This window comes from Bradyrhizobium denitrificans (assembly GCF_013179005.1).
In the GTDB taxonomy this organism is placed as follows: Bacteria; Pseudomonadota; Alphaproteobacteria; order Rhizobiales; family Xanthobacteraceae; genus Bradyrhizobium; species Bradyrhizobium denitrificans.
The window spans coordinates 57,530-172,255 of the sequence record NZ_JABFDP010000023.1 but is presented as its reverse complement, the minus strand read 5'-3'; the positions used below and the strand labels follow the sequence as shown (position 1 = coordinate 172,255).

At 60.2% G+C, this 114,726-nt stretch carries 99 protein-coding genes and 8 pseudogenes (1 of these 107 running past the window's edge); 61 read left to right on the top strand and 46 right to left on the bottom strand.

Annotated elements, in window-relative coordinates; translation table 11 throughout:
• Positions 1-858 precede the first annotated feature (858 nt).
• From HL671_RS39190 to HL671_RS25590, 5 genes are all read left to right on the top strand, one after another.
• Positions 859-1,845 carry a hypothetical protein gene (locus tag HL671_RS39190; protein WP_172239869.1) on the top strand — a complete coding sequence of 329 codons (987 nt, stop codon included), beginning with the start codon at positions 859-861 and terminating at the stop codon, positions 1,843-1,845.
• A 68-nt stretch (positions 1,846-1,913) separates the two neighbouring features.
• Positions 1,914-2,960, top strand: a complete 1,047-nt coding sequence (locus HL671_RS25605; protein ID WP_172239866.1) for a DUF7146 domain-containing protein — start codon at positions 1,914-1,916, stop codon at positions 2,958-2,960.
• Between the two features lie 339 nt (positions 2,961-3,299).
• Positions 3,300-4,235, top strand: coding sequence for a DUF2493 domain-containing protein (locus HL671_RS25600; protein WP_172239863.1), 936 nt, complete (start codon positions 3,300-3,302; stop codon positions 4,233-4,235).
• A gap of 775 nt (positions 4,236-5,010) precedes the next feature.
• A complete protein-coding gene (locus HL671_RS25595; RefSeq protein ID WP_172239860.1) occupies positions 5,011-5,331 on the top strand; it encodes a DUF736 domain-containing protein in 321 nt (106 codons plus the stop codon).
• Positions 5,332-5,685: 354 nt separating this feature from the next.
• On the top strand, positions 5,686-6,111 hold the full coding sequence (locus tag HL671_RS25590; protein WP_172239857.1) for a nuclear transport factor 2 family protein: 426 nt from the start codon (positions 5,686-5,688) through the stop codon (positions 6,109-6,111).
• Positions 6,112-6,994: 883 nt separating this feature from the next.
• Here the strand turns inward: HL671_RS25590 and HL671_RS25585 are convergent.
• The 6 genes and pseudogenes from HL671_RS25585 to HL671_RS25560 all read right to left on the bottom strand — a co-directional run.
• Positions 6,995-7,153 (bottom strand): response regulator, encoded by a 159-nt coding sequence (locus HL671_RS25585; RefSeq protein WP_246705944.1) that lies wholly within the window; start codon positions 7,151-7,153, stop codon positions 6,995-6,997.
• Positions 7,154-7,474: 321 nt separating this feature from the next.
• Positions 7,475-8,434, bottom strand: a complete 960-nt coding sequence (locus HL671_RS25580; protein ID WP_172239851.1) for an alpha/beta fold hydrolase — start codon at positions 8,432-8,434, stop codon at positions 7,475-7,477.
• 83 nt (positions 8,435-8,517) lie between these two features.
• Positions 8,518-9,864, bottom strand: a complete 1,347-nt coding sequence (locus HL671_RS25575) for an FAD-dependent oxidoreductase (RefSeq protein WP_172239848.1) — start codon at positions 9,862-9,864, stop codon at positions 8,518-8,520.
• Between the two features lie 311 nt (positions 9,865-10,175).
• A complete protein-coding gene (locus tag HL671_RS25570) occupies positions 10,176-10,694 on the bottom strand; it encodes a hypothetical protein (RefSeq protein WP_172239845.1) in 519 nt (172 codons plus the stop codon).
• 258 nt (positions 10,695-10,952) lie between these two features.
• A complete protein-coding gene (locus HL671_RS25565; RefSeq protein ID WP_172239842.1) occupies positions 10,953-11,327 on the bottom strand; it encodes a hypothetical protein in 375 nt (124 codons plus the stop codon).
• A 301-nt stretch (positions 11,328-11,628) separates the two neighbouring features.
• Positions 11,629-12,037, bottom strand: a pseudogene (locus tag HL671_RS25560) (DUF4396 domain-containing protein); the annotation flags it as partial.
• A gap of 184 nt (positions 12,038-12,221) precedes the next feature.
• Between HL671_RS25560 and HL671_RS25555 the strand changes: the two are divergent.
• Positions 12,222-13,490, top strand: coding sequence for a type II restriction endonuclease (locus HL671_RS25555; protein WP_172239839.1), 1,269 nt, complete (start codon positions 12,222-12,224; stop codon positions 13,488-13,490).
• A gap of 50 nt (positions 13,491-13,540) precedes the next feature.
• Here the strand turns inward: HL671_RS25555 and HL671_RS25550 are convergent, their stop codons facing one another.
• On the bottom strand, positions 13,541-15,946 hold the full coding sequence (locus HL671_RS25550; protein WP_172239836.1) for a heavy metal translocating P-type ATPase: 2,406 nt from the start codon (positions 15,944-15,946) through the stop codon (positions 13,541-13,543).
• Between the two features lie 50 nt (positions 15,947-15,996).
• Between HL671_RS25550 and HL671_RS25545 the strand changes: the two genes are divergently transcribed.
• From HL671_RS25545 to HL671_RS25530, 4 genes are all read left to right on the top strand, one after another.
• The gene (locus HL671_RS25545) at positions 15,997-16,272 is read left to right on the top strand and encodes a metal-sensitive transcriptional regulator (protein ID WP_172239833.1); all 276 of its coding nucleotides are present in this window, start codon (positions 15,997-15,999) and stop codon (positions 16,270-16,272) included.
• Between the two features lie 636 nt (positions 16,273-16,908).
• Positions 16,909-17,163, top strand: a complete 255-nt coding sequence (locus tag HL671_RS25540; protein WP_172239830.1) for a DUF2933 domain-containing protein — start codon at positions 16,909-16,911, stop codon at positions 17,161-17,163.
• Positions 17,160-17,831, top strand: coding sequence for a methyltransferase family protein (locus HL671_RS25535; protein ID WP_172239827.1), 672 nt, complete (start codon positions 17,160-17,162; stop codon positions 17,829-17,831). Before HL671_RS25540 ends, HL671_RS25535 begins: the two co-directional genes overlap by 4 nt.
• Positions 17,832-17,940: 109 nt before the next feature.
• Positions 17,941-18,378 carry a c-type cytochrome gene (locus HL671_RS25530; RefSeq protein WP_172239824.1) on the top strand — a complete coding sequence of 146 codons (438 nt, stop codon included), beginning with the start codon at positions 17,941-17,943 and terminating at the stop codon, positions 18,376-18,378.
• A 46-nt stretch (positions 18,379-18,424) separates the two neighbouring features.
• Here HL671_RS25530 and HL671_RS25525 read toward each other — a convergent pair whose 3' ends face one another.
• The 4 genes from HL671_RS25525 to glgA all read right to left on the bottom strand — a co-directional run bounded on the left by HL671_RS25525 (position 18,425) and on the right by glgA (position 23,700).
• Complete coding sequence (locus tag HL671_RS25525; protein WP_172239821.1) at positions 18,425-19,210, bottom strand: copper resistance protein B; 786 nt, start codon at positions 19,208-19,210, stop codon at positions 18,425-18,427.
• Positions 19,211-19,219: 9 nt separating this feature from the next.
• A complete protein-coding gene (locus HL671_RS25520) occupies positions 19,220-21,286 on the bottom strand; it encodes a multicopper oxidase domain-containing protein (RefSeq protein ID WP_172239818.1) in 2,067 nt (688 codons plus the stop codon).
• Positions 21,287-21,579: 293 nt separating this feature from the next.
• Complete coding sequence (locus HL671_RS25515) at positions 21,580-22,080, bottom strand: multicopper oxidase domain-containing protein (protein WP_172239815.1); 501 nt, start codon at positions 22,078-22,080, stop codon at positions 21,580-21,582.
• 114 nt (positions 22,081-22,194) lie between these two features.
• Positions 22,195-23,700, bottom strand: a complete 1,506-nt coding sequence (gene glgA / locus HL671_RS25510) for a glycogen synthase GlgA (RefSeq protein ID WP_172239812.1) — start codon at positions 23,698-23,700, stop codon at positions 22,195-22,197.
• 222 nt (positions 23,701-23,922) lie between these two features.
• On the opposite strand from glgA, the gene HL671_RS38485 reads away from it, so the two are divergent.
• Complete coding sequence (locus HL671_RS38485) at positions 23,923-24,687, top strand: Spy/CpxP family protein refolding chaperone (protein WP_246705943.1); 765 nt, start codon at positions 23,923-23,925, stop codon at positions 24,685-24,687.
• Between the two features lie 163 nt (positions 24,688-24,850).
• Here the strand turns inward: HL671_RS38485 and HL671_RS25500 are convergent, their stop codons facing one another.
• Positions 24,851-26,113 carry a tetratricopeptide repeat protein gene (locus tag HL671_RS25500; RefSeq protein ID WP_172239809.1) on the bottom strand — a complete coding sequence of 421 codons (1,263 nt, stop codon included), beginning with the start codon at positions 26,111-26,113 and terminating at the stop codon, positions 24,851-24,853.
• A 91-nt stretch (positions 26,114-26,204) separates the two neighbouring features.
• Positions 26,205-28,667 (bottom strand): glycoside hydrolase family 15 protein, encoded by a 2,463-nt coding sequence (locus HL671_RS25495; RefSeq protein WP_307769064.1) that lies wholly within the window; start codon positions 28,665-28,667, stop codon positions 26,205-26,207.
• A 204-nt stretch (positions 28,668-28,871) separates the two neighbouring features.
• On the opposite strand from HL671_RS25495, the pseudogene tal reads away from it, so the two are divergent.
• The 7 genes and pseudogenes from tal to HL671_RS25460 form a co-directional block, all read left to right on the top strand.
• A pseudogene (tal, locus tag HL671_RS25490) lies at positions 28,872-30,005 on the top strand (transaldolase); the annotation flags it as partial.
• A gap of 42 nt (positions 30,006-30,047) precedes the next feature.
• Entirely contained in the window at positions 30,048-31,028 is a 981-nt protein-coding gene (gnd, locus tag HL671_RS25485) for a phosphogluconate dehydrogenase (NAD(+)-dependent, decarboxylating) (RefSeq protein WP_172239902.1), read from the top strand.
• A 23-nt stretch (positions 31,029-31,051) separates the two neighbouring features.
• Complete coding sequence (locus HL671_RS25480) at positions 31,052-31,231, top strand: hypothetical protein (RefSeq protein WP_172239526.1); 180 nt, start codon at positions 31,052-31,054, stop codon at positions 31,229-31,231.
• A gap of 471 nt (positions 31,232-31,702) precedes the next feature.
• Positions 31,703-33,457, top strand: coding sequence for a 2Fe-2S iron-sulfur cluster-binding protein (locus HL671_RS25475; protein ID WP_246705942.1), 1,755 nt, complete (start codon positions 31,703-31,705; stop codon positions 33,455-33,457).
• A 1-nt stretch (position 33,458) separates the two neighbouring features.
• The gene (locus HL671_RS25470; RefSeq protein WP_172239800.1) at positions 33,459-34,166 is read left to right on the top strand and encodes an iron reductase; all 708 of its coding nucleotides are present in this window, start codon (positions 33,459-33,461) and stop codon (positions 34,164-34,166) included.
• Positions 34,163-34,933: a cytochrome c3 family protein gene (locus HL671_RS25465; protein WP_172239798.1), complete on the top strand. Its 771-nt coding sequence runs from the start codon at positions 34,163-34,165 to the stop codon at positions 34,931-34,933. Before HL671_RS25470 ends, HL671_RS25465 begins: the two co-directional genes overlap by 4 nt.
• Before the next feature lie 44 nt (positions 34,934-34,977).
• On the top strand, positions 34,978-35,472 hold the full coding sequence (locus tag HL671_RS25460; protein ID WP_172239795.1) for a MarR family winged helix-turn-helix transcriptional regulator: 495 nt from the start codon (positions 34,978-34,980) through the stop codon (positions 35,470-35,472).
• 422 nt (positions 35,473-35,894) lie between these two features.
• Here HL671_RS25460 and HL671_RS25455 read toward each other — a convergent pair whose 3' ends face one another.
• Together HL671_RS25455 and HL671_RS25450 are read right to left on the bottom strand one after the other, a co-directional pair.
• Positions 35,895-37,076: an acyltransferase family protein gene (locus HL671_RS25455; protein ID WP_172239793.1), complete on the bottom strand. Its 1,182-nt coding sequence runs from the start codon at positions 37,074-37,076 to the stop codon at positions 35,895-35,897.
• A gap of 577 nt (positions 37,077-37,653) precedes the next feature.
• Positions 37,654-38,247: a DUF2939 domain-containing protein gene (locus tag HL671_RS25450; RefSeq protein ID WP_172239791.1), complete on the bottom strand. Its 594-nt coding sequence runs from the start codon at positions 38,245-38,247 to the stop codon at positions 37,654-37,656.
• A gap of 62 nt (positions 38,248-38,309) precedes the next feature.
• Between HL671_RS25450 and HL671_RS25445 the strand changes: the two genes are divergently transcribed.
• The 3 genes from HL671_RS25445 to HL671_RS25435 all read left to right on the top strand — a co-directional run bounded on the left by HL671_RS25445 (position 38,310) and on the right by HL671_RS25435 (position 40,810).
• A complete protein-coding gene (locus HL671_RS25445; protein WP_172239788.1) occupies positions 38,310-38,471 on the top strand; it encodes a hypothetical protein in 162 nt (53 codons plus the stop codon).
• Between the two features lie 108 nt (positions 38,472-38,579).
• The gene (locus tag HL671_RS25440; RefSeq protein ID WP_172239785.1) at positions 38,580-39,104 is read left to right on the top strand and encodes an OsmC family protein; all 525 of its coding nucleotides are present in this window, start codon (positions 38,580-38,582) and stop codon (positions 39,102-39,104) included.
• A gap of 491 nt (positions 39,105-39,595) precedes the next feature.
• Complete coding sequence (locus tag HL671_RS25435; protein WP_172239782.1) at positions 39,596-40,810, top strand: MFS transporter; 1,215 nt, start codon at positions 39,596-39,598, stop codon at positions 40,808-40,810.
• Positions 40,811-40,946: 136 nt separating this feature from the next.
• On the opposite strand, the gene HL671_RS25430 is transcribed toward HL671_RS25435, so the two are convergent.
• Complete coding sequence (locus HL671_RS25430) at positions 40,947-42,341, bottom strand: TolC family outer membrane protein (RefSeq protein WP_172239779.1); 1,395 nt, start codon at positions 42,339-42,341, stop codon at positions 40,947-40,949.
• 343 nt (positions 42,342-42,684) lie between these two features.
• Here HL671_RS25430 and HL671_RS25425 point away from each other — a divergent pair, with 343 nt between their 5' ends.
• Complete coding sequence (locus HL671_RS25425; protein ID WP_172239776.1) at positions 42,685-43,146, top strand: hydrogenase expression/formation C-terminal domain-containing protein; 462 nt, start codon at positions 42,685-42,687, stop codon at positions 43,144-43,146.
• Here HL671_RS25425 and hypE read toward each other — a convergent pair.
• The 13 genes from hypE to HL671_RS25360 all read right to left on the bottom strand — a co-directional run bounded on the left by hypE (position 43,065) and on the right by HL671_RS25360 (position 55,446).
• Positions 43,065-44,105 (bottom strand): hydrogenase expression/formation protein HypE, encoded by a 1,041-nt coding sequence (hypE, locus tag HL671_RS25420; protein WP_172239773.1) that lies wholly within the window; start codon positions 44,103-44,105, stop codon positions 43,065-43,067. The genes HL671_RS25425 and hypE overlap by 82 nt on opposite strands.
• Positions 44,102-46,372 (bottom strand): carbamoyltransferase HypF, encoded by a 2,271-nt coding sequence (hypF, locus tag HL671_RS25415; RefSeq protein ID WP_172239770.1) that lies wholly within the window; start codon positions 46,370-46,372, stop codon positions 44,102-44,104. Before hypF ends, hypE begins: the two co-directional genes overlap by 4 nt.
• On the bottom strand, positions 46,369-46,842 hold the full coding sequence (locus HL671_RS25410) for a HyaD/HybD family hydrogenase maturation endopeptidase (protein WP_246705940.1): 474 nt from the start codon (positions 46,840-46,842) through the stop codon (positions 46,369-46,371). The genes hypF and HL671_RS25410 overlap by 4 nt, the downstream gene beginning before the upstream one ends.
• Positions 46,843-46,890: 48 nt before the next feature.
• Positions 46,891-48,024: a hydrogenase formation protein HypD gene (hypD, locus tag HL671_RS25405; protein WP_172239763.1), complete on the bottom strand. Its 1,134-nt coding sequence runs from the start codon at positions 48,022-48,024 to the stop codon at positions 46,891-46,893.
• Positions 48,024-48,716 carry a hydrogenase nickel incorporation protein HypB gene (gene hypB / locus HL671_RS25400; protein WP_246705938.1) on the bottom strand — a complete coding sequence of 231 codons (693 nt, stop codon included), beginning with the start codon at positions 48,714-48,716 and terminating at the stop codon, positions 48,024-48,026. The genes hypD and hypB overlap by 1 nt, the downstream gene beginning before the upstream one ends.
• Positions 48,717-48,822: 106 nt before the next feature.
• A complete protein-coding gene (locus HL671_RS25395) occupies positions 48,823-49,248 on the bottom strand; it encodes a hydrogenase maturation nickel metallochaperone HypA/HybF (RefSeq protein WP_172239757.1) in 426 nt (141 codons plus the stop codon).
• Complete coding sequence (locus HL671_RS25390) at positions 49,241-49,483, bottom strand: HypC/HybG/HupF family hydrogenase formation chaperone (protein ID WP_172239754.1); 243 nt, start codon at positions 49,481-49,483, stop codon at positions 49,241-49,243. Before HL671_RS25390 ends, HL671_RS25395 begins: the two co-directional genes overlap by 8 nt.
• 16 nt (positions 49,484-49,499) lie before the next feature.
• Positions 49,500-50,204: a hypothetical protein gene (locus HL671_RS25385; RefSeq protein WP_172239751.1), complete on the bottom strand. Its 705-nt coding sequence runs from the start codon at positions 50,202-50,204 to the stop codon at positions 49,500-49,502.
• Between the two features lie 140 nt (positions 50,205-50,344).
• Positions 50,345-52,138: a nickel-dependent hydrogenase large subunit gene (locus tag HL671_RS25380; RefSeq protein ID WP_172239748.1), complete on the bottom strand. Its 1,794-nt coding sequence runs from the start codon at positions 52,136-52,138 to the stop codon at positions 50,345-50,347.
• Positions 52,122-53,099, bottom strand: a complete 978-nt coding sequence (locus tag HL671_RS25375) for a hydrogenase small subunit (protein WP_172239745.1) — start codon at positions 53,097-53,099, stop codon at positions 52,122-52,124. Before HL671_RS25375 ends, HL671_RS25380 begins: the two co-directional genes overlap by 17 nt.
• A 382-nt stretch (positions 53,100-53,481) precedes the next feature.
• Positions 53,482-53,934, bottom strand: coding sequence for a four-helix bundle copper-binding protein (locus tag HL671_RS25370; protein ID WP_172239742.1), 453 nt, complete (start codon positions 53,932-53,934; stop codon positions 53,482-53,484).
• 51 nt (positions 53,935-53,985) lie between these two features.
• Positions 53,986-54,753, bottom strand: a complete 768-nt coding sequence (locus tag HL671_RS25365) for an LOG family protein (protein WP_246705952.1) — start codon at positions 54,751-54,753, stop codon at positions 53,986-53,988.
• Between the two features lie 198 nt (positions 54,754-54,951).
• Positions 54,952-55,446 (bottom strand): hypothetical protein, encoded by a 495-nt coding sequence (locus HL671_RS25360; RefSeq protein ID WP_172239736.1) that lies wholly within the window; start codon positions 55,444-55,446, stop codon positions 54,952-54,954.
• Between the two features lie 222 nt (positions 55,447-55,668).
• On the opposite strand from HL671_RS25360, the gene HL671_RS25355 reads away from it, so the two are divergent.
• The gene (locus HL671_RS25355) at positions 55,669-56,286 is read left to right on the top strand and encodes a YqaA family protein (RefSeq protein ID WP_172239732.1); all 618 of its coding nucleotides are present in this window, start codon (positions 55,669-55,671) and stop codon (positions 56,284-56,286) included.
• On the opposite strand, the gene HL671_RS25350 is transcribed toward HL671_RS25355, so the two are convergent.
• Positions 56,283-57,050, bottom strand: coding sequence for an RNA polymerase sigma factor (locus tag HL671_RS25350; protein ID WP_307769068.1), 768 nt, complete (start codon positions 57,048-57,050; stop codon positions 56,283-56,285). The two genes, HL671_RS25355 and HL671_RS25350, sit on opposite strands and share 4 nt — an antisense overlap.
• A gap of 219 nt (positions 57,051-57,269) precedes the next feature.
• On the opposite strand from HL671_RS25350, the gene HL671_RS25345 reads away from it, so the two are divergent.
• Together HL671_RS25345 and HL671_RS25340 are read left to right on the top strand one after the other, a co-directional pair.
• A complete protein-coding gene (locus tag HL671_RS25345; RefSeq protein ID WP_172239729.1) occupies positions 57,270-58,673 on the top strand; it encodes an MBL fold metallo-hydrolase in 1,404 nt (467 codons plus the stop codon).
• A 156-nt stretch (positions 58,674-58,829) separates the two neighbouring features.
• Entirely contained in the window at positions 58,830-60,389 is a 1,560-nt protein-coding gene (locus HL671_RS25340; RefSeq protein WP_172239725.1) for an oleate hydratase, read from the top strand.
• A gap of 459 nt (positions 60,390-60,848) precedes the next feature.
• Here the strand turns inward: HL671_RS25340 and HL671_RS25335 are convergent, their stop codons facing one another.
• Together HL671_RS25335 and flgF are read right to left on the bottom strand one after the other, a co-directional pair.
• Positions 60,849-61,394 carry a hypothetical protein gene (locus HL671_RS25335; protein WP_172239722.1) on the bottom strand — a complete coding sequence of 182 codons (546 nt, stop codon included), beginning with the start codon at positions 61,392-61,394 and terminating at the stop codon, positions 60,849-60,851.
• A gap of 355 nt (positions 61,395-61,749) precedes the next feature.
• Positions 61,750-62,688, bottom strand: a complete 939-nt coding sequence (flgF, locus tag HL671_RS25330; protein ID WP_246705936.1) for a flagellar basal-body rod protein FlgF — start codon at positions 62,686-62,688, stop codon at positions 61,750-61,752.
• A 68-nt stretch (positions 62,689-62,756) separates the two neighbouring features.
• Here flgF and HL671_RS25325 point away from each other — a divergent pair, with 68 nt between their 5' ends.
• The 8 genes from HL671_RS25325 to HL671_RS25290 all read left to right on the top strand — a co-directional run bounded on the left by HL671_RS25325 (position 62,757) and on the right by HL671_RS25290 (position 73,085).
• A complete protein-coding gene (locus HL671_RS25325) occupies positions 62,757-63,131 on the top strand; it encodes a hypothetical protein (RefSeq protein ID WP_172239719.1) in 375 nt (124 codons plus the stop codon).
• A gap of 77 nt (positions 63,132-63,208) precedes the next feature.
• Positions 63,209-63,601 (top strand): FixH family protein, encoded by a 393-nt coding sequence (locus HL671_RS25320; protein WP_172239716.1) that lies wholly within the window; start codon positions 63,209-63,211, stop codon positions 63,599-63,601.
• Between the two features lie 98 nt (positions 63,602-63,699).
• Complete coding sequence (locus tag HL671_RS25315; RefSeq protein ID WP_246705934.1) at positions 63,700-65,145, top strand: efflux RND transporter periplasmic adaptor subunit; 1,446 nt, start codon at positions 63,700-63,702, stop codon at positions 65,143-65,145.
• Complete coding sequence (locus HL671_RS25310) at positions 65,142-68,336, top strand: efflux RND transporter permease subunit (protein WP_172239713.1); 3,195 nt, start codon at positions 65,142-65,144, stop codon at positions 68,334-68,336. The genes HL671_RS25315 and HL671_RS25310 overlap by 4 nt, the downstream gene beginning before the upstream one ends.
• 111 nt (positions 68,337-68,447) lie before the next feature.
• Positions 68,448-69,650, top strand: a complete 1,203-nt coding sequence (locus HL671_RS25305; RefSeq protein WP_172239710.1) for an OpgC domain-containing protein — start codon at positions 68,448-68,450, stop codon at positions 69,648-69,650.
• 55 nt (positions 69,651-69,705) lie between these two features.
• The gene (locus HL671_RS25300) at positions 69,706-70,545 is read left to right on the top strand and encodes a cytochrome c3 family protein (protein WP_246705932.1); all 840 of its coding nucleotides are present in this window, start codon (positions 69,706-69,708) and stop codon (positions 70,543-70,545) included.
• A gap of 290 nt (positions 70,546-70,835) precedes the next feature.
• Entirely contained in the window at positions 70,836-71,915 is a 1,080-nt protein-coding gene (locus HL671_RS25295) for an acyltransferase family protein (protein ID WP_246705930.1), read from the top strand.
• Between the two features lie 54 nt (positions 71,916-71,969).
• On the top strand, positions 71,970-73,085 hold the full coding sequence (locus HL671_RS25290; RefSeq protein ID WP_172239707.1) for an OpgC family protein: 1,116 nt from the start codon (positions 71,970-71,972) through the stop codon (positions 73,083-73,085).
• Positions 73,086-73,209: 124 nt separating this feature from the next.
• Here HL671_RS25290 and HL671_RS25285 read toward each other — a convergent pair whose 3' ends face one another.
• Positions 73,210-73,470, bottom strand: a complete 261-nt coding sequence (locus HL671_RS25285; RefSeq protein ID WP_172239704.1) for a hypothetical protein — start codon at positions 73,468-73,470, stop codon at positions 73,210-73,212.
• Between the two features lie 451 nt (positions 73,471-73,921).
• Here HL671_RS25285 and HL671_RS25280 point away from each other — a divergent pair, with 451 nt between their 5' ends.
• The 3 genes from HL671_RS25280 to HL671_RS25270 all read left to right on the top strand — a co-directional run bounded on the left by HL671_RS25280 (position 73,922) and on the right by HL671_RS25270 (position 76,982).
• Complete coding sequence (locus tag HL671_RS25280) at positions 73,922-75,535, top strand: DUF3141 domain-containing protein (protein ID WP_172239701.1); 1,614 nt, start codon at positions 73,922-73,924, stop codon at positions 75,533-75,535.
• 115 nt (positions 75,536-75,650) lie between these two features.
• Entirely contained in the window at positions 75,651-76,148 is a 498-nt protein-coding gene (locus tag HL671_RS25275) for a hypothetical protein (protein WP_172239698.1), read from the top strand.
• A gap of 228 nt (positions 76,149-76,376) precedes the next feature.
• On the top strand, positions 76,377-76,982 hold the full coding sequence (locus HL671_RS25270) for a hypothetical protein (RefSeq protein ID WP_172239695.1): 606 nt from the start codon (positions 76,377-76,379) through the stop codon (positions 76,980-76,982).
• A 541-nt stretch (positions 76,983-77,523) separates the two neighbouring features.
• Here the strand turns inward: HL671_RS25270 and HL671_RS25265 are convergent.
• Entirely contained in the window at positions 77,524-77,988 is a 465-nt protein-coding gene (locus tag HL671_RS25265) for a hypothetical protein (RefSeq protein ID WP_172239692.1), read from the bottom strand.
• A 1,726-nt stretch (positions 77,989-79,714) separates the two neighbouring features.
• On the opposite strand from HL671_RS25265, the gene HL671_RS25260 reads away from it, so the two are divergent.
• The 6 genes from HL671_RS25260 to HL671_RS25235 all read left to right on the top strand — a co-directional run bounded on the left by HL671_RS25260 (position 79,715) and on the right by HL671_RS25235 (position 84,834).
• Positions 79,715-81,160 (top strand): TolC family protein, encoded by a 1,446-nt coding sequence (locus tag HL671_RS25260; RefSeq protein WP_172239689.1) that lies wholly within the window; start codon positions 79,715-79,717, stop codon positions 81,158-81,160.
• A gap of 34 nt (positions 81,161-81,194) precedes the next feature.
• Positions 81,195-82,562 carry a multicopper oxidase family protein gene (locus tag HL671_RS25255; RefSeq protein WP_172239686.1) on the top strand — a complete coding sequence of 456 codons (1,368 nt, stop codon included), beginning with the start codon at positions 81,195-81,197 and terminating at the stop codon, positions 82,560-82,562.
• 47 nt (positions 82,563-82,609) lie between these two features.
• The gene (locus HL671_RS25250; protein WP_172239683.1) at positions 82,610-82,903 is read left to right on the top strand and encodes a copper-binding protein; all 294 of its coding nucleotides are present in this window, start codon (positions 82,610-82,612) and stop codon (positions 82,901-82,903) included.
• Positions 82,900-83,340 (top strand): copper homeostasis periplasmic binding protein CopC, encoded by a 441-nt coding sequence (copC, locus tag HL671_RS25245; protein WP_307769067.1) that lies wholly within the window; start codon positions 82,900-82,902, stop codon positions 83,338-83,340. The genes HL671_RS25250 and copC overlap by 4 nt, the downstream gene beginning before the upstream one ends.
• Positions 83,340-84,260, top strand: a complete 921-nt coding sequence (copD, locus tag HL671_RS25240) for a copper homeostasis membrane protein CopD (protein WP_172239680.1) — start codon at positions 83,340-83,342, stop codon at positions 84,258-84,260. The genes copC and copD overlap by 1 nt, the downstream gene beginning before the upstream one ends.
• A 172-nt stretch (positions 84,261-84,432) precedes the next feature.
• Positions 84,433-84,834: a DUF1622 domain-containing protein gene (locus tag HL671_RS25235; protein ID WP_172239677.1), complete on the top strand. Its 402-nt coding sequence runs from the start codon at positions 84,433-84,435 to the stop codon at positions 84,832-84,834.
• Positions 84,835-84,977: 143 nt separating this feature from the next.
• Here the strand turns inward: HL671_RS25235 and HL671_RS25230 are convergent, their stop codons facing one another.
• On the bottom strand, positions 84,978-85,415 hold the full coding sequence (locus HL671_RS25230; protein WP_172239674.1) for a helix-turn-helix domain-containing protein: 438 nt from the start codon (positions 85,413-85,415) through the stop codon (positions 84,978-84,980).
• 25 nt (positions 85,416-85,440) lie between these two features.
• A complete protein-coding gene (locus HL671_RS25225; protein WP_172239671.1) occupies positions 85,441-85,887 on the bottom strand; it encodes a helix-turn-helix domain-containing protein in 447 nt (148 codons plus the stop codon).
• Positions 85,888-86,156: 269 nt separating this feature from the next.
• On the opposite strand from HL671_RS25225, the gene HL671_RS25220 reads away from it, so the two are divergent.
• A complete protein-coding gene (locus tag HL671_RS25220) occupies positions 86,157-87,170 on the top strand; it encodes a TorF family putative porin (protein WP_172239668.1) in 1,014 nt (337 codons plus the stop codon).
• Positions 87,171-87,544: 374 nt separating this feature from the next.
• Here HL671_RS25220 and HL671_RS25215 read toward each other — a convergent pair whose 3' ends face one another.
• Both HL671_RS25215 and HL671_RS38475 read right to left on the bottom strand, forming a co-directional pair.
• The gene (locus HL671_RS25215; RefSeq protein WP_210264081.1) at positions 87,545-88,039 is read right to left on the bottom strand and encodes a transketolase C-terminal domain-containing protein; all 495 of its coding nucleotides are present in this window, start codon (positions 88,037-88,039) and stop codon (positions 87,545-87,547) included.
• A 112-nt stretch (positions 88,040-88,151) separates the two neighbouring features.
• A pseudogene (locus HL671_RS38475) lies at positions 88,152-88,349 on the bottom strand (IS630 family transposase); the annotation flags it as partial.
• 27 nt (positions 88,350-88,376) lie between these two features.
• Between HL671_RS38475 and HL671_RS25210 the strand changes: the two are divergent.
• From HL671_RS25210 to HL671_RS25170, 9 genes and pseudogenes are all read left to right on the top strand, one after another.
• Positions 88,377-89,105, top strand: a pseudogene (locus tag HL671_RS25210) (ATP synthase beta subunit C-terminal domain-containing protein); the annotation flags it as partial.
• Positions 89,102-89,524 (top strand): F0F1 ATP synthase subunit epsilon, encoded by a 423-nt coding sequence (locus HL671_RS25205; RefSeq protein ID WP_172239665.1) that lies wholly within the window; start codon positions 89,102-89,104, stop codon positions 89,522-89,524. The pseudogene HL671_RS25210 and the gene HL671_RS25205, both read left to right, overlap by 4 nt.
• The gene (locus tag HL671_RS25200; protein ID WP_172239662.1) at positions 89,521-89,835 is read left to right on the top strand and encodes an AtpZ/AtpI family protein; all 315 of its coding nucleotides are present in this window, start codon (positions 89,521-89,523) and stop codon (positions 89,833-89,835) included. Before HL671_RS25205 ends, HL671_RS25200 begins: the two co-directional genes overlap by 4 nt.
• The gene (locus HL671_RS25195; RefSeq protein ID WP_172239659.1) at positions 89,832-90,134 is read left to right on the top strand and encodes an ATP synthase subunit I; all 303 of its coding nucleotides are present in this window, start codon (positions 89,832-89,834) and stop codon (positions 90,132-90,134) included. Before HL671_RS25200 ends, HL671_RS25195 begins: the two co-directional genes overlap by 4 nt.
• The gene (locus tag HL671_RS25190) at positions 90,131-90,820 is read left to right on the top strand and encodes a F0F1 ATP synthase subunit A (RefSeq protein ID WP_172239656.1); all 690 of its coding nucleotides are present in this window, start codon (positions 90,131-90,133) and stop codon (positions 90,818-90,820) included. Before HL671_RS25195 ends, HL671_RS25190 begins: the two co-directional genes overlap by 4 nt.
• 10 nt (positions 90,821-90,830) lie before the next feature.
• Entirely contained in the window at positions 90,831-91,076 is a 246-nt protein-coding gene (locus HL671_RS25185; RefSeq protein WP_172239653.1) for a F0F1 ATP synthase subunit C, read from the top strand.
• A 4-nt stretch (positions 91,077-91,080) separates the two neighbouring features.
• The gene (locus HL671_RS25180) at positions 91,081-91,827 is read left to right on the top strand and encodes a F0F1 ATP synthase subunit B family protein (protein ID WP_172239650.1); all 747 of its coding nucleotides are present in this window, start codon (positions 91,081-91,083) and stop codon (positions 91,825-91,827) included.
• Positions 91,808-93,364: pseudogene (locus HL671_RS25175) on the top strand (F0F1 ATP synthase subunit alpha). The gene HL671_RS25180 and the pseudogene HL671_RS25175 overlap by 20 nt, the downstream one beginning before the upstream one ends.
• 78 nt (positions 93,365-93,442) lie before the next feature.
• On the top strand, positions 93,443-94,228 hold the full coding sequence (locus HL671_RS25170) for a F0F1 ATP synthase subunit gamma (RefSeq protein WP_246705927.1): 786 nt from the start codon (positions 93,443-93,445) through the stop codon (positions 94,226-94,228).
• 26 nt (positions 94,229-94,254) lie between these two features.
• On the opposite strand, the pseudogene HL671_RS38045 reads toward HL671_RS25170, so the two are convergent.
• A pseudogene (locus tag HL671_RS38045) lies at positions 94,255-94,479 on the bottom strand (hypothetical protein); the annotation flags it as partial.
• 551 nt (positions 94,480-95,030) lie between these two features.
• On the bottom strand, positions 95,031-95,267 hold the full coding sequence (locus tag HL671_RS25160; protein WP_172239647.1) for a helix-turn-helix domain-containing protein: 237 nt from the start codon (positions 95,265-95,267) through the stop codon (positions 95,031-95,033).
• A gap of 178 nt (positions 95,268-95,445) precedes the next feature.
• Here HL671_RS25160 and HL671_RS25155 point away from each other — a divergent pair, with 178 nt between their 5' ends.
• Together HL671_RS25155 and HL671_RS25150 are read left to right on the top strand one after the other, a co-directional pair.
• On the top strand, positions 95,446-95,931 hold the full coding sequence (locus tag HL671_RS25155) for a hypothetical protein (RefSeq protein WP_246705925.1): 486 nt from the start codon (positions 95,446-95,448) through the stop codon (positions 95,929-95,931).
• Between the two features lie 54 nt (positions 95,932-95,985).
• On the top strand, positions 95,986-96,165 hold the full coding sequence (locus HL671_RS25150; protein WP_172239644.1) for a hypothetical protein: 180 nt from the start codon (positions 95,986-95,988) through the stop codon (positions 96,163-96,165).
• Positions 96,166-96,446: 281 nt separating this feature from the next.
• On the opposite strand, the gene HL671_RS25145 is transcribed toward HL671_RS25150, so the two are convergent.
• On the bottom strand, positions 96,447-97,745 hold the full coding sequence (locus HL671_RS25145; RefSeq protein ID WP_172239641.1) for a toll/interleukin-1 receptor domain-containing protein: 1,299 nt from the start codon (positions 97,743-97,745) through the stop codon (positions 96,447-96,449).
• A 253-nt stretch (positions 97,746-97,998) separates the two neighbouring features.
• Here HL671_RS25145 and HL671_RS25140 point away from each other — a divergent pair, with 253 nt between their 5' ends.
• Positions 97,999-98,442 (top strand): GNAT family N-acetyltransferase, encoded by a 444-nt coding sequence (locus HL671_RS25140; protein WP_172239638.1) that lies wholly within the window; start codon positions 97,999-98,001, stop codon positions 98,440-98,442.
• A gap of 59 nt (positions 98,443-98,501) precedes the next feature.
• Positions 98,502-98,726 (top strand): annotated as a pseudogene (locus HL671_RS39185) (abortive infection family protein); the annotation flags it as partial.
• A 148-nt stretch (positions 98,727-98,874) separates the two neighbouring features.
• Here the strand turns inward: HL671_RS39185 and HL671_RS25130 are convergent.
• Positions 98,875-99,141 carry a conjugal transfer protein TraD gene (locus HL671_RS25130; protein WP_172239635.1) on the bottom strand — a complete coding sequence of 89 codons (267 nt, stop codon included), beginning with the start codon at positions 99,139-99,141 and terminating at the stop codon, positions 98,875-98,877.
• A 1-nt stretch (position 99,142) separates the two neighbouring features.
• Positions 99,143-99,469, bottom strand: coding sequence for a conjugal transfer protein TraD (locus HL671_RS25125; protein ID WP_172239632.1), 327 nt, complete (start codon positions 99,467-99,469; stop codon positions 99,143-99,145).
• Between the two features lie 171 nt (positions 99,470-99,640).
• Between HL671_RS25125 and traA the strand changes: the two genes are divergently transcribed.
• On the top strand, positions 99,641-102,652 hold the full coding sequence (gene traA, locus HL671_RS25120) for a Ti-type conjugative transfer relaxase TraA (RefSeq protein WP_172239629.1): 3,012 nt from the start codon (positions 99,641-99,643) through the stop codon (positions 102,650-102,652).
• Between the two features lie 126 nt (positions 102,653-102,778).
• On the top strand, positions 102,779-102,982 hold the full coding sequence (locus tag HL671_RS25115; RefSeq protein ID WP_172239626.1) for a helix-turn-helix transcriptional regulator: 204 nt from the start codon (positions 102,779-102,781) through the stop codon (positions 102,980-102,982).
• Positions 102,983-103,040: 58 nt separating this feature from the next.
• Here the strand turns inward: HL671_RS25115 and HL671_RS25110 are convergent, their stop codons facing one another.
• Positions 103,041-103,322: a type I restriction-modification system subunit M N-terminal domain-containing protein gene (locus HL671_RS25110; RefSeq protein WP_307769069.1), complete on the bottom strand. Its 282-nt coding sequence runs from the start codon at positions 103,320-103,322 to the stop codon at positions 103,041-103,043.
• Between the two features lie 18 nt (positions 103,323-103,340).
• Between HL671_RS25110 and HL671_RS25105 the strand changes: the two are divergent.
• Positions 103,341-103,534 (top strand): annotated as a pseudogene (locus HL671_RS25105) (IS66 family transposase); the annotation flags it as partial.
• Between the two features lie 4 nt (positions 103,535-103,538).
• On the opposite strand, the gene HL671_RS25100 reads toward HL671_RS25105, so the two are convergent.
• Together HL671_RS25100 and HL671_RS25095 are read right to left on the bottom strand one after the other, a co-directional pair.
• Positions 103,539-109,232, bottom strand: a complete 5,694-nt coding sequence (locus HL671_RS25100) for an nSTAND1 domain-containing NTPase (protein ID WP_172239620.1) — start codon at positions 109,230-109,232, stop codon at positions 103,539-103,541.
• A gap of 515 nt (positions 109,233-109,747) precedes the next feature.
• Entirely contained in the window at positions 109,748-111,736 is a 1,989-nt protein-coding gene (locus tag HL671_RS25095; protein ID WP_172239617.1) for a hypothetical protein, read from the bottom strand.
• A 231-nt stretch (positions 111,737-111,967) separates the two neighbouring features.
• Between HL671_RS25095 and HL671_RS25090 the strand changes: the two genes are divergently transcribed.
• A complete protein-coding gene (locus tag HL671_RS25090) occupies positions 111,968-113,968 on the top strand; it encodes a toll/interleukin-1 receptor domain-containing protein (protein ID WP_172239614.1) in 2,001 nt (666 codons plus the stop codon).
• A gap of 289 nt (positions 113,969-114,257) precedes the next feature.
• Positions 114,258-114,726: the 5' portion of a toll/interleukin-1 receptor domain-containing protein gene (locus tag HL671_RS25085; RefSeq protein ID WP_172239875.1), read on the top strand. It continues 269 nt past the right edge of the window; 469 of the gene's 738 nt are visible here — the first part of the coding sequence; the start codon lies at positions 114,258-114,260; its stop codon lies beyond the right edge, outside the window.

Sequence of the window (114,726 nt, the reverse complement as noted above, 5' to 3'; positions counted from 1 at the left end):
CAGAGTCATCCAGCTAACAGGACACTTGACGCATAATCTAAAACATGGAGCCCCTCGATCAGTTCCGCGCCTTCCGCGATCTCGTCGAGAAGGGTAGGACCGAGGAGGAGGTTGCAGCCGCTTTCTTCGTCAGCGTGTCGGTGGTCAAGCAACGGCTCAGGCTCGCCGCCGTCTCGCCAAGGCTGCTCGACGTCTATGCCGAAGATGGCATGACTCTCGATCAATTGATGGCGTTTGCGGTCAATCCGGACCATGAGCGCCAAGAGCAGGTGTGGGAGGCCGTGCAGCGGTCGCACAACAAGGAACCCTACTTCATCCGCCGCCTCCTCACCGAGGGCGGCGTGCGCGCCTCGGACAAGCGCGCTCAGTTCGTCGGGATAGAGGCCTACGAGAGCGCCGGCGGCGACATCATGCGAGACCTGTTCCAGCAGGATGATGGCGGCTGGTTGCAAGATCCGGTGCTGCTTGAGCGGCTTGTTGCCGAGAAGCTGGAGCGCGAGGCGGACAACATCCGCTCCGAGGGTTGGAAATGGGTGGAGATTGCGATCGATTTTCCCTACGGCCACACCTACGGTCTGCGCCGTATCTCCGGCGAGTCCGTCGCCATGACCGACGAGGAGGTTGCCGCGGCCGAAGCCCTGCGCGCCGAGCACGAACGTCTGGAGCAGGAGCATTCCGACGTGGACGTGCTACCCGAAGCGATCGATCAGCGGCTTGGCGAGATCGAGACGGCGNATCGATCAGCGGCTTGGCGAGATCGAGACGGCGCTTGCCGAACTCGATGAGCGGCCGGTCCAGTACGATCCTGACGAGATCGCCCGCGCGGGTGCCTTCTGCAGCATCGACGCGTCGGGTGTCTTGCGGATCGACCGCGGATATGTCCGCCCCGAGGACGAGCCGACCATTCCGGAGCCCGAGCGGGAAGCTGATACGCACTCGGACGGAACCCAGTCCGTAACCTCTGCTCCGGCAGATGTCGACGGCGCGCAGGCGGTTACCTCAGTCGCCGAGGCTGAGGCAGAGCAAGAGGACGGCATCAAACCGATCCCGGATCGCTTGATGACCGAGCTCACGGCATATCGCACGCTCGCCCTGCGCGATGCGTTGGCTCAGGACCCGGACACCGCGTTCCTGGCCGGGCTGCACGCGCTCTGCCTAAAGCTGTTCTACCGCTATACGCCCGAATCCTGCCTCGACATCGACGCCAAGAGCGTCGTCTTCGGCAACCAGGCGCCGGGCCTCGGCGATGCCACGATCGCCAAGGCCGTCGACGAGAGGCACCGGCGCTGGTCGGAGCAGTTGCCGCGTGAATCAGCCGAGCTCTGGGACGCGCTCTCCACCTTCGATCGGGACAGCCGCGGTGTCCTGTTCGCACATTGCATCGCCCTCAGCGTCAATGCGGTGTACGAGCCCTGGAATCGGCGGCCGCGTGCGCTGGCTCACGCCGACCGCCTCGCCGAGGAGATCAGGCTCGATGTCGCCGCCGCTGGCTGGTCGCCGACCGTCGACAATTATCTCGGGCGGGTGACCAAGGCCCGCATTCTGCAAGCCGTTCGCGAAGCCAAGGGCGACACCGCCGCTCAGCTCATCGAGCATCTGAAGAAGGGCGAGATGGCGGAGAGGGCCCAAGAACTGCTCGCCGGCACCGGCTGGCTTCCTGAGCCGCTGCGTACGCCTGGCCAAGCAATCAGCGTCGCATCGCCGGCGTCTGAATCTGGCCTGATCTCCCCGTCCGCTTCGGGGGAGGATGCGCCAGTGAGCGAATGCGAAGCGGCCATGCCCGATGTAGAGTATCCGCTCGAAGATGCAATTCTCCCCGACGAGCCGCTTGTCGCGGCAGAGTAGACAAGCAGAAGCGTCGATCTCGAAGGCCCGCCGTCACCGGCGGGCCTTCTTTTTGGCGGGGATCAGTTATGTCAGCCCAAGCATCCGATCTCGCCCGCCGGCTTGCCGAGCGGGCCGAACTCGTCTGCCGGCACTATCTTTCCAATGGTCGGCGCGTTGGCCGCTACTGGGTGGTCGGCGACGTCCGCAACGCATCTGGTCGATCCATGTTCGTTCGGCTGCGCCCACCTCATGGGGGTCAGGGAGCGGCCGGCAAGTGGACGGATGCCGCGACTGCTGAACACGGCGATCTGCTCGATATCATCAGGGAAAGCTGCGGCCTTGTTGAATTCCGCGATGTCCTTGCCGAGGCGCGGCGTTTTCTCAGCCTGCCACAGATCGAGCTGGAATCTAAATCGCCGCTTCCACCCGCGCCCAGCGGTTCGCCGGAATCAGCGCAGCGGCTGTTTGCCATGTCAAAACCTGTCCATGGCACGATCGCCGAAACATATTTTCGGGCGCGCGGCATTTTGGCCTTGCACGAGACCTCAAGCCTCCGGTTTCACCCGCGTTGCTACTACAGGCCGGATGATGACCGCCCGACCGAAACCTGGCCAGCCCTGATCGCCGCCGTCACGACAATTGATGGCGCCATCACCGGCGTTCATCGCACTTGGCTCGATCCCTCCGGTAAGAGCAAGGCGCCGATCGATACGCCGCGCCGGGCGATGGGCCTTCTACTCGGCAATGCGGTTCGATTCGGTGTTACCGACGATGTGCTCGCTGCAGGCGAAGGCATCGAGACCATGCTCTCCTTGCGCTGTGCATTGCCGACCCTGCCAATGGCATCAGCGCTATCGGCCAACCATCTCGCAGCCATGTTGCTTCCACCGAGCCTGCGCCGGCTTTACATCGCCCGGGATACCGATGCGGCCGGAGAGGCGGGCGCAACAGCTTTGGCGCAGCGTGCTGGAGCCGCCGGTATCGAGGCGATCCGACTGTCGCCCCGGCTTGACGATTTCAACGAGGATCTCCGCACCTTCGGCGTCGATGAGCTCCGGGCAGCGTTGCACATTCAGCTCGCGCCAGCGGACGTCGTCCGCTTCCTACCGCCGACGGTCGCGATCACGCCATAAACGCCTGCGCTTCGCAATCGAAGTCGACAGCCCGATCAAGGCGAGACGACGTCGCCGGAGAGCCGCGCCCCGGCCTTCTAGGGGCGATCGGACGGCAGGCGGGCCGAACCGGCAATGGCAGGGTGCGGCTATTTTCCGCCGGCGGTGGTCACAACGCAAACCAGGCTCCATGGGCCGAAACCGCCTTTGCATCGCGAAGCAAAATAGCCGCGCCCTGCCATCCTCCGCTGTCGCTTCGGCCCTCCGCGTTGCTCCGGGTTCTGGTCCAGCCCGCCCGCCGTCTGAGTGATCGCCACGAAGGCCGCGATGGACGCGGCCAGTCCACGGAGGACCTCATCCATGACCGATCGTGACGACACCGAATTCGAACCGCAGCACGGCTCATCATCGCTTCACCACGTCCTGACCGAACTGCAACTTTGCGGTTACCGACCGTTCAGCGACGAACCTGACCCGCGGCCGCTTCCCGAAGCCAAGACGATCACCGGCGCCGTTGTCGACATCTTCGATGCCGTCGTGGCGACCCTGAGCGACAGCCGCATGGAGCCGGACCTCGAAGACCTGCTCTGGTCGACGGTCAATCTATTCCATCGAGCCACAGGTCGCATCGAGCGCCAGCTCGACGACAACGAGCAGGCTCAGCGCAGGAGTCAACGTGAGCAGGATGGCTCCGAGGTGTGCTCGGTCGAACTAGAGCGTCTCGTCATGGATGGACTCTCGTTGATCGAGCGTCGCAACTGCATGGAACTGTTTCGCGAGCAGGCCATCGCACAATTCGAAACTCACACCGGCTCACTCTGGCGCCCCCGATCCGGGTCGCTGGTCGACCATCGCTCGATCACCGCCGCCGTGATCGACTCCAGAGACTTTCTCGCCGCCAAGCGTCGCGCCGAGACGGAGGTGCTTGTTCCCGTCGGGCCCAAGATCGCACTGACTGGAGGACTCGACTTCGACGACCATCGTCTGATCTGGGATCGCCTCGACAAAGTTCACGCCAAACACCCCGACATGGTCCTCTTGCATGGAGGCTCACCGAAGGGCGCCGAGTTGATTGCGGCCAAATGGGCAGCGAATCGCAAGGTCCCACAGGTCGCATTCAAGCCGGACTGGTCAAAGCACGCCAAGTCCGCACCATTCAAGCGCAACGACCTCATGCTGACGATGATGCCGATCGGCGTCATGGTCTTCCCGGGAACGGGAATTCAGGACAACCTCGCGGACAAAGCGAAGCGAATGGGAATCCCGGTCTGGAAGTTCGGCGACGGCGGCGCATAGCGCCGCGATCGAGTCCCGCGACTCATGCCGTGCTGCTACTGCAAGAACGCTCCGAGAAATCAGCGCGCGTCGTCAACCGCGCTGACCATCGTCGCCACACGCGACCTGCGACTTTATCCAGACGGCTGGTTGACGTTACCATACGATCGTCGATTTCCGCCTCTACAGAAGCGCCCGTGGAGACCAGAGCGGGCTTGGACGGGTCTTCGATTGCGCTCGCATCCGCGACCAGAGCAGCATGTACGCTTCGCCGTCGCCTCGATCGCTAGTTCGGTCGTCTCGCGCGGTGACGTCGGGCCTATCCGATAGGCGGCGCTTTCCTCAGAGCATTTCATGACCACCATGCCAGCGCTTCGGCGCGTGCGGGTTTGGGTTCGGAGCATTGTCGTTGGCGCGCTTATATTCGGCAGATGAACCGCCTCTCCCTGCACGCTCTCTCTTTCCACCTGAAAACGAACCGACCGCTTGTATCGTACGACCGATGGCAGTCACATCTCCTCTCGATGTTGTTCAGCACGCGAACACCTTGCCTCTTTGATGGCTTGATCTGGCCGAAGACCGGCTGCGCCTCGACCGTCTGAGCCGCAACGCCATTTCTGCGACTTTCTTCCCCTGGGCTAAAGCCCATTCCTCGCGAGACAAGAAAGTCTCAGCCATGGCGTCCTCCGCTGTGCTCCGGCCCTTAAAGCGGGTGCGTCGCCGATCGTCATTCGGCCTGTTCATCGCCATCGAGGCCGCGGTGGTCGCGGTCCGAAACAACCTAAGGAGAAGTGACATGGCTACCATCGGTTCGTTCAAAAAGGTCGGCAACGATTTCCAGGGCGAGATCGTCACCCTGAGCGTGCAGGCCAAAGGCGTCCGCATCGTCGCCGAATCCAATCGCTCCAACGACAATGCTCCGAGCCACCGCGTGTACGTGCGCCGAGCCGAAATCGGGGCAGCATGGTCGAAGCGCTCTGAGGAAGGTCGCGACTACCTCTCGCTCAAGCTCGACGACCCCTCGTTCAACTCGCCGATCTACGCCAATCTCTTCGATGACGAGGGAGGCGAGGGTTACACGCTGCTCTGGTCGCGGCCGCGCAAGAGCGCCGATTGACCGACACTTAGCCAAACCTCGCCCGGCTCCGCCGGGCGAGGCTCTCTGATGCGACCGCCGCCGACGGCCATCGCGATCGACCGATATACCCGCTCGAACAAAGTCACCGCGACGCGGCCCTACTGAGCCCCTTGTCATTGGCGAGATGCAGCCGGCACCGGGCAACTTCATCCAAACGCGCCCTCTACGACGGGGATGGTGCGCTGCGGCAGCTCGACGGCATCAGCTCCGCTCGTCAACCCGCATTAGTTGTGCTACGATGCATTGTCCCGTCGATCAGGGACTTAATTTCAATACAACGATTATTTTGGGAGGGAATTGCAGATGCGATGGTCTTATGTCCTGTGCTTCCTCATGGCGACATTCGCCGTGCCCGCTATTGCTGCCGATGCCGATCAAAGCCTCAAGCATGAGGTAGAAAAGATCGGTGCCGCCTACGCGGACAACTTCAACAAGCAGAATGCCGCAGGCATCGCGGCCCTCTATGCGAACGGCGGTATGATGGTCAACGCGGCAGGGCCTCACACGAACATCGCAGAGACCTATGAGGGAGTATTCAAAGCCGGGTTCAATCACAATGAGATCACGGTAGATCAGGTTACAGCTTTGGGACCGGACACCCTGGTTGCGATCGGTCAAGTCCATCTCACCGGCAAGAACGCAGCCGGCGAACCAATGGATTTCAAGGGGCTTTGGACAGCGACGGATGTCCGCGAAGGCGGGGTTTGGAAAATTCGCGTACTCGCCGCTTTCCCAAAAGCGCCACCTCCGAAGAATTAGAGCAGCGACTGAGGCCGCGGTCGGAGGTTCTTCTCCTCTGCGGCCCGAAGCCGCTTGTAAGGTGCTCAAGATCACCAACAGCAGGCGGTCCGGTACGACGATTGCAGCTACCAGGTGCACGTTCGCTTGGCGCCCGATCGGGATCACGCTCGCGCGTGCACGGATGGCGCTCGCGCCTGAAGCGGCCCGAGGGTTGATTGTTCCCATGAACGCGCAGAGCGGCAAGATGAGCCCGGGCCAGAGGCGAATCCACCCGGGCTCGTCATTGCAGGAGGGCCATGCTGGGACGGGCCCGCACGGAATGTATTCCGGCATCGTTAAGAGACGAACAATATCCCACTTTGTTCTCTCCGGAGAACTACGGTGTCCTCCAGCGGAACACGCTGCGATCTTGAGGCGATCTCCGATCCGGATCGCGAATACCGGTCGCGCCGACCTCGACGATCTTCCCGCAGAGCCTGCTGGGGCGCGTCGTTGAAAGCTTAGCTTGGGAGCCTCACCCCGATTTGGGTATCCGACCCTTGCCGCCGCACTTCGTGCAACGCCCAGGGAATATTCTGCGGCCTGACTCCGGCTGCCGGGCGGGCGCCGTGCCGGTGCCGTCGCACGCGTCGCACTTGATCTCGGCCGCGCGACCCTTCGTCATGCCTGACCCGTCGCCGAGAAGGTCGATGCCGGCGGCGGGCGGCGCACCGGCAGCTCCGCGCTCCTCGGGGAGCGCGATGGACCGGCCGCCATTGCGTCGTATCGGCCGACCAGCGCCAGCAAGCGACGTCTGGTGAAGGGATCGGCACACTCGGCCAGAGCGCGAATGCGCTGTCCGCGTTCTCTGCAGAAGTCCTCGTCCATCACGCCACTCCACCTGAGCAAGATTCATCGGAGGTCATCGCGGCGGCTTCAGTTCTCCGGCGAGCCAGCCGACCACATCAGTCTTCATCGGATCCGCGGCGAAGGCAACCGTCTCAAAGCGCTCGCAGGTCGAGCATTCAAATATGCGCCCTTCGATTCCTCTTTGGCCGGGAAAGATGCGCACCAACACCATTCGGTGTTTGCATGCCGGACACAACGGCCTCTCGTTATCTGAGATAGTCATCCGTCACCCCCGGAGGGCAATCATACGCGTGGGCAGCGCAAAGTCCCAATCTTCTATGTCCTACGCAATCTTCCCACCGTCCGCCGGGAGGAATGAGTCCCGTCGGAGCGGAAAATGAGCACAGGCAGCGCGGCGTCTTGCACTCGCGATGACGCCTCGCCGCTCCTGACGGACACTTGCCGAGGCGGCACGGCGCTGCAATGTCCTCGCGAAGGTCCGCGGCACGACAGCCAGGCTCCGCGGCAACGAAGCCCGCAGGTCCGACGTCGATCAAAGACCTTTGAGGAATGAGATCAGCAGTTCGCTGACGACCGACGCACGCTCCCGCTGGACCCAGTGCCCGGCGCCCTCGAGAATGTGGCAGCCGCGCAGGTTCGGCAGCGTGTCGCTGAAATTCGCGATCTGCGGCTGCGAGGTGGGAAATTTGAGCACATCGTCGCGCGCCCCGGCGATGAACATCGAGGGTTGCCGGATTACCGTCCCCCGCCACGGCGTCAGCAACTCCCATGAGCGGGTGATGTTACGGTACCAGTTCAGGCCGCCGCGGAAGCCCGTTCGCGAGAATTCCGCCGCATAGTATCCGATGTCGTCGGCACTTAACCAGGATGGAAGCTTCTCCGGTTCGACCATGTTATCCAGGAAACCCTGACCGGGCTGGAGGACTCCAAATGAAACTCGATCAGGTCCATCTCCGGAGCCGCTGAAGTTGATGCGCCGTATCGACGCCGCGACGTCGCGCTCCAACTCTTTCTCGGCCATGCCAGGCGTCTGGAAATACTGCATGTAGAAGGTGTGGATGCCGGCCTTCCTGAGTCCGTCGAGCAGGTTGACTGGACCCGGTGGCGAGAATGGCACGCTCATGCCGACCACTGCGCGGAACATGTCGGGTCGAAGCATGGCCGAATTCCAGGCCACCGGTGCGCCCCAGTCGTGACCGACGATGACGGCTTGCGCTTCACCGAGCTGCTTGACGAGCTCCACCATGTCGCCCACGAGATGCAGTAGCGTATAAGCGGTGGGATCTTCCGGCGCGGTGGTGCCGCCGTAGCCCCTCATATCAGGAGCCACGGCCCGATAGCCGGCCTTCGCCAGAGCGGCAAGCTGGGCGCGCCAGGAGATCCAGAGTTCCGGGAAACCGTGGCATAGCAAAACCAGGGGGCCGCTGCCCTGCATTGCGACCTGCATGCGCAGGCCATTGACGTCAAGAATTTGCAGCTCGGGCTCCGTCATGAGGACCTCTCTTCGGCACAACGACGCCGGATCGTGTAAGGATCGGGAGAAGCCGCCCCGACGGTTCGGTCGGCAATAAGCTCTCAGTTGGAAACGGCCATGAGCGCGTTCACCTTCTCGACGATGTGAGGCTCACGCAACGCAGTAGGCGGGATGAGAAGGTGGTTGACCGCTGTGAGCACCTTGTGCACCGCTGCGTCTTCGATGGCCACTCTTTGCAGCATGCTCCCGAACTTGAGCCGCTGCTGAAAGTCGACCGGGCGCTCTCCCCGGGTTTTCGCGTACATAAAGTCGCTCTCGGCCACCCCCCAAGGCGCGGCGAGCACGCCCTGAATCGCGGTAAAGAAGGCTGGCGCCACGTCGTTCAATGGAAGCGCATTGCCGGCGCGTTCGTCGAGCAACGTCTTGAGAACGCTGACCTGCTGCACGGCGACCGTCATCCCCTGGCCAAACGCGGGATTGAACCGGCAAATCACATCGCCGACCGGCACAAGCCCTTTGGGAAATGTCGCCAGCGCTTCAAACCTCCTACGGACGCTGCACGGGAAGACGAAGCGGTGGATGACGCCGACCATCGTTGCATCCTTGATCGCCTCATAGACGGTTGGCGTTCGGAGCGTCTTTGCAAAGGCTACAAATCCTTGCAGGTCATCCGGCGGATGGTCGCCGTGCATGCCACTCAACGAAATCTGCCATCTGTTGTTCTCGACCGAGAACAGGAAGGCGCCACGCCCGCTCTGGGCGTCGGGGCGATGGATAATCCCCCGCCACTCGCGCGAGGCGCCGGGCGGGATATCGAAAATGGCAGTAGCATAACCGATGTCGACACCGATCTCGGTCTCGGCGGGTCTTGGCAAGCCGAGTTCGTGAAGGGCATCGAGTGTAAGATTGCCGCGCGACGAAGCATCGATGACGATATCAGCGTCAAGCCGACATGGTTGGCCGTTCGCCTCGTCATGATACACGCCGCTGACCGACGATTTGTCAGCCGAATGCGCCAGACGCCTCACGCGACACTGTGGAAGCAACGCAATATTGCCCTGCCGTTCGACCAGGCGTCTAGCGACCGATTCGACGAGCGGCCGGGTCATGCAGAGCGTGTCGAATCCGAAGTCGCGGCGCGGCCACGGATCGAAACCGGGCGTTTCCACCAAAATATCGATAGCAGCTCTCGCCCGGACCGCGCCAGCAAGCTCAAGCTCCGTCTCGAATTCGGGAAAGAATTGCAGCAAGGCGTTCAGCCCGGCTTTGAGCAGCGTATGGGCCTGCCGGCAATGAGGGGTGCCGGTCCGCGCTTCAGGCCCGGCGGGCAGAAGGTCGCGCTCCAGCACCGTGACTTTTTCGAAATGTGCGGACAGAGCCTTCGCCGCGGCGAGGCCGGCGATTCCTGCTCCGATGACAATGGCATGCTTGCCCAATGGACTGGCCATGCGGCTCCCTTGAAAATGTGGACATCAGATGCGGAGGCGAGTTGCGGAAAAGATCGATAATGCGAAATAGGATGTCGAAGAAAAGTAACTGAGGCTAACGACGCGTGGCTGCCCGTTCAAGGCGAAATTCCGGGCAAAAGGGGAAGAACCGCCGCGCGCAGGTGTTCAGCCGGAACAGGCATCGTGGCCAAGGCACACCGGGAAGCGCGTCGGCTGCGATCCATTTGCGGCTTGAGAAGCCGAATAGCCTCATCAGGAAACGACGATCACAGCTGACCGGCAACGCCATGCACAGCCAAGGGACGGACCCCCTAGTCGGGTCGTCGGCGGACGGCTCGGGCCCTGTCCATAAATGCGAGGACGTCCTTTTTGGGATTGGCACGAGCCTCAATCACGACGCGCTGCGGTGCGGCTCCAGCGGCCCGGCCCGCTTTGGTTCGATCATCAATTCGAAGAGATGGTGCGGGTTTCTTTCGCACGAGCTTTCCGCCCGATGGCGCGGTTACTGCCCTTGGCGCTTCGACCTGCCGACCGTTAGACCGCACTTTGCCGACGGGAGCATCCGTCATTTCCTCGGCCTCTGCGCGTTTGCGCCAAACCGTAGAGGACAACGTCCCGATGCTTAAGGGCTTTCCGCCTCCGCTGGTCACGCCCGCGGCGGCCAAAGCCCTAGTCATGTCCCGCCAGCCCAAGCCGCGGCGCTCCGCAGCAGCGAACCAGCCCAAATGTTCGTCTACCAGCCGCGACAGCTTCATCCGCCCTCCGCCAGGAAGATGAAAGTCTTCCGCCATGGCTTTCAAGCCAGCTTCCAGTTCTTTATTCTTGGCCATCTATTGCCCTCAGGGATCCCGACAAGAAATAGAAAGCGAAATCGCCCTCTGCAAGCTTCTGCAATATATGCATAAGAAAGAATAGCTTTGCAGAGACCACACCTGTGCATCTAACGGTATTATAATACCTTTTGAATTGAGCAACAACGATGCGGCTTTCTCGCGAGGACGCACGAGCCAATGCCCCCACACCCAACAGTAGAGAGGCGCCACGACATCACAGTGATTCCGCTTTCTTCGCTCTGGGCAAAGCGCAGCTCAAACCTGACCGCCATGAACTCCCGACCTTCTACGCCAAGCGATACGCTCAAGCGAATCCGCTGCCCTGCTGAGTGCACTAGAGAAATCAGGTAGGTCGATCATGGCCAACAGCAAGCCGGCGATCCAAAACAGGTTTTCATGGGTGAACATCGCAAGAAGCCCCAAAACTGCAACCAGTTGATACTGAACCTTTTGTTCTTTCTGGGCGATATGCTCCGGCAGATGATGCAGTCGCAACATCAAGACGCCGACTGAGAAAACGAGCAGCACCAAAAAAACACCCATGACGACCAGGAGCACGTCGGTTCGCCCAGGCTCTGCAACGAACCATGGCATATGCGCCGGAGGAGTAGAGGGATCGGAAGCGACCATGGGATCCTGCTTGGCTCGCTGAACTCTTCCATCCGGCTCGTCGCAGCCGAGCACACAGCGCTTAGTCGCTCGATCCCTTGATCTAGATCAACCGGGGCAGCCCGAAAGGGCGTCACGCTTAAGCATCACTGCCCTCGTTACTTTCTCGGCCGCGTTGATGTCGCCCTTTCCGTCGTCCAGTCCCAAAGTTGCGCCGGTCACCGAGCCCCCTAACCCGGGGCTCTGGCCCACCTCTCTGCACTGACACATGTCCGCTTAGATTCTCGATCCGAACGTCATCGGGGCGGCGCGCGAATATGGCGCCGCTCATCATGCGCTTCATGAAGAGGGACCGGAATATTAAGAGATGAGAACCCAGCGAGATACTCCACGATGAGATCGATCCACATCGGCAATCCGAGCAGGGCGGTCGTTGCCGCAGCCACGATGATGCCGGTAGCATCTCCGGCGACACAGTGGATGGTGCTGCCACCCCCCGCTTCCAAAGTGGGGAGGTGAATCGCTCGTACTCCCCAGGCCGCGCTCTTTGTCGGCAAGCACGTAGAGCAGGAGGCCCACTGGCCCCATGTACAGCGTGACCAGGATGACGCCCACTTCACCACGGTCGGCTCGGGATTGCCAGCGAACTGGTCATAGGCCACATAGGCTGTCGAGATCAGCGCGATTGCAAACCACGCAATCACCAAATAGTCGTAAGGCAGGGCAACCACGGTCCGCTCCAACCGGTTGTTTGTCACGCAACCGTCGCGCGGGGGCTTTGTTGCGGTTTGATAAATATCTGGCAGAGTGAGATTCCGGTCCATCGCTGTAATATCTGCCACCCCGGGCCATCGCGCGGCGCGTTGACGCGCGCAAAATCCGGGGAGGCAATGCGAATGATGAGGGAGGCTAAGATTGACTGATCTGCTGCGCGTGTTGATCGAACGGTGGCGCGAGGACTCAGGGTCGACCTATCGCACATGGTTCTTGTGGGACGAACGGCTCAAGAATTTCCGGTCCATCCGTCGCGGCATTGCTCAGGTAGTCGAGGAGATCGAAGCGGGAACGTTCGGCAACGTTTACAAGGGCTCTTCCCTCGAAACGATCGTGGGGTCGATCGCCGAGCAGAGACAGATATTCAAAGGTGCAGATCACGCTTTCTTGTGGAAGCCGAAGCTTCGGATTCCCGACATCTACGAAGATGCTGCCAATCAGAGGGCGTTCGGTAGACTGCTCCATCACTGCTGCTGCTGTGACACTGAGCAGGAGCTCGTCGATGGAATTGAGACAATCGATAGATTGGCGATCAAGGGCCTAGGGCCCGCCGTCGCCAATCTTTTGTATTTCTTGCACCCGACCTTGATGCCGCCGTTCAACACCGCAATCGTCAACGGCTTCAACACGGTCACGGGATCGAAGGTGAAGCTTGGACGTTGGGATCAGTACCTCGCCATGCGACAGGGCGTCTTGGAGCTGAACCGCAGCTATCGCGATCTCCTGTCGAACGATCTCGGCGCAATCGCGGGATTTCTATTCGATGTCGGCACCGAACGCTTTAGCGCGCCTCCCGTCGGCACAGGCGATGCCGCGAGAGACGCATGGCTATTGGAGCTTTCGAAGGCACGGGAGACCGCGAAACGGCAGGAAGGGCCGATCGCGGCCGCGCGAGAGAGCGATCTCACCCATACGCAAATTCAAGCTTGGCTCCGTGACTTGGGCCTGGCGCTGGGATACAAGGTCTGGATCGCCGCAAACGATCGAGGTCGAGCGTACAACGGTACGACTTTGGCCGCCGGGTGCCTCGAGCGCCTTCCGCCCTCCATCGAGGAGGCGGCTGGCGCGGAGTCGATTCGACTTATTGATGTTCTTTGGCTCGATGCCGCGGGCAGCTGCGTGACAGCGGCCTTTGAGGTAGAGCATACGACATCGATCTACTCCGGCATCGTTCGTATGCTTGATCTTGCGTTGAGCAGCGACTTGCATGCGACGGGCGGACTGTTTCTGGTTGCTCCTGACGGCAGAGAGGATGAGGTGCGCAACCAGCTTCGTCGGCCTGCGTTCAGTCGCGTGGCGGACCTGAAGGTGCGTTTCTTGCCTTACGGCGAACTGGAGTGCAACAAGGAAGCGATCGCCCGGTTCGGCACGGGGATGAAGGGCATTCAGGCGATCGCACGCCTGCTCTGAAGGGCGCCTGGCCACAGGTGCCCAAGTTGCAAGCGGCCATGCTGCCGACATCAGATCCGCACTGTCCGCAGCCGCAACGCGTTGCCAACGACGCTGACGGACGAGAGCGCCATCGCGGCCGCAGCAACGATTGGCGACAGCAGCAATCCCAGAGACGGGTAAAGCACCCCGGCCGCGATCGGGATCCCCGCCGCATTGTAGGCGAACGCAAAGAACAGGTTCTGTCTGATGTTCCTCATGGTCGCGCGGGACAGCCGGCGCGCCCGGACGATACCGTTGAGATCCCCCTTGAGGAGGGTGACCCCGGCGCTCTCCATTGCTACGTCGGTCCCCGTGCCCATTGCCACGCCGACTTCGGCGGCGGCCAGCGCCGGTGCGTCGTTCACGCCGTCTCCGGCCATTGCGACTTTCCGGCCTTCCTTCTGTAGCTTGGCGACGACCGCGCTCTTCTGATCCGGCAGGACTTCAGCTTCGACGTCGCCGATGCCGAGCCTGCGCGCGACTGCCTGAGCCGTGGTGCGGTTGTCGCCGGTGAGCATAATGACCCTGACGCCTTCGGCCCCGAGTTCCCGCAGCGCGGCCGGCGTGGACTGCTTGACCGGGTCGGCGATGGCGAGAATGCCGGCGAGCTTGCTGTCGACCGCCATGTTGATGACGGTGGCGCCTTCACCGCGTTGGCGCTCGGCTTCGGATTCCATGGCGGAGGTGTCCACTCCCTGCGAGCGCATGAAGGCGGCGTTGCCGAGCAGAACTTTCTTGCCCTCGACCGTTCCGAGCGCGCCCTTGCCGACGGGCGAGTCGAACTCCTGGACGTCGGTGGTCTGGATGCCTCGCTCCTTGGCCTCGTTCACGATCGCGTCCGCAAGCGGATGCTCGCTCGCGCGTTCGACGCTCGCCGCGAGCCGCAGGACCTCGGCTTCCGAGTAGCTGCCTGCGGGCACGACCGCCACGACCTTCGGCTTGCCTTCCGTGAGAGTGCCTGTCTTGTCCACCACCAAGGTGTCGATACGCTCCATGCGCTCGAGTGCTTCGGCGTTCTTGATCAATACGCCCATGTGAGCGCCGCGCCCGACGCCCACCATGATCGACATGGGAGTGGCCAAACCGAGAGCACAGGGACAGGCGATGATCAGGACGCTGACAGCGGCGACGAGGCCGAAGGCGAAGCGGGGCTCTGGACCGTAGAGCGCCCAGACGGCAAACGCCGCGATCGCGACCACGATGACTGCCGGAACGAACCAGCCTGCGACCTGGTCGGCCAGGCGTTGGATCGGGGCGCGCGAGCGCTGCGCCTGCGCGACCATCTGCACGATCTGGGATAGCATTGTGTCGCTGCCGACCTTTTCGGCGCGCATGACGAAGCCGCCGGAGCGGTTGAGCGTGCCGGCGATCACCTTGCCGCCGACTTCCTTGCTAACCGGCATGGATTCGCCCGTCACCATCGACTCATCGAGGGAGGATCGCCCTTCGGCGATTTCGCCGTCGACGGGCACCTTCTCGCCCGGGCGGACGCGCAGCCGGTCGCCCACCTGCAGCACCGTGATCTGAACTTCCTCGTCAGTGCCGTCGGCGCGGATACGGCGGGCCGTCTTCGGAGCTAGGTCGAGCAAGGCCTTGATCGCTCCTGAGGTGGCCTCGCGCGCCCGAAGCTCAAGAACCTGGCCGAGTAGGACGAGCACGGTGATGACGGCGGCCGCTTCGAAGTAGACGGCGACCGCGCCATCATGCCCTCTGAACGTGGCCGGAAAGACACCTGGGACAAAGGTGGCGACGACGCTATAGACCCACGCCACACCGGTGCCCATCGCGATCAGCGTGAACATGTTCAGATTGCGCGTCAGGACCGATTGCCAGCCGCGCACGAAGAATGGCCAGCCCGCCCAAAGCACCACTGGAGTCGCGAGAACCAACTGGATCCAGTTCGACAGGCTCTGGTCGATCCATCCGTGGTCGCCGATCAGGTGTCCGCCCATCTCGAGGATCACAACGGGAATGGAGAGCGCGAGACCCATCCAGAAGCGGCGGGTCATGTCGATCAGCTCGGGGTTCGGGCCCGTTTCCGCTGTCGCCAGCTCGGGTTCGAGCGCCATGCCGCAGATGGGACAGTTGCCCGGCCCGACCTGGCGTATCTGCGGATGCATCGGGCATGTGTAGATTGTGCCTTCCGGCACATCGGCACGCGGCGCTTGCTGCACTGTCCCGTGGACGTACTTCGCCGGATCGTCCGCGAATTTCGCCCGGCAGCGCTCCGAGCAAAAGTAGAAGGTCTGTCCGTCATGCTCGATCTTGTGGCGAGCCGTGGCGGGGTCGACCAACATGCCGCAGACGGGGTCGACGGTGGTGCCGTGCGCGGGACCATGATGATGGTGATCTGCGGACTCCTGGGAGATGGAGTGAGAGTGTCCGCAGCAGCTACCGCGCGCCTTTTCAGAACCTGGGGCGTCCTGCTTATGCATCATCTACTCCATCTCTTGCGGAATGTACCCTTGGGGGGTATATACGGCTCATGAGGAACGACATCAAGGTTTCTTGTCAGAAACGCCTGAACCGCATCGAAGGCCAAGTTCGCGGGCTCGCGAAGATGGTCGACGAGGACAGATACTGCATCGATATCGTCACCCAGATCTCAGCCGTCCGTTCCGCGCTTCGTCGTGTAGAAGAAGAAATCCTGAAGGATCACGTCGCCCACTGCGTGGAACACGCCATCCGCAGCGGCGACAAGGCCGATCAGCGCCGCAAGATCGCGGAACTGATGGAAGTCGTCGGTCGGGTGGACAGATAAACGGGCGACGGCGCGAATGCTTGATCCGGATCAAAGACGCCGCTCGGACCTGGACTATGTTAAATTTGCCGCTGTAGCGGGACCCGCGGGCGAAAGCGAATGCCGCTAGACAAGCAACGCGGTTGGCTCCTGCCATCGCGGCATTGGTGATCGCCTCCCTGGCGAGGCTGCCGGTAGGTGCGTCCAGTCGGAGCCGAGTTATGCTCAAGCAGACAGTCAGAACTCTGTTGCTGGCGCTGCCATTGGCTACAGCAACGGCAAGTGCTTACGCAGGTGTCACGATTTCGGACAGGCGGTATTGGCCAAATGAGGCGAGGCAGAGCGCGCATGAGCTGTTGGTCCCGCAGGTGGGCGGGAGCTCTGCGTTCGCTTCAATTCCTACGGCGCCGGGCTACTCCTTCGCGCAACCTGCCGATCCGAGCAGGCGCGCCTGGAGATATCAACGGGCCAGAAATTCCCGATGATATAGCTGCAAGTTCGGCGCGATATCTGCGGCGGGCGACCGGAAAGTCTCTTTCCCGGACGACGAAAGCCGCGCGTGAGCAGCTCGCTGCTTTCGGCTCGATCCTTTGATCTCGATCAAGACGTTCGCTGCAGCATGCTGCTTACTTTAGATGGCAACAGCAGGAGTTTATGATGTCGGTGCAGGAGCGCTCCGATCATCAGGTACATGCGCCGGATGGTTTGTCACTTAAATCGCGCGCCGGGTTGGTTCTAATCGGATTTCTGATCATCGCAGGTGTCCTGCTGTTCACCGAACACCGCGCGCACGTGCTGGGGATTCTGGTTTGGCTCCCCTTGCTGGCTTGTCTGCTCATGCACGTTTTCATGCACGGTGGGCACGGCCATCACGGCACTGACAGTCAGCAGGACAATCGGAGAGCGCCATGAACGAGGCCACGCCTGCCTACGGCCTATGGAGCCTTGTGATCGTCAATTCGGCGATCTTCATCTTCTTTGCTTACACGTTCTTCAAACCCCAGACACCTCGGGATTGGCGCTCATTCAGCGCATTCAGCGCGTTTCTGGTGGCGTTGTTCGCGGAAATGTACGGATTCCCGCTGACGATCTACTTCCTGTCCGGCTGGCTGCAGTCACGGTTTCCCGATGTGGATTGGTTTTCGCACGATGCGGGTCACCTCCTGGAAATGATGTTTGGCTGGAAGGCCAATCCGCACGCTGGTCCATTTCACATCTTGAGCTTCGTATTCATCGGCGGCGGCTTCATCCTCATTTCTGCAGCGTGGAAGGTCCTTTACGACGCGCAGCAATCGAGGTCGCTCGCAACGACTGGACCCTACGGCTATGTCCGGCACCCGCAGTATGTCGGCTTCATCATGGTCATGTTCGGCTTCCTGTTGCAGTGGCCGACGATCCTCACGCTTGCCATGTTTCCGGTCTTGACCATGATGTACGTCAAGCTTGCGCGGACTGAAGAACAGGATGCTAGAGCGGCATTTCGCGATGCATACGCGAGCTACGCGGCCGAGGTGCCCGGATTCATTCCGAAGCTCAGCCGCATCCTGGGCCAATCGGCCGGCGGTTATCGTCACGGCTGAGCAGCCGAAACGAATGACGAGCAGTCAGCGCTGGAGACAACAAGATTTCCTCTTGTTGTCTCTTAATTATTGTAGGGATCGAAATACGCCGAGAGGGCCAGTTCAAGGTATGAAGCAAGCCTGGTATGGTTATATCAAATTTGCCCTGGGCGCGGCAGTGCTCGTCGCTGCAGCGGCTGTGTTATGGATGATGTCCTCCGCGGGACCGCCGCGATCCGTTAAGGTGGAGGTCACCGAGCCCGAGCTGTCGGCATTGGCCGCAAAGGGCAAGCCCTTATTCGAGGCCAACTGTGCAACTTGTCACGGAATGAGTGCCTCGGGCACGGACAAGGGCCCACCCCTTGTTCATGACATCTACAATCCCGGGCACCATGCGGATCCCGCCTTTTTTTCCGCAGCCAAGTTCGGCGTGAGGCAGCATCACTGGCCTTATGGAAACATGCCGCCGCAACCCCAGGTCAGTGAGGATCAGATGGCGGCCATCGTGCGATACGTTCGAGAGGTCCAGATCGCAAACGGCATCAAGTACCGGCCGCATCACATGTAGGCGACAGCTGAAGGGCGCGTTTTCTTAGAAACTATGTCTGCTTGGCTTACCACAATACGCGAACGCCGCCCGCGACAAATAGGCTGCCGACCGCCTCTCCATTGGTCCTCGCAATACCGGCTGTTTCTCCGAGCTTGCGGTCCCAGACCACGCCGATATAGGGGGCGATATTTCGGGTGATCTCATAGCGTAACCGCGCACCAAGCTCGACATCGGTGAATCCACTGCCGAGATTGAGATCGGGCACGCGCTGCGCCTGCAGCTTGAGGTCGATGCGAGGCTGCAGGATAAGCCGGTTGGTAATCAGAACATCGTGAAAGGCGGTGATCGCCGAGGAGACCTCGCCCTTCTGGCTGATGTAGAGGTCGGCATCGATCTCGATGAAGAACGGGGCCAATCCTTCGATGCCTATGGTGGCATAGGTGCGGTTGGACTTGGCAGAGAAGTCCTGGCGAATGCCGAATTGAGCGTCGAAATAATAGCTGATCAGGCGCGAATAGAGCACCTGCATTTGCCCTTCTTCTAGCTTTCTCGTCTTGCCGTCATAGAAGCCTTCCGACTTCAAGAAGATCTTGTCGTAGTCTCCCCCGACGAAGGCTTCCATGTCCCATCGGGCGCTCGACCCTGGCCCGTTCCATTCCAGCTTGTCGAACCGCATGCTGCCGAACAGCTGCTGATCCGGGAACATTGGCTGGTAGTAGGGGACGGGAGGGAAGCTCGCGCCAGAATAGCTCGGGCTTACCGGATTGGTCGATGACTGCGCCGAGGCGGTCGATAGCGCCGCAAGTATAACAATTCCACTAGCGACCAAGGTGGACAGCAATTTTCGCATCCCGTCCTCCTATTTTGCGGCCGAGGCCGTCTCGCGCACGACCTCGATCTTGCGCATCATGCCCGTTTCCATGTGGTAGAGCTGATGACAGTGGAAGGCCCACGGGCCCTCCGCATCCGCCGGAACGTCGACGTCGACGGTCGCGCCCGGCTTGATGTTGACCGTGTGCTTTTTCGGGTTGCGCGCACCATTGCCCACGTCGGGCAGAAGCCACGTACCGTGGATATGCATCGGGTGGTTCATCATGGTTTCGTTGATGAACCGGAAGCGGACACGCTCGCCGTAGCGCAGCATGATCGGTTGGGCCTCGCTGAACTTGCGGCCGTTGACCGACCAGAAGTAGCGCTGCATGTTTCCGGTCAGACGGATTTCGATGACGCGGTCGTAGCGCTTGTACGGGTAGGGATCGAGCGCTTTGAGATCGCGATAGGAAAGGACTCTGGTGCCCGGAGGCGCGCCGGTGTCGTTGGTCAGCGGGTCAGGGGCCATGTTGACCGAGGTGACGGGCACGCTCGGCATGTCCTCGCCCCCGCGCAGGGCATAAGCCTGCGGTCCGGTCTGGACCGGGCCCGATGGCATCGATGTTGGTGACATCCGGGATCTTCCGCTTGGGCCCTGCGAACCGCCTTGCATCGCCGCGTGATCCATTCCCGGCATTTGCGCCAGCGCCTCGCTGGCACTTTGCGCTGGTGCTGAACTCATTCCGGGCATCTTGCCGTGGTCCATGCCCGGCATGGTGGATGGCGTTTTCCCTGGCCTGCTGGGCTTGGATCGCCCGAAACCGGCCGGGTGGCCCGCGTGCCGGGCGCCGACGGGGCTCATCGAGGCGCCCTCCTGCATGCCTTTCATCCCTTGCATGCCGCTCATCCCGCCCCCGGAGGACATGCCTCCCATGCCAATTTCCATGGCGACAGGGTCTTCCGGTGCGACATGGCCTGGCAAATCCTGCTCGGGCTGCGGCGTGCCGCGATCGTATCCTTTGGGTCCGAGATTCATGCCCATCTCGGCCATGGACACGATCGGTCGAAGCCGGTGCGGCGGTAGTTCGCCGATCATGCCGGGGCGCGGCGCCAAGGTTGCGCGCGCAAATCCGGTGCGGTCCATCGGCTCGCCCACGATGGTGTAGGCGCGGTCTTCAGTCGGCTGGACGATCACGTCGTAGGTTTCCGCATTGCCGAACCGAAATTCATCGACGCGCACGGGTTCGACATTGTTTCCGTCGGCGGCGACCACCGTCATCTTCAGGCCGGGAATGCGGACGTCGAAGTAGGTCATTGCGGAGGCATTGATGAAGCGCAACCGGATGCGTTCGCCGGGGCGGAACAAAGCCGTGAAATTCTGCTCGGGCGTTCGGCCGTTGACCAGGAAAGTATAGGCCGAGACGTCCGAGATGTCGGTCGGATCCATTCGCATCATCGACCAGGCGATCCGATCATTCATGATGGCCTTGCGTGCCTGCTCGTCCGGCGCCTGCGAAAGCTCCTGGAACAGACTGACCAGAGTGCGCCGGTTTAGGTTGTACCAGCTGCTATCGATCTTCAGGTTACGGATCACACGATTGGCGTCGTCGGTCCAATCCGACATCATGATGATGTAGTCGCGGTCGTACCGGTAAGGATCCGGCTGCCGAGGCTCGATAATGATCGGCGCGTAGATCCCGAGTTGCTCCTGCTCGCCGGAAGAGTGGCTATGGTACCAATACGTTCCTGATTGTTTCACCTTGAAGCGATAGGTGAACGTCGTCCCCGGCTGAATGCCATTGCCGTAACCGGGCGAGATGCCGGGCACGCCATCCATCTCCGGCGGGACGATTAGGCCATGCCAATGAATGGATGCGGGCTCGTCGAGCCGGTTGGTTACATTGATCGTGACATTCTCGCCCTCCTTGAAGCGCAGCAGCGGTCCTGGAAGCTGGCCGTTGATCAACATCGCCGCGGCCGGATGGCCGGTGATGTCTACCGTGCGACGGTCAAGGACCAGATCGTAGGTCCCAGCGCTCGCCTGCAGACCCGATATCGTGAGAATGACGCCCAGCAGGAATAGGCGGAGCGGCAAGCGATGAAGCAACGACTGCATGGGCGTCCCCCGGGAACTCGGAGCGGTTCGTATTCTCTTCTCCAGACTTGCACACCCGGTTCGATATGCAAGCTGCGCGGATTAATATTCTGACAGTGTGACCGGCGTGCCGACTTCAGGGTTGAATCATAGATGTAAGCCGAAGCGTTGCGTGTACATCTGCGTCAACTCGCATGGCTCGAAGCGCGAGGGCATCAGCAGAAAGTCGCTTTCCGCCAGCATCTGCCACGCGGTCTTTTCCTCGTATCTGATCTCGTCGGATATTCTTGGCCACCTCCCTGACGGCATCCGGCCTACGACACGAGCGGAGAGCAGAACTTTAGCCCGTCCTCGAGTTCGATCTCCGGCGGCCTCTCGGATTGCGGTCGCGAGACGACATAGGCGGCCTTCTTGGTCGAATTTTCGACGCAGAGGATTTCGACCGGACGCCCTTTCTGGTACAGCTGCCAGTTGGCCTTGTACGTCGCCTCCGGCGCGACCAGGACGCAGATCGCCTGTCCCAGCGCGCAAAGCTGCGGCAATGCGGGCCCCATTTTCCCTCCTACGTTGCCGTCGACGAGACGGCGCTCCGCTTGAATGTTGATGATGACATTCTCGCCCTCCTTGAAGCGCAGCAGCGGCCCTGGCTGCTGACCATTGATTAGCATCGCCGCAGCCGGCTGGCCGGTGATGTTTACCATGCGAGGCTCGAGGGCCAGATTGTAGGTCCCAGCGCTCGCCTGCACGCCCGATATCGTGAGAATGACGCCTAGCAGGAATAGGCGCGGCGACAAGCGATGACGCAGCGACTGCATGAAGGTCCCCTGGAAACTCGAACCGGTTCGTATCTCTTCACCAGACTTGCATATCCGCTTCGGTATGCAACCTGCGTGGATTCATTTTCTGACGGTGCGGCCGGCGCGCCGACTTCAGGCCGCAGTCAGTGTTGAATCATAGATGCTTGCATAGTCAGCCGCGGCGTCATTCCAGCCGGTGGGGCGCGCCATCGCGGCCTTGCGCATCGCGCGCAGACGCGAAGGTGAATGATAGATGTCGAGCGAGCGGTAGATCGCTCCGAGGAGGCCGCCAAGCGAAAGTTCGCGGAACAGCAGGCCGGTGACACCGTCTTGAATCGTGTCGGCAAGCCCGCCGGTTCGATGTGCAACAGGTAATGATCCGAAGCGTTGCGCGTACATCTGTGTTAGTCCGCATGGCTCAAAGCGCGAGGGCATCAGCAGAAAATCGCTTCCCGCCAGCATCTGCCGCGCAGTCGTTTCCTCGTATCCGATCTTGATGCCGAGCTTGCCTGGATATTGCCTGACCATCTGGCAGAGTGACTGCTCGAGTTCGCTTTCGCCCTTGCCGGTGACGACGATCTGGCCTCCCTGCCGCACGATCGTTTCAATGGCTTCGATTGCAATGTCCAGGCCTTTCTGATGGACCAGTCGCGAGACGATCGCAAACAGCGGGCCCCGCGACACCGCCAAGCCGAAGGTCCTCCTTAGCGCTTGCGCATTGGCGTCCTTTCCCTTCCAGTCATCTGGGCTGAACGGTCGCGCCAGGTGCGGGTCTGTCAGAGGGTCCCAGCTTTCGTCGATACCGTTGATGATGCCGGTCAAGCGCCCCTGATCGAGCTTTCCTCTGAGCAGCCCGTGCAAGCCGCAGCCATGCTCGGGTGTCACGATTTCCTGCGCGTAGGTGGAACTCACGGTCGTAATGTGCGATGCGTAGAAGATTCCCGCTTTGAGGAAGGAAATGTCACCACAGAACTCGACGCCATTGATGTCGAATGCGGCGTGGGGAATGCCGAGCCGATCCAAACGATGCCGCGCAAACAAGCCGCGATGCGCAAGATTGTGGATGGTCAGCACGCTCGGTATCGATCGGCCGCTCCAGGCAAGGTAGGCGGGCGCCAGCGCCGAGGTCCAGTCATTGAGATGCAGCAGGTCCGGTATCCAGTTTGGGTCGCCTGTGCCGGACGCGATCTGTGCGGCGGCAAGACTGAGCCTGGCAAAACGGAGATCATTGTCCGTCCAATCAGTACCCGTTGCGTCCCCATAGGGACCGCCGTCGCGCTCGTAAAGCTGCGGACAGAGCAGCACATAGACGGCAAGATGGTCGCCCGTGGTGCTGCGCGCAAGATCGCAGGCCGGGAGGCCGCCGCAGGAAGGCAAATGACCGACGATCTCGACTGCCTGAAGTTGGCTGACGACATCGCGATAGCCTGGGAGCAAGACGCGCATATCGCACTTGTTTCGGAGCGTGCGGGGAAGCGCGGCGGATACTTCGCCAAGGCCGCCCACTTTTATGTAGTCGGCAAATTCGGAGGTGACGAACAGGATCTTGGGGCGGCTGCGTGGAACGAGGTCGGCACCGAGCGTGGCCCCACTTCCGGGTTTGGTCGGCCGTCCACGTCGAGCTGAATCATGCGCCATCCGCCGCTCTCCCATCCCGCTTCCCCTCTTTGAGGCCAAGGACCACCCATTTGATAGACGCTCGAACAGCGAAATTATTACAAGCCATTGGCGGTCATTTGTCGTTGAAGTGCCGCCACTTATTTTGAAAGGTTGTCACGCATTTGACCGCAGACTTTGTTTTAGATCAAACGTCTTTCACCAAAAGACAGCAACATCACGTGAGCATCAGGAGGACCAGACATGAACCTTAGTCGTCGAAACAATCCGCTATCCGCCCCGACAATGACATGCCGGGTCGCCGCAGTCGCCCTCGTGGGCGTGCTGTCGTCGCAGTTGTTCGTAACGTCTGTGCTCGCGGCATCACCGTCCGTTCGTATGGCGATGATGGACGACAAGGAAATGGGCTCGATGGGAGGCCAATCCAACAGCTCGATGTCCGGCACGGGTGGAATGTCGGGAAGCTCGTCAGGGGGTATGGGCGGAATGCCTGCTGCTTCGCCCGGCGGCATGGGCGGTGGCTGCTGCATGGGATCGATGGGGCAGGCGCCCGGATCTGGTTCAGCCGGTGCATCGGGCATGTCGATGCAAACTAACCTACCGGGGTTTCCCGGCTCATCGCATATCTATCACGTGGGCGCGACGGGATTTTACCTCGAATATGCCGACAAGCTCGGCCTTTCTACCCAGCAGAGGACGAGCCTCAACGATATCAAGCAGCGTGCCCTCGTCGACCAGTCAAACCAGCAGCGGAAGATCGACGAAGCAGAGCAGGCCCTCTGGTTGCTGACCGCGGCAGACCAGCCGGATGCCACGTCGGTCGAGGCCAAGATCCGCGAGATCGAGAAGTTGAAGGCGGATCAAAGACTGGACTTCATTCGCGCCGCGGGCGAGGCCGCCAAAGTCCTGACCGATGATCAGCGCAAGATGGTGCTGGGGATGGTGCCGATGCCTGGCTCGGCGGCCGCACCTGCGTCGGCGCCGAAGCCGATGAATATGGGCAAATAGCCGCCGCTCGGGGCTCTGGGGCTGGAGTTTGGCGTGTCGCGCGCCAACTCCGCCTTGGGGAGGAACGGATTGTCGGCAATATTCTAGAACTCACCACGCGGCGCGGATTTGGTTCGATCGTTGAGGTGTGCACTGTACTTTTTGCAAGGTAACGAGCAACGCTTCAGTGCTGCGCCAAGCTGATCTCTGCCCGTGCGGAGCCGTAGACAAGGGCAAAAGAGCGGCAGCGCGAAACAACTCCCTTCATGATGTCCAAAGCCTCGTTTGTGGCGCCTCGGTGGATACCATAATCGGCGACATAAAACTGAGCCTCGCAAAGCCGTCGCTCGGAGTCTTGCTCAGCCCCTTCTTGGGCCTTCGCGAGCATCTCGGTCGACGTCAGAGCTCCCAGGTACAGATCGAGCACCGCGCCAGGCCACACGTCCCGGCTCACTCTGGCGGCATTGGTGGCGAACTCATCTTTGTCGACGGTGTTGGAATGGAGGCGTGCGATGTGCAGCCAGATAGCAGCGTTGGCATCGGTGGGCCGCAGCCGCACCGCCACCTGAAGATCGTCGATGGCGGCAGCCGTATCGTCAAGGAACAGGTTGGCGAGGCCACGTCCGAAATACAGCGCGGGATTGCCAGGATCGATCTGCAACGCTTCATCGAAGTCGGCGAGCGCATCGCCGTAGCGGGCCTCAACCAGATAGGCATTGGCACGGGCGCCATGATATCGCGCGTTGCGCGGCGCGAGCTCGAGGGCGGCGTTGAGGTCGGAAAGAGCTCTTTCGACATTTCCGTTCGCCAGATGCAGCGCCCCGCGATTGGCGAAAGCATCGGCAAATGTGGGGCGAAGCTCGATCGCCTTGTCGAAATCCGCCATCGCACGTGCGAAATCGTGCTTAACCATGTAAGCGCCCGCCCGATCGAAGTAGGCCTTGTCGAAATCCGGACGGAGCCCGATCGCCTGGCCGTAGTTCTCAATTGCAAGCTCAAGCCTGCCCGTTTGGGCGTAGAGGTTGCCGAGATTCAGAAGCACGCTCGCATCGTTCGGGGCAAGCTGATGGGCTTGCTGCAAGTCCGTGAGCGCCTCTCCGTATCGACGCTCCGTGGTCCAGATCACGGCGCGATAGACGTATCCGCCAGGAAAATCAGGTAGCAGCGCGACCACCCCGTCCAGATCGGTGAGGGCGGCCTCTGTCATCCCGAGCTGCTGATAGGCGGTGCCACGGCCGAACAGCAGCAAGCCGCGTTGCTTCTTCGAAAGTTGCTCGTCCTTCATGGCCTGGTTGAACAGGCCGATCGCCATCAGGAGCTGACCGCGATCTTTGGCCTGAAAGGCGGCTCGCGCGACCTCCGACGTGTCGGTTGCAGACGCGACTGCTGTCATTGCGAAGACAAGCACGGCGCAAACAACAGAAAGTGTTTGAATACAGCGATACATGATCATCTCCAGCCAGCGAAGGAGATGGGAAAGAATTCTTCTACCATGCCTATCCCACCTCGCTGTCGGAGTTTGGCATGGCTGAACGCCCTCACACATCCTCGCGAGCAGATACGACCTCGATGCGATGGTCGATCCGTTCCCAACCATCCTCCTGCCAACGGATGGTGAAATCGATACTTTCACCCTTGTTCATCCGGCCGGTGTCGAGTTCCGCCACCCAGAAGCCGAGACTGCTATCGAGTGCTTCGAGATCCCTGACCTCACGCCAGCCATTGACGCCCCAGTGCACCATACCTGCCCGAGGCAGGGCAATGACCAGACGGCAGCCAGCGACGATCGACCGGATTTGCGCGTGGGGCCACCAGAACGCGTAAGCGGATGTCTTCTTCCTTCCCCCGTATCGATCCCAGACGGCCTCCGGTCGATCGAATGGCCGACCGTGGTTGCGGGAGACCGCAAGCTTGACAAATTCGGCATGCGCCCATGCGAGGGGCATGGCCGATCCGGTGGGGCGGCCGGGATGCAATCGCCGCTCTTGGATTGGTGATGCATCCCAGACCTGTTCGGGGATCATGCCGCCGGGGCTGGCTGACGCGGCCATCGTTTCTAGCATCGGCAAGGGATCTTGGCCGGCGCTCAGGGCATAATGGCCTCGCTCCCCGGCAAGCAGCGGCCACGGCCGGCCTCTGCCGGCCCCATCATAAGGCCGGCCATCATCGTACTCGCCGTAGCCATCGCCGTTATAGCGGTGCCAGACCGAACCGGAGGGTGTTTCCACCTTCAAAAGCCCGTCTACGAGTTTGATCGTATCCAGAACGAATGGATCGGCCGGATCCCTCAGGCCAAAGCGGACCAGGCGCAGGAAGTCAGTGCTGATTTGTTCATTGGCCCGCATTCCCGCACCGTCGCTGTGATTGCGGATGGGCACGAGTTCATCGAGTGCGGCGCGGCCGTCGGAAAGCACTGACGGCGGCGAGGTGCGGACATAGTAGCCGGCAACAGCGAATTTTCTTGCCAGCTCGGAGCCGCTGGCGGTGAGCCAGTCTTCCAGATGGGCGTTCCAGAAATCTGCCAGCGCTATGGCCCAGTGGCGCGCCGTCTCCTCCAGCAGCGAGCCGCCTGCGACAAGCGCCGCGATGCAAGTGGCAAGGGTGAACGTGTTCAGTCCGCTATTTTCTTCCCAACGGTCCTGATCGGTCGAGGGGCCGACCCGGGCGATATAGCCGAGCGCGCGACGGATCATGTCGTGGGGCTCGATTCCCCCTAACGCATCCCGGTCGGCGAGCAGGGCGGCCAGAAGAACTGGATACGCCGCTTCGTCGAGCTGGACCCCGCGCCAATAGGGTTCGCCGCCCAACCATTGGTTCTGGTGCCAATGCCCTTCGACGTTTTGTGTTGCGATCAGGTAGCGCAGGGTGTTGCGCGCCTCTGCTTCTCCTCCGAAGGCAAGTAGCGCCGTGGCGCATTCGACGAGATCGCGAGGCCAGACCAAATGATAACCGCTCCGCTCGTTGCCCGTGTCGCCCCAGGGCACGCTCAGGCTCGCCACCATCGCGCCCGGGTAGGTCTTATCGAGGTGTGTGCGCAAAACCGTGACGGATGTAACAAACTGATCCTGCAAATGAGCTGGAACGCCCGCCGGCCGGGCGCAACATTCATCGCAGCTGCGGTGCCAGGCGCTCCAATCGGCGATTTGCGCGTCCATAACGCGATCGAATGGCTGCATCAGTGATGACACGGCCAGCGTCGCGGCCGCACTTTGGCTGCTTGCGAAGGCTAAAGCGAGCACGCTGAATGGTCGCAACTCCGCCAACAGCGCGACGTTGCCGGGACCGGCGGCCGGATACTCCCACGCCATCCTGCCATTGCGGGCAAAATCCTGCCACCCATCGCTGGTGCCAACATATCCCGCGCTCGCTCTCATGACGGCGTCCTGCTGGTGTTCGTCCACGGCAGCAAGGGCCATCGCAAACGGCGCCCGTTCCGCCGACAGAAAACGCCGTCCGCGATGCTCGGCGATGACAGCGCGATTGCCGTAGCCGGTGGCGCCGAGATGGGGGGCAACCAGCACATAGATTCGCAACGCCGGATCGTCACTCTCAAGGCGACATTCGATCACAAGCACATCGCGTAGCGGGTCGGGCGTGATTCGAAGCCGCAAGCTGAACCGCGAATGGGAATGGGTGATCTCGTAGGCGGGAACGCCTGGTGCGACCGATCGCAGCTGATATTGACCCATCCGCTTGACCTCGACCCAAAATCCCTGGTCGTCGGCGAGGATGAAGCCGAGGTCCCGAATCTGCGGAATGTCGATCCTCGGCCAGTAGACTTCGTTGATGATGCCATAACCAGCCGTGAACCAAAGCCGGGCGGGCCCGAGCGAGCAGCCGACCACGTCTTTTGAGCTGCTCGTCCAGGTCGGAGGTATCCCCGGCGCGCCCGGCGCATCGAAATGCGGGTCCGGTTCCCAGTGGTTGGTCCGGCGCCGCGGGGCAGTTGAAATCGCCGCTTCCTTTGCGAGCGCGTCCAGGTGATCTCGAGCGGTTATCACGGCTGGATGCTTTGATTGACGCTCTGGCAACGGAGGGCAAACGTTCCGTTCACAAGGCATGTTGCATTGTATGAGTTCGATGATCGGATCAGCTTTGCAGCAGTTTGTCGGACATCCGGCTTATCAAGTTTGATGCAGGTCAATCAGGGGGGACCCAATCCGCTTCATTGTGACCACGTCGCATTGCAGCTGTAGGAGCCGGGCATGGCCAATTCCCTGAAACTTCTGCAGGAAAACGGTCAATCCGTTTGGGTCGATTTCGTGGCCCGCAATTTCCTGGACCGCGGCGGGCTCGCGCGGCTTGTGCAGGAGGATGGGGTGCGCGGGGTAACCTCCAACCCCGCCATTTTCGAAAAGGCCATCGCTCAGTCCAGCGACTATGATGACGCGCTGTGTGCCGTCTCTGGCAATGGGGACGTATCTGCGCATTCCGTGTATGAAAAGCTTGCGATCGAGGACATCCGGCAGGCCGCCGACGTGCTGCAGAAGGTCTATGAGGCCACGGACGGTGCGGACGGCTATGTGAGCCTCGAAGTCTCGCCCAACCTCGCCAACAGGGCCGAGGCGACCCTCGAAGAGGCGCGACGGCTGTGGCTCGAGGTCGCCCGCGAGAACCTCATGATAAAGGTGCCGGCAACCGCAGCAGGCACTACGGCGATCCGCCAGCTCGTTGCCGAAGGCATCAACGTCAATGCGACGCTGTTGTTTTCGCAACGCGTATACGAAGACGTCGCGAATGCGTATCTGGAGGGCCTGGAACGTCGGGCGGATGCCGGCGGCGACGTCAGCCGGATCGGAAGTGTCGCGAGCTTCTTTGTCAGCCGGATCGACAGCATGGTCGACGCACTGATCGACGAAAAGATCACCCGAACCAAAGATGCCGGCAGAACCAAAAGGCTCGAGCGGCTCAAAGGCAGAATCGCCATCGCCAACGCCAAGCTCGCCTATCAGAGTTACAAGCGTTTGTTCGCAATACCGCGCTGGAACAGACTGGCTGCCAGGGGTGCGCGGGCGCAGCGCCTGCTGTGGGCCTCCACCGGCACCAAGAACAAGGCCTATTCCGACGTGCTCTACGTCGAGGAGCTGATTGGGCCAAATACCGTCAACACCATGCCGCCGGCAACGCTGGATGCCTTCCGCGACCACGGTCGGGTCCGGCAATCACTGGAAGAGCGATCGAAAGAGGCGGAGGGCTTCTTGGAAGAGCTCAATCACGAAGGCATCGCGCTCGACGAGGTGACCGCGCACCTCGTTGAAGATGGCGTCAGGCAGTTTGTCGAAGCCGCCAACAAGTTAACGGACGCCCTCACGGCCAAGCTCGCGCTGCTGGGCCGGCGGCAGACTGCTGCACTTCCCAGCTGAAACTGAGTGGAGCACATGATGCAGCTTGGAATGATCGGCCTCGGTCGGACGGGCGGCAACATCGTGCGGCGACTGTTGCGCACCGGGCACGGCTGCGTCGTCTACGACCGCAACCCTGAACGGGTCCGGCATTTGGCTGACGAAGGCGCGTCCGCGGCGGCAAGCCTCAAAGACCTGATCGCGAGGATGGAGCGACCGCGCTATATCTGGGTCATGCTTCCGGCGGGAGAGATCACGGAAACAACCATCCGCGAGCTTTCCGGCTTGCTCGAGCCGGGCGACGTCATCATCGATGGCGGCAATTCGTTTTACAAGGACGACATCCGCCGGGCGCGCCAGCTTGCGGCGAAAGGACTGAAATACATCGATGTCGGCACCAGCGGTGGCATCTGGGGCAGTCAGCGCGGCTACTGCATGATGATTGGCGGAGACAACGAGATCGTGGAGCGCCTCGATCCGATCTTTTCCGTACTTGCCACCGGTTGTCGAAACATCCCGTGCACCCCCGGCCGCGAGCGGCGCGACGAACGGGTGGAGCGCGGCTATCTGCATGCCGGGCCATGCGGGGCCGGACATTTCGTCAAGATGGTCCACAATGGCATCGAATACGGTTTGATGCAGGCCTATGCCGAGGGTTTTGAGATCCTCAAACATGCCAATTCGCAGGAATTGCCGGCCGAACTGCGCTTCGAGCTCGACCTGGCCGACATTGCCGAGGTTTGGCGACGCGGCAGCGTGATCGCCTCGTGGCTTCTTGATCTCACCGCCATGGCGCTTGCCGCAGATCCACAGCTTGAGGCTTTCGAGGGCTATGTCATGGATTCCGGAGAGGGCCGTTGGACCGTCAATGCGGCGATCGAAGAGGCGGTTCCCGCTCCGGTGCTGTCGGCCGCTCTCTATGCGCGCTTTGCCTCGCGCGCGCAGCGCAGCTTCGCCAACAAGATGCTGTCAGCCATGCGCAATGGGTTTGGCGGACACCAAGAGCCGAAAGGTAGCTGAATAAATTTCGGCGATAACTGCAAATGATCGATAGGCTGAAAACAGAAGAGAACGCGGCGAAGCCCACTCCCTCATGCACGCTCGTCATTCTTGGGATCACGGGCGACCTGGTCCACCGGCTCTTGATGCCGGCGCTCTACAGTTTGGCGCCGCTCGCAACGGCCGAGCTTGGCGGCCGACTTGAATCTCAAGGGAATTCGTGATGTGCAATGATCGGGAATCTGCAGCGGGAGGCTTGAGCTTAGTACGTGCTTGCGACGGTTACGCAGATCGGCGATTTGCAAGCAAGTTTCGACCTCCTGCCAGGCGGTTACCGGTTCTCCTTTTCAGGAAAGGTGACAAGAACCTCACCAGGATAACAAGCTCTCGGGATTGTTTTCTGCCAGGTGATACTCTCTGATAACAGGAATTCGGGAGGCTCTTTCGTGCCGTTTGTATCTCAACGTTGCTCTCCATGGGTGGCCCTGATCGTGGCAGCCATCTTCATGAGCCTGCCCGCATGCCGCGCCGATGCGCAGATGGAAGGAGGGCACGAGTCACATCATCCAAATGCGTCTGCACCGACGACTCCTGCCGCGCCAAACAGCATGGGATCGCCGCCTGTCCCTGCCATGCCTGGAATGGGCCCGCCGAGCAGGGGCATGGGAGAAATGGGGGGCGCATCGTCAGGCGGCATGGGCGAGATGGGCGGAATGATGGGGGGCCGTCCGCGCAAGGAGTTTTATCCGTCGCTAATGGACATGCCGAGCCTGTCAGCCGAGCAGCGCCAGCGCATCGAGTCGCAAGCGCGCGCGGCGCTCAATACCGCCACCGAAGAGATCGCCAGCGCCGAAGCGGCGCTTCGCCAGGCGAATGCGAGGGCTGATTCCATTGGCGCGGAGGAGGCCACCTCGCGGCTTCGGGATGCGCTCAACCAGGCGAAGAGCGCGGCAACCACGCTTCGGGCGCTTTCAGAAGGAAAGCCCCCACACCAGATCGCGCTGGACTGGTTCAGGACGCAATTGAACCTTCCCGCCCTGACAGCTTCGAGCGATGCGGGGCTTGGACTGTCGTGGTTTCATGTCGTCACAATGGCGGTGCTGGCGACGTTCACCGTGGCCATGATCCTCGTGTATGTCCTGCGTCTGCGCCGTGCCAACGCGTTGGTGCAAAGATTGACGAGCGCGCCCGCTCTCGCCACGGCATCCGGCAGAGTGGCTACTCCGGCGCCGCCAAGTGCGCCGCCGCCCGCCACGCCACCTCCTGCCGCATCTCCGGGTACGCCTCCATCGACCCGGGCGGGCGAAGCTGCCCCGCCAAGCTCGGCGGCAGCCGTAGCAAGTCCTGCCACCGCAACGGGCCCATGGAAAGGCAAACTACAGGTCGCCGGCATTTTTCGCGAAACGAACGACGTCAAAACCTTTCGGCTCAAGAGTCCCGATGGCGGCCCCATTCCCTTTACCTTCCTGCCGGGGCAGTTTCTCACCTATTCCGCCGAGATCGATGGCAAGCTCGTGCGGCGCTCCTATACAATTGCGTCCTCGGCCGCACAGACTGCCTATGTGGAAACGACCATCAAGCGGGAGGAGCCAGGCATCTTCTCCGACTACATGCATGACAAGGTCAAGCAAGGCGATCTGATCGAAGTTGCTGCGCCCTTTGGCGCCTTTACCTTCAGAGGCCAGGAAGCTGACAGCGTCGTCCTGATCGGTGGCGGCGTTGGAATCACCCCTTTGATGGCTGCCATACGCTATCTGTTCGATACCGCCTGGCGGGGCGACATCTTTCTGGTCTATGGCGCCCAGACCACCGAACACTTCATCTTTCGCGACGAGCTCGAGTATCTGCAACGCCGCATGCCGAACCTGCACGTGATCGCGACCATGGCGCGTGCAGAGGGCACCTCCTGGATGGGACCGCAGGGTCACGTGACCAAGGAGCTCCTCAGCCAATCGGTTCCAGATATCCAAAAGCGGCGCGTCCACCTCTGCGGCCCGCCCGGCATGATGGAGGCCATGAAGAAGCTCCTCGCAACGGTCGGGGTGCCGTCCGACCAGGTGAAGACCGAGGCGTTCGGACCGGCGCGCGGCGCCGTGCCCCCACCCGGTGTGACGCAGGTGGTTACGGCCGAGCGGGCCGGTCCTGCGGCGGCGGGCGCGCCGCCTGCCGCGCCTGCCATCGGACCGGCAACGGCAACCATTCGGTTTGCCAAGGCCAACAAGATCGCAGCTCTGCCGCCCGACAAGACAGTGCTCGAGGTCGCCGAATCCCTAGGCGTCCCGATCGATTATGCCTGCCGCGTCGGGGTTTGCGGGACCTGCAAGACGAAGCTCCTCGAAGGCCAGGTGACGATGGAGGTCGATGACGCCCTGACACCCGAGGACAAATCCCAGAACATCATTCTCGCCTGCCAAGCCAAATCCGTCGGCAATCTGGTTGTCGAGGCCTGACATGAATCAGACCGAACGGCAGATTGCCGAGGCTGTACTCTCTGTCATCCTCTTCCTGGTGCCGGCCTTCTTGTTTCATACCGCGCCGCGCTTCGCCGGAAGCTTGATGGGCTTCGTCCTCGGAGTGGCCGCAGCCACCTTGATGGTTTCCCTTCTGGTCTATCCGCTTGTCAAATATGCGGGTTGGCTCAAGCGATGGGTGACACGGGTCGTGTCACTGCGCGCCTTGCTCACATTTCACGTGTATGCCGGCGTCTTTGGCGCGTTTCTAGCGATCCTGCACACCGGCCACAAATATCAGAGCCAGCTCGGCGTCGCACTTCTTGTCGTCATGCTGATCGTCGTCGCAACTGGATTCGTTGGCCGATATTATCTGCCCCAGACGTCTCTCGAACTGAAGGAGGCGGAGTCGCACCTCGGCACACTTCGCGCGACCTATAATCAGGCAGCCGAAGCCCTTGCCGAGCGCCAGGTCCTTGAGGAGGCCGCTGCCGCCAATATCAGCGCGCCGGCCCTGCAGAACGTCTCGATGCTGCAGGTTGTTGAAGGTATCGCCGATCTCGAATACGCCATCGGCTCGCGCGCGATCTTGAAGAAGGCGTCCATGCGCTGGATCGTGGCGCATGTGGTGGCCGCAATCCTCATGTACACCTTGCTCGCCCTGCATATCGCAGGTGAGATCTACTACGGGCTGCGGTGGCTGTCGTGAAGCCGCTCAATGCCTTTTACTTACTGCTGATCGTCGCAGGCCTGCTTGCCGGCGGCACGGCCATTGCGATGCTCTATCGCACCGGATCGGCATCGATTCCGGGATGGCAAGAAACCTTCCAGCCCGGTCCCCTCTCCGAGGGGCATGCGTTCTTGAAGGGCAAGTGCGAAGCGTGTCATACGCCTGCGCGCGGGGTTGAAGCTCAGACCTGCATCAAATGCCACGCCAACGCCGCCGCGGATCTGGCCAAGCAGCCGACTGCCTTCCACGCCACGGTCCAGGATTGCCGCGGCTGCCATAGCGAACATCAAGCGGCCGGCCGACCGACTCGAATGGATCACGCGAGCCTTGTGCGAATCGGCTCGCACCTTACGAGCGGAGCGGCGGGTCATGCGGGAGCGGCCCGGCAGATGGTCAAGGACATGGCGGATTTTCTCGGCGTCTCGGTGTCACCTGGGGCGGAGAGAAGTGCTCTTAATTGCTTCAGCTGCCACAGCAACCAGGACCCGCATCAGGAGCTGTTCGGGCGCAATTGCGCAAGCTGCCATGACACCGAGACTTGGCGGGTCGCTTCGTTTCTGCATCCCTCTCCCGCGTCAAAGATCTGTGCGCAATGCCATCAGGCCCCGCCGAGCCATTTTACCGAACACTTTGCGGCTGGTTCGATGGGTGGGCACGGAAGCACGCAGGTCAATCAATGCTACCAATGCCACAAGACGAATTCGTTCAAGGATCGCAAAGAAGCAGCCGGTGGCGGCATGCACTGACGCCGTGCTGCCGCTAGAACATTACAGTGTGACGGAAAAGAACGGTGCCCGCGACCAAGAGGACAGACTGGAAGCACCAGAGCGAGACGGTCAATCGCCTGACCTGGGCAATCACAGCGATCAACGCGCATCTGGAGGAGCTTCGGCAGATTTGGGCCCGAGCGCTCGGGATCAGCGGGTCGCAATGGACGATCCTAATGGCCATTTCCGATCTGGACACCGAGGACGGCGTTCCGGTCAATGCTGTTGCAAGGATGCTGCATGTTGAAGGGTCCTTTGTCACAACCCAGTCCAAGCTGCTTGAAAAGACCGGGCTGGTGGGGCGCAAGCCTTGCCCGTTGGACCGGCGGGTCGTTCGGCTTTCATTATCGGACAAGGCGCTCAAGCAGCTGGGCCGCGACAGCGAGCAGCAGCAAGCCGCCGCCGATATCATTTTCGCGGGCTTTGAGAGCGACGAGCTCAATGAATTTATCACCCGCCTGACATCGGTGAGACGGCGGCTCGAGAAGGCCCGGCTACGAGTGGCGCTCGACTTATGAGCCCCTCGTCTCCGCTGCCATCAGTTGTGAATGCCTTCATCTCCAGCCCCGCAAGCTTCGCAGGGCTGCTGCAAGGTTAATCAGTGGCTGCGACGTTTGTTCATTCCGTATTCACGGAGTTTGAAGGGGGCGAGCTCAACAAACTTGTCACCCAGCTGACATTGCTCGAACGGCGACTCGAGAAGGCAAAGTTAGGACTGTCGATCGAGTTGTAAGCCTCGACCTTTCGGCACGGGGAAGGCCAAGCCAAGGAACGGGCTGTTCTCGTCAAGCAATTACGGCCTTCCGCTATAGAAGCGACCTCAGAAGCCGCTCAGGTCGTCCTAGGGAGCGACGGTGCTTTGTACGCCTATATGCAAAGCCGAAACCGCTTCCGTGCTCATCAGCCTGAACGCCGTTGTCTCCCGCTCCTCAAGGTAAAACTAAAGCACCCGCTTCGCTCCCGGGATTGTTCGCAAGGCCACCGCTACACCCCAGCTCAACAGAACTGTGAACACGAATGCGATCAGGGCCTTGGCGATCGCCGGGACATCGAAGTCGAACAGCCAGTATTGGATCCAGAGCACGATCGGGTAGTGCACTAGAAACATGCTATAGGAATGTGCCTGCATCCAATCTAGCACGCTAAAGCCCGTGCGTTTGAAGCTAAGAAAGTAGCCGAAGATTGCAAATAGAATGGCCGCACTGAACGTCACGAAGAACAGGCCGTAGCTTGCCTCATACCAATCCGGCAGCCATACCGGATTTCCGAGGGTCTCACGCTTGACGTAGATGAGCACCCACAACAGACAATAAGAGGCGAGCGCTGCGACGATCCAGCCCCAGCCGCTTTTGGCGAGCCGCCCATCGGCACTTAGCAGACCGCGATCGAGATTCGCGGCGCCGACACCCGCCCCGATGAGAAAGTAGGTAGGATATAGTAAAACGCGGCTGGCCTGCAGCGAGAGCGGGCCGATTTCGAACCAACGTCCCGCTCCAAAATAGATCCGCATCGGAATGTAGGCGACCGCCGTAACAGCAAGCACCAGAATGAAGAATTCGGTCGGTCGCTTATAGCCGCGCACCGCCAGCCGATTGATAGGATCGAGCAGTTTGGGGGAGAGATGAAACGCCAGGCAGGCTGCCACGTCAAAAACGAGCAGCACCCAGATGAACCAGATCGGTCCACTTGGCCAAGGCCCAACCGTGATTGTCTTCCACCAGAACATAAGAAAGCTCGCGTCTGGGCGCCGGCGCAGTTCGATCGCGAAATACGCAACCGGAATGATGGTGAGCACGCCGATCACAAACGGCAAGCCAAGCCGAATTAACCGGTCACGCAGGAAGACTTGCAGCGTATTGTGCGCGAGGCTCGGCCATACGAACAGGCCTGACAGGAAAAAGAAGGTCGCCATGAAGAAGCTGTCGGTGGCGAGCACGACCATATCAAAGCCGATCCACGACTTAGCGTCAGTATGACCGAAATAGGTGTAGGCAATCACTGAGTGGTGCAGAAGCACCATCAGCATCAGGAACGTGCGCGCGCGATCCAGCGCGACATTGCGTAACTTGTCGCTCGCGACCTGCACATTCGCAGTCACTGCCGCCTGGAAGCTCGTTCTCATGCGTGCGCTCCAGCCGGCCGGCGATCATCAAAAGCTGCTGGCGTGAATCCGATCTTATAATTTCCCCACGCGATCGCAGACAATCTTATATCTTCCCAAGCTTGCAACCGCTTGATGCAGGTCAAGATTCCAAGACAACAAGATTGTGCCTGCAGTCCCGAACGGGAGGCTTTCCAGATTTCGGACTCATCACAGAATCACCGACAGAGTGTCGGTTGTTTGCGTACGAGCGCCCCTCCTTCGGCTGTGATACCGATCAGCGTGTTGGTTCGTCTTACAGGACTTCCGACAGATGATCGGTCGCTAGATGTCCGAAATTCCTCACTGGCCTACCCGCGTCAAAACCGACCTGGGTGACGTCTCAGGTGGGGCGTCCCTATAGAAGGCCTCGGCTCGCGTCTGTGAGCCGCGTCAGCCTCGCAACAGTATCAGCGTTGTTAACCGAACGCCTTGAGATCGGTAAATATCGGTCGTCGCTAGACGCAATGCTGCGATCCGGAAAATATAATACGCCTCCAGGCTGCGCGGGGCTGCCTGCCGCAAGACCAGCGCGTTCGTAAGTGCCTGCGACGTTTGATCATTCTGTGGTCGGTCCAGACCCGCCGGACCCGGGACCGGCGATACCGCGCGCGCGCGGCCAGACCAGGTGGTCGACCTGCCACCTCAAACCCTTCAATCGCATCTCGAATTCGATATTCGGATATTGCGGCTCGTTCATCCTCAGTGTCACTAAGAAGCGCGTCGGCGTCCGGAAGAACGCGTAGCTCGTTGCCTCCCACAGCGTGCTCGATCGGCCCGATCTTCGTGCGTCCGAATGCCAGGCGATGAGTCCGGACGGCGAGATAACGCGGTCGGCTACGGGATCGAACACATATGGACTTAAGGCCAGCGCGAAAGCGGCGCCGATCGCTTCCGGCCCGCTTGCGCCATAGGCCTGCGTTGCGAGCGACGTCGTAACGTCCGCTTTCAGCTGCGTCCGAACGCTCGGCCAGTCGATCAGTTCTGCAACAACGCGGGTATCGCTGGCTTCCAGTGCCCGATCAAGCCGATACAGGGTCACATACGGGTAGGATAGATAACTGGCGAGCAAAGCGCCGAGAACCACATATGCCACCGTGCGGCGGCGAATGTGACGGTGCGCCGCTATCACCTCGGTCTCCAGGTATGCCACGTCAATCTCCCGTCGCAGCTTCGCCACGTTTTCCGGTCCCCAGCAAGGTCCATGAGGTTGCCATGGTAGCCGTGACGCGTGTTGATCTGCCTCAATCCTGGAAGAATGGGATCGCCATCCTGATTGATCGCGTCGGATTGGTGGGAGTATTCGAACTCTTGGCTTCTTCGAAGGAGGCGACTTTATCTTTCCCGGCCCGCATCACTAAAACGAAATCGCCGTGAGTTCTCGGTTCAAGATGACGCTCATTCTTTTCAGCTCGGACCGATTGATAAGCAGTTTGATCCATATAACTATTGCCTCTCACACTGTCACAATCGGTCGGGGAATTAATGGCATTCAAGTTCAAGGATGTGTTCTCGGGTACGCAGGCTGCACTGAGCGCTGACCCTGCCCAGGCGTTAGCGGCGTTCCGAGCGCAATCCCGTCTCGGGGACGGCGTTGACAGCGCCGTCGCGATTCGCCAGTTCAGCGTCCAGGTCGACGAGCCGGCGGGCCTCGGCGGGCAGGACACAGCGCCCAATCCAGTGGAGTACATCTTGGCGGCTCTGGGCTCTTGTCAGGAAATCACCTACCGCCTCTATGCCGATGCGCTCGGCATTCCCCTCAATGGCGTGTCGGTTCGGCTTTCAGGCACGATTGACTTGCGCGGCTTGTTCGACGTCGAAGGGGACGTTCGGCCAGGTTATCAAATCATTGAAGCCGAGGTGGTTTTGGACAGTCCGGCTCCCGAAGGCGAGTTGGCGCGCCTGAAAGAAATCGTTGACCGTCATTGCCCCGTGCTGGACATCTTACAGAATCCGACCCCGGTGCAGCTTTCACTTCGTGTGGACCCATTGCGGAGCGCGGCTGAGTGAGCCGCCTGCCGTTCGCGTCATCCCCCGGAAGGTCGCGTTCGAACGATCTAAATGGCTGATCAGTTCGGGAGGATATTGGTCCCGTGAGCCGGCCCTTTTGGCGGAGGCGGCTCGAGGGCTTCTGGCCCTGAGCATCTTCGTTGAGGGTACGTGCGGTCTTTCACTGCACAGCAGCACTTGAGCTTCCGGTTGGCTTACCCCTGTGGTTCACCGCCAAATTCGCGAGAATTCCGCGCCCCCTCCGAATTTGTCAGCTGAAGCGGCGAGCACCGCACGGAGACGACGGGGCGTCATTGCGCGTCGTACCAGAAACCGCGTCATCTTCCGAGCGAATTACGTCAACAGACGAATGCCCGCTAGATAATCATGGATGCTCAAGGGATGATCACTTCTATAGTAGGTCAAGGCGTCACTGCATCCAACCAGCACGCGCAGACTTGTTTATCGATTGTGCAGCTGTTTAAGGTCTCCCAGTTGAACGAGACCGCAAGATGTCAGACAGTATTCCCAACCGCGGGTTGCCGCTCATAACCAGGGGGGCATTGGTACTCGCCGCCTTTGCGACCGCCCTGGCGTTCAGCATCATTCTGCCCAACCTGCCGTCGCGGATTGCGGCCGTGTCCGGCTTCGACGATCCCGCGACGATATCCCGGCATACAGGTTTCATGACGGCGGCCTATACGGCTGCCATTTTCGTTTCCGCTCCCTACCTTGGAAGGATCTCGGATGGCTGGGGCCGTCGTCCGGTGCTCGTCCTGGGTCTTGCAGGATTTTCGACCAGCCTGATGCTGTTCGAACTTGCCAGCGACTTGTTGCTTCTTTACATGGCGCGAGCGCTGGCCGGGGTTTCGGCAGCGGCAATTACACCCGTGGCGCTCGCGACCGTTGGCGACTGGTCGCCCGACGATGGGTGGCGTGCGCGGCGGTTCGCCTGGATCGGAGCGGCGACCATGATCGGCTTTATGGTTGGTCCGCTGCTCGGAGGCACCTTGTCCATCCTGAGCTCGAAGCAAGCTCAACTCGGAGCAGGGGCTCCGCTGTTATGGCCAATCGTGCTCGCGCTGGTTAGCGCTTGCGTGATCGCACGGACTGTTCCCGTCACGAAGAGCGCACCCAGTTCCCCTGCCAATACAATCGTGCTCCGCGGTACCGATGAACCGCGGACTTCCCAAAGCCTGCTTGTGCTGGCCGCGATTGTTGCGGGCTCAGTCGCTGCGTTTGACGTTCACCTGGCCTTGCGCGGCAATCTTGGCTCAAGCGCCTCCGGGTTGACCATCGGATTGATGCTCGCCGAGTGCAGCGCTGTGATGCTGCTCGCCCAAATACTCGTGTTCTCGCCGCTTGTGCCGCCGAAGGCGACGCGCTGGTTGATCGCGCCCGCACTAGGCATGCTTGGCCTAGCTCTTGCTCTCGCTTCGGCCGCGACAACTACGCCAGCACTCGCGCTTGGCGTCGGCGCGATTGCGATGACTGCGGGTGTAGCTGCCCCGATCATCACCTATTGGACCTCTCTGATCGCGGGCGAGCACCAGGGCGAGGATTTGGGCCGATGGATTGCTGTCACCAGCCTTGGTCAGGCCGTGGGGTCGGCCGCCGCCGGCCTGTTGCTGTCACATGGCTTGTCCAACGCCATGTTCGCCATCGCAAGCGCGCTTGCACTCACCGGGATGATCATCGCCGCGTGGTTGGCAAAGCGGTTGGCATAGCCTAACACCGGGATCAGCTGGTTTTCCGCAGAAATCGGGAGCTCCGCCGAGCCGGTATCACCCGAGCGCGCCGAGTTGGCTCCGGAACAAATAGATTCTCCCATGGGTCCGTAGCGACGTGCGGTCGGAAACGGCATCAGCGGCCATCGGGCGTGCGCACCCCGAACCAGGAATCCCTGACCTGATGATAGTGCACGGACGGATCATAGGATTCTGTCGGCAATCCGAGAACGCCAGGAGCGAGCCGGCCAACGGCCGCGAGCAGCGCGTAGGAGGACGTCACCCGCTCCCGCTGAGTCATAACCAGGGCGATCCGCGCATTCAGCAGCTCCTGCTGAACCGTGAGCAGCTCGAGCGTGCTGCGCTGGCCGGCGCCGAACTCGCGCCGGACGGATTCGAGTGCGAACTCGGCCGCCTTCACCTGAGCTTGCGCCGAATCCACCTGCGCCCTCGTTGCAGCCACCGCGCTCCACGCCTGCACGACGGTGGCCCGTGCGAGCTTGCGCACCGCTTCAAGCGACAGTCGTTTCTGACCGGTCACTTCCTTCGATTGGCGTATCTTGGCGTACTCGCTGCCCCCCTGATACAGGGGAATGACCACCCGGCTGATGATCGACGCATCGGTGCCCGTCGCCGGAAACATCAGATTCTGGTCGGGCATCACGTCCCAGCGGCGTTTTACGCTGCCTTCCAGCGTCACCATCGGGTACAGCGCCCCTTCGGCAATTTTGGTCTGCAGAAGCGCGATATCGACGCCGTACATGGCCGCAAGAACGGCTGGGTGCTGGGTACGCGCAAGTGCGATGGCGGCCTCTAACGTGGCAGGAGCAAAGCGATCCACGGGTTGGCCGGACGTCAATTTGCCGGCTTCGCTGCCGATCACGCGGGTGAATGTGGCGCGAGACGAGTTGTAGGTCGCCTGTGCCGCGAGCACCGCCGTCCGCGCCGCGGCAAGGCGAGCTTCGACTTGCGCCACATCGGCAGTGGTCAAGTCGCCGCTCGCTTGCCGGTTACGGACCAGGTTCAGTTGCTCACCTAACAGGTCGAGATTACGTTTCTGCAGTTCAAGGATCGCGGCCTCGCGCAGTACATCCATATAGGCGGTCGCGGCATCCACCAGCACGGTCTGCTCCATGACGCGGAGCGCCTCGCGGCCGGCAAGCACCTGGTTCTCAGCGGCACGCACCCGGTTTGCTGTCTGGAATCCGTTGAAGATGGACTGGGTCGCCGTCACCCCGACGCTGCGCGGCGTGGTGGTCGAGCTTTGCTGCGCGCCATCAGCTCCCTTTTCGTTGAGGTAGCGAGGACCGCCGTCCGCAGTCGCTTCGATGCGCGGGCGGTAACCGGAGAGCGCTTGCGGCACCTCTTCGTCCGTCGCCCGCAGATTGGCGCGTTCTGCATTGAGCGTCTCGTTGTTGCGGTAGGCGTGAGCCAGCGCCTGGTCGAGTGTCTGCGCCGCTCCGGTGTGAACAGCGCATACCGCGACGACCGCCATGGCCAGTAACCGAATTGACGTACGTGCAAAGCTCATTGAAGTCCCCGGATCGCGATACCGAGCCAGGTCTGCTCCCCGCCCTGCGGCGTCGTCCTGCGAGATTACCCAGCGCCCGAATGCGACAATAGCGTCTGGACAGGAGATGTGCAAAGCTCGCGCCCTTAGCGTTGGGCGCGCCGTGGGGAGTTTTGGCGTTGTCGTGTCGCGCGCCTGCCTTTGGTGAATGGCTACGGTCATGTCGTGCGTCACCGCCGGCGGCCAAGTTTGAATGGAATGCGCAAGCAACGAAGCGTGGGGTCAAACGCGCGCAAAGGGAGCATTGGCAAAGCCGGACGCTGCCGATCCATGCGGGTCGGGCGAGTCCCTGAGGTCGTTGATAATGACTGGCAACAGCAATTTCGTTTCTGATCCAATCATCGCGGCGCTGCTCTCGGAAGTGAGCGCAAAGTTGGCGGAGATCGTCGAATCGGGGACGACCTTTCGCATCGATCTGCGACGGCTTCCATTGCCTGCAGGCGGTACCGCCGCGCTGCGCGACTTTCTTGGCAACGGGCAGGTGGAGGCAAGTTTTAGGGGCGTGGGATCATGCATTTTTTCGGAAACGGCCGTGGCCGGCGTATGGTGGGGTCAGCAGTACAACACCGGCGGTGATCTTGTCGGCGAATTTATCGAGATTGCCTATGTCCCTGAATTGCTGAAGTGCGAGACTGCCGAGATCGAACAGGCCGTGAAAAACCTTCGGCTCAAGATCCGCGACGCTCAGCAGATTCGTGGTAGCGGGTCGGAATCGAGTTCCTCGACCAACCGTTCGCCGCCGAGCTCCGTTTCCAGGATAACGTAAGGCCCGTCTTCGCCCACGACGCCAATTTCTGCTGCGTCTTCTCCGCCCGGCAGGTCGCGCCAAGCCTGCACCAGCCGTTCGGCTGAAGACGGATCGGCGACAGCCACGATCCTGCCCTCACAGGCCAGATAGAGCGGATTATAGCCGAGCATATCGCAGACGGCCTGCACCTCACCACGCAGCGGAATCTTGCGCTCGAACAGGCGCACGCTTTTGGCCGTCGATCGAACGATCTCGTGCGCGACGCTTGCCAGTCCGCCGCGGGTCGGGTCGCGCATGAATCGGATGCCCCGCTGCATTAGGGCGCTTCTAGCAAGCGGAAGAACACTGGCACAGTCCGACTGCAGCGTTCCCGTGAGACCAAATTGCTTGCGGGCAAGCAGGACGGCCGTTCCATGATCGCCGATCGAGCCGCTGGCGATGATGCGATCGCCCGGGACGATCTGATCGAGACCCAGGACGATGGCAGGGTTGCGAAACCCTAGTCCCGTCGTCGCCAGGTAAAGCCCGCCACCCTCGCCGTTGCGGAGGACCTTGGTGTCGCCCGTGACCACCTTGACCGAAGACGCCCGCGCCGCCGCGGCCATAGAGGCGACCAGACGCTCGAGGCGCGCGCGTTCGAAGCCCTCCTCGATAAAGCAGTTCAACGCGATGTAAAGCGGCTCTGCCCCCGACACCGCGAGGTCATTGACGGTGCCATTGATCGCCAGACTTCCGATGTCGCCACCCGGAAACTCCAGCGGATCCACCGTAAATCCGTCCGAGGTCAGGGCCGGAAAACTGCCAGCTGGCAGCATCGGTAAGATCGCTGCATCGGCATTTGTGTCGAACAGGTCGTTGTGGAGATGTCGGCGGAAAACCCCTTCAATCAGCTCACGCATCCGTCTGCCGCCGTTGCCGTGCGCCAGCGAAATGCGGCTCAAGTCGCGCGAGGAGTGCTTGGCGTCACCAGGTTTCATGGGGCCTTCCGCGCAGAAAATTCAACGATCTGGCCATAACTTAGTCCGCCGTCATTCATCGGTATGCGTTCATGCAAGAGAACCGTGAAGCCGTGCCTGCTCAGAGCGGCCGCCGCATGCTCGGTCAATAGCTTGTTCTGAAAGACGCCGCCCGTCAGTCCGATGATATTGGTGCGATTGGCCGCACCATGATGCAGGGCCTCGCGAACCAGGGTTGCTGACAACGCACCGTGGAAGCGTCCGAGCCGCTCGCCAACCGACAACGACGCATCCACGAGTATTGGAACCAGCGGAGTCCAGTCGATCCGTCGGATCTCGCCCTCGGGGCGGACCGGCAGAGCGGGCTCGATGCTGACTTCACCTGACACGCTCTCAACCAGCGCCGGCGCCTGGCCGTCGTAACTGCAGTGCTCGATGAGGCCCACCATTGCTGCGGCGGCATCGAACAATCGCCCGACCGAACTTGACATCATGCCTGCACCGGCAGCCCAGGCGCGGCGGTAGGCGGCTGCATCCGTGTGGACACATTCCCAGTGACGATGTGCTTCCAGCGACAGCGTGCACGCGCTGCGCCACGGCTCGAGTGCGACGCGGTCGCCGCCGATCAGCCGAAACGGACGCAGGCTGCCGACCCTCTGCCAATGTCCGGGCGAACCGTAGAACGTCTCGCCACCCCACAAAGTGCCGTCAGAGCCAAGCCCAAGGCCGTCCCAAGTAAACACCACCATCTTCTCGGCACAACCACATTCGCCTGCCAGTGCAGATGCATGAGCCGTATGGTGCTGGATCCCGATTGCGGGCACTTCTTGCCGCAAGGCCCATCGCGTCGTCGTGAAATCCGGATGAGCGTCGTGGAGGATGCATGTTGCATCCGTCGCATAGAGTCTTTGAAGATCCTTGGCAACTTGCTCCAACGTTGTCTGTGAGCGCAACGATCCCATGTCCCCAATGTGCGGAGACACGACGACCCGGTCGCCTAGCCCGAGCGCCACCGTGGACTTGAGTTGCCCTCCACAGGCGAGCACTGCGTCAGCCGCCGTGTTGGAGTTGTGCAGGGTGATAGGTGCTGAGCCGCGGCCAAGCCTGATCGATCTGGCCCGCCCACCCATCACCCGCCAGACCGGATCGTCGGCAGGGCGCTGGATGGGACGATCATGGTGCAGGAAGGCGTCGCAGCAGCGGGCGAGCCGCTCCTCGGCCTCGTCCGGATCGGTGATCACGGGCTCGCCGCTGATGTTGCCGCTCGTTGCGACCAGCACACCATCAAATTCGCTCAGGATCAGGTGGTGCAAAGGGCTATAGGGCAACATCAAGCCGACCTCGCCAAGTCCGGGCGCAACGGCGGCCGCAATCGGCGCGTCCGCGCGCCGCCGCACCAGCACGATGGGCCGAACGGGGTCGCAAAGGGCCGCTTCTTCGATTTCATCAAGATCAGCGATCGTTCTGGCAAATCGATGCCGATCGTTGCCGCCCGGCACCATCACGGCAAGCGGCTTGTCAGGCCGTCCCTTCCTGTTGCGAAGCCTGAGCACCGCGGTCTCATTCGTCGCATCGCACATCAGGTGGTACCCGCCGATACCGCGAACGGCCACCGTCAGGCCGTAGCGCAAGGCCTCGACAGAGGCGGCAAGCGCTTGTTCGCTGCCGGAGATCTCCTCGCCATTCGCCTTCCTGAATACCAATTTCGGGCCGCATTCGGGACATGCCAAAGGCTGCGCGTGAAACCGGCGGTCCTGCTGGTTCTCAAACTCGTGCCGGCAGTTTCGGCACAGTTTGAAGCCCGCCATCGAGGTGTTGGGGCGGTCGTAGGGCAGGGCGGTGATAATGGTGTATCGCGGGCCGCATTGGGTGCAATTGGTGAAAGGATAGCGATACCTGCGCTCTGATGGATCATCTATCTCGACGAGACAGTCGTCGCAGAGGAACAAATCGGGCGGTAGCTCCGCATCGCGAGTCGAACCAGATTTGCTTTCGAGGATCGAGAATTCGCAACAATCGGCTCGTGGCCGCAGGCTAACCGACCTAATCATCGGCCGCGCCAGCGGTGGCGATTGGGCGATCAGGCCGGCCGCAAAGCGGTCGAGCGCGTCAGGCTCGCCGCTGGCAAGCACGGACACATGGCTTGCCTCGTTCTTCACCCAGCCTACGATTTGGTGAGCGTCCGCGAGACGCTTCACGAACGGTCGAAACCCAACACCCTGGACACGACCGACGATTTCGAACAGCCGTGTCTCGCTGCGCGTTTCGATGGTCTCGTTCCTGTTCATCTGAGCGCTGAGAGCCGATCGGCGCAGACCCATTTGCGAGTCAAGCGCAGCACCAATCCGGCGGCCAACGGCACCGCTGTCGCGACGCGGTCGCTCAAGCCTTCGCCCCAATCGACGCTTTGAGGATGAATACCGATCAGCGCGCGACGGCGCGGCAGAAGGTCCTCCATCCGAGCCATATCGAACAGTTCCCTTAGCCCGATCTCGTGCGCGGTATGCTTCGAGGTGCCGAGGAACGCGTCGAGCTCGTCACCAACCAGGCAACGAACCGCCCCGGCCTCATCTCCGATCATCGCAGCATCGATGACGATGAGACTACCGGCGGTTTCAATGATCGGCAGCAGATTGAAACTCAGCGTACCGCCGTCGACGATCGCCAGCTTTGCGCTCGGTTCCGGACAGTCGCGCAGGTACCGGATCACATGAACGCCTACCCCCTCATCACCGAGGAGCACGTTACCGATGCCCAAGACAGTGACTGCTGGACCAGCGGCATGCGGTGCGGAGGACATCGGCGCTCACCTTGCTGCGCGGGCCGCGCTGCCGCCCCCAAAGGCGTGGCGGCCGCTGCGGTAGCCGGCAGTCCACCACACATGGCAGGCCCCTTCGTCCGACACCATGCAAGGACCTATCGGCGATTCGGGCGTACAGCCAGAACCGTACAATCGGCAATCGGTTGGCAGGACTTTGCCGAGAATGACCCGCGCGCAGTCGCAGCCTGGGGGCATTTCGCCGCGACGAGGGCGTTCTGTTGCTTCGTCCAACGGAAAGTCTATCCTTGCATCGTGGCCGGCATATTCGGGCCGGAGCCGGAAACCGGATCGGGGGATGACGCCGATGCCGCGCCAGGCGGCGTCCGTCACCTCCAGGGTTTCGCTAAGATACCGGCGTGCGACGGCATTGCCGCCGGGGCTGACGGTTTTGGGATAGCAGTTGTCGAGAAAATACCGGCGTTCGAGCAGCTGCCGAAGCGTCGAATAGGTGGCTGCCAGCAAGGCGTCAGCCGTGAAGCCCGCGATCGCGGCGGGCATGTGGTGATCGCGAACCACGAACTCCCATTCCTCAGGGCCCATGACGGTTGCGACGTGCCCCGGCGCGATCAAAGCGTCAAATCCCGGCTCTTCGGATTGAAGGAGCATGGCGACCGCTGGCCATGTCAGCCGCCCGGAAATCAGGAGCTTAAGATTCGGAGGAAGGCCCATCGCGATCAGCGCCGCGACGGGAGCAAGCGTGGTTTCAAAGCCGGCGACGAAGAAAACCACTGTCCTGCGCGGATTCTCCCTGGCAACAACGGCAGCTTCGCTCGGACTCGCAATGGGGCGAACATCCGCGCCGAGCACGATTGCCTGCTCAAGTGAGCGCGGCCGGCCTTTCGGTCCATTGACGGGGACGCGCAGCATATCGCCGAACGCAACCAGGATGACGGACTTTGTCAGCGACAGTTGGATAGCATGGAAGACATCCTCTTCCGGGCAGACGCAAACCGGGCATCCCGGGCCCGGAATCAGCTGCACCGCGGGCGGAAGCAGGCTTCTGATGCCTGAGGTCGCAATCGTCCGCTCGTGGCCACCGCAGACGTTGAGGATCCGAACCGGCCGTTCGAGCGGGAGATCCTTGATCCGGTCCAGCCAAATGCGAGCGGGCGAGCTCATCAAGCCTCTCCTGCTTCAACCGGGTGGTTGCGGTTGAGGAATGGGCCGGCGCGATGATCGGCAAGACGCTGGCGGAGCCACGCCAGCCATTCGCCCACGTCGGCCGACTTGGCAACCGACGTTCTCAGAAGCGGACCGTCGTAACCTGATGCCTTGAGCGTTGCTGCGGCTCGATCCACCTGAAAGTCGTCCAGGTACGGCAAAAGATCCGATTTCGTGAGCATCACGAGATCGCTCTTGCGGAAGATGATCGGATATTTGGCCGGCTTGTCGTCCCCTTCCGTGGCCGACAAGAGGGTAACATTGCAGTGCGCTCCAAGATCGAATGAAGCGGGGCATACCAGATTGCCCACATTCTCAATGAACAAAACGTCGACGTCGTTCAGATCGAGCTCGTGAAGCGCATGATGCACCATGGTCGCATCGAGGTGACAGGCGCCGCCGGTCGTAATCTGGAGGGCGGGGACCCCCTTTGCTCGGATTCGGGCGGCATCGTTCTCGGTTTCGAGGTCGCCCTCGATGACAGCGAAACCGAGTTCGGAGCCGAGGGCATCAATGGTTGCTTCGAGAAGCGAGGTTTTGCCGGATCCGGGGGAGGACATCAAATTGATCGCAAGCAGACCGCTCTCATCGAAATGCTGCCGGTTGTGGGTGGCGACCCGATCGTTGGCGGCGAGAATATTGCGGATCATGCCTTCCTCCTCGGCAACCCCTCGTACCGACGCAATCGTGCTATGTTTCGAGGCGCTGTGTGGAAGATGAAGTCGGTGCTTGTTGTTGGCGGCGCAGCCGCAATTGCTACACATGCGGCGCCTCCTCCTCCGTGTTCAGCTTCGCCGATCCGCCGGCCACTGGTGGATCTGAGGTGCCGGGGACGTCGGTTGCGGCAAATTCGACCGCCGCGATCGACAGTTCGTCGCCGCCGATGACCTTTACCCGAAATGAGCCGCAGAACGCGCAAAGCAAGCGATTGGGACGTGTCACGTTTTCCAGGCCGCACTCCGTGCATTTGACACGTGGATCGCAGCGCTCGATCGTGAGATATGCATGTTCCGCTTTCGTGCCCAAGCGCGCGACCTCGAATGCGCGAAGAAGCAGGCTTGGGTCCGTACCCGAGAGCTCACCGACGCGGATTGCGATATGCACAATGCTGTCCTCGCCCGCCTCCTGCGCGAGGCGCTCGACCTCGGAAATCAAAGCCCAGCAAACCGAAAGCTCATGCATGCGAGTCGTTGTCCCCTGCGATAAGCATGGCGTCGAAGACTTCCCAGGTGGACTTGGCCTCCCGCTCGTCGATGAGCTGGATCGCATAGCCCAAGTGAACCAGGACGTGGTCACCGACCGAGACGTCCTGGTCCTGTAGCAGGAATAGGTTCACCTCGCGCGAGACGCCCTTGATGGAGCATTGCGCTAGGAATCCTTCGATTCTATCCACCCGCATGGGAATGGCGAGGCACATGATAGTCTCCGACGGTCTACGGCGGCATCGCGGCCAGGATCGGTCTGAGCCTCTCGACAAGCTCCTGGCGCTGTTGATCCGATAGGCTCGCATTGAGGCGCGCAAGAGCCAGCCCAAGGCCGCGCATGCTCGCCACGTGTTTGGATGATTGCAGCTCATGGACCTTGAGTAACGTCACCGGATCCTTGGTGGTAGCTTCGGCAGGACCAGAGGGACGCTGCAGCGCGCGTGCGGCTGCGTCGAGGAGGTCGAGCCACGCCGGCTCCTGCGCCGTCGTTATTCCGACCGCATCATGCAAGGCTGTCATCTTGCCAGCCAGCTCGTCGTCTGACAGCGCCGGCGGCGCGGCCGTGTTCGTTTGACGTTCGGAGGGCGGAACACTGGCTTGCCTGCCTTCCGGCATTGGGACCGAAGATTGATTTGCGCCCGGCGGCATACCCATTGGGCTTGTCGAGCTCTCAGCGGTCTCTGCCGTTGTACTCTTGGGTCCAGAGGGTAGCTTTTCACCGGGCGCGCGCGCTGCTTGGGTGGTGTCGGCTCCCCCTGGGCAGAAGAAGCTGAAATCGCCGGTTGTTCGTCCCCTGATGAACTCGTTCCAGTTCGGTTCGATCCGATGTTCCGGGGACGTGTCGAACGTGCCGAGATGGTGGCACATCGCGCAATGCGGCTGGTGCGCGCGAACCCGCAGGCGCCCCCGCTCGATGCAATAGTTATCGATCAAGTCGCCATAGCCGTCGCCCGGGCGGGCGAGGGCAGGCGAGCTTTGGCAACCAAGAAGGACAAGGGCGAATATAGCGACTTGCGAGGAGACTCTCAGACGGCGCTGGCTGTCCGCGCTCCCTATGCGCTTGAAGTATTGCCTCATAGCACCCTCACGCGGACCAGTTCTTCACCGTTGGGATCAACGACATGAACGGCGCACGCCAGACACGGATCGAAACTGTGAATCGTGCGCAAGATCTCCAAGGGACGGGAAGAATCCTGCAACTTGTGGCCGCGTAACGCCGCCTCGTAGGGTCCCTCTCGCCCCGCGGCGTCGTGGGGGCCGGCATTCCAAGTGCTAGGGACGACGGCCTGATAGTTGCCGATCCGTCCCTCCTCGATCGTGAGCCAGTGAGCCAACGCGCCGCGAGGCGCTTCCATCATGCCCACGCCGCGGGCTTTCTTCGGCCAGGTCGTGGGATCGAACAGCACATCATCGAAGGTGCGAAGATCGCCACGCGCGATGTTGGCCATCAGCGCATCGTACATGCCCGGCATCATGTCGGCGATCAATTTGGTCTCGATGGTGCGGGCAGCGATGCGGCCGAGCGTAGAGAACAGGGCGGAGATCGGAAGTCCCAACCGTCCGAGGCTGTGGTCGACGAGTCCTCGCGTCCGCACATCTCCGCTTGCATAGAGAATTAAAACACGCGCAAGCGGCCCGACTTCGACCGGCAGACCCTTCCATCGCGGCGACTTGATCCATGAATAGGACTGGTCAACATCGAGCTGCTCGTAAGGGGGCTTCGGTCCCGTATATTCGAGCTTCGTCTCGCCGTCGTAGGGGTGCAAACCGACTTGCTTGCCTGCCGAATAGCTGTACCAGGAATGAGCGACGAATTCCTGAATCTCCGTCGGGTCCTCAAAGTCGACCGGCTGTATCTTCGAAAGGTCCCTGTTGATGATGACCCCGGCGGGAAACTGCAAGGTCGCTCTCTCGGCGGCACCAACCCCGGTCGGAAATTCACCATAGGACAGGAAATTGCCGACGCCTTCGCCCCGCGTGGCCCAGTCCTTGTAGAATCCGGCGATCGCGAGCGTGTCGGGCAAATAGACCTGATCAACGAACTGCCGCATCTTGTCGATGACTTCTCCGATCAGGCGCAGGTTTTCTCCATTGACCGCGGTTGCATGCGAGCTTGCAGAGATCGCACACGGCACCCCACCAACGACGAAGTTGGGATGCGGGTTTTTCCCGCCGAAAATGGCGTGAATCTTGACGACGTCGCGCTGCCAAGCCAAGGCCTCCAAATAGTGCGCAATTGCGAGCAGATTCACCTCTGGTGGAAGCTTGTACTCGGGGTGCCCCCAGTACCCGTTCGCAAAGATTCCAAGCTGACCGCTCTCCACGAACCCCTTCAGCTTTTGCTGGACAGCGCCGAAATATGCCGGAGAATTGTTCGGCCAAGGGCTCAAACTCACCTGCAGTTTGGAAGTCGCGGCGGGGTCTGCCTTGAGTGCGGAAACCACATCGACCCAATCGAGCGCATGCAGATGGTAGAAATGCATGACGTGGTCGTGCACATATTGCGCGGCAATCATCAGATTGCGGATGTACTGCGCATTCTCCGGGATCACATAGCCGAGTGCGTATTCGACAGCCCGGATCGAGGCGATGCTGTGGACGACCGTGCAGACGCCGCAGAAACGCTGTGTAAACGCCCACGCATCCCTGGGATCACGCCCCTTCAGGATCAATTCGATGCCGCGCACCATCGTGCCCGAGCTGGATGCGCGGGTAATCACGCCCTGAGCATCCGTCTCCGCTTCGATCCGAAGGTGCCCCTCGATTCGCGTAACGGGATCGACGACGATCCGCCGAGGCTGCGAGGCGGGCGCATTCTTGGCCGCAGCCGTGGGCTTTTCGCCTGCCTTCTTAGAAGAGCTTGCCATAGAAGCCGCCCTCGCGATCCCAGAATTTCGGTTGGGCGCAGCCGAGGCAGCCGTGGCCCGAGAACATCGGGAAGCTGGTCTTCTGGTTCCACTTCACCGTTGTGCATGCGTTGAACGTCGTAGGTCCCTTGCAACCAAGATCCTTGAGGCAATACCCCTTTTGCGCGCCCTCATCGTCAAAGCTTTTGGCGAACAGCCCCTGATTGAAGAAGGGCAGTCTCGGACAATCGTCATGAACGGTCCGCCCGAAAAACGGAATGGGGCGTCCCAGATTGTCGAGATCAGGCGGTTTCCCATAAGTGAGAAAATACACCACAACTCCGGTCATCACCTCCGGGACCGGCGGACAACCCGGAACGTTGATGATGGGGGCCGCGACATCCTTGTTGTCGATGAGCTCGCGCAGGGCATCGTGAACTCCGCCCGCTCCGGTCGGGTTGGGCGAGGCTGCAGGGATCCCCCCATAAGTGGCGCAAGTGCCGACCGCAATGATGAGCGCCGCTCCTTTTGCTGCCTCGCACACGAGATCGCGTCCGCTCTTTCCTCCGGTTGTGGAGTAATATCCATCCCGATCAAGCGGAATTCCGCCGTCAACCACAAGCACGTATTTGCCGAAGTTTTGCTCAATCGCCCTGTCGCGCGCCTGTTCGGCGGCGTTTCCGGCGGCCGCCTGCAGCACATGATGATAGTCGAGGGAAAACTGATCGAACATCAGGCTTTCGAGCGTCGGCTCGAACGAGCGCAGAATCGACTCGCTGCAGCCGGTGCATTCCTGGACGGACAGCCAGATGACGCTGGGGCGAGGCTTGGTCGCAAGCGCTTGTGCGATCGCCTGGCTTGCGCTCGGCGGCAGGGCAAGAATCGAAGCCGTATACGCGCACCAGTTCAAAAAATCACGCCGCGACACGCCTTGACGGCGAAGATGGTCCAGCAGCGTTGGGTGGTTATTCCGTGCTTCCATTGCCGCGTTGCCTCCCCGAAAATGCTACCTTTGCGCTAGATGCCCCGCAAGAGCCAAAGCGACGCGAAACTTGTTTCTCGAGTGAGGCAAAACTAGGCGGGCCAACTCGCTGACAAAGACGCTAAGGGTCGCATTTTATTACAGTGCGCAACGATGGGCTACTGGTGCCGTTTGCTCGTTGCTCACGACCAACCCGAGCAAATCGCGATGGCCGAACACGCCATCATCGGCCCGCTCGATCGAAGAGGAACAGCGCTTTTCACGGCCGGGACATGCGGCTGTGTGATCAAACATTCTCGATCGAGCGTTCGCGGCGAGCCGGTCGGCGAGCCCAGGGCCGGGGAGCACTATGTTCTATACCGGTGCTTCGCCGTCTCCCAAATCAGATCGGCATATTCACCATGCCTCTACAATCACGAGCACAGTCACGACAGAGCGAGGCGCAATGCACCATTTGCTCGTCTCCGGTGATGGTCTCGCAATCGTTGGCACAGGCATCGCACAGTTGCGCACAGGCGCTGCAAATCGCTCCGTGCTGCGGCGACCTGCGCATCAGCGAGTTGGCCGTCATCTGGCACATCTCGGCGCAGTCGAGCAGCAGCGCCAAATGCGTGGGCGCGACGTGGGCGCCGCCCTTTTCGAAACAATATCGCGCCGTCTCGAGGCACATGCGCTGCGACTTGAAGCAAATATCGATGCAGCTCTCTCGGGTCATTGGGCCCTGTCCCATGCCCGGCATTCCCATCCCCGGCATGCCAGGCGCCTGGGCCCGGGCCATGCCGCTGGATGCGGCCAACACGAGGCACGATCCCAGGACGTTACGTCGATTCCACATGACTAAATCTCCTGTTCTAATCGTAAGAGCGACTAATGGGGCAGCTAACACCTAGTCGTCGCAGAGCCGAGGGGAGGGACTGGCGGCTGTCGTGGCCGAAGTTGTCGATCGGCCGTCGAGCAGGTGATGGTAACGCGAAGCCGCGCATGACAGGCCAGGCACGCCCAACCCGCAAGACACCAATTGATTCCAAATCTCCTCGGCATTTTCGGCAAAACGAAACAGCGTGCAGTCGGACTTGTCGACCGTGCCACTGGCGATCAGCGCATCGAAGTTAACCGCCGCGCGCCAGTACTTCTCGTCAAACAGGACGATCGGGATCGGCGGCGACTTTCCGGTCTGACGGAGCGTGAGAATTTCAAATAGTTCGTCGAACGTGCCAAATCCGCCGGGAAAGGCGACCAAGGCGTTGGCGCGCATTGCCAAGTGCATCTTGCGCATCGCAAAATAGTGGAATTGGAAGGTCAGTTCGGGAGTCGAATAGCCATTTGGCGCTTGCTCCCGCGGAAGTCTGATATTGAAGCCGATCGAGGGAGCGCCAGTGTCGTGCGCACCGCGGTTGGCCGCTTCCATCAAGCCGGGGCCGCCGCCGGTCGCAATCACGTTGTCGCGCACGCCACCATTGTCAGTCAGCGCGCCGCCACGTTGTGACGCGATCAAGCCGAATTGGCGAGCTTGTTCATACCAATACGCGTGTCTGCCAGGCCCGTTCTGCCGCACGCGCGCCGATCCAAAAACCACGATGGTCGATCGCACGCCCCAGTTGCGCAGCGCTTCTTCGGCCTTGGCGTATTCGAGCAGAAACCGCACGCCGCGCATCGAATCGCCCAGCAAAAAGTCCTGATCGAGGGCGGGCAGGATGTACGACGCTGAGCTCCGCGCTGCGCCGGCTGCCGCAGCCTCGCGGTGCGAAACGTCGTCGGATAAGAGGCTTTGCGAGAAATTGTCGTCGGTCATGGTGGCTGCTTTCGCTCCAGCCCGTCTCGGATTTCGCCGAGACAGGCCGGCGTCGATGGGCTATTTGCAGCCGGAGTTCTGGGTCGTCTGGGTTTGGACCTGCCCCGGCCCGCAGGGGGGATTCCCCATCTGGCCATGCTCCATGCTCTTGTCATTCTGCATCATCTTCTGGCCCTGGTCCCGCATCATGCGGCCGTGCTCCATGCCTTGCGGCGTGGAAGTGGTGCCGGTCGTCTGTTGATCGGTCCCTGTCCCCGAGGGCTGGCCCGGCTGAGCCTGCGTGGTTGACGGCTGATTGCCGGTCTGCTGGGACTGGTCGTTCTGCATCATCTTTTGACCCTGGTCCCGCATCATGCGGCCGTGCTCCATGCCCTGCATCGGCATGGAATTGGTGCCGGTCTGTTGATCGGCTGCTGCCCCCGAGGATTGGCCGGGCTGGGCTTGCGTCGGCGGATTGCCGCTCTGCTGGGACTGAGCCAGCGCGGCACCAAAGGACAGTGCCATCGTTGCCCCGATGGCGGCCGGGATTGCGATTCTTGAGAAGGTGTTTGACATGGGGGATTCCCTATTCGTGAATTTAAGAGCTCGGCGGCCCCTGCAGCTAAGGCTAAAGCGGCTGGCGCCCGCCCAGGTTGATCTAGCTCAACAAGGGATCGTGACAAATCTGTAACAAGTTCCACACTTGGATGGCGAAGAGCGTTCGAGTCCGAGCATCGAAAACTGCTCTGAACTGCACGCCGATGCGTCAGCGACGAAATCTGAAGGATATTTTGCATCGTGATAGGTTGGGCCGCTTCAAATCGCGCGCTTACCTATGTCGTGAAGCAGGCTCACCGCAGCTCGTTCGCACCGCTCCTTGGCGGGGTCGCGTTTGCCGCGACAGTGACGATGAGCCTGCCGGTCGAGCTTATCGTCGTTGCGGGCACGCTGGCCTCACGACGCGCATGGGTCGGAATTGCCGTCTGGGCCGCGGCGGGCAGCGCCCTGGCGGCCACCGGCCTCTATTTTGCATTCCATCATCTCGGGTGGAGTCTCCTGGCCAAAAGCTATCCGGACCTTGCGCTCACCCAGGCTTGGCGACAGGCAACTGTCTTTCTCTCGCAATATGGGACGGTGGCGATATTCGCCGTGATGGTGCTTCCGCTGCCTGTGCCCAAACTTGCCCTGTTGGCGGTCGCTGGAATCTACCGCCTGCCGGTTCTCCACGTCACCCTGGCAATTTTCTCCGGCAAGCTCATCAAGTACACCTTGTATGCCTACCTCGCCCTGCGGTTTCCTGGGTTCTTTCAACGCTTGGCGCATCGCGGCCACCTATCCGACGCCCCACAGGGAGTGGGGTTAGATCGCAGCGAAGTGCCTGCACATTCGAGTTTTCGTCGAAAGCTGATGTTCTAGCAACCGCAACGCAGGAAGGAGTCCTCGCGGCAGGAGCGGCACATCTCGAGCAATCGCTGCCTGAGCTGGCCGCGTGCGCGATGCAGCCGAACCGTCAGCGCATTGACTGTCAGCCCAAGGGCCGCTGCTGCCGCAAGTCTGTCCTCGGCCTCCAGGTCAATCCGGCGAATCACTTGCGCATATTCCGTGTTGAGTGCAGGCAAGATCAGGTGAACGCACTCGCACGCCGCGGCCTCGCTATCATCGCCAATCGGCTCCGGCGAACCCTGTTGCAGCAGAAGCTCGTTCTCATTGCGGCGCCGCAATGCCTGACGGCGCTGGTGATCGACAATAGCAGACGCGACGATGCGGCTGAGCCAGCCGTGGACGGCGTCTTCATCGCGAAGCGATTCGGCTTTCTCCATCGCGCGAAGAATGACTCCATGCAGAACATCCTCGGCGTCGGCCGCATTTCCAAGCCGGCGGACAAGGTAAGCTCTCAGACGATCATAGCCCCGAGATAGCGCGTCCCCGACGACGGCCTGCTGCGGAGAGGAGGTCGCCTGAGGAGCGGGCGGAACGGACGGCTTCTCTGACATCTTGGTGCCAAGCTTGAATGCAACGGGACGTGCTGAAGGAGGACGGCCGTTGTCAAATAGATTAGGCGACCGGGTGGCTTTCCGCTTGATCCAGCTCAATAAATACGAGGGGCAAGCAGGATACTTTTGCCTTAACGAATTCGCCTCAAGCAAGATTGAGAACAGGAGGAATCGCAGCTTGTCCACCGCATCCTCATTTGGACCGCCTGGTCCTAACGCTGCCCTGCGCGTTCGGCGACTTATGCCAAGGTCGGTGCACGCAACCGGGGCGCCTGACGACTTGTGCGGGATGGGCGCTTTAATGCAAGCTGCGTTTGTTTCGATTGCAGCGCAAGACCCGGCGCGCCGGCAAAAGCAGTCCGATCACGATCTAAGAAGGCTTGGAGTTCTAGGGGAGACCTTTCCGTGAGCATTAAATTGAGCTTTCTCGGCGCCGCTGGTACGGTCACGGGATCAAAATATCTCTTGGAAAACGGATCGCAACGGCTACTGATCGACTGCGGTTTATTCCAAGGCGAACGAGAACTCCGCGAGGCGAACTGGGCACGATTTCCGGTCGATCCGGCAAGCATTTCAGCAGTGATGCTGACCCACGCCCATCTCGATCACTGCGGCTACCTTCCCGTGCTGGTCAAGGGCGGCTTTCGAGGGGATATCCTGTGCAGTGAAGCAACCGCCGACCTCTGCGAGATCCTGTTGCGCGATGCTGGGCACCTCCAGGAGAGCGATGCGCATTTTGCCAATCGCCACGGCTTTTCTCGCCACAAGCCAGCTCTTCCCCTCTACACGGTTGAGGATGCCGAAGCTGCGCTGCGGCAGCTGTGGACCATTCCCTTTCATCAGACCCAAACGTTGCCCGGCGGCGCGCAGCTGCGTCTCTTGCGCGCCGGACACATTTTGGGTGCGGCATCGCTCCAAATCGAATGGGGCGGGGTGAGTGTCCTGTTCTCTGGCGATCTCGGGCGGTTCAATGATCCCTTGATGGTCGATCCTGAGGCGCGTCCCGATTCGCAATATGTCGTCGTCGAATCAACCTATGGCGATCGCCGGCATCCGCAAGCCGACCCGCAGAGCGAACTCGAGGACATTGTCAATCGCACGGTTCGGCGGGGCGGAACGGTCGTCGTGCCAGCCTTTGCGGTCGGGCGGGTGCAGAGCCTGTTGTTCTACTTCGAACGCCTGAAGGCGGCCGGAAAGCTCGCAAACGTCCCTATTTTTCTCGACAGCCCGATGGCGGTCAACGCCAGTGAGATCTTTTGTCATCATCGAAGGGACCACAAACTGTCGGAACCCGATTGCCGCAGTTCGTGTGCGGTGGCGACCTACATCCGCAGCGTGGAAGATTCGAAGCGATTGAGCGCCATGACGATACCCAAGGTCATCATATCCGCGAGCGGGATGGCGACCGGTGGACGCGTCCTGCACCACCTCAAGCACTTTGTGCCCGATCCGAAAAGCACGGTTCTGTTTGCCGGTTATCAGGCCAAAGGGACGCGCGGGGCGGCGATGATGGCGGGCGCGAGAGCCATCCGGATCCACGGCGAGGACATTCCGGTCCGAGCCGAAGTCAAGAATATCGGCGCGCTGTCGGCTCACGCGGATGCCGAAGAAATCATGGCGTGGCTGAGGACCGGCAAGTCCGCCCCGAGCATGACATTCATCACGCACGGCGAGCCCGCTGCGTCGAACGCATTGCGCTCGCGCATTGAGCGCGAGCTTGGCTGGAGCGCAACGGTCCCGGCCCAGATGGAGGTCGCGGCCCTTTCTCAATCCGAGCCTGTTTCGATCGCCCGCGGAGCCCGTTCCTGACCGAACCGGTTCAGGGAGATGCTGATCCATTGAACATGTTCGAGTCTTGCTCGCTTTCCTGAAGGCGGCCTGAAACACTTGATCCACCGCAAGCTTTCGTTCGCCGTTTGGGTGCAGGGATCTTGCGAAAATCTGAACTGGCAATCGAGGCAGGTGATGAAGGCGTATTTCATTGGTGGCGGCGTCGGATCGCTCGCGGGCGCGGCGTTCCTGATACGCGACGCTGCCATTCCCGGGCACGACATCGTCATCTACGACGCACTTGCGCTGTTCGGCGGTAGCCTCGATGGCGCGCAGCTTGCCAACGGCGCCTATTCGCTGCGCGGCGGCCGCATGCTGACGACCGACCACTACGAATGCACCTGGGACCTGCTGTCGTCGATCCCGTCGCTTGAGCGGCCGGGCCTGAGCGTGCATGACGAGACGGTCGCCTTCAACGAGGAGAACAAGGCGCATTCCCGCGCGCGTCTGGTCGACCGTAACCGCTTCAAGGTCGACGTCTCGCATATGGGCTTTTCGGGCCGCGACCGGCTGGAGCTTTTGCGTCTGGTCGAGACCTCCGAGGAGACGCTCGGCAACAGCCGGATCACCGACTGGCTGTCGCCCGGATTCTTCGAGTCCAATTTCTGGTACATGTGGCAGACCACCTTCGCCTTCCAGCCCTGGCATAGCGCGGTCGAGCTGAAGCGCTATCTGCACCGCTTCATGAACGAATTCCCGCGAATCGAGACGCTCGCCGGCGTCAAGCGCACCGTCTACAACCAGCATGACGCGATCGTGCTGCCACTGACGGACTGGCTGAAGCGGCACGGCGTGCAGTTCGGGCAGGACACGCGCGTCGTCGACATGGCCTTCGAGCAGGAGGGCGAGAAGCTGCGCGTGCGCCATCTCGTGCTCGACCGCGACGGCCGGACGGCGGACGTCCGCCTCGATGACGGCGACCTCGTGTTTTTCCAGAACGCCTCGATGACGGATGCCTCGAGCCTCGGCTCGATGACGGAGCCGCCGACGCATCTGACCAAGACGGATAGCGAGGGCTGGGCACTGTGGGAGAAGATCGCCAAAGGCCGGCCAGCGTTCGGCAACCCCGCGGCGTTCAACGCCTCGATCCCCGAATCCTGGTGGCTGTCCTTCACCGTCACCTGCCGCGACACCCGCTTCTTCGACCAGATGGAGTCGTTCTCCGGCAACAAGGCCGGCACCGGCGGCCTCGTGACCTTCAAGGATTCCAATTGGCTGATGTCGGTGGTGCTGTACCACCAGCCGCATTTCTCAGGGCAGCCGAAGAACGTGCAGGTGTTCTGGGGCTATGCGCTGCATCCCGATCGCGTCGGCAATTTCGTCGCCAAGCCGATGTCGGAGTGCAGCGGCGCCGAAATCCTGAACGAACTCTGCGGGCACCTGAATTTCGATCGCACGGTGTTCGAGGATGCGATCTGCATTCCCTGCCGCATGCCCTATATTACCAGCATGTTCATGCCGCGCACGGCGACGGACCGGCCGCTGCCGGTGCCGAAGAATTCGGTCAATCTAGCTTTCGTCAGCCAGTTCGTCGAGATTCCCGACGACGTCGTGTTTACCGTCGAATATTCGGTGCGCGCGGCGCAGACGGCGGTCTATCGGCTCATGAAGATCGACCGCCCGATCCCGCCCGTGACCCGTCACGACAAGTCGCTCGCCGTGTTGCTGAGAACCATCGAGAAGGCGTTCGCTTGACTGGCAGCCAAGAGTCTGCCGAAGGAGGAGGCTCAGATGTCGATGCGAATAACTTGTGCACTTGGTGTAGTTGCACTCGCGCTACTAACGTCCAGACCGACGCATGCCGGGCAGTGCGCACAGGACATTGCGGCTTACGAGAGCGCGGTTGCCGATCTGGCGGCGCGGGGTTGGCCTGCGCACCAGTCGGCGCGTGCGCAAATGCACCGCCAGCCTACGAAAAAGTCCGTCATGGATTCCGATGCTCAGGCGAAGATCGATGCGGAGCATGATCGGGCCGCGTTGGACCGTGCACGGAGAGCTGATGCCCTGGGTGACGAAGCCGGCTGTCTTCGCGCGCTGTCGCAAGCTCGCCGCCATCCCCATCGTCAAGATGAATGAAGGTGCCTGCCTATCGACGATTCCAGATGGGCCCAAGCTTTGTCGGTATACCCAATAGAAGTCAGGTCAACCGGGGGTTCAAATTCTCTGCAGCAGTCTTGGTAGGGCTTTGTTGTACGATGCGGGCAAGCCGATCGCGTGTGCGAGGTCGGTTAGAGCAGCCGAAGCGCCGTGTCGCTTGAGAAACCAGCGGACTCGCTCGCCGACCGGATAGGGGATGGCCTCCAACTGCTGTTCTGTTACCGCAAATGCATCGTTCACCCGCCTGCGACCGCTGTTGAGAAAAGTGCCAAACACACCTCGACGGTGCAGGATCGTTTTGAGATCAACGAGCTTGAGAATCTTCTTACACGGCTCGCAGTGGAATGTGAGCCGAATCAGGGATCTGAACGACGGTGCCGGAGGGCAGTCGTAGAGCTCATCGCAGTCCACCACGGCATTCTCTCGAAGATCGCCATTTTTGAGCCCGCAATCCGCGGTAACGGAGGCGGAAGCTAGGAGAACCTGCCGAAACGGGGCGCAGGCAACCGCGCCGACAATCCCGTCTGGACCACAGTCGACGAAATCCACACTTGTGAGCGGTGCACCGTGTGCCGTCCGTACAAACAGTTTCTTGACCTTCATCAGTTGCTGCCCCGACTGCCCTGATCAAGGCCCCGCTTGGGACCTCGGCGCGTTCTATAAAGTTGCAGTGGCGCGTTAGATGCGCCGGAACAGTTTTCTCGCTCCGCGCCTGAGCCTGCAAGTTCTCTCTGCGAAAGCGGGCAACACTGTGGTTTCATTTCAGGGAGTGTGACGAGACGCAACCCGTCCCAGGGACGAGGCGGGCGGCTTCAGCGCCGAAGCCCGAGAGTCCCTGGGAACCGCCGGTCAATCATTGAATGTTGCGGTCCGATATCCGCAAGAAGGCGAACTGGCATGGTCCGCCCGTGAACCCACAATGCCATCCTCGTGGGGGTTTATCCGAATCTCTCGAAAGCTATTCCGGGACATTCGCCAACTTGTTCAGGTCATCGGCATCCTGCGAACTCTTGAGCAATCTGCCAACCATCTCGTAGGTTCGGGTAATCTCCGCGAGGCGGCTCATCTCGCGTGTGCTCTTTACATTGGATTTCTCCAAGGCACCGCTTGTGAGCGTGATCGCCTGTGGCCTGATTTCGAAAGGCGAGTCGCCGGAACTGAACAAAGTCCCGCCGATGGACTGCAAAAACTGCGGTCGTTCGAAGCTAACCACGCGGAGCTGACCGACCGTGCCTTGTTTCGTGCTGAGAATCCCAGTAGGCGAGATGGCGAACTCCCCCTGGTTGAGTGGGAACTGAAGCGGGCCGTTTTGGCCGAGGATAGGCTGTCCTTCCAGCGTAACCAAACGGCCACCGCCATCGATCGTGAATGAGCCGTTTCGCGTGTAGCGCTCGCCTTGCTCGGTCTGTACGACAAAATACCCCTGGCCATTGATGGCAACATCGAGAGGGTTGCCAGTCAATTCGATGGCGCCTTGGGAATTGTCGGTGAATTGAAATCGTGGGTCGGACAGCGACAGCGGCCGCTCTCGCTGCCCGGCTTCATTCAAACCTTTTTCCGGCTTGAGGTATTCATGAAACGACAACTCCCGCGCCCGAAATCCTGCCGTATCGAGGTTTGCCACGTTCTGCGCCGTGACATCGAGCTTGTGCTGCAGCGAGATCAGCCGCGACAGGTGAATCAGGGTCGTCTCACCCATGACGAGAAAACTTCCGGTGCGAATCAGAGCCAGATCGAGCTGAGTTGAGGTCAAGCGCGGTGTCAATGGCGACTTCGACCAGCACGGATTGATCGGTACCCGGGGCGCATCACTTGCGCCCGGGAAAGCCGTGGGCGCTCCACCTATTGTGATCGATTGCGGCCAGGTTGAGAAAGCGCCGGGTTTGAGCTGGATCAAGGAACGTCCGAAGGAATATTCTTAAGCTGCCAGAAGGAGGATCTTGACAATCTCTTGCCTCTCTCAATATGGCCACGCAGGTGGTTGAAAACACGATGCGCCTTATTCGGCCGATACTTGCCCTGATCATCACCGTCTCGGTGGCGTTGCTACCGACGGCAGGGTTCGCCGTGCCGATCAACGGCCTGGCGGGGCAGCTAACGATGGCGGGGTCCTCGCCGGGCGAGGACGGATGTTGTCAGGATGACATCAACGTCAAGCCTTGCGACCAGAAGGCTCAATGCCCGATGGCCTTCTGCGCGGCGCAACCGGTTAGCATCGGTTTCGCATCACCCTTCTGGTTCAATCCCCCAGTAGCCAGTGGCGATCGGCTGCCGACCCCGCTTGATCAGGTCGCATCGCTTCACCGCGGAAGTCCACCTTTCAAGCCTCCTAGCATCTGACTGTTGGCACTGCAACCGCGGGAGCGCGTTCGCGCCCGCGCGTGACGCACTATCGAGACAGTCAGAGAGGAAAAACCATGCAGTGGAAGATTGCAGCCGTTGCGGCGCTTGCCGCGACAACGGCCATTGCTGAGCACGCCTGGGCCGCGGCCAGCGACTATGTTTTCGAACTCGTAAGCGCAGAGGTGAAAAAGGGGGAGGACGTCGCCATTGCGGTCCGCCTGATCAGCAAGGCGACCGGAAACCCAGTCACTGATGCCGTGATCTTCCGTTCGCGGGTCGATATGGCGCCGGACGGAATGGCGGAAATGGAATCGCCGGTGACGGCGTTACCACCAAAGGAGCCGGGTATCTATCCGTTCACGGCTGATTTGCCGATGCCAGGACGCTATCAGCTGAGTGTTGCCGCCAAGGTCCAAGGTGAGCAGGAGACGGTGATCGGCAAGGTCGTGATCAAGGCCAACAAATAGGATTTTGCAGGCATTTCGAATGTGAAATTGCCGCCGAGCCGTTGCGCCTCTTGATCCAGCTCAACACGCCCCACAGCCCCGCTACCAAGGTAACGACGATGAAACACCCCATCATGACAAAGCTCGCGCTCGCAATCGTGCTTGGTGCGGCCAGCTACTGGTCGGCCCAACAGCCGCTCTTGCAAGAGCTCTTGCATCCGGTACCACCGGCATCCGCCGCCGAGCGTTCGGTGCTTTATTACCGCGATCCCAGCGGAGCACCCTTATGGTCAGCCGCTCCCAAAAAAGACCAGCGAGGGATCGCCTATCTTGCAGTCTATGACGATCAGGAGCCGTCACTCGAGCCCCCGGTGCAAAAGGCTCAGGTTCAAAACGCGAACGGGCCGCGCAAGATCCTCTACTATCGCAATCCCATGGGCCTACCGGATACTTCGCCGGTACCCAAGAAAGATCCCATGGGGATGGACTATGTGCCCGTCTATGAGGGCGATGAGCCGGACGACGGTTCGATCAAGCTCTCACCGGGCAAAATCCAGCGTACAGGTGTGAAATCGGAGCCGGTCGAGCATCGGATCATGCGAACGCCGGTGAGGGCGCCCGGGACCATTCAACTTGACGAGCGACGGGTCTCCGTGATCGCCATGCGCTCCGAAAGTTTCGTGCAGAGGATCGCCGATATCACGACGGGCACGCGCGTGAGAGCCGGCCAGCCCTTAATGCAAATTTATAGTTCGGCGATCGCTTCCGCTGCCGCCGAGTACCTCGCCACGATCACGTCGAAAACCACCGGCGGTGTCGAACTGTACGGTCGGGGTTCGCGGCAGCGATTGATGAACCTGGACGTTCCTGAGCAGGTCATCTCGGCAATGGAGAGGACGCGAATTGCGCCCGTAGCCGTCGAATGGGCCGCGCCGCGGGACGGCATTGTGCTGGAGCGAAACGCGGTCGAGGGAATGCGGGCGCAACCCGGCGACGTGCTCTTTCGGATCGCCGATATTTCGTCGGTCTGGGCGCTGGTCGATGTGGCCGAGCGCGACCTCGGCAGCGTCGCGGTCGGCCAGCCCGTCAATGTCCGGGCTCGCAGCTTCTCTGGCCGGACGTTTACCGGAACCATCAGCGTGATCTATCCGCAGGTCAACCGGGATACCCGCACAGCCCGCATCCGAATTGAACTGTCCAACTCCGATTTTGCACTCCTTCCGGACATGTATGTCGATGCCGAAATCGACACCGCAAGTTCAGCTCCTACGCTCGCGGTCCCCGAGAGTGCGGTATTGGATACCGGCACCCGACAGGCCGTTCTTGTCGACAAGGGGGAGGGGCGTTACGAGCCGCGTGAGGTCAAGCTAGGCCGACGGGGCAGTGGGTACGCCGAGATCAGAGACGGCCTTGCCGAAGGCGAAGCTGTTGTGACAACGGCGAACTTCCTGATTGATGCGGAGAGCAACCTCAAAGCCGCTCTGAAGAGCTTTGCTCAGGCGGCGACAAGTTCGGATGCAAGCGACACCTCGGGGCATGCGCAGCACACGGGAGACCACAAATGATTTCCCGTGTGATCGCCTGGTCGGCACAAAATCTGTTGTTGGTCTTGTTCGGCACCGGCTTTGCAGCCGCTGCGGGGCTGTATGCCCTGATCCATTTGCCTCTGGACGCAATTCCCGATCTGTCCGACACGCAGGTGATCGTCTACACCGAATATCCCGGTCAGGCGCCGCAGGTGGTGGAGGACCAGGTTACTTACCCCTTGACCACGGCGATGCTGACGGTGCCGAAATCCAAGGTGGTGCGCGGGTTCTCCTTTTTCGGGGTCTCTTTCGTCTATGTGATCTTCGAGGACGGCACCGACATTTACTGGGCGCGCTCGCGCGTGCTCGAGTTTCTCAACAGTGCTGCCTCCCGCCTGCCCGTGGGAGTTGCGCCGACCATCGGGCCAGATGCGACCGGGGTGGGGTGGGTGTACCAGTACGCGGTCATCTCGAAGGAGATGAACCTAGCCGAGACGCGAACACTCCAGGACTGGAATCTGAAATTCGCGCTGGCGAAGGCTGAAGGAGTGGCCGAGGTCGCAAGCGTCGGCGGCTTTGTCAAGCAGTACAACGTCGTCCTCGATCCTCAGCGCATGCGCGATCGTGGCATCAGCATGCAAAAGATTCGAGAGGCCATCCGCGCCAGCAACACGGACGTGGGAGGCCGCACCGTCGAGTTGTCGGAATTTGAGTATGTGATCCGGGGCAAGGGCTATCTGAAGAGCATCGATGACCTCGGCAATATCGTGCTTAAGACCAGCAACGGCACCCCGGTTCTGCTGCGTGACGTCGCGCGGGTCGAACTCGGACCTGACGAAAGGCGCGGAATTACCGAACTGAACGGTGAAAACGAGGTCGCGAGCGGGATCGTGCTGCAGCGCTTCGGCGTGAACGCACTCAACGTCATCGAGAATGTCAAGAAGCGTTTCAGTGAGATCGCAACCAGTCTCCCGAAATCGGTGGAAATCGTGCCGGTCTACGACCGCTCGAATCTGATCTATGCTGCGATCGACACACTCAAGCATACCCTCCTTGAGGAAAGCATTGTGGTTGCCGTCGTCTGCGTGCTGTTCCTGCTGCACGTCCGCAGCGCGCTGGTCGCGATCCTGATGCTGCCGGTTGGAGTGCTGATGGCGTTCGGAGCCATGAAGCTGCTTGGGCTCGGCTCGAACATCATGAGCCTAGGGGGCATCGCAATCGCGATCGGCGCCATGGTGGATGCCGCCATTGTCATGATCGAGAACGCACATAAACACCTGGAGCGCGCCAAGCCGGACCAGTCGCGCGTCAGCATTCTGATCGATGCAGCTTCCGAAGTGGGGCCCGCATTGTTCTTCAGCCTTCTGATCATTACCGTCTCGTTCATGCCGATCTTCACGCTGGAATCGCAGGAGGGACGCCTGTTCAGTCCGCTCGCCTTCACCAAGACATTTGCGATGGCAGCGGCAGCCCTGTTGTCGGTAACCCTCGTGCCCGCCCTGATGGTGATTTTTGTGCGGGGCAAGATCGTTCCCGAGCACAAGAACTTCATCAACCGTTTCCTGATCTGGATCTATCGGCCGATCATCAAAGCCGTACTGCGCGCCAAGATCTTGGTCATCCTGCTCGCGGTGGCCGTGCTTGCTGCGACGCTCTGGCCGGCCCGCCAGCTCGGCACCGAGTTCATGCCTGCGCTCAACGAAGGGACACTCTTGTATATGCCGACGACCTTGCCTGGCATTTCCGTGACCAAGGCGGCCGATTTGATGCAGATGCAGGACCGAATCATTAGATCGTTTCCGGAGGTCGCATCCGTCTATGGCAAGGCCGGGCGCGCGTCGACCGCCACCGATCCTGCCCCGACCGAGATGTTCGAAACCGTCGTCAATCTGAAGCCGAAGGAGGAGTGGCGTCCCGGCATGACGATCGACAACCTGATTGCGCAAATGGACAAGGCGCTCCAGTTCCCGGGCGTTTCCAACGCCTGGACCATGCCGATCAAGGCGCGGATCGACATGCTCTCGACCGGAATTCGTACGCCGATCGGTGTGAAGGTCATGGGTACCGACCTCGCCGAGATCGACAGACTGGCAAAGCAGATCGAACCGGTGCTGAAGGCGGTGCCCGGCACGTCTTCTGCCTATGCAGAGCGCAGCCTCGGCGGCTATTACCTGGAGATCACCCCGGACCGGGCGGCGCTGTCTCGATACGGCATCATGGTTCAGGATGTGCAGGATACGATCGCCAGTGCACTGGGCGGCCAGGCTGTCACCACCACCGTCGAGGGGCGGCAACGCTTCACAGTCAACCTGCGCTACCCCCGGGATCTCCGGGACAATCCGAAGGCTATCGCAAGCGATATTCTCGTGCCGATGCCGGCTGGTGGCGCGGTGCCGCTCGGAGAGGTCGCCACCGTCGACACCAAGCGCGGTCCAACATCTATCCGAACAGAGAACGGACAGCTTTCGACCTATATCTATGTCGACATCCGCGACCGCGACATCGGCGGATATGTCGCAGATGCCCAGCAGGCGGTCGCGGCGAGCATCCAGTTTCCGCCCGGCTATTATGTGGTCTGGAGCGGGCAATACGAATATCTGCAGCGCGCCGCCGCACGGCTGAAGATCGTGGTCCCGATCACGCTCACCATCATCTTTCTCCTGCTCTATCTCAACTTCCGCTCACTCACCGAGACAGCCATCGTGATGTTGTCCCTGCCGTTCGCTCTTGTCGGGGGGCTTTGGATGATGTGGTGGCTCGGCTTCAACCTGTCGGTTGCGGTTGTGGTCGGCTTCATCGCACTGGCCGGGGTCGCGGCCGAAACCGGCGTGGTGATGCTGATCTACCTCAACCACGCGCTGAGCGAGATGAGGATCAGGCGGGACTTCGAAGGGCGTGCGTTAACTCGTGATGACCTCTACGCAGCGATCATGGAAGGCGCCGTCGAGCGGGTGCGGCCGAAAATGATGACCGTCGTGGCCATCATGGCGGGCTTGCTGCCGATCATGTGGAGCACGGGGACGGGGTCGGAGATCATGCAACGAATTGCGGTGCCGATGATCGGCGGCATGATCTCCTCGACGTTACTGACCCTGATCGTCATCCCGGCGATTTTCGGCCTGACCAAAGGCTTTGGATTGCCGAACGACGATCATGCCCCTAAACCGACGCATCCATCCGTCGGCAGGAAAACTGCGCGTGTTAGTCTCGTTCCCGAGGCTGCCGAATGAGGCGATCAGTGATGTCCACCAATACGAGCTTGCAGCGTGAATTAGAGAGGCTCTCATCCGCCGAGTTTGGCGGGTCGCACCCTTCGAACTATCGGCTGCAGAGGTGAACCGATGCACGACGCCGTTCATGACGGTGGCGCAAGCCAGCCCGCGCATAGACGATCGACCCAGGTGAGGGCGGCTTTCGTCACCACGCAGCGGGACCTGCGGCTGGACTTATTCCGGGGCTTCGCAAACTGGGCGATCTTCCTCGGGCACATCCCGGATACCGTCCTTTCCTGGTTTACGACGCGCAACTACGGCTTTAGCGATGGCGCGGATCTGTTCGTGTTCATTTCGGGCTACACCGCCACGCTCGTTTTCGGGCGGATGATGGTGGAGCGTGGATTCCTGATCGGTGCCACGCGCCTGATGCGCCGAGTCTGGCAGCTCTACGTAGCCCACTTGCTCATCTTCCTGGTCTATACAGTTGCGGTGCACTATCTGGCCCACAATTTTGACGTACCGCACCTGATGGACCAATTCAATGTCCGCAATTTGATGGACCATCCGGTCGAGACGCTGGGTGAGGGCCTGATCCTGAAGTTTAAGCCGCTCAATCTCGACGTACTGCCGCTCTACATCGTATTGATGGCGTCGTTTCCGCCCATTCTCTGGCTGATGCTGCGCTTCCGGAACGGCGTGCTGATCGGCTCAGTGTTGCTTTACCTCGCGGCGCGCCACTTCCAGTGGAACTTGCCTTCCTATCCCGCCGGCGTCTGGTACTTCAACCCGTTTACCTGGCAGCTCCTCTTTTTTCTGGGCGGCTGGCTTGCGGTGGGCGGGGCGCACACCGTGCAGTTTCTGCTGAGGTCGCGCGCCGCGCTGGCGGTCAGCATCAGCTTTTTGATCTTCGGTCTTCTGATGACGCTGGCACAGCCGATCCCTCTGCTGCGAGAGCTCTTCCCGGACGCACTGTTCGAACTGTTCACGCCGAATGACAAGACGAATCTGGCGTCCTATCGCGTTCTGCATCTGTTGAGCCTTGCGCTCGTCGTCGTTCATTTCCTGCCTTCGCACGCCCGGATATTGAGCTCGCCGGCACTGCGGCCCCTGATCAAATGTGGCCAGCAATCCCTGGAGGTCTTTTGTGTCGGTGTGTTCCTCTCCTTCTTGGCACATGTCGTCCTTGAGCTGACCTCTGACGGCATAATCGCCCAGCTCATCGTGGGGGTGGCCGGGCTTTGGATACTGACCACCATCGCGTACTATCGATCCTGGTCGAAGCGCGTCGACAAGTCCGCGCATCATGAGTTGCGCGCCGCAAAGGAATAGAACATGAAGTCGCTCAGAGGCGGCAGCACGGACATTGGCGTAAACAAAGCTGCACTTGGTTTCGCTACTGACGTGGAAGCATGATGCCCAGTCAACAGTCTCGAAGACCGCGGGAACGATCGTGAGGTTCGCGCCTCTCTATGTCGGGCTGATCGCGGCCGGAGTTTTTGCGGCAGCCCTTATCAGCATCCCACTCTATCGAAGCGGTTCGATGGTGACGCCCAATTTTGCGGGCGCAGTTCAGCCGCGGCCACTATCTGCCAAGCATGAGTTTATCGGCGGAAGATGCGAAGCCTGCCATACCCCGTTGCGCGGCATCGAGGCGGCCTCGTGCATCTCATGTCATACGTCCGCAGCCGGCGATTTGGGTAAGCAGTCGACCGCCTTCCACGCTTCTGCACAGCAATGTCGCGACTGCCACCTCGAACATAAGGGTACGGGCCGGTTGATCGCGATGGATCATTCCGCGTTGCTAAAAATAGCCGCTCGCTCGCCGCCAGGCCAGCCGCAACATCTCTCCATCTCCCGAGAGATGGTCGACGACCTCAAGGGCGTCTTGGGAATTCCGACCTCGCAATCAGAACAGCGGGCGAGCCTCGATTGTGTCAATTGCCACAGCAATCGAGATCCGCACCGCGAATTGTTCGGACGCGACTGCGCGGCATGTCACCGCACAGCCAGCTGGCAGATCGCGGGCTATGTCCATCCGTCCGTGACATCGAAGGACTGCGCCCAGTGCCATCAGGCTCCGCCCAGCCATTACATGGAGCACTTCGTGATGATGGACCGCATGATCACGGGTCAACAGCACGCCGAAGTCAACCAGTGTTACCTTTGCCACCGAACAGACTCATTTAACGACATCAAGAACATTGGTTGGCTGAAGCATCACTAAGTCCGTCCCATTCGCGCTCGGCGAATAGACACTCTGGAATTGCGGATCCCTTGGCTTGGCGGTCGCGCCGCACGGCCAGGCACGAACGATTGAGGCCGAGGCATGCCCGGTTGCCAGCATCACTTGGTTAACAGCAGGCCCAGACCGGTGACGGGTATATCGGCCCTTCCGCCCAGGAAGGATGCTTGCCGAAGGCGAAGCATCGGCACGCTCCTTGCTGGCGAGCCCCAAGAGCCCCGGCAAGAGTCTACGTTTCGTCTCAGCCCGATGCGCAAGAAGGACAATTTTCGATGAGATCCGTCTTGGTTAGAGACATAATTGAGCCTGATCGAAACAACTTTACGCTTCTGCGCCTGGTTGCGGCGCTTGCGGTCCTGGTCTCTCACGCGCTTTTCCTTCGGACCGGCGCGAGAGCCAACGAGTTTGCCGGCACAACCGTCTACAACCTTGGTGATCATGCCGTTAACGTTTTCTTTGTGCTGTCGGGGCTGACTGTTGCGGCAAGCTTGGCTCGCTGCCGGAACTCGCTCGACTTCATCATCGCTCGTGCATTGCGCATCTTTCCTGGCTTGATCGTCTGCACCATCGTCATCGTGGCGTCCGGGCTTCTGCTCGCCGAATGTGGCGTCGCGAACTACCTGAAAGACGCGCGCGTGCTGGAGTACATGGTGAAGACGATCTCGCTCAGCACCGGGGCCGCCGAGCTCCCCGGACTGTTCAGGCATAATCCCTATCCATCGGTCGTGAACGGCTCCCTCTGGACACTGAAATTCGAATTCTTATGCTATCTGCTGCTGGCCTTGATGGGCAGCATGCGGCTTCTGACGCCGGGCATGATGGCGAAGCTGTTGCCGATCGGGTTCGTTGCAGCGGCTGCGTTTCTGGCCTATCGGCACGGTGGCCAGCCGGACCAAATCGAGCAGTTCGCTCGTTTCTGGTTGAGTTTTTCTTTTGGCGTCGCACTCTTCCTGTTCAGGGACCGAATCGTCTTGTCATGGGGCGTTGCGGTCGGACTTTGGGCCGCGATGTGGTTTGTGCTCGGCACGGGATTGGAGCGGACGGTCGCGCCGATTGCAATCGGCTATCTCGCCGTTGTTCTTGGAACGGTTCGCCTTCGATGGCTTCGTCACGCGACCAACAAGCTGGACCTGTCGTACGGTGTCTACATCTACAGCTGGCCTATCTCCCAAGCTGTACTGACGGCATGGCCTGATGTCGGGACTGCTAACCTGATTTGTTTATCCGCGCTGCTTGCGATGGGTATTGCTGCGCTGTCCTGGCGCTTAGTCGAGAAGCTGAGCCTCAACGCGCGTAAGCAGGTTTACGATCTTGTCACCGTGCCATTATTACAGATCCGCCTTTCCCGATAGGCCTCAAATCCGACGCGGAAAGACGGGGTGGCGATGAGGGAGCGAGGAGCCGTCGTGGACAATTCAGCGGCGGTCGGCCGTGATCACCGGATTGACTTGTTTCGCGGCCTGTCGCTGTGGCTCATCTTCATTGACCACATTCCCGAGGTCTACCTCAACAGAATCACGCCGAAGAATTTTGGCTTCAGCGATGCTGCGGAGATCCTGGTCTTCTTGTCGGGTGTCGCCTCCGGGATGGTTTACACCCCCATTGCTCGACAATCTGGACTGAGGATTGCTCTCCAGCGGGCGATCAGACGTGGCTTCGAGATCTACTTCGCCCAACTCTGCACCATCGCGCTTCTCTTGCTCACAGCATCTTTGCTGGCGATCTGGCAGCCGGATCTCCTGCACCACGCAAACGTGGCCGTATTCTTTGCTGATCCCTTCGAGGCCGCGTGGCAGGCGGTGACAATGAGGTATTCGCCCGTCAACCTCGATCCGCTGCTGCTGATGATCACGCTGCACCTCGCGCTAGTGGTCGTTCTACCAGGAATTCTCCGATATCCGGTAGCAACGCTGATGGCCTCCGCTTTGCTCTACGTTACGTCACACCTACTGGATTGGTACATTCCGGCTTATCCTGCGGGCCAAGTGTATTTCAACCCCATGAATTGGCAGTTTCTCTATGTGATCGGGGTGTGGTGGGGCGCAAAACCGGCTCACGCCGCACTCCACTATCTCGACTTGAAGCTTTGGATGCTTTTGGCGGTCGGGTACGTAGCCTTCTCATTCTTTATTGCACTGGGATGGCAATTTCATTCCCTGGAAGCTTACGTGCCCGCGCCGATCTTTCGATTGATCTATCCAATCGACAAGGGGCATATGGATATTCTGAGATTGCTGCACTTTTTCGCGCTGGCATTCGTTATCAGAAAAGTTCTCCCAGCCGACGTCCCGGACCGATGGCAGCACTACTTGCGTCCGGTGCTTTGGTGTGGCGAGCATCCACTCGCGGTGTATTGCGCAAGTGTGCTGCTATCCTTTGCAGGTCATGCCTTCTTGCGAATGGCCTGGAACAATCTCTTGACGCAAGCGCTGGTGACTCTGGGCGGTATCGTGATCATGACAGGGATCGCGGCCAAGCTCGCGCACCTAAATCAATCCCGCGGGAGCCCCGCTCCCATTTGATGCAGCGCCATTCGGACCCGTGAACGCGCCAAACCCGAGGCGTCGCAGTCCCGCCACGGGGTGGCGGGACTGCGACGGAAAAGGCGTTGAGCACTTGCTCCTTGCAGCCCGTTTTGCTTCAGCCTTACTTCGCACCCGTGTGATGCGGGACATCCGAATTTGGCCCCCCACTGTAATGATGGCTTCCGCCAGCACCTTTCTTCTTATCGGAAGACATGCCCATGTCCTTCTTCCCCATGTGATGGGGGACTTCGGTCTTCGGGCCACCGGAATAATGGTGGCCATTCTTCTCGGTATCGGGAGTCGTTTGCGTGCTCTGGGCAAAAGCAGACCCCGCGGCGAGGGCGGCGACGGCAGCGATGGCGAGTATCTTTGTCAGGTTCATGATTTCCTTCTCCGGGCAGCGATCATAGCGACCTTGGGTCTAAAGATAAAAGCAGAATCGAACTTCTACCAGTTGATTCATGTCAAAAGCGCTTTCTGTTTTCACCCCTCTGTGCTGCCTGAAATTTCGGCAAAATGCGCCGCATGCTTGCGGAGAGCGGGTTGCGGGATCTCCTACCAGCCTCTGTTAAGAGAAGAAGCATGGGGTTGATTTGGCGCAAGTCTCGGCGGGCAAAACCGGTCGATTATTATCGAGTGCCGAACAGCGTTAGAGGCGACCCGTGCCAACTGCTCCTGCCGCAAACCTAACAGTCCATCAGGTCGTTCCGACAACGCCGGAGCAAGCCGCTCGCCTGCAAGCAGCTTCGGAGCCTCGACAAGGGGCATATTCTGGCGCCCCACAGGGTATAGGCGAGCCTAGCGTATCCACCGCATTCGCGTATGGACGTGATTTGTGGGAGCGAACCATCCTGTTTTGGGACGCGCTCCGGCAACGTGCCGACAACATGATTGCTCATGAGCGAGCCGGCAAACCGCCGTTGCTCAATTTCGACTACGAAATCTTGGTGGACGCGCGTCAGTTCGAACGGCCCGTCAACTACGCGTTGGCAGCGATAAGAAAATATGGAGACAAATGCATCGACGACTGTCTCGATCCAGCAAAGCCACCGGTGGTGATCGTCGACCCACGCGCAGGGCATGGCCCGGGCATCGGGGGCTTCAAACGCGACTCGGAGGTTGGGATCGCCATGCACGAGGGGCATCCCGTCTACTTCGTGTTGTTCTATCCCGATCCGGCGCCTGGCCAGACTATTGCCGACGTGCTGCATGCACTTCGCCGATTCGTCATGGAAGTATCGAGGAGGCACGATGGAACGCCTCCGATCCTCTATGGCAACTGTCAGGCCGGCTGGGCAATCGCCATCCTGGCTGCGGATTGCGAGGGGCTCGCCGGGCCAGCCGTCTTGAACGGCTCGCCGTTGTCGTATTGGGGAGGCGAAGCGGGCATCAACCCAGCTCGGGTGTCCGGTGGGCTGTTGGGTGGGGCATGGCTAACGCACCTGACCACCGATCTTGGCAATGGCCGGTTCGATGGAGCGTGGCTTGTACAGAATTTCGAGAACCTGAAGCCCGAGGCGGTTTGGGAAAAGTATGCAACTCTCCTTGCGCATGTCGATGAAGAACGCGACCGCTTTCTTGAATTCGAGCGGTGGTGGAACGGCTTCTATTTTCTTAGCCGAGAAGAAATGCTCGCCATTGTCGAAAATCTCTTCATCGGCAACAAGTTCGAACAAGGCCGGTTGCGGGTGTGCAACTGCTGCTTTGCCGATCTGCGCCGCATCCGCAATCCGATGGTCATTTTTGCCTCGCGGGGCGACAACATCACCCCACCCCATCAGGCGCTTGGGTGGATCCCGACCGTCTACGGCAGCACCGAAGACTTAAAGCGCGCCGGCCAGCGGATCGTGTATCTCATCAATCCTCATGTCGGGCATCTCGGGATTTTCGTGTCTGCCAGCGTTGCGCGTCTCGAACACCGCGCGATTCTCGAGCACCTTGATCGAATCTCCGCGCTTGCGCCCGGTCTGTATGAGATGACGATCGACAATCCGACCGGCAATCCCGATTGCAAGCGCGAAGCCTATACTATCCACTTCGAGGAGCGGCGCGTTGAGGAGTTGCACTTTCCGGAGAACCGAACTGCGTTTCGGCGCGTGGCCGAGGTTTCGTCGCGGCTGGATGAACTCTACTCAGCAACCCTTGGAAATTGGGTGAGAGCCACTTCGACGCCCTTGTCTGCCCTGCTGCTCGAATGGTTCCACCCAATGCGAACCAGCCGGTTGATGTTTGCGACCGCCTTCAATCCATTATCGTTCTTCCTAATGCCGCTGGCGCCGTCCGTCCGACAAAACCGGCATCTGGTCCCGGATACAAACCCCTATAAGGCTGCAGAGCTCAAGGCTTTCGACGCGATAGGCGGCGCGGTTACCGAAGCGCGTCGGCAGCGCGACACTGCTTATGAACTATGGTTCGAGTTACTCTACGGCCAGCAAAAAGGGGACTAGGCGATGTGTTCTTGAGGTAGCTCAAGGCCCTGAAGATCGAATGCAATTGTCATGAAAATGCCTTGGTCCCCGAAGCTCGGCAAGCTCTTCAACATCGCGTCTGGACGTTGCCGCCATGGTTAGCAACCCCACGCTCGCGCTCCTCTTTGGAGCCTTCGCGGTAGGACTGGTAGCTTCGCGCATGATTTCGAATGAGCCATCTACGCCGAGGACGGAGTCGCAAACCCAACAATTGAGCACCGAAGGAGGGATAACGGCCTATCTCGGCCTCGTACCTGCGGAAATCATCAAGGGTCTGACCCTGAGCGCGACCGCTGAACAGGGGCTGCGCGGCCACCTGCCCAGGCGCCCGCACGAATACCAGATCCTTGCGGCGCTGTTCAATGCAGCGAATGGTGTGCGAATTGCCGACGCCGTCGTGAGCGTCGAGCTATCGCGGCCGGGATCGCAGAGTGGCAGGCAGAAGTTGACGCCGATGCAGATCGATGGGGCGGCAGCGTATGGAGGAGTCTTCGATCTGCCGGTATTTGATCTCTACAACTTGAAAGTGATTGTGGAGCGCCCTGGCGCGAGCCCCACGCTCCTGCAGTTCAAGTACGATCATCGACCATAGGTACCGGATCGGCTGGGAGAGTTAGCCGCACAACACTTGTGAGTTCGTTGACTCGATCTGCGCACCAGCACTTCACCCGAGCAGGAGTTGAGCCCTTCCTTAGTCGCGTTTAGTCTGCCAGCGAGACAATATCGAATAAGCGAGTGAGTTTGCCGGCAGAGAACGGCTAGAAGATCAAGAGCCGCATCCGACCGTTCGGCAGTCTCTCGATGCACCCGGGGTATATTCATGAATCGAATTGGCATTTCCTTATGTCTGATCGGGATCATATTGGCATTGTTCCCCCTGATGCTGGGGGAACATTTGCCTGCAGATTATCACAGAGTCTGGATGTATTCTGGGTTTGCGATTTTTGGAATCGGATTTGGAGCAGGTCTTGCCTCTCTTTTGGTTGAGCCAATCCGGAAACGATCGCGTTTCTTCTTTGGTCCGTATCCACTGCTGATGATGTACGTCTGGGTGAGCAGAACAGGGTTGGCGAGGAATCGCGAAGAGACGCTTGATTTCGTCGAAAGGCTGCGCGCGGCCGGCATCAAGCAAAAGCTCGATTTCTATGGGCAGCTCATCACCAACGACGGCACCAACCCTGAATTGACGAGAATACCACCTGCTCATCTTGAGAAGTGTGCGATCACGATCGCGACCTCGCTTACGCTCGCGCGGGGCGGAAACGAGCAAGTCTGTACCTATGATCCCAAGCGCAAATTCGGCACGGTTTCCGGCCAGCCGGGGCAATATTGTAATCTGCATGTCAGCAGGAAGGTTCTTAAATTGATCAAGGGGCTCTGGTATGACGCGCATCGGTCGGCTGACGATGAGCCAGTTAACCCCTGATCGCTCGCGCGTCGGCCGGCCAAGATCAATAGATAGCGCAGTTTGAAGGCGATATCCGCGGCAGCGACCACGTGCGGTGAGCACAGGAATGCGGCTCTCCGGTAGAGCTGTCGTCGTGAATCTTGATCGACATCAACTTCCTCAGTTTGGATATGAGTCATGAAATAGTGGTGCTGGCGCAGCAGGAGAGGACGACATGCTCAAGCGCTTTTGGCCAATTCCTATCGCCGTTCTGCTTTTGGGGCCGGCTGCCGCTCAAACCAACGGCGCGGGGGATGCAACGTCGCAGTCAACCCCCGCGCATCATCCACAATACCTGTCAACCGTCGGTAAAAGAAAGCCTCCCGGCGCGGCGCTTGACCAGCGTGGAGGCACCACGCCGCTCTTGGACCGGCAAGAACGCGATATAGATGATCACATACTCAAGAGTATCTGCAAGGATGCGCTGGGCTGCGAGGGGGGACACTTGTGGAAGCGCCGGTAGCGACTTCTTGGTCGCCGCTTGAAAAGTTCGTTGAATTTTTGGGTATGCTAGGCTGAATCAGCGTGCCCGAACGAACGTGCTTCCTGTCCATCGAAAGGTCTGCGTTTCACCGCCGAGCGTAGCCCTGATCAATAGAATTCCTGAATCGTTTTCCATTCGTACATCCTCTGCGAATAAGCCGAAGATCTTTCCGAAGGTCGCATTGCCTCGCCGATAGATCTCGTGCAAACAGCCGCTTGCATGACAAATAAGTTGTCTGTTTTGGCAACTGAGATTCTGGAAGTGAAGGGCCCGAAAACTTTCCCCGCCGATCTCGATCGAAGTCGAAAAGTAGTGTTGCGCGGAGATTTCGGAGCCGCAGGCCCTCTGCAGCAACAAGACGCGGCTTTGCAGTTCCGCCGGAAGTTGCGCCAGGTGATTGGTCGACCAGTGCCGGTCGTTGGGAACGCTCGCAGCCACTACCGGCGATATGCCGAAGGCCAAACTGATCGCGGCCGCACCCAAATGCCAGACCGTCTTCATAGAGACTGCTCCCACTCGTAACGCCGTTCCCGGCGGCGCTCGCAAGATACGCCCAACTGTCTTTGGGCCATTGACTTAGCGCAAGGGCAGGCCAGGGGACGGCGAAAAGACGCCATTGACCGGCCGTGCGTCAGCTTCAGAGAGGTAAACTTCAGACCCCTCTCAACACACGACGTCGGCAGATGGCGGCGCCATTGCGCGGCAGCAATAGCCGCATGTCAGCAGGAGCCAATACAAGTATCGAGGATGCTGTCAGCCTATCAAAGCCCCGACCGCTTTGTGGATTAGGGCGAAAGAAGTTTGCGTCGAGAGCTAGGTCCGGGTTGCGCGTATCGCGACGGATGCTCGTCCCTCAATGAGGCCTACTCCAACTTCGCCAATGGGTTGGCTGAATATCGACGCGTCTCCTGTTTGCGGCGTCCACAAAATCCATTCCGGTTCTGTGGCAGGGATAGGGGAGTGCGACAATCAGGCCGTCATAGTCCACGATGCCGAGTTCGAGGTCTCCCTCAGGGGCGGTGACGGAGACAGGTTGCCATTCTTGGCCTGGAGATCGAGTTTCGGTCATGAGCTCGGTTTCCTCTAGAGACAATGGCTCAAGCCTATCGGGGATTGGGCGTAAGTTGTTGATTTTCATCAAAGCTCAATGTGCGCATCCAGCGTCAGCGGGGCCCGACCTGAAGGGTGTTCCGCAAAAATGATACCAGATATTGCAACCCCTACCCGGAAGGGGTATCTGTACTTTGCTTGAGGATCGCTCAGCGGGGCCTAGGGACGGCGGAAGCAAGGCCGATCACGCTGTAGGATCGTCGAAGGGCTCTCGCGAGCCAAACGGAGCGACTGTGTGCGGCAATTTCGGTCTGGTCCGTCTTTGCGGCATGCGCGAATGGTGGTAAAGACGCACGTATGCTGTCGTGGTTGGCCAAGGCTGGTAGGCGCAGAGCAGGACAGGTCCTTGCTCTGATCTATGCTTTTTGCGTATTTGCGCCGAACCTTGCCGTTGCTTCGCCCCACTGCCTGCTCACGGAGGGCAACGATCAAGTCTCCGTGCGCGACCATGTCGTTGGCGTCTCCCACTCTAGTGATGCCAGTGAGTCTGTGAGGGCTGCCATGACGGTCGCGTCATCCGATCACATGGTGCCGGATGCGCGGTCGAACCACCCGGCGACGACCAAGGCTCCTCAAAGCGCGACCTGCTGCGTCGCGACAGTCCTTGGGCTCCCTGCAGGATCCATCGAGATCCTCACACCGCGAACGCAACTCTCTGAATATCTGTCGGGGGCCTACCGCCGCCTAGCCGATAGGACGCCAGCTCGGCATTATCGCCCTCCAATTTCCTGACCAGACAGATTAAGTTGACGCGTGGCCCGCCGCACGGCAGCAGGCGCACGTAGTTTATTTTCAATTGGTCAGGACTCCTATCCATGTCTGGTTCCATCGGGGCTCGTCGCGCCGGAATGCATGCGGTCGCTCGCAAATCCCAGGCGCGATTGCGAAACCTTGCGGTCGCCGTACTCACCGCGGCTACCTTGGTTGGGTGTATGGAAGTGGCAACGCCGCTGGTAAGGCCGGATCCCGCCGATCCCGGCGTTAAAGTCCGTGGCGTTTCCTATCGCTCGACGGTCGCTCCCTACACCAGTCTGCGCCCAGCATCAGCCGTCGGCTGGAAGGAGCAGAATCGGGGCGTTACTCCTGCACCCGCCAAGCCCGAGTAGGAGCTGAGATCATGGGGACTTCAACATACCCGACGCGCCGAAGCGCTATTGCTGGTTCATCATTGCTGGTGCTGTCTTCGATGCTAACCGGTTGCGCAAGCTTCTCACCGGACCACGGCATGACGCTCGTCGCAGAAGGTGTCAGCGCCACGATCCAAAAAGACGTGGTCGCGGTACGCACTGCCGAGGACGCGGATTTGGCCGACGCGGTCGTAAAAAAGCTGCTCGGCCGAAGCCTCGACGTCGAGACTGCGATCCAGATCGCTCTCCTCAATAACAAAGGCCTGCAGGCTGCGTTTAACGAACTCGCTCTGGCCGAAGCAGATTCCCTGGAGCAGAGCCTTCCGCCGAATCCGGTCTTTTCGATATCGAGAGTAAGCGGGGACGCGGCCTTTGAGACCAGCCGTCAGGTGGTTGGAGACATCCTGGCTCTCGCGACGCTTCCTTTTCGTGCCGAGATTGCACGGGAACGGTTTCGTGCAGCCCAGTTCCGGGCCATCCTTGAAACGCTTCGAACTGCAGCCGAGACGCGCCGGGCCTACTACCGTGCGGTTGGAGCGAATGAACTCGCCGGGGTGTTGAACGATACGAAAACTTCTGCAGAAGCGATCGCCGAACTGGCCGAGAAACTTGGCAAGACCGGGTCGATGAACAAGCTCGACCAGGCACGCGAGCAGGTGTTTTATGCAGAGATTACAGCAGATGTTGCCTCGGCGCGGCAAGAGGCCGCCAGCTCACGAGAGCGGCTTGCGCGAGCGATGGGGCTCTGGGACCAGAAACTGAACTTCAGGCTTCCGAGTCGCCTGCCTGACCTGCCACGACGGCCGAAGAGCCTGCCGTTCATTGAGGTTGATGCGGTTGCACATCGCGTCGATCTGCAGATCGCCCAGATCGAGCTCGGAGCATTGGCCAAGGCGCAAAATCTAACCGAAGCAACCCGATTTGTGACGCTCCTGGATTTGGCGGGAATTGATCGCAACACCAAGGATCCCGAGGGGCCCCCGTTTCGACAGCGCGGCTTTGATCTGCAATTTCAGGTCCCCATCTTCGATGGAGGGGAAGTTCGGGTCAGGCAAGCGACTGAGATCTATAACCAGGCCTTCAATCGCTTGACCGAGCGGGCGGTCAATGTGCGCTCAGACGCGAGGGAAGCTTATCGCAATTATCGCTCGCTCTACGATATCGCCGGCCACTATCAGCGGGAGGTTCTGCCGCTGCGCAAGGTGATTGCCGATGAAACGGAGCTGCGTTACGGCGCGATGCAGGTCGACGTCTTTGCAGTGCTGGCTGAAGCGCGACAGCGTGTTGCCTCTCTCCGCGCCGCCACGGAAGCAAAACGCGACTTCTGGTTAGCAACTGCCGATCTCCAGACAGCCGTCAACGGAGGCGGGTCCGGCGACTCCGGCAGGGAAGGACGAACCACAACAGTGTCTGCCGTAACTTCGACTCCCAACTAGTCGAAGTATCGGCAGTCAACCAATGGAGTGAGCGATGATCTCGAGAAGAGGTTTCTTAGGTACTGCCGCGCTCGTCAGTGCGACCGCGATCAGTGGCCGCGTTCAGGCTGCGGCAATCCCGGAAGCGCCAACCATGGACAAGGTCACGATGCAGCCGCCGCTCCATCCGACCAGTGGACCGGATTATAGGCCTGTTGTGACTCTGAACGGCTGGTCGCTGCCCTGGCGCATGAACGGAGATTGGAAGGAGTACCATCTGGTTGCCGAACCGGTAGTGCGCGAATTTGCGGAAGGCATGAAGGCGTTCCTTTGGGGCTACAACGGGCAGTCGCCGGGACCAACCATCGAAGCGGTCGAGGGTGACAAGATCCGCATCTTCGTAACCAACAAGCTTCCCGAAGCGACGACCGTGCACTGGCACGGCATGATTTTGCCGAGCGGAATGGATGGTGTCGGTGGTTTGACGCAGCCGCACATCAAGCCGGGCAAGACCTTCGTCTACGAATTTGAGACGAAGCGGAGTGGCACGTTCATGTACCATCCGCATTCTGACGAGATGGTGCAGATGGCCATGGGCATGATGGGGATGTTTATCGTCCATCCGCGCGATCTGGCGTTCCGCCCTGTCGACCGCGACTTCGTCTTTATCATGAGCGCCTACGACATGGATCCCGGAACCTATCTTCCCAAGGTAACGGAGATGACCAATTTCAATATGTGGGCCTGGAATAGCCGAGTGTTTCCGGGGATCGACCCGCTGCCGGTCAGACTCGGCGATCGGGTCAGGGTACGAATCGGCAATCTCACCATGACCAACCATCCGATTCACCTTCACGGTCACAGCTTCTCCGTGAGCTGTACAGATGGCGGATGGGTGCCGGAGAGTGCGCAATGGCCAGAGACCACGATCGACGTGCCGGTTGGCGCGGTGCGCGCCTTCGACGTTATCGCGGATAATCCTGGAGACTGGGCTTTCCACTGCCACAAATCGCATCACACCATGAATGCAATGGGTCACGATCTCAGGACACTGATCGGGGTCCCCAAGCAGACAATTGCGAAAGCGGTCAAGAAGCTCGCGCCCGATTCCATGGCCATGGGGTCGACGGGCATGGCGATGGGCGAGATGGAAATGCCGCTGCCCGACAACACCTTGCCAATGATGACCGGCTCCGGGCAGTTCGGTCCGATCGAGATGGGCGGCATGTTTACGGTCATGAAGATTCGGGAAGGACTTGCGCAAGACGACTACCGCGATCCCGGTCCTTATCAATTCCCGAAAGGCACCGTTGCCTATGAAGTTGACACGCCGGCGGCGCAGCCAGTTCGGGAAGAGCAGGGAGCTCCGAAATCACCGGCTAAGAATGGCGGGAACAAAGCGATGAAGGGGATGAAAATGTAACGCAGAGCTATGACTGGCACAAACGAAGACACCTGAAGGAGAATGCGATGAAGAAACTGATCCAAACGGCAGGCGCCGTGCTCGCGGCGGCCTTGTTGGTCACAGCCGCTGCGGCGGAAGACATCAAGGGCGAAGTCAAGAAAATCGACGAGAGCGCGGGCAAGATCACCCTGAAGCATGGACCTGCCAAGAGTCTTGGTATGGATGAGGACATGACGATGGTTTACCGCGTCAAGGATCCTGCCATGCTCAAGCAGGTGAAGGTGGGTGACAAGGTCACGTTCGAGGCGGAGAAGTCAGACAACGGCTTCGCGGTAACCAAGATCCAGAAAGGCAAGTGATCCTGACCCTGGACGTCGCCGCGCAAACGGCGTCGTCCAGTCTGGAGTTCACAAGGAAAGAGGAAAGAATGTCGAAGAAAATTCATGCGGGCGCAGTGGCCGGAGTTGTGGTCCTCCTGTTTGCATCGCTGGCGCAAGCTCACCCGCAGCTTCAGTCTGCGGAGCCGGCTGCTGGCACGACCGCGCCTACCCCGAAGCAGATCCGAATCATGTTTAACGAAGCTGTCATTCCGCAGTTCTCGGGCGTCGAACTCCGGGATCCAAGCGGTAAGCTTGTTCCTGTCGGGAAGTCAGAGACAGATCCCGCTAACAAGAAGATGCTGGTAGTCCCCGTGAAGCAGGAACTCTCGCCCGGAGAGTACAAGGTGGAGTGGCACGCGGTCTCCGACGATACCCATCGCGTCAAAGGAAGCTACTCCTTCAGCGTGAGGCGCTGATGATCGATATCGGACTCGTACTCTCGCGGCTCCTGCAGTCCACAGCGGCGACAACCCTGTTCGGCGTGGCGTTGTTTCCACTCTACGCGTACGGAGGCCGAGAGCCAGATCGGATCTTGCGGTGGAGAAGGCGGCTGCTGTTTTCGGCGGCACTTCTGGCGATAGTGAGCGGAATCTCGTGGTTCTTGTTTTCTGTCGCAAGCATGAGCGGCGATGTTTCCGGTCTGATCGACCCGGACACTCTCTTGCTCGCGGGGCACACGAGTTTTGGCACTCTCTGGACCTGGCGCATGCTGCTTGCCTTGCTCATGGTGGTTCTGATGAGCATTGGGGTGACGCATGTCGCGGGAACTGTGATGATATCCCTTCTCGCGGCCGTACTTCTCTCGTCGTTAGCAGGCACTGGCCATACCCAGGTCGAGGAAGGATGGGCCGGCATTGTTCATGTCTTGGCCGACGGGGCGCACCTTCTTGCCGCCGGAGCCTGGCTTGGAGGGCTGTTGCCACTCGCCTACTTGGTCGCTCATTATTGCAGGAAGCCCGATGACGCGTCCCCGCTCGACAACGTCCTCGTCCGCTTTTCCGGCATGGGCTATTTGGCGGTGGCGACCCTTGTCGGAACGGGTCTGATCAACAGTTGGCTTCTGGTTGGATCGGTTTCCGGACTATTGAAGACCGGATACGGGCAGTTTCTGGCGGTGAAGCTTGCGCTGTTTCTGTGCATGCTCGGCCTTGCCGTGGCCAACAGGTTCTGGCTCATTCCTGCCCTGGAGAAGGCTTCTGCCGCTGCAGGTCACTCCGGTGCGATCGACTATCTTCGCAAGCTGCGGAACCACATCGTAGGCGAGCAGCTGCTGGGACTCTCTGTCCTGCTCGTTGTGAGTATACTGGGCACCATGCAGCCGGCGATCGTCCCGTGAGGGACAAGCGTTCTCCTCAAATGGAAGCTGGCCCCGGTGCTGGAAGGCTGCGCTGGCCCTGCCGCCGCCCGCTGCGAGGTCTGGCGTTTGAGGAGGTTCGAGCGGACAGGGTCTTTTCCCACCGGTGTCACTGGTGGGTTTCGCGGCCGAGCCAGCTGAAGGACGCTCACGAATGTCGGACCTATTGCTCAGCGGGGAAGTTCGGGATGGGCTGGGCCACACTCTTCATTGGATTGTAACAGCGATCGAAATACTTGGTGTCGCCGTCATCCTGTTGGGAGTGCTTGTCTCTACCGTATGGATGGCGCGTGATCTTGCGAGCGGAGAGTGGACGCGGGCCTATCGTTCCTACAGAGCCAATTTGGGGCGGGGGATTCTGCTCGGTCTCGAGTTCTTCATCGCGGCCGATATCATCGGAATGGTCGCGATCGTACCGACGTTTGAACGTCTTGGCATACTCGCCGTGATTATTATCATCCGGACGCTTTTGAGCTTCTCGCTTCAGATCGAAGTCGATGGACGACTGCCTTGGCGTAGAAAGGAAGAAGGCAAAATCCAGAGTGAAGGCCTCTGATCATCCGAGTGCGCCATAGCAGTTAGCATTCATGCGACCTATTTCGCCGATGCAGCTGCTGGACGAAGCGGCGACAGCGACGGAGGCGGGTTCCGATCAGACTTCAGCCATCCCTTGCCGGCTAACCGCCCTTGATCTGCAGGTTATCTGCATCTGGATTTGTCAGTGAAGCGTCTGTCGCACTCTTTGAGAAGCGCCGGCGAATCCCAGATGACAGATCCGTCTTCGCCGAGAATGATAGGATCAACAAACAATGGATCTCGGGTCAAGCGGCATGCTTGTTGAATGGCGGCTTCGTTGGTCGGATAGGATTCGCAGAGCAACACTGATACCTGGTAGGGCTCCTGCGAAGGCTGCAATAGGGGGCCATCCGTATAAACAAGCAAGACCGGACCAAAGCCTGGATGTCGCTTCGCGAACTGGTTGAGTTCTTCGCAGGCGAGTTCGACCGCCTTGGGTACTGGTCTGATTTCACGCTCCCAGTTTTGTACCGCGCCGCGGTTTACTCCGAGTTTCTCTGCCGCCTCAAACTGGTTATATCCAAATTTTTTTCGCCACTTTTTCAGATCCCACGAGTCCACCTGCGTCATCCAGTTCGGGAGTAATCTACAGACCAGGACGCGTCTGCACTGACGCTGACCCAAAACCTTCGCATTGCTTCGTGAGCTCGTAGCCGCTCCAGATAGCACTTCCAAGGTCATCTAATATCATCGGGTTGAAGAAGGCCGAATCTTCGCTGAGTTCATTGATCCTTCGGAAGGCATCAATGTTATTGACGCACCTCTTGCAAGTGAGTGCAGCTGGTTCGCCTGCAAGATTCGACGCATTCGAGAGCGGAATGATCGAGTAGACCAAAGTCACCGGCCCGAAATCAGGCCGACGCTTCTTTCGGCGTAAGAGTTGCCTGCAGGCTAAGCCCACCGTGACCGGAATGGGGGTAATTTCATACTCCCAATTTTGGATGGTGGCTCTGGTCACGCCGAGTTCAGCTCCGGCCTGCTGCTGCGTGAAGTCCATGGCCCTGCGCCACTCCTTCAACTCAAGACCGGTCATGCAAATCTCCAGAACCGAAAAGTGGGCCCAGCGCGGCTCATCATATGGTCTGAAGAGGAGCCTGAGGTGTGATGAAAATGCAACGAGCGTCTGAAATCCCCCTGGAAAGCCGGAAATCGCCCAGCGCTTAGGCAGGTGCCTACGTTTGTTGCTTCACCAGTCTGTTAATCTTGGGCGAAAGTGCGTCGTATCCGTTGCCGTACCTGCTCGCCAAGGTTCTCCGGCAATGAAGGTTCTCCGGCGATGAAACTGAAAGTTGAGGGGATGTTATGAAAACAGGGGCTTTGTTGGCAACGGCGCTGGCAATGATATCAGGTTCGGCTCTCGCTGCGGATTTGCCGGTTAAAGCCGCGAAGGCGCCGCCTCCGGCTGCGTTCGACCCGTGGGACATCGCGTTCGGCAGCGCGATCATGAACGATTATATCTTCCGCGGCGTTACGCAGTCCAACCATAAGCCGTCGGTGGCCGCCTATTTTGAGCCTCGATACAACGTCACCAAAGACCTGCAGCTCTACGTCGGTCTTTCCGGGGAGAGCATTTCGTTCACGAACCGACCTGCGGCGGAAATTGACATCTATGGCGGTATCCGCCCGACCTTCGGGGCCTTTGCCTTCGACATCGGTGTCTGGGGTTATCTGTATCCGGGTGGCACCTGCTACTACGGTGCAGCCAATGCCTTCAACGGGGGTCTTACGGATTCTGCTGGCCGGCCGCTCAGCGCCGAGTGTCTGGCTAATGCCGTGCCGAACGCCAACACCATGAAGAAGGACGTCAGCTTCGTCGAAGTTTACGGCAAGGTGAACTACACCATCAACGACAGCTTCAGCGTCGGTGCGACCGAGTTCTACTCGCCGAACTTCCTGAACTCGGGCGCGTGGGGCAACTACGCCTCTATCACCGGCAAGTACACGGCGCCTTCCACCGTGTTCGGCAGCAGCGGCGTCGGCATGTATGTGTCGGGTGAGTTCGGCCGGCAATGGTTTGGCACCACCGACAGCTTCTACGGCACCGCGACGTTCCCCAACGGCATCCATTACGCCGACTACTACACTTGGAATATTGGTATCGGCTTCACCTACAAGGTGTTCACACTGGATCTGCGTTACTCTGACACCGACCTTAACAAGGGTAATTGCAGCGTCTTCACCGGTGCATTCAATGCTTCCGTCGGAACCTCCCCGATTACCGGCATCAACCCGGGCGGGAACAGCTCCAACTGGTGTGGTGCCGCCGGCATTGTCAAGCTTTCGGCTGACCTGACGGCAGTTACGAATCTGAAGTAAGCATTCGAGTCAGACAGGATCGAAGGGGGCGATAGAGATATCTATCGCCCTTTTTCATTCGGTGTACGCAGATCGAAAATTGTACCCGCTCCACTGTCAGCGCGGCGCGCTCCCTCCACCCGACACCGAGCAAAGTTCCAAATTGACGCCCGCTCGTTTGGGCCGGCGGGCAAACGCGGTCGGCTCGCTATCGACTCCCGATAAGCAAGGTCGGTGGGGCGTCAACGCAACAATAGTGTCCTGACGACCCTCATCATTGCCTACCATGAGTTCTCTGGTTGAGGCCGAGTTCGCTCACAGTCGCTCTGGGGTGCCTTCTGGGCGGCCCGAGAGACTTGGCGCCCTTTGCATGGCGTGGTCCTTGGTTGAAATCGTTACTCGGCGGCCGGAAGGCCGGCTGCGAGCGCGAGCTGGCGCAGGATGTTCTCGGCGGTCGGTCCGGACCGGCGGGTCTTGCGCTTGCGATGGATCTCGCGGCCGACCACTCGCTCGTTGAGGTCGAGGAAGTGGGCGCCTTCCCACGGCTGCACGGTCGCCTGCCGGAACAGACGATGCAGCGAGCCGCGCGTGATCGGCCTGCCGCCGAGTCCGGCGACGGCCGAGTGCAGCCGCGGCACACGCGGCAGATTGCGTAGCGCGGCACCGACATTGTCGGCGAGCTGTCCGCCCATCCCCACGGCGATGCTCTTCTCGACCACGACGAGGTGTTGCGCAGCTGCCAGCACGTTGCGCAATTCTTCGACCGGGAACGGTCGGAACGAGACGATGGTCACAAGCCCGAACCGGATGCCGTCGTCCCGCATCTCGTCAATCGTGTCCTTGATAGTGCCGCAGACCGATCCCATCGCGACCACAAAGGAGCTCCGCATCGTCCGCGCGATAGCTGCGGAGCAAGCCGCCTGACTCACGACCAAAACTTCTCGGCAAATTCGCGAGCGAACTGCGAGATGAGCCGGAGCGCCTGGGTCTGCTTGTAATGCGCTAGTGTCCTGAACCAGAAGTTCGCGACATCGAGTCGTGTTTTGCCGGGGCATTGTATCGGCAGAAGCGTTCGATGGAAGCAAGGATGTCATCGGCGGACTTGGTCCATCGGAACGGCTTTGGATCGGCGTTGTGTCGGTCGATGAGCGAAGTGATGTCAGCCCTGAGAGCCGCGACGCTGCGATAGATGCCGCGCCTCCTCGACAATCTTGCCAAACCGCTAGATTGGCCCAACATTTTCGGGATCAGAAACACCAAAACGTGCTTCTTCTGATGGACAACGTGTTTCGCTTCGTTCAGGCCGGAAGCGAATTGTCGAGTCTGCTCGGACGGCTGCCATCGCGGGTCGGGTATCAACCGACATTGGCGACTGAGGTCGCATCCCTGCAGGAGCCGATCGCATCGGTAGCAGGTGCGTCGGTGACCGCCATCCAGGCCGTTTACGTGCCGGCCGACGACTTCACTGATCCGGCTGTGACCGCCATATCGAGTCATACTGATAGCATCATCATGTTGTCGCGTACGCTGGCAGCCCAGGGATTCTATCCCGCGATCGATCCGCTTGCCTCGTCGTCGGTTCTGCTTGATCCCCTTGTGGTCGGCGAAGAGCACTATCGGCTTGCGGAACGAGCGCGGGAGACGCTGGCTCGCTTCAAGGATCTGCAAGACATCATCGCGCTCCTCGGAGTCGAGGAACTTGGCGCCAATGACAAGTTGATCGTTAAACGAGCTCGCCGCCTGCAAAGGTTCCTGAGTCAGCCCTTCATGGTGACGGAAGCGTTTACCGGCACGCCCGGCCGCAGCGTCCGTCGTGCGGACACGCTGGCCGGCTGCCGCGCGATCCTCGACGGGGAGACCGACGATTGGGCTGAGGGATCTCTCTATATGGTCGGAACTCTAGACGAGGCCCGGGAGAAGGAAGCTGCGTCCACCAGCAAAGGACGCGTGCCATGAAGCTGAGTATCGTCACACCACTTTCGATGGTCATAGATGAGGATGGGGTGCTTGCGGTACGCGCAGAAGATGCGACCGGCAGCTTTGGGATTCTGCCGCGGCATGCGGATTTCGTCACCAGCCTCGCGATCTCCGTTGTAAGCTGGCAAAGCGGCAATGGCACGCGCCATTATTGCGCTGTCCGCCGCGGCGTTCTTTCGGTCGTGGGTGGACGCGACGTCGTCATCGCGACGCGCGAGGCGGTGCCGGGGGACGATCTTGCGATCCTGGATAAGACTGTCCTCGCTCGTTTCCATGCTGACCTCGAGAGCGAGCGGACCGAAAACGTCGAGAGCACTCGGCTGCGTCTCAACGCGATCCGGCAGATGATGTATCATCTCCGGCCCGGTCACCGCACTGGCGTGGGGATGTTCTCATGACAGGATCGGAGAAATCGCAAGTGCCAAAGTCCGCTGACGCGGACCAGGAAGATCCGCTCGTGAAGGGCGCCCGGCTCCGCCGGGAGCGTCACCGGCGCAAGCTTCGGGAGGGGGATCCGTCGGTTGCACGGCGGCTCGCCCAGATCGGTGTGCTTGGCTGGATCATCGTAGTCCCCATGCTGATCGGAATTTACCTGGGACACTGGATGGATCACAAATTCTACACAGGGCTGTTCTGGACCGCGCCGCTGCTGTTGATTGGGCTGGCTATTGGATGTTGGTCCGCCTGGAGATGGATGAACAACGCATGAGCATCTCGTTGGCCGACATCCTGCCGACCGGGATCCAGCTTCTTGAAATCCCCGGCGATCTAGCCGGTGGAATTGTGCTGGGTATTCTGTATTTCGGTAGCCTGCGGTGGAGCGTCAGCCGTTTCATTGGAGATGGCGGAGTCGTGAGAACCATCGCGCTGATGATCCTTCGTTTCATCGTTCTCGGTGGACTGTTGACGTTGGCGAGCCTGGCGGGAGCGCTGCACCTGCTGGTTATGACGCTGGGTGTATTTATCGGTCGCTCCTTCATCATTCGCGGGACGCGGGAAGCAACATGACCTCGCCGCTCAGCAGCACCGCGCTTTTTCACCTGGGGCCCGTCCCCGTCACCGCGGCCGTGTTGACGACCTGGGCTATCATGGCCGGATTGGCGCTCGCCGGGATCCTTCTCACACGCAGTTTGTCGCGAGAACCGTCGGCGACCCAATCCGCCGTCGAGCTGATCGTCGACGCGGTGGACGATCAGATCAGGGATACGATGGGAGTGGAACCATCTCCCTACCGTGCTTTCATCGGCACACTCTTCCTGTTCATCTTCGTTGCCAATTGGTCCTCGCTGGTGCCTGGAGTCGAACCGCCTACGGCCCAAATCGAAACCGACGCAGCGCTCGCGCTTGTCGTCTTCGTTGCCGTGATTTGGTACGGCATCCGTGCCGGAGGAGTGCGCGGCTATCTTGCCACCTTTGCATCGCCAAACCCGATCATGATCCCGCTCAATTTTCTCGAGAGCCTCACGCGGACATTCTCGCTCGTCGTCCGGCTCTTCGGCAATGTGATGAGCGGCGTATTCGTTGTCGGCATCGTGCTTTCCGTGGCCGGGCTGCTTGTGCCGATCCCCCTCATGGCCCTCGATCTCCTTACGGGTGCGGTTCAGGCCTATATCTTCGCGGTCCTTGCTATGGTCTTCATCGCAGGAGCGGTGACCGAGGGGAAGGACACGGAAACCAACAATCCAACAACGTAAGGGCGCGGTCGTGAACTGGCTATCCTTTGTGAGCATTATATCGGCCGCTGTGGCGGTGTCATTTGGTGCAATTGGCCCGGCGCTTGCCGAAGGCCGCGCGGTGGCGGCCGCGATGGACGCAATCGCACGGCAGCCGGAGGCCGCGAACACCATTTCGCGCACGCTGTTCGTCGGGCTGGCCATGATCGAGACCATGGCCATCTATTGCCTCGTGATCGCGCTGCTCCTGTTGTTCGCCAACCCGCTGCTGAAGTGATGTTATGACCATCGATTGGTGGACGGTTGGACTCCAAGCCGTCAATGTCACGATCCTGGTGTGGTTGCTCGCCCGATTCTTCTGGCGTCCGGTCGCGGGGATCATTGAGCAGCGTCGGGCGGCTGCGATTCAAGTGCTGGCCGAGGCCGAGACCAAGCGGAATGAGGCGAATAGCGCGCTTGTGGAGATTGACCGGATAAGGTCCGGATTCGACAAAGAACGTGAGTTGATCATTGCCGCAGCTCACGAGACCGCGGAGCAGGAGCGCAAAGCGCTCCTCGCCTCGGCCGCGAAGGAGGTCGCCGCGCTGGAGCCTTCCGCGAAAATGAGCATCGAAAAGGAGCGATACACGGCCGAGCAAGCTTGGGTGGAGCGAGCGAGTCGACTGGCCGTCGAAATCGCCAAGCGGCTTGTCTCGCGCCTGGAGGGGCCGGCCGCAGGTGCGGCGTTCCTTGATGTGCTCCTCCGGGAAATACGGGCGTTGCCTGAACCGGTCCGGAAAGCCATGGCGGGAGACGGTGTGGTCCTGGAAGCAGTCAGCGCGACGCCGGTCCAACCGATGGACCAGCAGCGTCAGCGGCAGCTGATCGCCGATGCGTTCGGCGCCCGTCCCGAGATTGCCTTCAAGGAGGACCCCGGACTGATCGCTGGCCTGGAGCTGCACGGTCCGCACCTTGTTATCAAGAACAGTTGGCGTGCCGACCTCGCCAAGATCCTTACGGACCTCTCGGATGACAACAACCGACACTGACATGCTGGCCGACGGCTGGCTCAAACGCGCTGGTATCAGACTTGGTGCGACCCTTCTTGGGCCTGAAACTGAGCAGATCGGGCGGGTGGAAGAGGTGGGGGACGGCATCGCGCTCGTCTCTGGTCTGCCTGGAGTTCGGCAGGACGAATTGCTGAGGTTCGAGAAGGGACAGTTCGGTTTCGCTCAGGTCCTTGAACGGGACCGGATCGGATGCGTCCTGCTCGATGGCGTGAATACGATCGAGGCGGGCGACCGTGTGCGCGGCACCGGCGACGTCGTCCGCGTGCCAGTAGGGCCTGCGCTTCTCGGCCGTATTGTCGATCCGCTTGGTCGTCCACTGGATGGCAAGGGTCCCGTGGTGACGGATACGCTCGAACCCATCGAGCGACCGGCGCCAAGCATCATCGATCGGGATCTCGTGACGCAGCCCGTTCAGACGGATCTCATGGTGGTTGACACCCTGTTCGCGCTTGGCCGCGGCTCAACGTGAGCTCATCATAGGCGATCGATCAACCGGCAAGACCACGATCGCAGTCGACACGATCATCAATCAAAAGACGAGCGACTTGGTCTGCGTCTACGTCGCGGTAGGTCAGAAGAGCTCGAGCATCCGTCGAGCAATCGACGCCATGACGGAATTTGGCTCGATTGAACGTTGTATTGTCGTCGTTGCTGGCTCAGCTAGTTCCCCAGGACTGCAGTGGATCGTGCCTTTCGCCGCATTCACGATGGCGGAATATTTTCGCGATCGCGGCCAGCATGCCTTGATTGTGGTCGATGACCTGACGAAGCACGCTGCCAGCCATCGCGAGATCGCCCTGCTCACGCGCCAGTCGCCAGGACGCGAGGCATATCCTGGTGACATTTTCTATGTCCATGCGCGGCTGCTGGAGAGAGCTGCCAAGCTGTCCAAGGAAAAAGGAGGAGGATCGCTGACGGCACTACCGATCGCGGAGACTGATGCAGGTAACCTCAGTGCCTACATTCCGACCAATCTGATTTCGATCACAGACGGCCAGATCGTGCTTGACGCCAGGCTTTTCCACGAAGGGCAGAAGCCCGCCGTCGATGTCGGCACCAGCGTCAGTCGCGTCGGCGGCAAGACGCAAGCGCTTGCGCTTCGGGAGGCTGCCGAGACGGTGCGCCTCGACTATGCCCAATTCCTAGAGCTGGAGATGTTCACCCGCTTTGGCGGAATGCCGGATCAGCGCGTCCGTAATCAACTGACCCGAGGCGCGCGAATCCGTGCGATCCTCGGCCAACCGCAACATGCGCCGCTGCGGCTCGCCGAAGAGGTGGCGCTGCTGCGGGCGCTGCAATCCGGTCTCTTGGACGAGCTTCCTCTCCCCGCCGTGGCTGCGTTCCGCGCGGGCTTGCGTGAGGCATTGAACACAATGCCCCCGACGTGGTCAGGCTGATCGAGGAGACGGGCAGACTTGCGGATGCACCGAGGAAAGCGCTCGACAGAACGCTCCAGCAATACGTTCATGAGCTCACAAGGGCGACGGCGACCCCGCAGGAGACAAGTCTGAAGTGACCGAGCGTCTGGCTGACATAAGCGCTCGCATTGGCGGCATCCGTCAGCTCGGTGCTGTCGTGAATGCGATGCGGGGCATTGCCGCCGCGCGCGCAGCAGGCTCGCATCCAGCTTGCCGCGGTGGACAGCTATGCAGCGACCGTCGCGCGCACCATTGGACAAGTTCTCGATCTGGTGCCTTCCGCCCGGTTTGGGACGGAGCGTCGATCGACCCGGATGGCTCTTGTCCTATTTTGCGCGGAACAGGGCTGCGCCGGTGCGTTCAGCGAGCGGGTGCTTGATGCGGTTGGCCACGAACTCACTGATTCCGAACTATTCGTGATCGGGACGCGGGGGCATGCGATCATGAGTGAAAGGGGTATAGCCGTAGACTGGAATGCTGCGTTGCCATCGCATTCACTCGGCATTCCCAAGCTCGCCGACCGGATCACCGAAGCGCTCTTTGCCCGCGTCGCGTCGGGGGAAGTCGACCGACTTGACGCTGTATTCAGCGAATGGCGGCCAGGCCAAGGCGTTCATGTCAGACGCCGCCGCTTGTTCCCTCTTGACCTGTCCGGGTTTTCGCGCCCGGCCGGCCTGGAGGCGCCGTTGCTGAACATGTCGCCCGAAGCTCTTCTGGCCGAGTTGACTGCGGGTTACCTGCACGCAGAGCTGTGCAACACGGCATTGCACGCGTTCGCGGCGGAAAATGAGGCCCGCATGGAAGCAATGGCCGCAGCACACAGCCAGGTCGAGCAACAGCTTTCCACATTGCAGGCGACAGAACGAATTGTGCGTCAGGAGGAGATCACGGCGGAAATCATCGAGCTCGCCGCGGGCGAGACGGCGAGCCGAGCAGCTCAAACCCGGCCACGTAACAGGTAAGGTCGTCCAAGGACTGCTTCATTCCCGGCCGGCCGGTCCGGAAACGGGTCGAGGCCGGTCGCTATGAGGAGAATCGAAATGCGGCGTTCTCTCTCGCGCGCGCTTTGGCCCTACAGCCTGCCGAAGAAATCGATGTCTTCGACGACAGATAAGGTCGGATAGAGATTGCGGCCGAGGTCCTGCGGCAAATAGGCAGTGCGAGGGCAGATATTGTCTCGATGGCGGCGCGATGTCATGTCGCCGCCGAGAACGGTCAAAGATGTCATTCGGCCTGGAAGCCGATTGACAGACTGATAGCGCCTCAGCTGCTTGTCGAGCTGCGCCTTCGTCAAATCCGATCTTTTTCGCTGCTCAATAAGCATCGTGATAAGAGCTTTTTGGCAAGGAGACCCGACGATACAGAAGCGTGCCCAGGCCTCAATCATTGAAACACAGATCAAGGCCAGGTAAGAAGCCGACGAGGCGGCGCGCTTACGCGTTGCCGAGAATGACCAGACCCGTGATAGCAAACTATCAAAGCCGAGACCCCTTAACCGCAGCGCCAGGAAATTATATCGTAATTTCAATTACATATGAGTTCGCAGTTTTATTCTGAATGGCGCGCCACCCCAATCAATAGGTCTCTCGCAAGGCCGGGAGAGCTTGCGACACATCCCCCGCAGCTAATGGTCAGATATCCGGTCGGCCCCAAAGGCGCCTTCCGCCCCGGTCATAGGAAGCCCATCGATGCGCTTGAATGGCGAACCTAGGCCCCTTTGTCCCCGTCTTTAGAGCGAGCAGGGGTCGATAGGTTTTGGGCTGTTTAGGCCCTCGGGCTCTTGAGCCTCACACCTTCGCCTTTTTGGTCCGCATCGAGAAATTCGATACCGGCTTTGACTAAAGCCTCCTGAACGGCCTGCACCGTACTTATTCGCGAGTCCACGACGCCGCCCTCGAGCCGTGCGACGGCGTTCAGAGACACGATCGCCTTGTCCGCGAGTTGCTGCTGGGACCAACCAAGCAACGCTCTAGCAGCCCGAATTTGTCGAGAGGTGATCATGAGATCACCATCGACAGCCCTAGCAAAAGCGCCACTATAAGGTTATAAATACACCTCTTAAGGGTATTATACACCCGCCGCTGGATGAAATCTCGTGTGGATAGCTTGAGAGCTTCGAGTTGAGCCGTCTGCGCCAATTTTCAGGTGCATGTTGCCATTCATTGAGGATGCCTGAGCAATGAAGACCCCCTCGTCTCGATCGTCTTACAAGTGTCAGACAAAAGACGGTTCTCACTCTGGCCGCTGCGATGGCGCCGATCCTGACAACGTCTCTAGACGCTCAACTTCAGACCTCGCCAACATACGGTTCAAGGCAACCGACGACGATTTAGGCCTGATCGTGTTGGGCAAGCAGCTCGAAGAGGCTGTGGCCAAGATACGAGCCTTGTACGATCCGTCATCACCAGACCATCTAGAACGAATTGAAGCCATGCTCGGTGATCTAGCGCCTATAGAGCAGGCCATTATGGCCACACCGGCACGAACTCTAGCCGGTCTGGGCGTAAAAGCTCGTCATGCAGCCTACGTCAATTCCGAACACTGGGATGCGCCGATTGACGAGATCGACTGGGACGCTCGGGCCGTTCGTTCGTTAATTGAAGCGGTGTGCGACGTGGCTGCCATACCATTCTCCTCGGGATCGAACTCCAAGGAACAGAAATAGTCTCGTCGTACAGATCTTGCTGGCGTTCAACTTTCGATGGAAGGATTGGAGCGAATGAGCATCGTGTCGATCATGGCCGCGATCCTCGAAGAGGAGTTGCGAGAACATGGTATCCGCGGGCTAACCCAACGCGACCGTGAAACCATCGTCCACAGCATGATCCAACGCACCGCCGAACTCGAAACAGACATCAAGCAGCGTCACTTGGGAGCACGCCTCGATGATCTAAACTGAGGGACTGTTGGTGTGTTGCGGACGGCTTTCGAGCGTGGAGGAAAGGGAGTCCGCGACGCCCGATAGAACCTCAATTTTCTTTCCAAGGGTTAGTTGAGACCGGCGCTCGGCGAATACTTGACCAAAGCCGCAGGTCCCGAGCCGGTCACCGAGGACCCAATCGTCTTTAAGTCCTGATCGTCGTCAAGAACGCGCCCTTCCTCAGTTCGTCGCGGGCAGCCGTTTCCTGGAGAGTTTGCTCTTCAATATCTTTTGGTATTTGGGCGAAGTCTAGTCGCGGCTTACGAGACGTCGCCTCTCTCGAAGCGACGCACGATATTCTCGTAGACCTCCTGGGCGAACTCCTGGAAGTCGAAAAGCATGAACATGGGGGCACACACGCGCTGTACCTCTTCGACCAGAGTATCACGAAGGGTGCCAAGCACGATGACGGTCTCGGTCTCCGACATCTGCTCGTGCGAGGCCGGCGTATCGAACAAGATGCGGTTGCCTCCGACGCTCTTGAGAGTGCGTCCGCGAAGGCCCCGGTGCGTCACGCGAATGCTGAGCTTGGCTTCAGCCGTTGCGCCCAGGGCGGTATAGAACCTGCCGGCGAACATCAGCGCTTCTGTCAAACGGACGATTCGCGTGTTGAAGAACAAGGCATCCGGCGCGCCCTGTTGATCCTCGAAGTACCCCTGCATCGCGTAGAAATCGCCATTCTTGCGCACTGCCCAGTAGTCGTACGATTTCCGCTCCTTGATCGATATTTCCGCGCGAATACCGTCGCCGAAGGGCCTCGGCTTGCTGTCCTCCCGATTCTGGAGCGTCACGGCAAACGGCCAGCCGAAAGTTTTGATCTCCGAAGCTTGCACCGCGTTGAGCAGCTCCATCTGGGTCTTGTTCAGGCCAGCGTGCAGCCCCATGCGCACTTCCATTGCGCCGACATCGTTGATGTGCGGAATTTGGCCGGCATCGCCAATGAAGAGCGTCGCGATCCCGCTGGCGGCCGTTTTGTGCTGCGCCTCGAACCACGGACCGCTCAGGATCGGCTCTCCTGCCGCGGTCGCGCCGCTCGGCCCCGCAACCCGCACCGGTTCGCCGGCTTTGATCACTTCGGTCTTGAACGGGTTCTCGCCGAGCCCTGGCTTGATCAAGGCCGGCGCGGCGTGGATCTCGCGTGCCAGCTCCTCCAGCTTCGCGCTATACTGCGCATCGTCAGAGAAATCGATGTACAGACGCGGCCCGAGAAAGATCGGCACCTTGCGCTCGCCGGCGTTGTTCCGGACGATGGGAATGAACTTTATGGTATCGATCTTGGAGACCACCTCGGTCGTGACGATCAGGCGCTCGTAGCCGACACCGCCCTTGCCAGCTTCCGCCTTGGAAACGTACGTCTCAGAGCAGATCATCACCACGCGGTCAGCTGTGCGGATGCCATCGGCCATGAATGCAGCGACATCCTGCCCCGGCACCAGATCCCATTGATCCAGCGTCGCGTCGACCCCCAACTCTCGAAGTGAAGTGGCCACGCGCATCGCCCATGACTTGTGCTCCGGCGAGTCGTGCGAGTACGAGATAAAGACCTTGGGCGCGGGCATCTACTCCTCCAAATCGTCGTGGGGGCTTACAGCGCGGCGGACGACGGCACAGCCCTTAGAGAGCCAAGTCGCATCTCATGGCCAGTTGACCAACGTAAGATGGCGATGCTTTCAACATCCCCAATTCCTAGCCACTCCCCAAAATCGCTCATACCTCACGTCCAACTTTCTGGTTGATACGATTTATGATCTCAACCTACGATCCGGTTAATTGTAAACTACTGCATCGCGACACCTCAATAGGAGAACCCAGATGGCAATGGATATATCTTACCGTGTCGCGGTTTCTGACGATGCTGCCGGTGTTCTCAGAGTCTTCGCTGAGGTCGCCCCCGAAGTTCCCACGGCCGTTCGTTCGATGACGAAGGAGTTGATCGAGCGCTTGGTCGCAACTGGACAGTCGTGGGTTGCGACCGATGACACCGGCTCGGTCGTTGGATATGCATTAGCTGAAGGTGACGATAAAGCTATCTGGCTGGTTTACCTTGGAGTCTCCAAGGCTGCGCGAAATCAGCGCGTTTCCTCTTCGCTCATAGCGGGATTAAAGGAGACTGGTCGGCCGATCGACACCGATGTTCGCTCCAACAACGCCAGCTCAATGGTTGAGCGTTTTGAGCACTTCGGGTTCGTCAAAACGGACGTAAACAAAGACCGCACAAAACTCCGTTGGGAGAAGTCAGCAAGCCCGTCAGCGTGAGCCGGCGGGATCCCGCTCGATCCTGATCGAGCTCGGTCTCGGCTTCCCGGAAAAGAAGGATATCAGAGGCCTATTCGTGGGCGGTCCGGAAGTCGCTCGGTCTCGCGACCGACCGCACCGACCTCGATCCGCTGATCCCGAATGACGTGCGCAAGATCCTGAGCGGGCTCGCGGCAATAGTCGAGGGTATCGGCTCGCTGCGCGGCCATGGCAGCGACGCTCACGGCCGCGAGTGCGGTTACACGAGGATCGACCGCCGGATCGCGAGCCGTGCGATCCGGTCGGCGAGCACTCTTCCTGATCGAGACGTGGAAAAGAAAATAACCGACGCAGGTGCTCAAACTGAGCAACGCCGTCGGAGCGAAATTTTGCAGATTGGCCGCACGCCGCTCCGGGCACGCCGTCGCTCGGTTGAGACACGATTGTCGCGGATCAACGACGAAGTGCCGGACCAATTTGATCGGTCTGGTCGCGTGTCGCTGAATCCGCTTCGAACGCTTGCGTCCCCCTTGCTATCCAGAGCGCTCGCGCCTGTTCACCCTGACCACCTTTGAGCTTGTCGGCCATCCAAAGCAACGCGCCGAGGATGGTGGCGCGATCATCGTTGGTCAAATCCACGATACCGGCTTTGACAATGAGGCCACCCAGTTCGATAAGATGCCGCGCGCGCTTGCGGCGCTCGACTTGCCACGTGCGCATGTCATGCCGCGCCCTTGCGGCCCGATGCCGGTGACGCGCTGCCCGGTTGTGCAGGAGGGCCGTCTCTGTGGCGGTCAGTTGCCGGCGCAGTTCGGCGCGACCGGCTGTGAAAGAACGCGGCCCCGCGCTTTGCCCATGCCTCCTTCTTTCCGGCCTCCTTCGTCTCGGCCAGCACGATCAGCGCGCCGGCCAATTCATCGGCACTGAGTGTGTCAGCCCCGGTGGCGATGACCAGCTCGCCGAGCTGCCGGACTTTGCGGGTCTTCAGCCCGCGCGCCCTATCGTCGAGCGCCTTCAGTTCAGAGTCAAAGTCTCGTAGCTTGCGCATCGTCATCTCCGTCGGTGTTGATGCAGAAATGATAGTCGAGCACCCAGCACAATGCTGTAAGGTCGCCAGCACGGGCTGAGACGGTGCGGTCCCTCCCGAGATTTTTTCGAGGGAGGGCGCGCTTATACGTCGTTCCGACGTACGCTTCGCTGTGTCAGTGATTGGGTCGCGATGGCGATCTATCATCTTCATGTCAAGGTCATTGGCCGGAAGGCCGGGAGCAGCGCGGTGGCGTCGGCGGCCTACCGCTCTGCCTCGCGGCTGCGTGACGAGCGGCTCGGCCGTGAGCAGGATTTTTCGGCCAAGCGCGGCGTCGTCCATTCCGAGGTGATGCTGCCGGAGAATGCGCCGCAGGCATGGAGCGACCGTGAGCGGCTTTGGAATGACGTCGAAGCGCACGAAATCCGGAAAGATGCCCAGCTTGCCCGGGAGGTCGAGTTCGCGCTTCCGCGCGAGCTGACTGAGGTGCAGGGCATCGAGCTGGCTCGGGACTTCGTTCAGGGCGAGTTCGTCGGCTTGGGCATGATCGCCGATCTCAATGTGCATTGGGACAGGGCCGAGGACGGCCTGCCCAAGCCCCATGCCCATGTCATGCTGACGATGCGCTCGGTCGACGAGAACGGCTTTGGCCAGAAGGTACGGCACTGGAACCGCACCGAGATGGTCGAGCGCTGGCGCGAACGCTGGGCGGAGATTGCCAACGAGCGGCTGGCCGAGCTCGACATCGACGCGCGGATTGACCATCGCAGCCTGGAAGCCCAGGGCATTGCGCTGGAGCCGCAAAGCCAAATCGGCGCGCCCGCGAAACGAATCGAGGTTCGGGGCATTGCAGACGAAGGCGGTGAGGCCGACCGGGCCGAAATGCACCGCGAGATCGCGCGGAACAATGGCGCGCGGATCATCGCCGATCCCTCGCTTGGACTCGACGCCATCACCCAGCAGCAATCGACCTTCACACGCCGCGATCTCGCCAAGTTCGCGCATCGTCACAGTGACGGCCTCGACCAGTTCAACCAGGTCATGAGCGCAATGCAGCGAGCGCCGGATCTGGTCGAACTCGGCAAGGACGCCCGCGGCGAGGATCGATCCACCACCCGCGGAATGATCGAGGCCGAACAGCGGCTGTATCGGGCTGCTGAACGGATGGCGGAACGGGAGAGCCATCAGGTTCGCGACGTGAACCGTCGAGCGGCTTTGGCGCGAGCGGAAGCGCGCGGCCTGGTGCTTTCGGGGGAGCAGGCAGAGGCGCTGGCACACATCACAAACGGACGTGATCTCAGCGTCGTGGTCGGCCATGCCGGGACGGGAAAGAGCACGGTGCTGGGGGTGGCGCGAGAGGTGTGGGAAGCAGCCGGGTTCGAGGTCCGTGGCGTCGCCCTGTCCGGCATTGCCGCAGAGAACCTCGAAAGCGGATCGGGCATAGCGTCGCGCACGATTGCCAGCTTGGAGCATGGCTGGGAAAAAGGCCGTGACCTGCTCCAATCCAGTGATGTGCTGGTGATCGACGAGGCGGGGATGGTCGGCACGCGCCAGCTCGAGCGCGTGCTGTCGCATGCGCTCGACGCTGGCGCAAAGGTGGTGCTGGTCGGCGATCCGCAACAATTGCAGGCCATCGAGGCGGGCGCAGCATTCCGCTCTATCCATGAGCGTCACGGCGGCGCTGAGATCGGTGAAGTACGCCGTCAGCGGGAGGACTGGCAGCGCGACGCCACACGCGATCTGGCGACTGGCAAAGTTAGCCATGCGCTCGAAGCCTACCGCGCTCACAACATGGTGCACGAGGCCCAGACCCGCGAGCAGGCGCGGGGTGATCTGATCGAGCGCTGGGATCGCGACCGGCAGACAGCGCCGGATCGGAGCCGCATCATCCTAACCCACACCAACGATGAAGTCCGGACGCTGAACGAGGCAGCCCGCGAGCGGCTGCGAGCTGCGGGCGATCTAGGCGACGAGGTGCGTGTGACGGTCGAGCGCGGCGAGAGAGCATTCGCGATTGGAGATCGCGTCATGTTCCTGCAGAACGAGCGTGGCCTCGGCGTTAAGAACGGCACGCTCGGGACTGTCGAACAGATGAATGCGCAATCGATGACCGTGCAGACCGACGATGACCGATCCGTGCGCTTCGAGTTCAAGGATTACAACCGCATCGACCATGGATATGCCGCGACGATCCACAAGGCGCAGGGCGTGACGATCGACCGCGTCCATGTGCTGGCGACGCCGGGTATGGATGCCCACAGCAGCTATGTCGCACTGTCGCGGCATCGCGACGGCGTAGACCTGCATTATGGCCGTGACGATTTTGCGGGTCAGGACCGGCTCAGCCGAGTCCTGTCGCGCGACCGTGCCAAGGATATGGCCTCGGACTACGAGGCCGCCGATCCGGTCCAGAGCTACGCCGAGCGGCGCGGGATCACTTTCCGCGCGCGCGTGGCCGAGATCGTGCGCAAGATTGTGCCCGAGAAGCTGCGCGACATGTTCGACGGCCTGCGCTCTCCAGCCGAAGCGCCCGGACTGGATAGCCGAGGGAGGCCGGAACGGGCAACGCCGGACAGGGAAAGCAGCGGTCCGGCAGCAGAGCGGCGCGGAGCCGAAGTGCCGGCAGGCAACGTAGCGCAAGATCCCGAAGCGGACGCACGTCGCATCCGGACACGAGCGCTGGTGCGCCATGCCCGCGCAGTAGATGCGATCTTCGCGGCGCGGGAGACTGGCGTCTCAGCGAGCCGCGAGCAGGTGAAAGAGTTGCAAAAGGCGCGTCAAGCCTTCGAGGAGGTGCGCCCCTTTGGCTCGCATGACGCCGAAGCCGCCTACAAGCAGAACCCGGAACTGGCCCGTGAGGCGGCTATTGGCCAGGTCGGCCGCGCTGTGCGCGCGCTGCAGCTCGAGACCGAAGTGCGCAGCGATCCGGGCCGCCGCGCCGACCGCTTTGTCGAACGCTGGCAGAAGCTCGAACAGACCAGTCGGAGCCTGTATCAAGCGGGCGACATGACCGGCTACAAGGCCACGCGCACAGCCATGGGCGATATGGCCAAAAGCCTCGAACGCGATCCACAGCTGGAATCGATGCTCGCGAGCCGCAAGCTGGACCTTGGCATCGCCTTCGAGTCGGGCCGCCGGCTCGGTCAGGAATTGGCGTTCACCCATGGCATCGACCTCGGCCGTGGCCGGGGCCTCGGAATCTGATTCATCCGTTTGCCGCCATTCCTACGTCACACCCGGCGACCTGCGAGATCCTCTTGTATATCTGCAAATGTTTGCCTGTCTGGTCTCAGAAGTTTTCAGAAACAGCCAGCAAGAGGCATCGCCACCGTGCGCGAACCAGACCGTATCATCCGGATGAAAACTGTCCTCGCCAGAACCGGCCTGTCCCGCTCCACGATCTACCGCAAGATCGCCGAGGGCACGCTCCCGGGCCAGCTCAAAATCAGCACCCACGGCTCGGGTTGGCATGAATCCGATATCAACCGCTGGATTGCAGATCCAGCTGGATGGCGCCCGGACAGAGAACAATGATTATACAGCGACAAGTGGAAGCGCGCCGTGTTATGGAACGAAAGAGCTGCCGGCACCGTCAACTATGGTCGGAGACGATGACGAACATCGTCGCCGGATCCTTGTTCTTCAGCCGCAACCAGCGCATCTCCTCGTAGGCGACGCCGTCCTTGCCGATGTCATCCTTGCCGGCCGGAAAGATCCGCCGCTCCATCGGCTTGCCCGTCCGGTTGGCGCGGTTCTCCTCGGGCGTATGCGCCTCGTCCAGGCCGCGGATGAACAGGAGATAGGTGATCTGCTCGATTACCTCGATCGGATTGGAGATGCCGCCCGACCAGAACGCATTCCACACATTGTCGATCTTGGACCGAAGTACCCCGTCCGTGACGATCGTACCTTTGCCGGCACGCGCCGCCTGCGGCTGTGTTCTTCTACTTGCCCGACCGTAGCGGTCCGCATCCTGGGACGCATCTTGCCGGCCATGGCGGGCAGATGCAGGCGAATACCTATGCCGGCTTCACCCGGCTCTACGAGGCCGCGCGCAAGCCGGGCCCGATCATCAAGGTGGGCTGCGGGGTCATCTCTTCTTGAATGCTTTCTCGATTTCTCCCATCAAGGGATGCGAGATGCCTGCAGCTCTGAACTTTACGAAATCACTTAGAATGGCGTGCTCCCAAGTTTCCTTCTCTGAGCTTGTGAGCCCTCGACCCGCCATATACGCATCCCTAGCTTCTGTGATGCGGTCGAGCAACATGAGCGCATGAGCCCTGTTCGTCATAGGCCCAAATCTCTGTTCATCTGTCTCAACGAGAGCGATTGCTCTCTCTGAATCCGAACGCGTGAGTTCAAAATCACGCGCAAAGATTGCGTACCAAGCTTCAAGGTTCAAGACGCTCGATAGGTTATGTTTGCCAATGAATCCGTACTGCGCAGCAAAACGGGCACGGCCGACATCCTCTTTGAAGATTTCTAACGCGTCGATATATTGTCTCTTATCATAAAAAGAACGCGCCCGGTCGGTGACGAGCTTGTCGAGCGCCGCCAAAATCTTAGGATAATATTGCGTAAGGTCGACAACACTTCCCTCAGTGTGATAAACTAGATTCTTGACCGCTGTTTCCGCTCTTAATAGTGGAGCAGATGAGTCAGCTACAACGGTCGAGAGGAAAAACTGTGCCGCGATTAGATCGTACTGCCAAATTTCATCGTTCTTGCTTTCCTTCACTTTCGATTCGATCAGGTAGCTAGCGAGCTCATAGTATTTCACAGCCATAGACATATCCTTTTTCTTCTTTGCGCATTCTCCCATTGCCATGATGATCATGAACTTCAGCTGCGCATATTTGTCCTGGTTTGACAGATCGCCAGAGCGCTTTTCCAAAGCCGTCAACGCTAGTTCATACATCGGTAAAGCGGTGACGTAGTCGTGTGCAAAGTATTTTTCGTCAGCCTCTCTGAACGAGTTGACGGCATCTTCGTACCGCGCAAGTGTTTTAGAGAAGGCTCCTCCAATCTCATCCATCAAAGGGCGCTGTAAGCCGGCCGCGCGCAGCTCGGCGAAATCATCCAATGCAGTCCGCTCCCAACTATCAACCGTGTTCGACCCGACCGACTTAACATCGCCATTTCGCATGTTCAGAAAATATCGTATGAGCTTGCCTTGCCGAGCAAGATATGCCTCACGCGCCTCGTCTGTACGGCCCATCAGCATAAGCGCATGTGCAGTTACAAGCCCCGCCAATGTCTTATCTTTTTCATCGCCGTAGAGAAGTGCCGCACGCGCGTATTCGATCGCGTCAGCAAATTTACCCGAGAATAGTGCTACTCTGGCGCTAGTGATGCCATCACGTTTCGCATCTACCGCCGCAATCAGGTCCGCGCCGTTTGGGAGCGGCTCGGCGCCCGTGCAAGACGGCTCGACCGCGCCTAACGCAATTGAAGAGGCGAGCGTTTGAAAGTTCCTATCCGCTAGCTGCGCACAGGCGATTCCCAAGATCGACTTTTCGGGAACTCCTTCTAGCGACCAAATACGAGCGTAGCCGTCCTCGCCTGTTGTCAGTAGAGACTTCCCGTCGGGTGAGAAAGACGCCGACGTGACCTCTCCCTCGTGAGCAAGAATCGTAACGATTGACGTTCCTGTCTCAACATCAAAGATCGAGATCGCGCCGGGAGACTCTGGGTGACCCGCAATGAACCTGCCGGATGGTGAAAAATGTGCTGGGCTCCCGGTGTTATCGATCACGACCTTTTGCTCACCAGTAAGTGCATCGTAAAGTCTAAGCTGGTTTGCAGCAGCAAGGATAAGACGATCGTTCGGAGAAAACTCTACGTTCCTCACCGGAGACGAATGGCCTCGCAATACGAATAGCTGCTTGCCCGTGGTTACATCCCACACCCGAGCCGTCGCGTCCACGGATGCAGTGACTAGTCGCTTTCCGTCGTGCGAAAACGCGATGTCAAGTATACCTTCACGATGACCCACGAGTTTCGCGATCAAGGCGCCGTCACTAACGCGCCAGATGCCGAGTTCGCCTTCAATGCTCGCACGTGCCAGTACATCCGCATTGGGTGAGAAGGCGATAGCAGCTGTGGGGTTCGATGTCTCACTGATCACTCTAAGCGTCTTGCCGCTATCGAGATCAACGAAGCCAACGTGAAACTCATCGTTATCTACTAGATCGGCAGCAAGTAACTTTCCGCTCTTTGAGATCGCAAGAGACGAAAGAGTAAAAACGTCATCTAAGTCTCGCACCCGCTTTAGTTCCGGCACAGTCCAGATCGTCACATGATGATGCGCGTCGCGCGTAATAAGTCGATCTCCAGACGAGGTCAGGCGAGCGTCTGAGACTGTAAACTTCCCGGGCGTTGTCTCAGACACAGAACCGGATGAAAGATCATCGATAATTCCTGATCCATTCCCACCGGCCAAAATTATCTTAGATCCGTCAGCGGAAAACTCGCCTGCATTGAACCGCACTTGCCCTCCACCAAAGATCAACTTCGCCGAAAAGGAGGTCGCATCCCAAAAAATTGCCGTTTTGTCAGCTGACACAGATACTATACGATCCGGGGGCATCGCATAGATCGCCTTTTCGACCGCGGCCCGATGGCCCTTCAGATTGGCAATCAGCTTCCCGGTCGTAGTTTCCCACACTTTGATCGATCCATCCGTTGCAACACTAATCAACCGGCTGCCACCTGGGGAAAAGCTAGCGCGCCCTAATCCGATGCCCTTCTCGCCGGCAGTGTGTTTCAATGTCCCGAGCAAAGCACCGGAATTTGCGTTCCAAAGCCGCACAGCACCGTCGAGCGCCGAAGTTGCAACAATTTTCCCATTAGGGGAAAAGGCGACGTCCTCCACCGGCTTACCATGACCCACGAGTTGGGCGCGCAGCCGACCGTCTCGCAGGCTCCATATTCGCACAGAATTTGCTCGATCTTCGGCGCTCGGATCCGCAGCGCCCATATAAGTAGCGAAAGTTACGCCGTCGGGAGAGAAGGCGACGCCTTTAACACCTCCAGGCTGCCTGTTTGAGAATGTAAGATTCATTCCAGTTCGGCCATCCCAAATAGCTACGGCGGGGTCGTTGTTGTCCAGAAGCCCCCCGGAGACAGTGACAATCCGTTCGCCGTCGCGAGAAAACCCCCCGTGCACAATATCTTTATGACCCGTCAATGTTGCGATCAGCGAGCGGGTCACGGCATTCCAAAGCCTCGCTGTGTTATCGCTTGAAGTTGTGAGGATGCGCTGCCCATCAGGCGAAAATTGCGCGTCGGTCAAGCTATCCGTATGGCCCTCAAGTTTTCCGACTGCGATGCCCGTTCTGCTATCCCATATCCATGCCGCGCGATCATTGCCAGCGGTGACGATGAGAGCGCCGTCGGGTGAATAATGCGCGCGACTGAGCGGTCCTGCTTTTGGGTCGAGTACACGAACCGATTCGCCAGAGGCCACGTCCCAGGTTCGTGCCGTTCCGTCTTCTGACACCGTAAGCAGTTGCTTCTGGTCGGGCGAGAATTCAATGTCCAGGACTGCACGAGTGTGTCCGGCCAGCACCCGGCGAGCGAATTGTTGCGATACTCCCCTCTGCAATATTGAGAACGTTGACAGCGAACGTTTGAGTGGGTCGATTTCGTCGCGAGGCCATGCCGCCAGCGCAAGCTTAATCGCCTCAGCCGGATTGTTTGATAATCTCGTCTCAGCGAGTGAAGTAAGCGCGGCAGCCTGATTTGCCTCGGCAATTCGTTGTTGCGCAACAGCCTCAGCCGCGCTCCTCTGTGAAGCGTCGCGCTGTCTTTCGGCCTCAGTGCCACGTTCGGTCGCGAGCGAGGCCTGGTTGTCGGCGATGCGTTTCTGGGCGAGCGCCTCCTGCTCGCTGTTCAAGGCGAGTACCGTTGCTTTATCAGCGACATTCCACTGCCAGCCAGCTAGCCCGGCAAACATAGTAGCGACCACTGCTGCAGTGACCGCGGCGCGCATCAGAAATCGCCGCCGTCGAACCTGACTATCGGCTTCGCGAATGCTGGCTTGAATAAAGGATTGCTCTTCTTTGTCGATATGGCGCGCATGGTCAGTCAACCATATGCGTGCCTTCGAAAGCTTTAGGCCCGTCAGCAAGGCGCCCATCTTGGCTTTTCCGGAGGCATTGCGCCAATCAGCAACGTCATGTCTCAGCTGCTCGCGGCCGATGATGAATTCACGCTCCTCGTCAAGCCAACCGCGTAGCAATGGCCATTTGCGAAGTAGCGCCTCGTGCACAACCTCGACTTGACGCACACCATCGTCAGCACTCGACGTCAGCAACCGAGCATCGACTAGCGCCTCGATCATGGGTCGGGCACGCGCTGGCATCTCATCGAACAGCGCCGGCCGTCGCACATACTCACCCTCGAGATTGACGCGCACGGCGGCGGGAACGAGAGCGTCCTTAAGTGCGGCCAAATCCTCGTCGGTCGCCCTTCTTCTTGCGAGCGTAGCGTCGGCACGACGCCGTACCGCGTTTTCCAGCGGAGAGAGATTCTCCTTCATATCGCCAAGAGCCTGATAGTCGGCGAGCGCTAACCGGCTCGAGCTGCCCCGCCCATCGCTGAGCTCTCGCAGGGCAAAGGCTAACAAGGGTAAAGCGTCGTCAACCGCGGCGTCGCGAGCGGCCGCCATTATCAGCCCTTCGTCGGCGGCAAGACCAGCCACGCGCGCGGGCCCCTCGATAATCTGACGTATCCGCTCTACAGGCATTGGCTTTAACGAAACCTGCTCGAACCGGCTGCTAGTCAGCGACTCTGCCGCCTGCCATTGCGGCAAGTAGTCCGAGCGCAGGCCGATCATAGTAACAAACGGCATGATGTCGGCCGACATCGCTTGGATCAATTCCAGCATCTTGTGGCTCTGGGCCGTTTCCGAGATGCTAAACAACTCCTCACCTTGATCGATGGTGAGCAGTATGGTTGCCTCGTTGGCACCACGGGCCATCCTCAGATCACGCGCCAGATTTAATAGGGCACGGGTCGCATCCTCCGTTTCTAAGCGTTGCAGCCAAGCGCGCCAGTCCTCGCCACTTACGCTGGCGAGAGTCTGCGCGAATTCGTCGATTGGCCGTGTGCGCGGGCGGAACGGCGGCAGGAGGATCCATCTCGTCTTGTCGCGGCTAAGGCGTGGGAGCACGCCAGCTCGGATCAAAGATGATTTGCCTGAGCCTGATGCTCCGAGCAGGGTCACGATCTTTTCACCGCCTTGAGAACGGCGCGCGTTGAGCCGTTCAATGAGACGGCGAATGTCGTCGTCGCGACCGAAATAGACCGCAGCGTCAGCCTCTTCCATTGCGGAAAGGCCAGGAAACGGCGAACGCGTTTGGTCCCACTCAAACCCGCCCTGTGAATTGAGTATAAGCGCGTTGAGATCTCTCGCGAGACGGTTTAGTCCGCCCTCACGGTCTTTGACCAGATCCAGATGCTGGATATCAGGTGAGACAATCAGATCGCCGTCCGGCGACTCTATAAGCGGATAGATCGCCTTGCCAAGTGCTCGCGCTTGAGTGAACTCGGCGAAGCACCATTTCGATGCGAGCCAACTTGGCGTTAAGACCAGAAGGACGGCGGCCGCCCGGTCGATTTCGCGGTAAATTGTGCGCTCCCAGTCTGCCCCCGGGGCAATACCGGTTTCCGTATCGAAATCGAGAAAAATGCTCGAAAAACCTTGCCCATCCAACCACTCCTTAAGCCGAACAACCTCGGCCAAATCCTTGCTTGAATGGCTTATGAAAATATTGGACATCTAAGGCTCGCTTCGGCCGCGCTTTGGAACTAAATTTGACGCAAGAAACGTTGGAAATGCAACGGGGTTTTCCAAAAGCTTGCGCTGACTTGCCTCGCTGAAAAGCATGGATCCAATATGAGCCGGCTGCGTCTGCGCTTGTCTTTTGTGCGATCGAGGAGGTCTCGAGGTCGACGAATTCCATGCGGCTTCACCCCCGGTCTACCTTTGACCAAGCTGAAATTTCGCACCACAGGAAGAAATCGCGCTAGTCGCATCGTCCGACGACTCGGCATCGTTCGCCTACCGAAAAGACGAGCTGGCCCGGCCAGTCAAGCGCCCGGGCCGTCGATCCTTCGAGTATCAAGGCCCTGTTGACGTCAGGAAATGCGCGCGAGGACCGCTACATGTACGTAACAACTCTCCTGGAATCGCTCGTCTAGATCGGCAACGAAAGCCGCGACCTCGGTTCGATCATCCGCACTACCAAGGCGTACAATCCAGAAGCATCTTCGCTAGCGTCCTCGAACAGCAGCTCATGGCAATTCTAGGCGCTTGTGGCCATAGACCGACTGCCAAGCGGCGAGATCCTCGGTCAGTATCTGCGCGGTGGTCAGCAACATATCTCCAGTTTCGTCAAGCCTGAGCGTGCTGCGGGCTTTCTTGATGTCTCCCGAAATCTCGTTGAGAGCCTCGACGGTCTTGGTAGACCGCTCCGCCACCTTGCCGAAATCTCCGGTCTCGCGCACGCCCGCCGCCGCCGCCCCGAACGCCGGCAATAGCGCCGCAAAGAATGTTAAAAGGTTAGTGCTCGCCACCAGATGACCAGAAAGCCATTCGGCCGCGGCGTGATCGCCCCATAGCTGCAAGGCTTCCTGACAGGCACAACCCAGCAGGAAGGCACCGAGGACGACGGCCGTAAGAAGAAAGCACCCGTCAGCAAAGCGATGCAGCCATTGGTCCATACGTCGCAACGCCGCTGCGTTGCCTTGATGCCAATTCCGCTGCGTGGTCACAACGAGACGGTCGAGCGCACCCAAGAGGCTACGTTGGTAGGTGCCGTCGAGCGAAGCCGAGGGCAGGCCGATCTCACGGATAGTTGCGCGCAAATACCAAAGCACCCACCCGTTCGCCGTCGATGCCGCACCAAAGCGGTGGGCGCGGCCGTGCTCGCCGACAAAGGCAAGAAACCTGGCATTTAATAGCAACTCGGCAAGGCACCGGTACTCCATCCATTTCTCTTTCCAGCGTTCGCGGCGCCCCTGCGTGACGATCCACACCACGAAACCGATCAGTAAGAGTTCGATCAGGACCAGAATGGCCTTTGCTAGCAGAAGTTGGTCATGATTTTCTCGAAACCAATCGTGGGCGAAGACGCCCATAAGGGCCACAGCAACCGCACAGCTGGCCAGTGTATAGCAGACGATATACGCCGACCGATATCGATGGGAATAGGCGCTAGCGAGCGCTTCCGCCCAGGCGAATCGCGGCAGCAGCATTTCCTCGAGACTTGCGCGGAGCGGGCCGACGGCTGGAATCTGACTGGGCGGTGGGTCCCACCGCAAGCGATGCTCGGCCCTATCGCTCGCGATCGCACTGCGTATCGGCTTGCCCTCAACTACACGCCGGAAGGCGTCATATGCGATCCATCGCGATGGGGAAGGCCACGTCTCTTGCGCGTAGTCCTTCAGTCGCTGGGCGACCGGCTCGGCCTCAAGCTTCTCGTCGCTGTCAGACTTGGCTTCCGCAATGCCGATCAGGACATCGATGGCCTCGCTCAATGAGCCCTTCGTGCAATCGGCATCTGGCGCGATGGTCTTGCCCCTTTCATCGAACCCCTCGATTATTCGGGCGGGACTGCCATGCAGCGGATTGATCCATACCGTCGGGATGCCTGCGGCGACCGCAGCACGCACCACATCCCCCGTGCCGCCCCGGCCTTCGTCGGCCTTGTCGTCCCACACCGCAACCAGGATGTCGATCTGCCGCAGCAGGAATCCGCCGAGACGCACATAGGCTGCTTCGCGCGCCAACCCGAGCGGCTCTGCCGCTTCATCGCCCCCGCCGCGGACACCAACAGATTCGGTCGGCAGCTCCAGCACGGTTTCGGCGCGATCCACCAAATTCGTGAAAGTTTTGACCGCCGAGTCGCCATCGCCGAGCAGCGGCGTTTCGAAATCCTTCACATAATGGTCACGCGGCAGCGGCAATATTGCGTCGAGTGCCCAGGCGGCCGGCATCGCAGCGACCGCAAGCTGGTCTGCGCCTTCCGCGAGGCCCGAGACCAGCCGCACTTTTGGGACGCCTTCGTAATAGTCCTGGTATTTCTCGATCAGGTCGGACAGCGCCCGGTCCACCGCATCAAACACCTCTTTGAGTCGGTTTGTCACGAAGCTGATCGATTGGGGGGGCAGCCGTTCTGGCTTCGGGCGATGTCCAGTGATGCCCACCCGCAATGTCAGCCCCGGCATGGGAGGATATTCGCCGAGTGCATTGGCATCGCTTTCCAGGGCTTGAACGGTCATCACTTACTACCTTTCCTCGGAATGTCGTCCGGCTGGGCACCAATAGAGCCTTGTTTCTTTGTGCTGGACAAGCGGATTGCTTCACCAGTTGGTAGTATCCTCGACGGCTGGCGGTTGAATGACCGTCACACTCCGAGAGTGAATCTTATCAGGAATTGCAAATAATCAGACTTGACAATTTATGGAAGCGCCGATTGCATAGCTTGTATGTCCGTCTTGGCCCTTTAAGCTATGGCTCCGGCAGCGCTCGCGCATATTTTCATTTCCTACTCGCGGGTCGATACCCTCTTCGTGGATCGGCTGGACACGGCACTCACCGGCAGGGGCTTCGAACTCCTGATCGACCGGCGCGATATTCATCACTTCAAGGACTGGTGGGCCGAGATCGAGCTTCTGATCTCCAGCTCCGATATTGTCGCAGTGGTCCTCAGCCCGGACGCCGTGTCGAGTCCGTATTGTTTGAAGGAGATCGAATTCGCCGTCTCGCTTGGGAAGCGCCTGGCCCCAATCCGCTATCGACCTGTGCCCGAAAGAGATCTGCCTGCGGCTTTGAAGCCGCTTCAGCTGTTCGACTTTAACCAAGAGACGTTCGAACCCAGCACAGCTGCGCTCGCCGCCGCTTTGGCAGACGATATCGACTGGACGCGCCAACACACTCAGATCGCTATCGCTGCCAGACGATGGGAAGTAAAGCATCGTCCCACGGGGCTGCTGCTGCGATCTCCCGCTCTGGAGGAGGCGGAGCGCTGGCTGGCAGCGCGGCCTCGCCGCAGTGAGGAGCCGGCCAGCTGGACGCGAGACTTCGTCACCGATAGCCGCAGGCAAACGACGCGACGCCAACGCCGGACCGTGGTGATGTCATTGACGGCGGCGACACTCGCCATCGCGATCAGCGGGTTCGCTTTCTTGCAGATGCGCGCCGCCGAACGAAACTTCGTCGCAGCCAAGACCGCTGCCGACGGCCTAGTGTTCGACTTCGTGAAATCGCTTCGTTACCAGAAGGGCATGTCCCAAGGACTGATCCGCACACTCTTGCAAACGGCAGAGCAGGTCATGGATCGTATCGCGCCGGAGACCGATACATCCAGCAGTCTGCTGCTGACGCGTTTCGAATTGTTGATCGAATTCCACCAGACCTATTGGAATTCAGGCGATCTCGCCCGCGCTCACGACTATGGTCTGCGAGCTTTGAGAACCGCCGACCAGTTGCTGGCACAGACCGGCGAAGCGGGTCGAACCCCCGACGCCCGCGCAAGGCTCTATCGAGCCTTGATGCAAACCGGAGATTCGCTGCGCAATGGTGGCGATCTAGACGCGGCGCGCGGCAGTTTCGAGCGTGCCCGCGACTTGGCGCAAGCGCAACTCGACGGCGGCGCAGCGCGCGGTGACCTACCATGTCTCCAGCCCTCCTGCCTGCTGCTGGCCAGAGCCCAGGCGCGGATTGGCGACGTGCTTCGAACTGCGAGTGAGTTCGAGGACGCAGAGGCTCACTATGAGAAAGCGCGAGTTCTGATCGACGGTTATCTCGCCGTGCGTCCTGGCGATGAAGAATGGCTCGGCGAAAGATCTCAACTTTATAACCGTTTCGGGGACAATCACCTGCGGATCTCACAACATGAGGGCTACACGCTCCTGGTCAAGGGTGCGATTCCGGATGACCGCGCGTTGCTCGCCGCCAGGGCCGGGCGGGATTACGAACGCGGGCTCGCACTCCGGCGGAAATTGTACGCGAGCGGAGGCCAGGACGTCCGACGTCATCGCGACGTCATCTGGAGCCTGTCGCTGGCGGGACTGGCGGCCATGCCGACTGATCCGGAGCAGGCGATCACACTTCTCGATGAGGGATTGGGCGAGGTCGCCGCCGCCCTCGCAGCCGATGGAGACAACGCCGAATTGCTACGCTACCAAGCACTGCTGTACGGCTTTCGGGGAGACGCTCATCTGTTGCGCGACAATCGAGAGGCCGCTTTTCGAGACTACGACGACGGACTCGGCATACGCCGCCGGCTCGCTGAGAAAATCGATCCGCAGAACGCGCGCTGGCAACGCGACTTATTCTACACCCTTCGCCGTTACGCATCGATCGCGCAAACGGCGCGTCCCGAGGCAGGCCAGCAGCTCTGGCAACAGGCCGGAGCATTGCTGCCGCCTCTGCTGGATAAGTATCGCACGGATCCGGTGCTTGCCGCTGCCGCGCGGGAGTTTAATGACGCTCGGAATGTAGGGCATTGATTTACGCAGGCGTCCATGCGGCTGCAAATTCAAGATGCAGGCCGATGATCGAAGGGTGCCCGAGGACCAGCACATCGAATATCGGGCATCCATGGTTCGCGTATAACAGGAGTCCGGTCGTGAACTACATTTCGTCCCCCCGAATCCGTCTGCGCTGCCGCGCCGCTATGCCGCCTTCATCAGCTACCGGCACCGCCCGCGGGATCGCGAATGGGCGATGAAGATCATGGCCGCCCTCGAGACCTATCGTACGCCACGCGCACTCTAGCAGCAGGCATTTCCAGATCGCATCGGGCATATCTTCCACGACGAGGACGAGATTCCTTCGACGCAGGATCTTTCTGAAGAAATAAGATCCGCGCTGGCGCGAAGCGACCACCTCATCATCATCTGCTCGCCGGACACGCCGGCTTCGAAGTGGGTGAGACGCGAGATCTCGCTGTTTCAAGAGATGGGCAAGGGCGACCGCATCCTGCCGCTGCTGATCGCGGGCCAACCAGAAGATTCTTTTCCGCCGGAACTCCGCCAGCGTCGCCAAGTCTTCACGAACCCCGACGGCACGGAGCGCGTGACATTCGAGGAAATCAAGCCCGTCGCGGCCGATGTGCGGCCGCGCCAGGATGAAACACGCAAATCGACCGAGAGGCGCGCACTGTTGCGGTTGGCCGCTGGTCTGATCGGCTGCCGTTATGACGATCTCGCTCGCCGAGACGAGGAGCGCGCCCGGGCGGCCTTCCGCAAGAAGCTGTATGCCACGG

Coding starts and splice junctions, on each gene's coding strand:
- HL671_RS25605 (WP_172239866.1), top strand. CDS start 1,914: ATGTCAGCCCAAGCATCCGATCTCGCCCGCCGGCTTGCCGAGCGGGCC.
- HL671_RS25600 (WP_172239863.1), top strand. CDS start 3,300: ATGACCGATCGTGACGACACCGAATTCGAACCGCAGCACGGCTCATCA.
- HL671_RS25595 (WP_172239860.1), top strand. CDS start 5,011: ATGGCTACCATCGGTTCGTTCAAAAAGGTCGGCAACGATTTCCAGGGC.
- HL671_RS25590 (WP_172239857.1), top strand. CDS start 5,686: ATGGCGACATTCGCCGTGCCCGCTATTGCTGCCGATGCCGATCAAAGC.
- HL671_RS25585 (WP_246705944.1), bottom strand. CDS start 7,153: ATGGTGTTGGTGCGCATCTTTCCCGGCCAAAGAGGAATCGAAGGGCGC.
- HL671_RS25580 (WP_172239851.1), bottom strand. CDS start 8,434: ATGACGGAGCCCGAGCTGCAAATTCTTGACGTCAATGGCCTGCGCATG.
- HL671_RS25575 (WP_172239848.1), bottom strand. CDS start 9,864: ATGGCCAGTCCATTGGGCAAGCATGCCATTGTCATCGGAGCAGGAATC.
- HL671_RS25570 (WP_172239845.1), bottom strand. CDS start 10,694: ATGGCCAAGAATAAAGAACTGGAAGCTGGCTTGAAAGCCATGGCGGAA.
- HL671_RS25565 (WP_172239842.1), bottom strand. CDS start 11,327: ATGGTCGCTTCCGATCCCTCTACTCCTCCGGCGCATATGCCATGGTTC.
- HL671_RS25550 (WP_172239836.1), bottom strand. CDS start 15,946: ATGCATAAGCAGGACGCCCCAGGTTCTGAAAAGGCGCGCGGTAGCTGC.
- HL671_RS25545 (WP_172239833.1), top strand. CDS start 15,997: ATGAGGAACGACATCAAGGTTTCTTGTCAGAAACGCCTGAACCGCATC.
- HL671_RS25540 (WP_172239830.1), top strand. CDS start 16,909: ATGTCGGTGCAGGAGCGCTCCGATCATCAGGTACATGCGCCGGATGGT.
- HL671_RS25535 (WP_172239827.1), top strand. CDS start 17,160: ATGAACGAGGCCACGCCTGCCTACGGCCTATGGAGCCTTGTGATCGTC.
- HL671_RS25530 (WP_172239824.1), top strand. CDS start 17,941: ATGAAGCAAGCCTGGTATGGTTATATCAAATTTGCCCTGGGCGCGGCA.
- HL671_RS25525 (WP_172239821.1), bottom strand. CDS start 19,210: ATGCGAAAATTGCTGTCCACCTTGGTCGCTAGTGGAATTGTTATACTT.
- HL671_RS25520 (WP_172239818.1), bottom strand. CDS start 21,286: ATGCAGTCGTTGCTTCATCGCTTGCCGCTCCGCCTATTCCTGCTGGGC.
- HL671_RS25515 (WP_172239815.1), bottom strand. CDS start 22,080: ATGCAGTCGCTGCGTCATCGCTTGTCGCCGCGCCTATTCCTGCTAGGC.
- glgA (WP_172239812.1), bottom strand. CDS start 23,700: ATGGCGCATGATTCAGCTCGACGTGGACGGCCGACCAAACCCGGAAGT.
- HL671_RS38485 (WP_246705943.1), top strand. CDS start 23,923: ATGAACCTTAGTCGTCGAAACAATCCGCTATCCGCCCCGACAATGACA.
- HL671_RS25500 (WP_172239809.1), bottom strand. CDS start 26,113: ATGTATCGCTGTATTCAAACACTTTCTGTTGTTTGCGCCGTGCTTGTC.
- gnd (WP_172239902.1), top strand. CDS start 30,048: ATGCAGCTTGGAATGATCGGCCTCGGTCGGACGGGCGGCAACATCGTG.
- HL671_RS25480 (WP_172239526.1), top strand. CDS start 31,052: ATGATCGATAGGCTGAAAACAGAAGAGAACGCGGCGAAGCCCACTCCC.
- HL671_RS25475 (WP_246705942.1), top strand. CDS start 31,703: ATGGGCGAGATGGGCGGAATGATGGGGGGCCGTCCGCGCAAGGAGTTT.
- HL671_RS25470 (WP_172239800.1), top strand. CDS start 33,459: ATGAATCAGACCGAACGGCAGATTGCCGAGGCTGTACTCTCTGTCATC.
- HL671_RS25455 (WP_172239793.1), bottom strand. CDS start 37,076: ATGAGAACGAGCTTCCAGGCGGCAGTGACTGCGAATGTGCAGGTCGCG.
- HL671_RS25445 (WP_172239788.1), top strand. CDS start 38,310: ATGGTAGCCGTGACGCGTGTTGATCTGCCTCAATCCTGGAAGAATGGG.
- HL671_RS25440 (WP_172239785.1), top strand. CDS start 38,580: ATGGCATTCAAGTTCAAGGATGTGTTCTCGGGTACGCAGGCTGCACTG.
- HL671_RS25435 (WP_172239782.1), top strand. CDS start 39,596: ATGTCAGACAGTATTCCCAACCGCGGGTTGCCGCTCATAACCAGGGGG.
- HL671_RS25430 (WP_172239779.1), bottom strand. CDS start 42,341: ATGAGCTTTGCACGTACGTCAATTCGGTTACTGGCCATGGCGGTCGTC.
- HL671_RS25425 (WP_172239776.1), top strand. CDS start 42,685: ATGACTGGCAACAGCAATTTCGTTTCTGATCCAATCATCGCGGCGCTG.
- hypE (WP_172239773.1), bottom strand. CDS start 44,105: ATGAAACCTGGTGACGCCAAGCACTCCTCGCGCGACTTGAGCCGCATT.
- hypF (WP_172239770.1), bottom strand. CDS start 46,372: ATGAACAGGAACGAGACCATCGAAACGCGCAGCGAGACACGGCTGTTC.
- hypD (WP_172239763.1), bottom strand. CDS start 48,024: ATGAGCTCGCCCGCTCGCATTTGGCTGGACCGGATCAAGGATCTCCCG.
- hypB (WP_246705938.1), bottom strand. CDS start 48,716: ATGATCCGCAATATTCTCGCCGCCAACGATCGGGTCGCCACCCACAAC.
- HL671_RS25395 (WP_172239757.1), bottom strand. CDS start 49,248: ATGCATGAGCTTTCGGTTTGCTGGGCTTTGATTTCCGAGGTCGAGCGC.
- HL671_RS25390 (WP_172239754.1), bottom strand. CDS start 49,483: ATGTGCCTCGCCATTCCCATGCGGGTGGATAGAATCGAAGGATTCCTA.
- HL671_RS25380 (WP_172239748.1), bottom strand. CDS start 52,138: ATGGCAAGCTCTTCTAAGAAGGCAGGCGAAAAGCCCACGGCTGCGGCC.
- HL671_RS25375 (WP_172239745.1), bottom strand. CDS start 53,099: ATGGAAGCACGGAATAACCACCCAACGCTGCTGGACCATCTTCGCCGT.
- HL671_RS25370 (WP_172239742.1), bottom strand. CDS start 53,934: ATGTGGAATCGACGTAACGTCCTGGGATCGTGCCTCGTGTTGGCCGCA.
- HL671_RS25365 (WP_246705952.1), bottom strand. CDS start 54,753: ATGCGCGGCGTGCGGTTTCTGCTCGAATACGCCAAGGCCGAAGAAGCG.
- HL671_RS25360 (WP_172239736.1), bottom strand. CDS start 55,446: ATGTCAAACACCTTCTCAAGAATCGCAATCCCGGCCGCCATCGGGGCA.
- HL671_RS25340 (WP_172239725.1), top strand. CDS start 58,830: ATGAAGGCGTATTTCATTGGTGGCGGCGTCGGATCGCTCGCGGGCGCG.
- HL671_RS25335 (WP_172239722.1), bottom strand. CDS start 61,394: ATGAAGGTCAAGAAACTGTTTGTACGGACGGCACACGGTGCACCGCTC.
- HL671_RS25325 (WP_172239719.1), top strand. CDS start 62,757: ATGGCCACGCAGGTGGTTGAAAACACGATGCGCCTTATTCGGCCGATA.
- HL671_RS25320 (WP_172239716.1), top strand. CDS start 63,209: ATGCAGTGGAAGATTGCAGCCGTTGCGGCGCTTGCCGCGACAACGGCC.
- HL671_RS25315 (WP_246705934.1), top strand. CDS start 63,700: ATGAAACACCCCATCATGACAAAGCTCGCGCTCGCAATCGTGCTTGGT.
- HL671_RS25310 (WP_172239713.1), top strand. CDS start 65,142: ATGATTTCCCGTGTGATCGCCTGGTCGGCACAAAATCTGTTGTTGGTC.
- HL671_RS25305 (WP_172239710.1), top strand. CDS start 68,448: ATGCACGACGCCGTTCATGACGGTGGCGCAAGCCAGCCCGCGCATAGA.
- HL671_RS25295 (WP_246705930.1), top strand. CDS start 70,836: ATGAGATCCGTCTTGGTTAGAGACATAATTGAGCCTGATCGAAACAAC.
- HL671_RS25285 (WP_172239704.1), bottom strand. CDS start 73,470: ATGAACCTGACAAAGATACTCGCCATCGCTGCCGTCGCCGCCCTCGCC.
- HL671_RS25275 (WP_172239698.1), top strand. CDS start 75,651: ATGGTTAGCAACCCCACGCTCGCGCTCCTCTTTGGAGCCTTCGCGGTA.
- HL671_RS25270 (WP_172239695.1), top strand. CDS start 76,377: ATGAATCGAATTGGCATTTCCTTATGTCTGATCGGGATCATATTGGCA.
- HL671_RS25265 (WP_172239692.1), bottom strand. CDS start 77,988: ATGAAGACGGTCTGGCATTTGGGTGCGGCCGCGATCAGTTTGGCCTTC.
- HL671_RS25260 (WP_172239689.1), top strand. CDS start 79,715: ATGGGGACTTCAACATACCCGACGCGCCGAAGCGCTATTGCTGGTTCA.
- HL671_RS25255 (WP_172239686.1), top strand. CDS start 81,195: ATGATCTCGAGAAGAGGTTTCTTAGGTACTGCCGCGCTCGTCAGTGCG.
- HL671_RS25250 (WP_172239683.1), top strand. CDS start 82,610: ATGAAGAAACTGATCCAAACGGCAGGCGCCGTGCTCGCGGCGGCCTTG.
- copD (WP_172239680.1), top strand. CDS start 83,340: ATGATCGATATCGGACTCGTACTCTCGCGGCTCCTGCAGTCCACAGCG.
- HL671_RS25235 (WP_172239677.1), top strand. CDS start 84,433: ATGTCGGACCTATTGCTCAGCGGGGAAGTTCGGGATGGGCTGGGCCAC.
- HL671_RS25225 (WP_172239671.1), bottom strand. CDS start 85,887: ATGACCGGTCTTGAGTTGAAGGAGTGGCGCAGGGCCATGGACTTCACG.
- HL671_RS25220 (WP_172239668.1), top strand. CDS start 86,157: ATGAAAACAGGGGCTTTGTTGGCAACGGCGCTGGCAATGATATCAGGT.
- HL671_RS25215 (WP_210264081.1), bottom strand. CDS start 88,039: ATGCGGAGCTCCTTTGTGGTCGCGATGGGATCGGTCTGCGGCACTATC.
- HL671_RS25205 (WP_172239665.1), top strand. CDS start 89,102: ATGAAGCTGAGTATCGTCACACCACTTTCGATGGTCATAGATGAGGAT.
- HL671_RS25200 (WP_172239662.1), top strand. CDS start 89,521: ATGACAGGATCGGAGAAATCGCAAGTGCCAAAGTCCGCTGACGCGGAC.
- HL671_RS25195 (WP_172239659.1), top strand. CDS start 89,832: ATGAGCATCTCGTTGGCCGACATCCTGCCGACCGGGATCCAGCTTCTT.
- HL671_RS25190 (WP_172239656.1), top strand. CDS start 90,131: ATGACCTCGCCGCTCAGCAGCACCGCGCTTTTTCACCTGGGGCCCGTC.
- HL671_RS25180 (WP_172239650.1), top strand. CDS start 91,081: ATGACCATCGATTGGTGGACGGTTGGACTCCAAGCCGTCAATGTCACG.
- HL671_RS25160 (WP_172239647.1), bottom strand. CDS start 95,267: ATGATCACCTCTCGACAAATTCGGGCTGCTAGAGCGTTGCTTGGTTGG.
- HL671_RS25155 (WP_246705925.1), top strand. CDS start 95,446: ATGAAGACCCCCTCGTCTCGATCGTCTTACAAGTGTCAGACAAAAGAC.
- HL671_RS25150 (WP_172239644.1), top strand. CDS start 95,986: ATGAGCATCGTGTCGATCATGGCCGCGATCCTCGAAGAGGAGTTGCGA.
- HL671_RS25145 (WP_172239641.1), bottom strand. CDS start 97,745: ATGCCCGCGCCCAAGGTCTTTATCTCGTACTCGCACGACTCGCCGGAG.
- HL671_RS25140 (WP_172239638.1), top strand. CDS start 97,999: ATGGCAATGGATATATCTTACCGTGTCGCGGTTTCTGACGATGCTGCC.
- HL671_RS25130 (WP_172239635.1), bottom strand. CDS start 99,141: ATGCGCACGTGGCAAGTCGAGCGCCGCAAGCGCGCGCGGCATCTTATC.
- HL671_RS25125 (WP_172239632.1), bottom strand. CDS start 99,469: ATGCGCAAGCTACGAGACTTTGACTCTGAACTGAAGGCGCTCGACGAT.
- traA (WP_172239629.1), top strand. CDS start 99,641: ATGGCGATCTATCATCTTCATGTCAAGGTCATTGGCCGGAAGGCCGGG.
- HL671_RS25100 (WP_172239620.1), bottom strand. CDS start 109,232: ATGTCCAATATTTTCATAAGCCATTCAAGCAAGGATTTGGCCGAGGTT.
- HL671_RS25095 (WP_172239617.1), bottom strand. CDS start 111,736: ATGACCGTTCAAGCCCTGGAAAGCGATGCCAATGCACTCGGCGAATAT.
- HL671_RS25090 (WP_172239614.1), top strand. CDS start 111,968: ATGGCTCCGGCAGCGCTCGCGCATATTTTCATTTCCTACTCGCGGGTC.